Consider the following 115343-nt stretch of genomic DNA (forward strand, 5'->3'; position numbering starts at 1 on the left):
TTTTGCTCTGCCACTGCTCTGGCCTGTTGAATGCGTGCGAGGGCAGTTTCTAAGCTTGGGTTATTAGCCAAAGCTTCGTTAATTAAAGCAACTAACTGCGGGTCACCAAATTGCTTAGCCCAATTTTCTGTGGGCCAACAGCCATTTTGCTGCGGCAAACTCTTCGATGTTTGAAATTGAGAAGGGGGCGCTATTTTTTTATTGCTGTTAATACCAATGTAATTAACACAGCCCGCGAGAGCCATGAGCAGTAAAGAAGCAAAAAATGTTTTATATGTGCAGTTCAAGCAGTTGACCCCAATAGATACCCATTCATTCAGCTAGAATGGGATAGTTCCAAAATTGTAGACTTTGCTTTTTTAACATCTTGGAATAATAAAACTTTTTTCACCTATAATCGACAATAATTGAAGTCAGCGAAATTAGCTACACTTTAGAGCGGGAATCTAAAAAACATTTGCCAGCAAACTCATTTATCGATAGTCTGCGATTTTAACTTTAAAAATATCCTCTATGCTGGATGTGCGGGCTGTATCCTTTGATTACCAAGACAAACCTTTACTTGAACAGGTGAATTTTTCTCTAGCATCAGGGAAACTTTTACACTTACGAGGGGCTAATGGATCGGGAAAGACCACTTTATTCAAATTATTAGCTGGTTTGCTGCACCCCAATGAAGGTGAAATTTTTTATGAAGCTGAGCCCATTCACCGCGATTTGGTCACTTATCAACGTAAACTTTGCTATGTAGGTCATAAAACAGGTTTGAATCCTTTACTGACGGTAAAAGAAAATTGCTATTTTGATCTGCACTGGGAACGACGTATTTTGACCTTGGAGCATTTACTTGAAGGTTTTGGTTTACAAGCGCTTGCCGATGAGCCCTGTTATCTTCTTTCAGCAGGACAGCGCCGACGTGTGGGCCTATTGAGAGTGATGATGACGGATGCCAGTCTGTGGCTTTTAGATGAGCCGCTGGTCGCTTTAGATGCAATGGCAATTCAAACCTTGATGTCATGTATAGAAAACCATCTAGAACTCGGTGGGCAAGTTATCTTAACCTCCCATCAAAGTTTGCCTTTTCGTCAACCTTATCAGGAGTATGCATTATGATGAGTTTGACCAGTCTTTTTGGCAGGCAATTTAAACGAGAGTTATTATTACATCTTCGCCAACCAAGATTATTGCTTCACTCGGCCCTGTTTTTTTTAATGGTGGCTATTTTTTTTCCGCTAACTATGCCGCCGGAGACTAGGATTTTACATTCAGTAGGACCAGGTTTGGTGTGGATTGCGATGTTACTAGCCATGTTGCTCACTTCGGTAGGCCTTTTTCAACAAGACTATGAAGATGGCGTAATAGAGCAATGGCTTATTTCAAGTTACCCGCTTTCTGTGATTGTTACTGCCAAACTAATGGTCCATTGGTTAATTAATTTACTACCCATGTTAATTTTTTGTCCTTTGTTAGCTCTTTTATTTCAATTTACATGGTCGGAAATGGGTGTTTTAATGCTCAGTTTGTTGGTGGGTACTCCTGCGATTCTTTTTTTATGTGGACTAGCAGCCGCTTTTAGTGCGGGTATGCAACAAAAGGGTGTATTAATGGCACTGGTACTCTTGCCCTTAACAATACCGATCATGGTTTTTGGCAGTGGTAGTTTAACAGCGGCAATGCAGGGGTTAGCTGTTTTAGGTTATCTCGCTATTTTACTTGCTTTATCCTTGCTTGCAGTGGCGTTTTTGCCCTTTGCAATTGCTGCGGTGATTCGAATTAGTTTAGTGGATTAGTGATAGAGGTTAGAGAGTTATGGCAAGACTGCTCCATTTGATTAAATCAAAAAATTGTTTTTTTATTGCTTTTCTTATAATGCTCCTAGGAATTTTTATTGAAAGAATAACAATCGGTGTCGATTTATCCGATGAAGCCTATTATGCCACTCATTTGGATAGTTGGTTGAAAGAAGGAATTAAAAACTCTTCTAATCTGATGATTCACCAAAGTGCAGCGCTGTTATTATTTCCTTTTGTTTATGTTTATCAAAACCTAGTCAGTCATGAGCTAGGACTAATTTTATTTTTAAGATTCGTCTACATGTTGATGGCTTTAGGGGCGATGCTAAGCCTTTATTTTTTTATTAAGCCTTTACGCGGGCAATTATTAGCCGCATTAGTACTGGCCTTTGGTTTTTTATTTATCCCTTGGAGCTTACCCGCACCTTCTTATAACACGATTGGTATGTATGGAATGCTTGCGGCTATGTCTATTTTTGGAATAGCTCTAATGCAAAAACCAGGAAAGAAAAGTTTAAGCCCGATGCTGTCTTTGTTATCCGCTTTTCTTTGGACTTGCACCATTGTGGCTTACCCAAGTTTAATTATTGTTTTTAGCGGATTTATTGCTATTGCTTTTTCTTTATTAAAAGAGCGCAGGATTGTTTTTTATTACTTTCTTTTTTGTGGTTTCCTCTTTGTGGCGGCACTTGCTTCACTGCTTATTATTTTAGGGGTTGATCATTGTATTCAAATTTTCAAATTTACCAATGCTGCGCTACAAATTAGCGGAGGACTTTCTGCAAAATTTCATAAAATTTATGAGCAAATTTTCCAAAGTCCAATCTTTGCTATTTTATGTGCTACTTCATTATCATTGGGGGTGATTGTTGCTATATATCCTCGACTTTTATTTCTTGCTGAATTGTATTTGGCTGGGGTTATTTTTTACTTAACATTTTTCGGTCAGACTGTTCTATTTTTAATATCCCACGATATTATTTTAATTATCGCCTTGTTTGGGGTATTTATTCCCTTCACTGCAATTAAGCAAGCAAGGAATTCCTCTATTTATGCGATTTTAGCCCTGATGTATTGTACTAGCCTTTTTGCTGGCCTAATAACGACAATAACTGCCAGCAACGGGTTATTGAATTTTCCCATTGGGGGCTTACTAGCAGCCTGTTTGACCCTGGCATTTACTGGCTATGAAGAGACTCGAAAAAGCGGAAGCTACGCACTGATTTTTGTATTGATTTTGTCGGCTTTTAGCATGGGTTTTATAGTCTATAAAAATAATTACGGTGAGATTAATAATAGTTTTCCAACAGAAAAAATTAGCGAAGGTGTCTTTGCTGGATTAAAAACCTCAGTCCAGCAAGCCGATTTTATTCACAAAGTGAGTTCTGTTTTACCTCAAGATACGAAGGCTGAAAAAATTACCGTTTTGGGACGCTTATCCGGCTTTTATTTACTTACTTCGTTAGCTCCTAGTGCGTTGGCTACTTGGAATTATCAATTTTCTGAAACGAACCTAGCAGGTCAAATGATTTCGCAGTTTTATCAAGAGAAGAAAAATCAACCCTGTTTGATTGCAGCATATTCCGATCCTTGGACTGGGCCGTTAACGGATAGGGAAAAATCACTGCTAAAAAATTATAGGTTTAAAATCGCTGTTGAATCGGAAAATAGAGTGCTTAGAGTATTTCAAAACCCTGTCTGTAGTTATGAGAGATAGAGCAAAGCTATATGGTTTTGCTTGACAGATCCTATTTCTTGAATAAACTGCAGGATTTTGGATGAGATTTTGCCATGCCCTTTTTATTCGCGAATAAAATTAGAGATTGTGTAAGAGATCGCAATATTTTCCAGGAATTTCAGGATAATTTAAATGGAAGAATCCCTCCTGAAGAACTACCTAACTATACTGTTTCCGGTATAACAACAAATGGTACTTTTTTTCTATTTAGCATGGTTTTTAAACCAAAATCTAAGCAAGAGGACAATTTAAGTTTTCTCACTCTCATTGATAAATACGCTCAATGCACTGATGAACATGCTCGCAAAATATTGAAAGGAGAGTTAGAAGCTGCCTGTGGCAAGCAGGTAGATGGTTTAGCTTTGCTTATGTGGGACAAGACAGACCGAGGTACCACTTGGCCCTATGGTTTTGTTAGTGGTTCTCGGATAAAAGTATCTGACGTTGAGTTAGACGATGATGGAATGTTTAATTCTACAAGTGATGATTCCCAGAAGCGACTCTATAATCCCTATATTTTTATTTTAAAAAACGAAAAAAGTTATACAGAGGAAAGCATACAAAAATATCTCGCACCGAGAGATAATTCTAATCGAGAGATTGATCCCAATATCAATGCAGTAAAACGCCTTAGTTTTAGTTTTCAGTTTGAAAAAAATATGGATTTGTACCTTAAAAACATGGCCATGCAAATAAAAAATGAGCAACTGAAAGCAAAAATACAAGCTGTGTACGCTGCTTTGCAGAAGCTAAAATATAAAGATGAGGACATAAAATATCGCTGTACTTGCCTAACTATACAATTATTAAGTTCAGACTTAGGCCCAGAACGAGAAAGATTGCTTGCCGAATATAATATGCTAGCAAATCAACTATATGGCTCTAAGTTTCCTTGGGTGATGAGCCTGGGGCTAGCAATGATTGCTCTTGGCGCGGCCTGCGCCATTTTTTCACCCTTGCCCCTCACAATAATTATGCTTGGAGCTGTTCCTATTGCAATTACAGGGGTAATAGCAGCAACTTGTGGAGGATTTAGTTTTTTCTCCACTGAGGCGGTTTCTAAACGAGAGCAGGCTAATACGCTGTTTAATCTGAAAGACAGTATGGCGAATTTAGAGCTGGAAGATGAAGACAGGTTATCAATTCTGCAAGAGACTGAAGCCCCTAACTGGCGTCTTTAATAAGTCATTGCAGCGAAAGCACGGGTCCATCTCGAATTTGGCATTGTACTACTTTGATGGATGGATTCCTGCCTTCGCAGGGATGACAACTATTCGCAGCAAAATTGTCAATCTATTCTGATGCATGATAAAATCCCGCATTTTGTAATTCGAACTACCCCTATGTGGAAATTTTTATATCAAATGGCTTCGCCTAAAGCATTTTACCGATTGACAAAACCTTGGTTGAGTTGGTTAGGTTTTAGCGCTCTTTTTTTGCTCACGATTGGTATAATTTGGGGTTTAGTGTTTGCGCCGCCTGATTATCAACAAGGCGATGCTTTCCGTATTATTTATGTGCATGTTCCCAGTGCTTTTCTATCGATGGCGATTTATGGTTGGATGGGATTTTTAGCCTTACTGTTATTAGTTTGGGGCATCAAAATGGCAGGAATGATGCTCGGAATCGCAGCGCAACTGGGTGCCTCGATGGCTTTTCTTGCTTTGGTGACAGGATCTATTTGGGGTAAACCCATGTGGGGAACCTGGTGGGTCTGGGATGCTCGTCTCACTTCGGAACTTATCTTATTACTTTTATATTTAGCCATACTTGCAACGAAAGGCGCCTTTCAAAATAAAGAACAGGGCGACAAGATTTTAGCAATTCTAACCTTGGTTGGCTTAGTCGATTTACCTATTATTCATTATTCGGTGTATTGGTGGAATTCGCTGCATCAGGGTGCCACGTTGTCCGTTTTTGCTAAACCCAAAATTGCTGGTTCCATGTTATATCCTTTATTGCTAACTCTTGTGGGTTTTTCACTTTATTGTGTTTGGCTTATGCTGCATAAAGCGCGCACTGAAGTGCTGGAGCGTGAACGCAGGCAAAATTGGGTAAAAGATCTCGTAGAAAGAGGGGAAATATGAGTCAGTTCCAGCAATGGCTAGCGATGGGAGGCTATTCCACTTATATTTGGTCGGCTTATGGATTGGTTGGCCTGGTGTTTCTAATGAATTTGCTGAATATTAAATACCAACGCGAAAGGACACGGAAAAAATTGCAACAATGGTTTAAGAGGCAATAGATGAATCCTGTCCGCAAGCGAAAAATGCTAGTCTTGTTGTTTATTCTTTTCGTATTGACCTTAGTGACCAGTCTTGTCCTCTATGCTTTAGGGCAAAACATAAATTTATTCTACACACCTAGCCAAGTCGTGAAAGGCGAAGCAGCCAATAAACATTCAATTCGTTTAGGCGGCATGGTTGTAAAAAACAGTATAGTGCGTGGCGGCGATTTGTCCGTTCAATTTAAATTGACTGATTACAAACAAACAGTAACGGTGCATTATCGTGGCATTTTACCTGATCTCTTTCGGGAGGGGCAGGGCATTGTTGCTCTTGGTGAATTAAGTGATAACCAGCATTTCACTGCCAAAGAAGTGTTGGCAAAACATGATGCGAATTATATGCCGCCTGAGGTCAAAGATGCTTTGGCAAAATCGGTGCAATCGGGAGCAAAAAAAGCAAATGATCGCTGAAATTGGTTTATTTTCATTAATATTGGCCCTATTGTTTGCCTCCTTATTGGCTATTCTGCCAACGCTCGGTTTATGGCTTAAAAAGGACGAGTGGATTAACGCGGCCCCTCTTTATGTTTGCGGCCAATTTATTTTTGTCGCTTTAGCTTACTGTTCTTTAACCCTTTGTTTTTTAAATAATGATTTCTCTGTCGTTTATGTTTTAACGAACTCAAGCGTCTCACTGCCTTGGTTTTATAAGCTTTGCGCTGTTTGGGGGGGGCATGAAGGCTCTATGCTGCTATGGGTCGCCATTTTAAGTTTTTGGATGTTAGCTATTAGCTTTTTTAGCTCATCCTTAGATAAAGCAATGCGTGCTCGTGTATTAGTTGTTTTAGGGTTACTTAGTATTGGTTTTATTCTTTTTCTGCTTAGCACTTCAAATCCCTTCATTCGCCAATTTCAATTAGAGCAAACACAGGGGCGGGACTTAAATCCTTTGTTACAAGATCCGGGATTTTTATTCCATCCCCCCATGCTTTATATGGGTTATGTTGGCTTTTCCGTCGCTTTTGCTTTTGCAATTGCGGCGCTTTGGGTGGGAAAAGTTGAGTCTGCTTGGGCAAAATGGACTAGACCTTGGACGTTAGCTGCCTGGTGTTGTTTAACCGCAGGCATTACCCTTGGAAGTTGGTGGGCTTATCGCGAATTAGGCTGGGGAGGCTGGTGGTTTTGGGATCCTGTAGAAAATGCTTCTTTTATGCCTTGGCTGGTGGGCACGGCTTTATTGCATTCGCTGGCAGTCAGTGAGCAGCGGCAGCAATTCAAAGCCTGGACGATGTTGCTGGCTATTACCGCTTTTTCTTTAAGTTTGGTAGGGACTTTTTTAGTTCGTTCAGGTGTTTTAACTTCAGTTCATGCCTTTGCAGTTGATCCTCAGCGCGGCCTTTATATTCTTTGTTTTCTACTCACTGTCATTGGCGGTTCATTGTTATTGTTCGCTTTACGCGCACAAACCTTGCAGCGCATTGAGAATCCCTCCGTTTTTTCACGTGAGAGTGCCTTACTTCTAAATAATGTTTTCCTCGCAGTAATTATGTTAACTGTATTGATGGGTACCGTTTATCCACTCCTTATCGATGGTTTAGGTTTAGGTAAATTATCAGTAGGTGCGCCGTATTTTAATTCCGTATTTGTGCCGTTGATGATCCCCTTGTTAATTTTAATGGGGATAGGTGTCCATCTAAATTGGCAACGTGATAGCCTGCAGAAAATTGCTATTAAACTGAGTAAGGTCTTTTTGCTGAGTATCCTAGTTCCTGTTTTATTATTAATTGCCCTAAAACAAACGATTAATGGCTACAGCTTGCTGGGTTTGATGTTGGCGTTTTGGGTTATATTGAGCACTTTTAAATTAGTGTTAACACGCACTAAACAGCGTGGACTCCTCAACCTAGGCCAGGCATTTTGGGGCATGGTGCTTGCCCACTGCGGTGTTGCTGTAACGGTGATTGGTATTGCAGTATCAACCGGTTATGGTATACAAGATGATGTGAAAATGGCTCCCGGTGATAGGGTTAATTTGGCCGGTTACAATATTTCATTTATCAATGAATCGCCATTAGTGGGTGCAAATTATCGCGGGACCCAAACCCAATTTTTAATTAAGCGTCATGATAAAGAAACGGTGATTTATCCAGAAAAACGTATTTATAATGTTGGACAAATGGCAATGACGGAATCTGCGATTGATGTAAATCCTTTTCGTGATATTTATGTCGCTCTTGGTGAGCCTCTCGACGATAAAGCTTGGTCAGTTCGGGTTTATTTTAAACCCTTTGTGCGTTGGATTTGGGGCGGAGGTTTTATGATTTTAGCGGGAGGAATCTTGGCTCTTACCGATAGACGCTACTATCGGGCCCGGCAAAAACAGGCCACAGAGTATGGACAAGAGGTCAAGGCATGAAAGCTCTTTATTGGCGTTTAATTCCCTTCACAATCTTTGCCTTCCTAGTTTTTTTTCTCTGGCGTGGTTTGTCCTTGGAACCGAGAAAATTACCCTCTGCACAATTAGGTAAAACTTTACCCTCTTTTCAACTGCCGGCCTTGGACAATGGCGAGCTATTTACCCCACAAGTGATGAAAGGTCGAGTCGCCGTGTTAAATATCTGGGCGAGCTGGTGCGAAGCTTGTGTCGATGAGCAGGTATTCTTAATGCGACTTTCGCGAGAAGCGGTTCCGATTTACGGTATAAATTATAAAGACAAGACAGAAAACGCCCAACGCTGGTTAAAAGAATGGGGTAATCCCTATCAAGCAGTGGGCGAGGATAAAGAAGGTAAGGTAGCTATTGATCTAGGTGTGTATGGTGCACCAGAAACTTTTCTTATCGATAAAAAAGGAATTATCCGTTATCGACATATTGGGATTTTGGATGAAAAAACTTGGAATTCTGATTTTCTACCGCGGATCAAACAAATGGAAGGTGAAGCATGAAAGCTTGTTTATTAATTCTTAGCTTTTTTTTGTTGATGCCCTTAGCCTCAGCTAATACGATTTATCCACTGGCAACGGCAAAACAGGATGCACAGTTTGCTCATTTACTCAAAGAATTACGTTGCCTGGTCTGTCAGAATCAAGATTTAGCGGATTCTAATGCGGGTTTAGCTAAAGATCTGCGCGAACAGGTTTATGATTTGGTCAAACAAGGAAAGAGCGATGGCGAAATCATCAGCTATTTAACGAGTCGTTATGGTGATTTTATTTTATTTAACCCACCGGTTAAGCCTTTGACTGCTTTGCTGTGGTTTGGGCCCTCCTTGTTTTTATTTTTAGGTTTATTAATTTTCTGGCATACCTGTATAAAGCGAAGTTCTCATGAATGAATGGTGGTTATTAATTAGTTTTATCGTATTGGGTTTATTTGCTTTACCTTTGGCTTTATATCCTTTGCGGAACACTAAGCTGTTGATAGTTGTTGTGGTTCCGGTGCTTGTTATCTTTTCATCCTTTGCTTATTGGCGCTGGGGTGCGTGGCCAGCCTGGCAGGAAAATCAACATCGAGAAGCCACACAGCAGCAAGTTCAAGCTGTATTGCAGACGATTAAAAGCCCTGCAGAATTAGTTGAGCGCATGAGGGCTCGGCTTAAGCAAGATCCAAGCAGTGAACGAGGATGGTATCTACTAGGGCGATTGTATGCGAGCCAAGGCCAATGGCTTGAAGCACGCGATGCTTTTTTAAAAGCACTGGAATTAAAACCTGAGAATGAAATCACGCTAATCAATTATGCTCAAAGCCTTTTGCAATTAAATCAACAACAGTTTAATGGGCAGATTAGGACGCTATTAAAGAATTTGTTACAGAAAGATCCAAACCAACCCGATGCTTTGGCCATGCTAGCGATGGATGCTTTTACCGAAAAAAATTATCAATTAGCTATCGATTATTGGCAGCAATTGCTTAAACTAGCCCCGGAACAATCGGAAGAAGCTCTGTTACTGAGAAAGGCTATCGCTAAAGCGCAGCAGAAACTAATGTCTCCCTGATTAATTAACGAACTGTTGTAATTTATGAAAGTACTATTGAATTTGGCATGGAAAAATCTTATTATTATTGCTCAATAAATAACCACTTGCTCCTTATGTTTAATAAACTTCTCCTTGTTGCTATTGTTCTAATGCTGCCTGGTATTAGTTTTGCCTCCTTCGATAGAAAAATAACAAACCAATCAAATTACACCTGGGCTATTGTCGATTCATCAAGAATTTTTGCGAATCGAGGCTACATCAAATTTGACAATGCACCTGATAAAGGCCCCAAAGCTTGTCTGCCTGAAAATGCTCAATCGGGAGATGCTTGCTTTTTAGAGCCGGGACAAACAACCTACGTACGCTATGTTTTTACCTATGCCTCACATCATCGAGAGTGGGAAGATGTTTATAAAGTAATTACCTTCATTAATCCCTTAACCTACGAAACTGTATTAGTACAATTAGAAACAGACATTTTAGAAAGATCGCTTAAAATGGAGAGCTCTAATCCAAAAAAGATTAATGATTCACATGGAAATATTACTATTTTTAATACTAAATAAATTTGGCTCTTAGCAAATGTAGCCTGGCTGCTTGCAGCCAGGGATGACAACAATATAGTTAAAATAGTCCTGCCGCACTATAGTAAATTGAAATACAAGTATAAAGAATTAAAGGAATAAATTTTCCAAAGCGATGCTTTGTTTTCATTTTTAAAATCCTTATACACAGTTATGATTAGAAAACTAATTCAAAAATCATGCCGATTAATGGAGTATTTTTTGAGCAAGGATGGTGCTTATGTTACAAGAAACGCTTGTCCTTTTACCCGGTGTTTTATCTAATGAGAAAGTCTGGTCTCATCAAGTTAAGCATCTAAGTGACTTAGTTCATTGCCAGGTTATTCCCCTAATCGCCCAGGATAGTATGGAGGATTTGTTATCAATGGTCCTTGAAACCGTGAAAGGTCGGTTTATTTTAGCCGGGCATTCAATGGGCGGTTGGCTCGCTTTAGAATTAGCGAAAGCCGCACCGGAGCGAATTGCAAAATTATGTTTATTGAATACTTCTGCTAGAGCGGATCCACTTGAAAAAAGAAAAGATCGACTTGCTATGATGGAGAGGGTCGCACAGGGAAAATTTCAGTGCTTAGCCCAAGAAATCGCTGAGCGCTATGTTTATTGTTCGGAGTTAAGAAAAGAAGTGCTTGCCATGTTTCTAAGTGTTGGGGAAAAGTCTTTTCTTAACCAAGAAAAAGCATTATTAACCCGGAGAGAAACTGTTTCTATTCTTCCTCAATTAACAATGCCAACCATGGTGATTCATGCTCAGCATGATCTTGTTTTTTCCTTAGAAGCACATTTAGAATTGGCGCATAAGATTCCGCATGCAAAATTAGCTATTATCGAAGGTTCTGGGCATATGAGTCCCATGGAAGCCCCACAGGCTGTAACTGCATTGATGCGGTTTTGGATTGATTATTTTTAGCGGAAGTTTCGCTTAATTACAGAACCTACTTGGGTCGGTAACGGCAAGCATAATCAAGATCCCATTAATTAATTCGTGCCAACCGGCAATTTTTCGTCTACACTAAAATTCACTTAGGGACTTAAGTATGTAAATTTCAAGGAGAAGAAATGAACAATCGTGTTTATCAAATTGTGGAGCTGGTAGGTACTTCGGAAGAGGGAATTGAGGAAGCAATTAATAACGCGATCGCAACAGCCGCCAAACTTCATGGTAAATTGGATTGGTATGAGGTTCTCCAAACTCGCGGATTCATTGAAGGCTCCAAGAGTAAATATTACCAAGTACATTTAAAAGTGGGTTGTCACGCTCATTAGTCTATTTCCACTGACTCGCGCAGCACTTTTAAAAAATGCAATCCATAGTGACTCAATTTGTGCTGACCTACTCCAGAAATATCTAATAACTCATCGAGAGTCTGGGGTTTGTCTTTCACCATTTGATGTAACGTTGTATCACTAAAGATCATAAACGGCGGTTTATTTTCTTCTTCAGCTAATTTTCGGCGTAGGGCGCGTAGCGCTTCGAATAAAGGTTCCTCAGTATTGGTTAGGGAATTTCGTTCTTTTACTTTAGTGTTTTTAGTTTTTAATTCTGGTTTAGGTAAAGTCAGAGAGACTTTTTCTTCTCCTTTAAGCACAGCAACGGCTTTTTTAGTTAAGCACAAGACATTAAAACGGTTAATATCTTGATAGCAATAATCCCGATGAATTAATTGCCAACCTAATTGTTTCCAGTAACTAGCTGTTTTGTCTTTACCAATGGCAAAAGTACTCAATTGCTCATGCCTAGCTTGTTGGATTTTCTCTGAAGTGCTTCCACGCAGCACATCAATGACATGAGTCATGCCGTAACTTTGGCGTAGGCGGTAAATACAGGATAGAAATTTTTGCGCATCTTGCGTAGCATCAATTGTTTGCGGCGGATTGTCGCAGATATCGCATTTATTGCAGCTTTGATCAGATTGCTCATCAAAATAGCGAAGCAAGATTTGCCGGCGACAATGCGTGGCTTCAGCAAAAGCCAGCATATGATTTAATTTGTTGGTTTCGATACGCTGTTGGGCCTCACTAGAAGTAGTTGCTATCCAACCGCGTAGTCTGCCACTATCTGCGGGATCATAGAGAAGCAAAGCAAGGGCCGGTAAGCCATCTCGTCCGGCTCTTCCGGTTTCTTGATAATAACTTTCAATGGTTTTAGGTAAATCATAGTGAACCACAAAGCGCACATTCGGTTTATCAATACCCATCCCAAAGGCAATAGTGGCTACAACAATATCAATGTGATCATAACGAAATAAAGATTGCACCTCTCGGCGTTCACTGTGTGCAAGGCCGGCATGATAGGCTCTAGCGCGATAGCCTAATTCTTGTAATTTCAACGCTAAACGTTCCACACTATTGCGTGTACCACAATAAACAATACCCGATTGTTGATTTTGGCCGAGTAGAAACTCATTTAATTGTTTAATCGGATTATTTTTAATAATGACACTGTAATGAATATTAGGTCGATTGAAAGAAGCAATGAATTCTTTGGGCTGATAATTTAATTTCTTAACGATGTCTTGGCGTGTTTGCTGATCAGCCGTCGCTGTGAGCGCAATCACTGGAATCGTAGGAAAATGAGTTTTTAATAAACCCAAGGCCGCATATTCAGGGCGAAAATCGTGACCCCATTGGGAAATACAATGGGCTTCATCGATAGCAAATAAAGAAAGTTCGCATTCCTGTAAACGTTCAAGAAAAGCTTGGCTTAATAAACGTTCCGGCGCGATGTACAGTAAGTCGAGCTCGTTGTTATGCAGCTTAGTCAATACCTGTCTTGCTTCGTCACTTTTCAGTGAGGAATTATAATAAGCAGCACGAATACCCTGTAATTTGAGTGCGGCAACCTGATCTTCCATCAATGCAATTAAGGGTGAAACCACAATAGCAACACCATGACGTACTAAAGCTGGAATTTGGTAACAAAGTGATTTTCCCCCACCAGTCGGCATAAGGACTAAGACGTCATTGCCGTCAACGAGTTGATCAATGATGTCTGCCTGAGGGCTGCGGAACGAATCGAAGCCGAAATAATCCTTCAAAATACGATTAGTTTTGTTGTGGCTAGCTTGAGGATGTATTACAGTTTCCATGTGCTTTTCTTTTTATTTTTAGTCAGTTACACCTAAAGTCTTCTACCTAATTTTGCTAGGAGAGCGGCAATAATAGCATCTTTTAAAAAAACATCATAAGTATTGTAGGGATAGTGATAATTAAGTTATGTTAGAACCTAAGTTCGCTAGTGTTTAAGAATAAATGGAAGAAGGTTATGGATTTCAAATTGAGTGAAGAGCATATTGCTTTTCGAGACATGGCTGCAGAATTTGCACGCAATAAATTGGCGCCTAATGCTGAAAAATGGGATGAAAATAGTTATTTTCCAGTTGATATTTTGCGCGAGGCAGGAAGTCTTGGGATGGGAGGGATCGTCTCTTCTGAGGATATCGGCGGGTCGAATCTAAAACGTCTTGATGCTGCAATTATTTTTGAGCAGCTCGCAGCAGGTTGCATTACAACTAGTGCTTATCTTTCAATCCACAATATGGTTGTCTCCTTAATTGATCACTACGCTAATGAACATCTACGTAAAAAATGGGGCCCTCGTATTGCTTCACTAGAAGCGTTAGCCAGTTATTGCCTCACTGAACCTGACTCCGGCTCCGATGCAGCTTCCTTGAAAAGTCGTGCGGTCCGCGAAGGTGATTATTATATTTTGAATGGGGCAAAATCGTTTATTTCAGGCGGTAGTGTCAGTGATATTTATTTGTGCATGGTGAGAACAGGGGATGATTCGCATCATGGCATATCTTGTTTATTGGTTGAAAAAGATATGCCAGGGTTGAGCTTTGGCAAATTGGAAAAGAAAATGGGATGGCGAAGTCAGCCCACCTGTATGGTCTATTTTGAAAATTGCCGTGTCCCTGTGAGTAATCGAGTCGGTGAGGAGGGGATGGGATTTAAAATCGCTTTAAACGCATTGAATGGTGGGCGTGTTAATATTGCGTCCTGTTCTTTAGGCGGAGCCACCGCTTGTCTGCGTCTTACGCAAAAATACCTTCAAGAGCGAATCCAATTTGGCAAACCTTTATCCAAAATACAAGCCTTACGCTTTTATTTCGCCGATATGCTAACTGATTTTGAAGCAGCCCGATTGATGGTCTATCGTGCCGCTGATGCTTTAGATAAAGATGATTCCCAAGCGCCGATGTATTGTGCAATGGCTAAACGCTTGGCAACCGATGTGGCTTTTCGCATCTCTGATAAAGCGATGCAATTACACGGCGGTTATGGATATCTCCACGATTATCAAATTGAACGCTTATTCCGCGATCTTAGAGTCCATCAAATTTTAGAAGGCACTAATGAAATCATGCGGGAAATTGTTGCTAAAGCAAGTTTGGATGATGAATATTTTATTGATTAACAGGAGTTTTAAATGAATTTTATCGAACAAGATTTAGATAGTGACGGCATCTTAACGCTCACTCTAAATCGCCCCGAAAAACTAAATGCCCTAAGCACTGAAGTGTTGCATGCCCTAGATGAAATTTTTGACTCGGCTAAAGATAATCGCAAGGTTAAGGCCTTGTTGCTGACTGGTTCAGGCAAAGCCTTTTGCGCGGGAGCTGATATTTCCCGTCTTGCCGAATGTAATGCAGAAACGGGCTACCAATTTGCCTGCCAAGGGCAAGCTATTTTTAGAAAATTAGAAATGATGGGTAAACCTTCCCTTGCAGCAATTAATGGCTTTGCCTTTGGCGGTGGCTGTGAACTATCGATTGCCGCAACCATGCGTATTGCTGCTACTAGCGCTCAATTTGGTCAACCTGAAGTAAAACTGGGGGTAATTCCTGGTTATGGCGGTACACAACGCTTGGCACGATTAATAGGTAAAGGACGCGCGATGGATCTCTGTTTAACAGGTCGATTTATCGATGCTGAAACGGCTCTGAAGTGGGGATTAGTCAGCGAAGTCGTTGCTCCTGAAAACCTGCTAGAGCATGGAAAGCAAATTTTAAAAGGCATTCTTTCGATGGCGCCTTTAGCGATTGCTAGTGTTATGGAAGTTATTGATCGCGGTTATGATCTGTCTTTAACCGATGCGCTACATTTAGAAGCTGTTCATTTCGCTAAAGTCTGTGCCAGCGAAGATAAAAAAGAGGGCGTCTCTGCATTTTTAGCTAAGCGCAAAGCAGAGTTTAAAGGGGAATAGGTGATGACAGCAGATATCGCTTTCAGGCAAGAAGGTCAGATAGGATTAGTCACCTTAAAACGTGCTCAAGCTCTCAATGCGCTTAACTTGCCCATGATTAAAGCTTTTCAGCAGCAATTACAGCTATGGCGATCTGATGCCCGAATTCAGGCGATTGTAGTGCAAGGTGAAGGGGGCAAAGCCTTTTGCGCTGGTGGTGATGTGCGCTGGCTCTACGAAGCAGGATTAGCCAAAAATCCTGAACAAATGCAGTTTTTTTGGCATGAATATCGTTTAAACCATTATATTCATCATTATCCTAAGCCTTATATTTCCCTGATGGATGGGATAACGATGGGGGGCGGAGTAGGGATTTCCCTCCATGGTTCCCATCCAGTGGCTACAGAGCGCTTTATTTTTGCTATGCCAGAGACGGGAATTGGTTTTTTCCCTGATATCGGTGCGAGTTATTTGCTCGCACGTTGTCCAGAGCAAATTGGCATTTATTTAGGATTAACTGGCAATCGCTTAAATGCCAAAGATGCTTATTCAGTGGGTTTAGTAAATCAGGTCATTCACTCTGAGCAACTTCCAAGCCTCTTAGCTAGCCTTATTAAATCGGATTTATCATCTAATGCACATCAGCAAGTTAACGCCTGTTTGCAACAATTTGCAGTGCCAATTACTGAGGCAGCGATCGATAATGATAAAGCAAAAATTAAACCCTGTTTTTCAGGAGAAACTGTAGAGAAAATTATTGCTGCGCTGCAAAATCGAGGGGATGACTGGGCAAAATCTATTTTGCAAAACTTAGAACAAAAAGCGCCACTCAGTTTAAAAGTGACCTTAGCACAAATTCAAAAAGCAAAATCCTTATCAATGGGAGATTGTGTAAAAATGGATTATTGCTTAGTAAGTCAATTCATGAAGGATTCAGATTTCTATGAAGGGGTGAGAGCATTACTCGTTGATAAAGATAAAAATCCACATTGGCAACCAGAGAGTTTATCTGCTGTGACTAGCGCGAAGGTTGCAGATTATTTTGAGTGTGGACAGGAAGAGCTTGAGTTGATTGAGCAGGATTCGTGATTCATTGACATGCAACAACGCCGGCTTCACCGCGGGGTTCATGTCAATCTTTTTCATACGATGAATCTCATACACGTCTATACTAATTACGAAACAAAATTGTCTGTTCCTGTCATTTCCCTTAAAATGCATGATCTAATTCATCATAGGTTTGTTTATGTCTGATTTTTACCAGGATTTCAATAAGCGGCGAACGTTCGCTATTATTTCGCATCCCGATGCCGGTAAAACTACCGTTACGGAAAAATTGTTGCTATTCGGAGGTGCAATTCAGCTTGCGGGGACGGTGAAAGGGCGTAAAGCCGATCGGCATGCTACTTCTGATTGGATGGAAATGGAGAAAGAGCGAGGGATTTCTATCACGACTTCTGTGATGCAGTTTGTTCATAACCAGCATGTCATGAATTTACTTGATACCCCAGGGCACGAAGATTTCTCTGAGGATACTTATCGTACTCTAACGGCTGTTGATTCTGCTCTGATGGTAATCGATGTGGCAAAGGGGGTTGAGGAGAGGACGGTTAAGTTGATGGAAGTTTGTCGTTTGCGTGACACACCGATTATGACTTTTATCAATAAATTAGATCGTGAAGGTCGTGAGCCTATTAGTTTATTAGACGAAGTGGAAACAGTGTTAGGTATTCAATGTGCCCCCGTGACTTGGCCAATAGGCATGGGAAAACGGTTTAAAGGAATTTATCATCTTTACCAAGATACTGTTTACCTCTATCAAGCCGGTAAAAATGCACAGAAGCAGGAAGCAACACAAATCAAAGGTATAGCTAATCCTGAATTGGATGCTTTGCTTGGTGATGTTGCACAAGAATTACGTGACGAGATTGAGCTAGTCAAGGGGGCCTCTCATGAATTTAAGCTTGAAGATTATTTATCTGGAAAGATGACTCCAGTCTATTTTGGCTCGGCGATTAATAATTTTGGTATTAAAGAATTATTAGATGATTTTGCTGAATATGCACCAGGACCACTGTCACGAGCTGCACTTGAACGTCAAGTGAGTCCAGGCGAAGATGCATTTAGTGGTTTTGTCTTTAAAATTCAAGCAAATATGGACCCCAAACACCGTGATCGCATCGCTTTTTTACGCATCTGTTCTGGAACGTTTAAAAAGGGAATGAAATTAAACCATCTACGCCTAGGCAAGGAAGTTCAAATTGCTAATGCGCTTACTTTCATGGCAGGCGATCGCTCCCATGCAGAAATGGCAATGGCGGGTGACATCATTGGTCTCCACAACCATGGCACTATTCGTATCGGTGATACTTTTACTCAAGGAGAAATTTTAAAATTTACTGGTATCCCAAATTTCGCACCGGAGCTTTTCCGCTTGGTTCGTTTAAAAGATCCACTAAAAAGTAAGGCATTACTTAAAGGATTAATTGAATTGTCTGAAGAGGGGGCAACCCAAGTATTTAGACCATTGAATAGTAATCAATTAATACTCGGTGCAGTAGGGGTTTTGCAGTTTGATGTTGTTGCTCATCGATTACAGCATGAGTACAAAGTGGATTGCATTTATGAGGCGGTTAATGTCAGTTGCGCACGTTGGGTTTATGCTGAGGATGATAAAGCAATGAGCGAATTTCGTATCAAAGCGCATGATTATCTGGCTCTAGATGGAAGTGATACTCTGATGTATTTAGCGCCTACCAGAGTGAATTTAACGATGGCCCAAGAGCGCTATCCTAAAATTCAGTTTTCAGCAACGCGAGAGCATTGATATTTAGCGTACATCATTCCAGGGTGTGGTAATCGGAGATCCTGGGCCCCCTACGTCAATCCCGAGCATAGCGAAATATCTAACACATACAAAATTGACATACGCTTTGCTCGAGATAACTTACTCAGTGTGAGCAAGAGCTATTACATTAAATTGTACACTTTGCAGTAATGTCGCTTGGGCCTTTATTAAGTAGTTTTACTACTGCTCTACCATCAGCCTCGAGAATAAGTTTGGATCCAGATGCTATGTTAAAGGTTCGAGGAGGCTCTCCACTATTGACCGTTTCATTGTTTACTTTGCTTGATTTAAGAACCATTTCAACAACAATGTCATTACTCTCATCTTCGCTGAAAATAGTACAAGTTGCGGTCATTTTGTGATAATAAGGATTCCCAACCATGATGGGGCTATTAGCAAGAAGCTTATATTCAAAGCTTGCTCCGGGTCCGGGCATAAGATTGTAGGTCATTGCCAGCACGTTTGTGCAGAATAGTGAACCTGCGCACAACAAACTATAGCCAATTTTTCGCAGCATTAAAATCTCCTAGTTAAAAATCAGGAGTTAAGATACCGTTATTTTATACCTAAGGCAATGAGTGTTTTTTAAAGAGCATTCTCTTATTAGCTTATCTCTAAGTATTTTAGACTGAGATTAATAGATACTTTGATGAAGCAAGCGTTTACTTCATCAAAGCCTAATTAAATTTCTGCTAATGCTTTGGCAATTGATTCAGTCATTATTTTCGCATCGCCGAAAAGCATATAGGTATTATCGTGGTAGAACAAATCATTTTCTACACCGGCATATCCAGGGGAAAGACTTCTTTTTACAAACAAAATAGTTTTGGTTTTCTCAACCTCAAGAACCGGCATTCCATAGATAGGAGAGCTCGGGTCTGTCTTCGCCGCCGGATTAGTAATGTCATTTGCACCGATAACAAAGGCAACATCGGCCGTAGCAAAATCACGATTAATTTCACTCTGCTCAAAGACCCGATCATAAGGAATATTGGCCTCAGCCAATAGCACGTTCATATGTCCTGGCATACGACCAGCAACAGGGTGAATAGCAAAACGGACACGAATCGAGCGCTTCTCTAAGGCATCCACTAATTCTTTCACGGCATGTTGAGCATGCGCCACAGCCATACCATAACCGGGAACAATAATGACGTCTTTCGCATTAGAAAGTAAAAAGGCAGCGTCTTCGCCATTCGCTTGTCTAACTTGTTGATTTTCATGATGGCTACTACTACCTGCCGCGCCCGATGCTTGTATGCCTCCAAAAATGACATTAAAGATGGAGCGATTCATCCCTACGCACATGATGTAACTCAAGATGGCCCCGCTTGCACCCACTAAAGCACCGGTGATAACGAGCAAATGGTTGCTTAAAGTAAATCCAATACCTGCAGCAGCCCATCCAGAATAAGAGTTTAACATGGAGATAACAACGGGCATGTCAGCGCCGCCGATGGGAACAATCAGCAAGAATCCGATTAAAAAGGATAGTGCAGCAAGAAGACTAAAAACAGAGAGAGATTGTTTTAGAACAAAGAAAATGAGTAAAGCTAAAATAGCTAATCCTATCAACAAATTAACTACCTTTTGTCCACCGAAACGAATAGGTTGACCCGTCATCCAGCCTTGTAATTTCAAAAAGGCGATGATAGAGCCAGAAAAAGTAATCGCCCCAATAATCAATCCAAGACTCATTTCAATAAGGCTTGCCGTTTTGATATCTCCAGGAGTCCCTATATGAAAAGAATTAGGTGATAAAAAGGCACAAAAAGCGACTAATACAGCAGCAAGACCAACCAGCGAGTGGAATCCTGCGACTAGTTGTGGAATTGCCGTCATATTAATTTTAAGCGCTATGAAGGTTCCAAGCGCACCGCCTGCAAGAATAAGAATGATTAATAGCCAATGATGGTTTATAGAGGACATCATTAAAGTGGAAACAATGGCAAGCGCCATACCACAGATACCCAATAAATTACCCCTTCGTGAAGAGGAAGGACTGGCAAGTCCCTTGAGCGCTAAAATAAAACAGATTGCAGCTATAAGGTATAAAAAGGGAACTGATGAGGTCATGTGATATTCGTCCTATAACAGGTAAGGTCCAAGGTCTTGCCAAATTTATTTTTTATACATGCGTAACATTCTTTGTGTTACCACAAAACCACCAAAAATATTAATAGCGGTAATAAAAATTGCGAGACCTCCTAAATAGGTGATAGGACCTATAAATTGGGTGCCTGTAGCAATTAAAGCACCTAAAATGATGATACTTGAGATTGCATTGGTTACCGACATCAAGGGAGTATGCAAAGCAGGCGTTACTTTCCAAACCACGTAGTAACCTACAAAACAAGCAAGTACGAAAATTGTTAAAATAGCAACATAAGGATTTCCTAGAGTCTCGATACTAGTCATAGCGTTTCCTTAGCTTCTTGGAATGGTAAATAATTACCCTCATAGCAGAGCAGGGCATGTTTAATAATTTCATCTTCTTTATTAAACACAAGCTCGGAAGAGGGACCGACTAACAGCGTAATGAGATGCACGAGGTTATTCGCATAAAGTTCACTTGCTGTTGCGGGGATGAGCCCGGCTATGTTGCCATTACCTACTATGGTCACCTCGCCCTCTTTGACAATTTTATTGTGCTGACTTAGCTCGCAGTTACCGCCGCGAGCAGTTGCCAAATCAACAATGACGGAGCCGGGCTTCATTTTCTCTACAGTTTTCTTAGTCAATAAGATAGGTGCTTGTCGACCCGGAATTAAAGCTGTGGAAATAACAAGGTCAGATTGCGCCGCGTATTGATCAATCAATTTGGCTTGTTGGTGTTTGTACTCCTCACTGGTCTCGCTCGCATAGCCGCCACTGGTTTCATTATCTTGGTCATCGCCTACTTCGATAAACTCAGCGCCTAAGCTTTCAACCTGTTCTTTTGCTGCGCGGCGCACGTCAAAGGCATAGACAACGGCTCCTAAACGTTTTGCTGTAGCAATGGCTTGTAAGCCAGCCACTCCAGCACCAAGGATCAGTGCTTTTGCAGGTTGAATCATACCGGCAGCTGTCATCATCATAGGGATAGCCCGATTGTAATGAACTACAGCCTCAAGAACTGCGCGATAACCAGCAAGGTTGGCTTGAGAGGAAAGGCTATCCATACTTTGAGCTCGACTAATTCTGGGAATAAGGTTCATCGAAAAAATGCTCATTTTTTCTTTACAACCCCAGGTAAGTAATTCACCCTCTATGTTATTATCGATAGGCGCAATAATGAGCGCTCCAGGGGCTAAATCTTTTAAATCGGAAGCGGAGGGCTCACTCACACAAACCAAAATGTTCGCTTTTTGTAATAGGGATTTGCGATTGGCAATTTTAGCACCAGCAGCTTCATAATCTGCATCACTAAACCCTGAGGCATGGCCGGCGTTTTTTTCACAAACGACTTCAAGCCCCAATTTTAGATAATGTTTTATTGCATTGGGTGTGATTGCAACACGAGTTTCATTCGAACTATTCTCATTTAACGCAGCAATAATCATAGAGAAACATCCATTTCACCTGAGATTCGCTTATCCTATTGTAATCTGATTGATATTTCTAGCGTTTTCTAAAGATTCAAATAAATTGCCTGCGAATTAAACTTACTGTATTCTAAAATCACTTTGCTAAGTCCAACACAATATATGGAAATTCTCTGTTTTTTTGCAGGGATGGCTTTTGTTTATACAAAATCGTTTTATCCCTTGATAATGCTTGCTATTAGTTTGTTTTTACGACCTAGATATTCAACGCCTCTAGCATTTTTGCTGGCTCTGTTCTGGGGAGCGATGCATCTTTGGTGGGTTGCGGATCGAGGTATGCCTGAAGTTCCTGTTATACCAAAAGGCAAATTAAAAGGCACAATCACTTCACTGCCCGTCAGTAATTTTAAAAAAACTCAATTTGAATTTTCGGCTAACCAATTAGATGGCAAAAAAGTCAATGCTGTGATTTTAATGTCCTGCTATCAGCATTGTCCTGCGTTCAAAGTAGGCCAAACCTGGTCTTTCGAAGCAAAGTTAAAAAAGCCTGAAAATCTAGCTAACCCTGGCCATTTCGATTTCGTTGGCGGATTAAGCGCGCGTCATATTCACTGGACAGGGTATATTAAACATCACCTCAAATTGTATCCACTAATAAGCAAGCCTCAACCTTTGCTAATTTTTCGTGAGAAACTGGCTTCAACTTTTGCACAAGCCGTCCCCGACCCCCCTGTATTAGGTATTTTACAAGCATTAACATTGGGCCTGACTACTCATATTGATAAGTTGCACTGGGATCTGTTTCGGCGCACAGGTACTACTCATCTCATGGTTATTTCCGGTTCACATATTGGTTTAATTGTAGGATTTAGTTATTGGTTGATGAGGTGGTTATGGTCTCGTTCCAGTCGTCTCTCTTTATTTTGTCCCGCAGCTAAAATAGCCACAGCGGCAGGTTTGTTTATGGGGTTTGTTTATGCCTTACTCGCTGGTTTTGCTCCACCGTCTCAGCGTTCGTTGTTAGCTTGTTTTTTTCTATTATTACGAAATTTTTTAAACTGCCGATTCAGCGTTTGGCAAGCTTGGCGCTATGGTTTGCTAGCGGTGCTAGTCTATGAGCCCCACGCGGTATTACTGCCCGGATTTTATTTATCATTTGTTGCTGTTGCTATTTTAATTTTGATTAATCAACGAGTGTCGGGGAACAAGCTTAAGAAGGCCATCTCTATTCAGTTAGCTTGTTTAATTGGGCTAATGCCGCTCAGTTTATATTGGTTTTCTTATGGGGCTGTGAATGGTTTACTGGCTAATTTATTAGCTATTCCTTGGGTCGGTTTAATTATTGTACCCTTGGCTTTAATTAGTTTGTTTTTGCTACATTGCTTTAATTTACATTTTCTAGTCTTTCCTCTTAAAAAAGCAACGGAGGGGTTGCTCTGTTTTTTACAGTGGGTTGATTCTTTTTCAGCGCTTAATTTGGATTTTTCTTACACTGAATTATTACCACCACTCGCTCTCATGTTGTTGATGTTAATTATTCTTTTTCTACCTATTAAAGCTATTTTTCCTGCACTAATCGTTTTATTTTTTTCTAGTCTTTTCCCTGGTCATCTAAAAATCAAATCGGGTGAGGTAAAGATTGATATCTTAGATGTAGGGCAGGGCTTAGCTGTGGTAGTGAATACTGCAAACCATAGGTTAATTTATGATACGGGAATGAAATTTTACCAAGGCGGAGATATGGGAAAGCTTGCCATTATTCCCTATCTTAATACTTTGGGTATTAATAAAATTGATAAAGTAATTATTAGCCATCCAGATTTAGATCATCGGGGTGGCTTAGCCTCACTCGAAGAAAAATTCCCTATTGCCGATCTTTTAGTGGATAAGGTATCGTTTTATCACCGCGGTAAGCCTTGCCATCGCTATCCGGCATGGCAATGGGATCAAGTTAGTTTTCGATTTTTAGCAATTAGCAAACAATTTAGAAATAAAAATAATAGTTCCTGTGTCTTACAAATAGAAAATGCAGCCGGAAAAGTATTATTAACTGGGGATATTGAAAAATTAGCGGAGGACTATTTGATTGACACTTATGGGAATCAGCTTCGCTCAGCGGTTCTACTCGTGCCTCATCATGGCTCTAAAACCTCTTCTTCCCCGGCGTTTATTGAGCAAGTGGCACCCCATTATGCTGTCATTTCCTCAGGTTTTGATAATCGCTATCATTTTCCACATCAACAAACTTTAAGTACTTTTAAGAGGCAAAAAATTGCTGTCTACAACACGGCTGAATGTGGCATGGTTTCAGTAAAATTTGGCAGAATAAATAATGAAATTTCAACAAGTTGTTATAAAAAAACAAAATAATTAAGTGCTGTTTTATTCTAATTCTCATTGACAATAAAATAGTCACAGTGTATCATCTGGCCATCTTATGCCCTCTGAGTTGTGAATTATGGCGGTACGCTTGTTGGGATTTTTGGCACTCTTTGTGAGTATTGTTGTTAATGCCGCAAGTTCTGAATGCCAACAACATCAATGTATTGGTATAGTTGATGCCGGTAGTACCGGATCTCGTTTGCATCTTTATGCTTACGATATTGATCAAACCAAAACCCCCGTCAATGTAAAAGAGCTTTGGTCTAAAAAGGTTAAGCCCGGTTTAGCAACCATCGAAGCTAATCAAGCAACTATCGACGCCTACCTGACAAGCTTGTTTTCTGGAGCGACTGAAGACAGGATACCCCTCTATTTTTATTCCACCGCAGGTATGCGGCTGTTGCCTGCGCCCAAACAAAAGCAATTTTATGATTTAATACAAAATTGGTTTGCCAATCATTCCCAGTGGCAATTGCAAAGTTCTAAAACCATTACTGGTAGTGAAGAAGGACTTTATGGATGGTTAGCCGTCAATTATAAGCTCGATACCTTAACCTCGAATATTAAAGCCCCAGTTGGTGTGATGGACATGGGTGGGGCGTCGGTGCAAATCGTTTTTCCCGTAACAAAAACTGAGGGAATAAAAAATTCTGACATTCAACAATTCGATCTTTATGGTCGTCATCTACAACTTTTCATACATAGCTTTCTAGGGCTTGGACAAACTGAAGTCACTCATCAATTTCTCGATGAAAGTTCTTGTTTTGCGAACGAATACGAATTACCAACTGGTGTAACGGCAGAAGGGGATGCTACAACTTGTAAAACAGAGGTGGCTACCTTAATGAATAATGTGCATCGAGTTAATAGCATTATACAACCTGTAATGAATGCTAATCCTATAAACGATTGGTATGTTATAGGTGGAATGTCCGACCTGGTACAAAGCCAACCTTTTCAATTTGCAAACAACCAATTTACCAATGAGTCATTATTAGAACAAGCTAATACACTAGTCTGTCATCAACAATGGTCTTCTTTGAGTTCACAATATTCAGGCAATGAATACCTCTATGGCTATTGTCTATTTCCTGCCTATTACTATGCGTTAATGGTAGATGGCTATGGTATACAATCGCAGCAACCAGTCAACTATCTTACAGCCAATCAGACAACGGATTGGACTTTAGGGGTTGTTTTATTACAAACCACAAAAGCATAGAATAACCTTATTTTCCTAACTAAGATCCTATATGTCAAAAGAAGCAATCTATAAAGGCTGGTTTCAAGATTGGCGAAGAGAGAAAGCAGACAAGGAGGACAATTGTTTAAATACCGCGATCTTGATCGGTTCATATGTAGAGAAAGCCACTTTAGACGAGATTAAAGCAGATTTCCATGATCATGATTCACCTTTGTTCGCAGAGTTTGCTAGGTATGGTAAACGCACTTATGGCGCTTTGGCTTTTGGGAGACTTGGGGTTTATGAATACATGGAGTGCCTTCAAAGCTCAGCGGTAGAAGAAAAAGAATTACTCAATAAAGTAATAGAATCTATTGATGGACTTTATGACAATCCTACCAGTGGTACTTTGGAAAAAATTGAAACTTTAATCAAGGTATTTAATGATTGGATTGAAAAATTTGCTGAAAAAAATCCGAATCGAGAACAAGTCATCAATGCGTTTAAATCCATTTACATGGTGTTGAAGATTGCTGATCTCACTCTAAATAATCTTCCTACGCTTTTGAAAATGACAGTGAACCGAATTGTTAATATTAATGTTTTTCATGAGCAAGTGAAGGACTTACTTGATAGAACTGAAAATAAAATTCGGTCGTTAACGGTTAAAGCGGCTCAAGAAGATTCATCTTCAGGCGTTATTGGTCCGGCCACGATTGCAGAACATCTGCATGCAATTAATCTCACTATTTTGAAAACCAGAGAGATTCCTCTGATGACTAGAGTTATGCTAGTCCAGCAAAGAACAAGCAATATGGTTAAAGCTCTTGCTTCTTTTGATGAGTTAAGAGGTAGCTTGGAGTTATTAGCTAAAAAAAAGGAAAATGCAGCAAAACTATTGCGAGCGCTCGTTGAAAACAATCAAAAACCAACGGGGAGATTGTATTTTTTAGATTTTATTGCGAAAAATAAAGCCAATTTTGATGAGATGATAGCTTATGCTGATGACGATCAAGATAAGCAAGAATTAATCGCGATATGGAAAGAGCTTTTAAATCCAACCGCCTATCGGAAAACAGTCTCTTTTTTGCAATATGCAACCAGCATAACAACATCGATACCTGGCTGTTTTTTCCGCTATACAGCACCTGGCTATACCAATGCAGTATCCAAGTATTTACCTGCCACAATAGATAGTGCCGCTAAGAATAAAGTTGAGAAGTTAATAAACAGCTACCTTGCCAAGTTGTCAGAGCAAATCGACAAAGTAAAAAAAGTCGTTGAAGCCAGTAATGATAAAATTGCTCATGGGGATGAACGAGTAAAACTATTAATTTTAAATTCCGCTTCAGTCGATCTTGATCAGGCTGGTCTAGATTTAGCTAAATCTCAAGATGCTGAAATTTTGGTCTATGAGTTAATTGAAGATGTAGAAAATAAAAGAAAAATACTTCAATCGGTAGAGGATTACGAAAGAGAAGTCGAGGCCTTAGATAAAAAACTTAAAGAGCAGTTAGCAAAACCACAGAATATAATGATTAGTTTCTTTGGTTATGACTCAGAATTAGCGAAAATTGCTGAGAAGATAACACGACTGAAAATAACTTTGACAAATCTTAAAGTAGAATACACTGCAGCGATCCTTGAAGATACAGACCAATTATCAACCAATGAGGGAATTAGCGAGCAATTAAGGGAATGTATACTTGCAGAAATAGCTTGTTCTAAAGCACCATCCTACGCACAAACAAAGGAAATTGATGGGAGACTACAATTTCTTAGCGTCCAAGATCACTACAATCTCATTGATAGAGAGTTTTCCAGTTTCCTAAAAACCCGCGTAACTTCACAAGCCTTCTTAATTAGAGAAGCACAGAAAGCTGAGCAAGAAACACCAAGCCCAACACATTCTGACTTTCCCCCAACTCATCTAACTACATAATTATTTAAAATACCTGCAAAGCCAAAATCTTGCACGCAAATCCTCCACAAGTATATACTCCCCAAGTTTGCCGTTGTAGCTCAGTCGGTAGAGCAATTGATTCGTAATCAATAGGTCTGCGGTTCGATTCCGCACAACGGCATTAGTGAAATCAATGAGTTGCGAAATTTTATCGCGGTAGTGATTTTTTGTGTCGCAGCTGTGTCGCAGTTATAAAATTAAATTCCGGCCTATTATTTATAAAAAATTAAGTGGAAGTAAAAACAAGAGTGGTCTGGTTGTGTACTAGATCAATCAGTTATTCTCAGATGTCAGGAGATTAATATGGAATTGGATAATAATAAATCACTTTTGATAACTAAATATCCAGTTCCTATGAAAAACGGCATAACAGAAGACTTATATTCTATAGTTTGGGGTGTAACTTCTAATCCAAGCACTAAAAAATTTTGTAATGTAGAACAAAGTGTTAAATCAACTTGGCCAATGCCTCAGGAACAGAACATCACAAAAATTGATAATACTATCAAATTTATAGAGTTTTGTTGCCAAATTATCGAAGAAAATCAATGGGATAAAAATATTTAACTTCAAGCCAATACCTATTTTAAAGCTCATCTTGATTTAAATCTTCACTATTAAGTAAATAACAAACCTCATCATTTAGCTCAGGGTTATAATTTGGATGTCTTGTTAACTTACTGAGAAATTCATATATATCACTATCTCCTATTATCATATAAATCTGACTATTATTAAGATAACAATTAATAATGTTTTTTATATGTTCAAAATTAAAATTTGGATAAAATTGATTTAATTGATGGATTAAATAGTGTGTTGTGCTGAAAGAGTCACTGGTAGCTAAAGAATCAATTAATAAACGAATATTATCAGCAACTTCTGTTTGCTCTTTCAATTCAAATTCGGGTAAATACTTTTTTAAAAAACTAGAAAGATCTTTAAAAAACTCAATTGAAGAATTTGTTTTGCTATGCCACTCATCTTTTAAAAATGGTTTTATATTGTTTGCATCTAAAAGACTTGCGAAATCTCCATCCTCTGAAATTATTACTAATTTATTATTGTCTTCTATTTTTAATAAAGACTCCCAATGAACTCTATCTCCTAATTCATTTGGTTTTCCTGGTGGATTTTTTAGCCGCATCCTAGTTACAGATTGTTTATAAATCGCTGGTGTAAGGTCAATGGTTTTGGCATTATCAAATATGCTTTTAATTAAAATATCTGGTTTTAAATTATTAACTACAGCTTCCTTTTTGATATTATCAATGATTTCTTCACATACTATACCAAACTGTTTCGATGCTTCCTTCAGAGCTTTTAGGGATTTTGTGAATTTTTGGTGTAAATCTGAGTCATTTGAAATTAATGTAGGAAAGTTTTTTTTTAAAATCAATTTTAAAACTTTCATTAATAGTTTGTTTGATATAGAACTCCCTGTTCCGATAAAACTCGTCTTTTAATAGAGGAGTTATTACTATTTTAAAATGTTTATCATTTAACTCATGCGCAATTTTGGAAAGTGTTTCTAAGTCAACTCCGGAATAAGAATAAAATTTTAGATAAATGTTGGCATCCATAAAAAGATAAATATTATGCTTAGTCATCACCGTCCTTGTAGAATAATATATACATTATAGAAGATAAAATTTAGCTTCCGATTTGTTCACATAACTATAGCAAGCCTTGATGTAGATTCATTACAGTCATTTAAAAAATAAAATAATAATATAATCAATTTTTTGATGAAAAATGACTCATTTTACATCTTATTAAATATTTTTGGTGTTTAGTTGGTGTTTAACTCTACCGAAACTCCATCTTCTGTTTCACCGCTGATTTGACCATGACCACTCCACTGTCCAGTAAACTCAACGGAGTTACCATTCTCGTCTGTAAGTTCGCCACTTACATCTTGTTCCCCATTATTTGAGTAAATTGTCCCTTCAAGCTCGTTACCATTTTCGTCTTCACCTGTAACGTCGTAAGAGTAATCTGAAGCAAATCCTGCCAAACTAATTGTGCATAGCAATACAGCCATTATTTTTTTCATTGTTAACCCTTAATTAATAATTTAAAAATTGACACACTTTGTTGTATCTTTTTTTGATTTTTAACTGTTTATTTAACTATAGTAACGCTTTAATATTGTTACTATATTTAAAATGTGCTGAACTAAAAAAGCCACCACACTTATATTTAATTGAACAACCATTACATTCAGGCATATACTCATTTTTCCAGTCAGAAATACTTTTTTTAGCAAAGCCCCAAAGTCTTTTATCTAGCAAACATAGCTGGTGATTATAGATTGAAACATTCATACCGAATTTTTCTAAAATTTGAACTGCTTGGACAAGCTCTAATTGATAATCGATAGGATCGATCCATAGTGAATCAAGATTCGCTTTAGTAAAGCCAATCATTTCAAGCCCCATTAAAGCCACGTGATCTACGAATAGCAAGTTACGTGTAATAAACTCAGCTAGCTGTGGTAAGCGTTGATAAGTTTGTTTATGTAGGACAACTCGAATTTCAACTTTCTGATTAACTGATTTTAAATTAATTATGCCTTTTAGTGTCTCATTGTAGGCATTATTCGCTTGTACAACATAGTCATGAATACTCGGTACATCTGAATAAAGTGGAATGCCAAACATTAAGTCAGGATGAGCTATTTCAGCAATACTTTTTACTAACTGTGTATCTATGAAGTTTCTACCGTTCGTTAAAACATGGATTGCGGTGCTTGGTAGGTAATTTTTAAATCGTTTAAACATAGTTACAAGATCGTTACCTAATAATGTAGGCTCACCACCGGTAATGCCTATTTCAGTTGCGGATGGGCTTATTAGTGGGATCATAGATAGGATTTCATTCACCAAATATCTATCGTTGATATTTCTTGGAGGCTGTGAACACATTAAGCAAAAATTATTACAATTTTCAGTAACCAAAATTGAATTAAATGGAGTGTTTTTTCTGAAAACGACCTTGATAGAATTTTTTTCTGGATTAATAACAACAATGTCATCTGCTTCAAGATAGTTAAAATCTTGGGGTATGGAAAAGATATTATCTAATTGATTGTCTAAGTTACTGATATGTTCATTATCAAAAATAAGATAAGCTTTAAAACCTGTTGGTAGATTCGCTAAGTTAGTTTTATTGACGAATACCAAATTAGCTCGAAGCGCATTTGGTATAGAATGGTTATCTGTGATTTTCGCAACAAGACGCTCGGTGATATTCATTTTCGATAATGATTTCATTCGAGAGTATAGTTTTAACATATTTTAACCTCTCACCCAGCTCAATAAAACATTGCGTGTATCTTTATCATCCATCAGTCGTATCAAGTGCTTAAAAATCTCCATGTTCTTATAACAAAATACACTTTTAGGCTTGTTGCCAACCATATCGCCTTGGGTTGCATGATGAAAGACCGGATCACTTCCACAATAGGGTTGAAAGGCACACTCAGAGCAACCAGGCACACTTTCTGACATGGTTTGCTCGAGAATATCTAGTAACTTATCTGAACCAATAATTGCTTCATAAGAATCATGATGCAAATTACCCAGTTTAAAAGTTTCATCTTTCATCTCAGCTAACATTCGAGCTTCGTCAGAAGCATAAACATTACCATCGTAGTTGAAAACAATTGCACTCAATCCAATACCTGCTGGTGATTGGAGATCCACATATCCTGGTTCAGAGGGAGTGAACATTTTGGTTAAAATAATCGAAGCGTATTGCTCGGCAAAATAATGTCCATTTTTGTTAATTTCAATGATGTAATCGAGTCCATCAAAGTAAAACTTGAGCCACTCTTGAGTATCGTATTTTTTGTAATTTTTTGTTTTAATTGCAAACCCATAAGGACTTAGTGGCCTTAAAAAAATTGAATTAAATCCATGTTTAATATATTCATCGATAATTTCAGTTCCTCTGGTGAGGCTTGATTTAGTTGTTGTCATTAAGGCAGAAACATTCTGATGACCTAAAACTTCTCTGCTCTTATTTATTCCCTGTATGGTTATCTGGTGACTATTTTTACCAGGTCTAGGGCGATTCTTATTATGTAGATCCTCTGGGCCATCGAGAGAAGTAGAAATTAGGATATGGTGACTGTTACAAAAGTTTAAAATCTCATCATTTATAAAAACAAGATTGGTTGCAATCACAAATTGGATGTCACGATTTTCAGTTAGATTTCTTTCTTCAACAGTCAAAACAATGTATTTGATTAAATCAAAATTAAGTAGGGATTCTCCACCTTGAAATTCAAACTTTAAGCTACGAGAAGGACTTTTAAAAGCAAATGCTATTCCTTTATCTGCTGTTTCAGTGGTCATGTCGTAACGTGAGTTATCGACTATTTGGCGTGATACTTGGCAATATGGGCAAGAATGGTCACAACGTAAACTAACAACAAATATGTGTAAACTAGTAAACTCAGACAGATTGTTTTTTTTAGTGCGGTATTTTAATGCAAGTAAAGGAATAGCCACGTCTGAATTATGATCGTAGATAAAATGTTTTGTAATCAGATTATTATAAGTTTCAGAGCCCGCTAAAAGTTGTTTAGTTATTAAATGATTTAATTCTATTTTGGTTAGAACAACGTACTCGCCAGCTAGATTAGTCACTACATATCTGTTGGAATCAAGAGATGTAAAATTAAAGGGTAATAGGTTATAAGGAACGTCTTTTTTAGTATCATAGTAAGACAATGGTTTAAATTTAAGTCGCTCATCAGTCATGGTAACTATGACTCAATTAATGTGGTTTTTGAAAAAGCATGAGCTAAAATCAAGTTTCTAACATTTTCCGTTTCTTTAAAGACGATTTCTCTCAGATCCTGATCTAAAAGTTCATTTTGAAATTGACGAATTATCTCTGATTTATTTTCAGGATTAATTGTTGGGTTAAAATCAAAGCAAACTTTAATTTGTTCATCATCAATTTTTTCAAAATTAATTGAAAATTCAGAAGAAAATTTATAGGCAGCCTTCTTGATGACGTTCAAACAATATACCGATAAATTGAGAACTATGTTGTCATTATTCGATTGTTTATTAATTTCTTCTGTATTCATTTTCAATACTCTTAGTAACTACTAGAGTAGTGAGATGAATGGGATGAGTGTGATGAGTGAGACGAATGCGAGCTATGTGAATAGTGTCCTATTTTTGAAAATTTGGCATCAGCGCGTTGTATTAAAAGTGGATTATCAATCACTGAAGATACATTAGATTGTGCTTCTGTGGTTTGGATTGTAGGAGTGCTCATAGCATTAGGCATAGCACTAGCAACTAAGGGACTAGTTGTGGCTATTAAAGTCAATACAGCTGTCATTGGCTTAAGAAAGCTTCTTTTTTCTTTAGAATCTGACATAAATCCTCTCATTCAACATGAATTATATAAAGATAGACCGTTTAGTGACGCCTTTCAAATGATCGATAATTGCTCAAAAGAACGCGATGGTAGGATATGATTAAAATATTGTCAAGCAAAAAAAGGTCATGAAGGTTGAATTTAGAGCATGTTGTCTTTAGAAATTTAAATGTAAACAATTACCTAAAAAATGGGGCAATCGGGACAGCGGGGACAACCTTATAAACATTAGATTTTATGTGTCCCAATGTGAAAAGTTCACTTGGGACAAATGGGACAAATTCCGTAAGCAAAATTTTTTTAATAACAAACAATATCATTTAATAACAATCAGATCACCAGGCTTTAAAAGGCTTGACGGCCTTTTAAATTCCAAGCAATACTTATCGCGAGCAGTAAACTTTTGCAGATCCACGGTTCTGTAAAAGTAACGGAAAATGAAATATCACGACTATTATCCGGCCGGACAGTCAACTGATATTCATCTAGCAGGATGCATACCGTCGGCATTAAGCTGAATGAATAATCATTTGATGAGGTTCCATATGAATAAAAAACCATCTCGTTTACAACTGTTAAACGAATTTGAATCCGCACCAACTTCTGCGTTGTTTAATCAACACACTTTGGCCGCTGTTTTAGATTGTTCCACCCAACTATTGGAACGCAATCGTTGGGAAGGAAAGGGCGTTCCCTACCTTAAAATAGGTCGTAAGGTTTTGTATCGAAAAAGTGACGTATTGTCTTTTCTCCAACAACAGAAAATCTATCGCTCTACTGGTGACGTAGGTGAATTTCTTTCAATGGTCAACGAATAAATTCCATAGAAATAGATTGTTCAAGGATCGATAAGGTTTCTATCTTCTATGAACACTGCGGGGGAAAACAGTGATGTTGCAAAATCAAATTATTACCTTAAAGAACAAAAACGGTCATAGTCCTATAACTTGCGAATACGCAGGAGGCTTTTTTAAATTAAATGAGCAGGGTGTGTCTTTCCTTGGAAAGGATAAAGACGGTAATCCAATGCCGCCAAAGTGGATTTGTTCTCCGTTGTATGTGGTGGCGAAAACGCGTGATGCTAAAAGCGGTGAGTGGGGTCGATTACTCGAATGGCAGGATGATGATGGAGTCATTCATCAATGGGCAATGCCATTAGCCTTGTTACAAGGAGATGCATCCGAAGTTAGACGGGAATTGGCTAGTCTTGGTTTAACCATTTCACCTCATAGAGTTTCTCGGGATTTACTGGCTACCTATTTGCAGGTGTTCCCTGTTGAAGATCGGGCACGTTGTGTCGAGAAATTGGGGTGGCATGAAAACCTTTTTATCACTCCTTCGCAAATCTTCGGACACTCCTCTGAAAAAATTGTTTTTCAAAATAGCCATGCGATTGAATCTGCTATGTCTGTTTCCGGTACTGTAGATGATTGGCGAGAATCAATAGGCCGTCTTGCCTCTGGCAATTCTCGGTTAGTTTTCGCCATATCCGCTGCTTTTGCTCCTGCTTTAGCAAAGATTGCTGGTGAAGATTCAGGTGGATTTCATTTCAGGGGTGCTTCTTCTAGTGGTAAAAGCACCGCTTTAAAAGTAGCTGCTTCGGTTTGGGGTAATCCACAGGCTTATTGTCGATTATGGCGCAGTACCACTAATGGGCTTGAAGGACTGGCTGCTTTGCATAACGATGGCTTATTAATTCTGGATGAATTAAGTCAGATGGATCCCAAAGAAGCAGGGGAGGCGGCTTACTTGCTAGCCAATGGTCAAGGTAAAACACGAGCCTCACGTCATGGAACAGTCAAACCATCGTCTCGATGGTCATTGTTCTTTCTCTCTGCTGGAGAAGAATCCTTGATGTCTTTGATGGCCAGAGTAGGGCAGAAAACCAATGCTGGTCAAGAAATACGGTTAGCAGATATTGAAGCTGATGCTGGTTTGAATAAGGGGATTTTTGAAAAAATCCATAATCAACTCAGTCCAGCTACAATGTCCTTATCCTTAAAGGAATATTCCAGTAAGTATTATGGTGCAGTTGGTATGGCATGGCTGCAAAAGGTGGTGGCAAATCAACCAAGTATTGCAACTAACATTGCTGATGCGATGCAAGAGTTTGTGAATAGTACTGTCTTACCGGATTCAACAGGACAAATTATTCGCGTAGCCCGGCGGTTTGCCTTGGTTGCTGTAGCTGGCGAATTGGCTAGCCAATATGGATTGACCGGATGGCAAGAAGGCGAGGCTACCTATGCAGCTTACAAATGTTATAGAGCATGGCTGGATCATTTTGGAATAGAGGGTAACAAGGAGGACAGAGCGATATTAGCTCAAGTCAGAGCATTTTTTGAATCTCATGGTGCCAGTCGGTTTGATAATATCAGAACGCCAAACAATGAGAGGATTCAAAATCGTGCTGGATTTTACCTTACCGATGATGCAGGTTTTCGCGTGTATATGGTATTAACGGAAGTCTTTAAAAAAGAGCTATGCATGGGGTTTGAGCCTAGAATGGTAGTCCGTATATTAATGAATGAAGGTTGGCTAAAGCCAGCAGCAGATGGATCGCCCTCTCATAAACCAAGAATTAAGGGAGTTGGAACACCCAGACTATACATGTTTACAGATAAAATCTGGGGCGGAGAGTAACCTTATTTCGATAAATCAGAACTATTTGTCCCATTATTTTGTAATCTTGGGACATCTTGGGACGGCTACAAGCCAGTATTTACGGGTTGTCCCTCATGTCCCAATTGTCCCAGATAAATTTCTATTCTTTAAGATATAACCAAAGTGTATTTCGAGATTTTATTCCCATCTCATCACGTATCAGCAAGCAAGTCCTATAATTTTCATGTTCAGGCAGAAGGTACGCATACATTTGCGTTGCATACAAATAACGCCAGCTTTTGGTACTGGATAAACGGTGCTTTGCTAATGCACTGCGCCAGATGATGCGGATTTCTTCGTAAGATTTTAATTGAAGTAAGTTACCATTTTGTTGAGTGAGCCAGTTAAAAAGATTGAGTACCGCTTTCTGGTTTCCGGTTCGTACAGGTATGGTACGGTCAGTGGAATTAAAAGCAATATCTCGAGTTATCCAAAGTGAGTCTTCTCTAACTTGGATATGTGGCTTAATCAGAATTGCCTCTTTGAAGGTGAGTCCAAATTCTGTTTGTAATCCCATGATTACTCTGGCTATAGGATCTTGAAGCGACTTCCAAATATCTGGAGAGATTGTTTTCTTTCTCTTTTTTCTTGCTTTAGGTCTTGAGAGTTCGAGTGATTGATTATCAATATTAGCAATAGGACAATTGTTCATCTGCAAAAAACGACGAATGATGGTCATGTATCGCATGATAGTGATTGGATTAATATTCTGTTTTTTCCAATAACGCACCAACTTATGAACCTGCTCAGATTGCAAAGCCTGCCATGAAGGTGGCATTTGCCGAATAACAAACAAGTCATCAATCATTTTATGAATGACATAAGCACGGTGTTTTCGATATAGGTACTTGCCTTGCCCATCCTGTTTAATTGGTCGATTAGCGAATTGTCTTAAGGATTGTGTACGCATCTTCCTATCCGCAAAAATTAGTTAAAAAAAAATTTGCCCTGTGTATTGTTTAGTGTTGGTCGAGCGGTTCACTCTCTGTTGAAACCCGGTAAAAACCGTAAAGCTCGAAGAAGGGGGCAAATCAATCGTTATAAGGCAAACGACCTCGCCTGTACTGCTATAGTTTTTTTGGTGGGTTTTTCTCCTTAATAAAATAAAGTAAACGAAAGTGATAAAGCAGGGCTTTATCTCTAATCCATGGTCAAATGAAATGACTTAGAGTTCCGAAGAACTCCCCTTACCGAACGGTAAAGGTTCCTGAAGGGTTTCCCGACTATACGTCCAGCCACAAGGTTAGGGAATGAGAGTGGCTTAGCATAAGACGCCTAAGCGTTTCATCGGATTTTCACCGATTCATCAGTCATGCTTCATCTAAAAAATAGCAAAGTGCAGATCTGGGGGCAAGAGCATTTCAGGAATATTTTGTCCTATCATATCTGGTGCGTCAGGACAAATAGTCTTTTAATGCTTGGTGTAGGCGAGTTAGCGATGTCGAATATTCCTGCGTCACTGCTGGAAAATGGCAGTGACGCAGAAAATATCGTGTTGGGTTTTGACCATCATTAATTTGAATAGTTTTCAAAAATCAATCTAAAGAAGTTTTTGGATTTTGTATTGTTTTTGATATGGAATGGTTAAATTTCGCATGGGAAGCAATCCCTCTTGAAATATAAAAAATCGACTCCATCTAACGGCAGTTAAACAATAAATATATGTACATACGGAGATGTTTACTATGGCGAAAAAGCGTGTTTTCATTAGCTTCGATTATGACAATGACGCGTTCCTAAAAACGGCATTAGTTGGGCAGTCCAAATATTCTGACAGTCCTTTTGAATTTGCCGATCATTCTATTAAAGAGCATTTAACAGGAGATTGGGTAAAGAAGGCAGAACCGCGAATTAAGGGGGTTGATGTTGTGGTCGTGATTTGTGGGGAAAAAACTCACACTGCTTCTGGGGTTAGTGCCGAACTTAGGATTGCTCAACAACATAAAGTACCTTACTTCTTCCTCTCAGGATATTCTGATAGAACATGTACAAAACCAATTGGAGCGGCTCAATCCGATAAACTCTACAGGTGGACTTGGGACAACTTGAAAGCTTTAATTAATGGGAGCCGCTGATGCGTAAAGCACTTGTTATAGGAGTTGATAATTATCCATCTTCACCATTACGTGGATGCGTTAACGACGCAGCTGCAATTGCTGGTGTGTTAGAAGCAAATGGTGATGGCTCGCCTAACTTTGATGTACGGCTGATAACATCACCGAGCAATATGGTGGATAGAGCTTCCCTTCGTAAATCAATTCAAGAATTATTTGCCTCGAAGTGCGATGCTGCGTTGTTTTACTTCTCTGGTCATGGGCTGATTAAAAGCACCGGTGGTTTCTTGGTAACAACGGATTATGCTCAGTATGATGAAGGCGTTTCTATGGATGAGTTACTGTCTTATGCCAATCAGTCGCCTGCACAAGATAAAATAATCATACTCGATTGCTGCCATTCTGGTGCAGCTGGTACACCGACAATGAATGAAAATAATATGTCTCAACTGAAGGAAGGTTTATCTGTTCTTACTGCAAGCAGAGATTCTGAGTCTGCGTTAGAAATAAATGGTCGTGGAGTTTTTACTTCGCTTGTTGTTGATGGTTTGAATGGTGGTGCTGCCGATCTACGAGGTCATGTCACTCCTGGTAGTATCTATGCCTATGTTGACCAAGCCCTTGGGCCATGGGATCAACGACCTATTTTTAAAACCAATGTGACACGGTTTACTTCTTTGCGCTCAATAACACCTAGGGTGCCTTTGGAGAAACTGCGTAAGATAACAGAGTATTTCAAAACCCCATCGGATGAATTTCAACTTGATCCTAGTTATGAGTTTACTTCTGATGCTCCGAACGATGAGCATGTTAAAATTTTCCAAGACCTGCAGAAATTCTTTAGTGTGGGGCTTGTTGTTCCTGTCGGAGAGGAGTTTATGTATTTTGCTGCAATGAATTCGAAATCCTGCCGTCTAACAGCCAGTGGTTACCAATACTGGCGGCTTGTGAATGATAAGCGTATTTAGATGGTTGTTTAAAGTGCCAATTTTATAGCAGTATAAATAATCTTGGCTGCTAGGTTTTATTTTGAACTTTCCGGAAATCCCGGAGAGTTCAAATGATTATAATTTCAGCCAACGACATATTGGTGAAAAATCTGCGCAAATTGTCGAGAATAAGATAATTTCTTTATTTATTGTTGTTTCTTGAATTTGGCACTCACTGTGTACCAAATTAGTTTTAAATATGGACCGCGGTGCGGTCCATAACTCGATTCGTAATTATATCTGCTCTGTGTTTATAGCTTGCATATGGATAACTTAAGCAGAATCAATTAATTCCATATACATTTAGAACATTGTGTGTATTGTATTCAAGTATTGCTAATTCTACTCATCACAGCCAGGTAATTCATTTAAAATAGCACGCTCACGTTCTAATTCAGATCGAAGCTCTTCTTCTGTTGGTAAATAATGCAAATACTTGGAAGCAAAGAGCTGTTTGCTTTCGGTTAATACCGAGTATTTAGCAACAGCCTCACTTTTCTCACTACATAAAATTAAACCGATGGTTGGGTTGTCGTCAGCGTCTTTGCGATGTTGATCATAAATTCTTACGTAAGTATCCATTTGCCCTACATCTTGATGAGTCAGTTTACCTATTTTTAAGTCAATAAGAAGGAAGCATTTTAGTTTATAGTTGTAAAACACTAAATCGATGTAAAAATCTTGATCTTCTGTGGCGATTCGTTGCTGGCGTGCTACAAAAGCAAAGCCTTTTCCGAGCTCTAGTAAAAACTGTTGAAGGTTATTGATCAACGCTTGTTCTAAGTTACTTTCTAATGTTGAAGCGTAGGGTAAATTCAAAAATTCTAAAATATAGGGATCGCGCAAATAATCTTTTGGGGTGTTTTTTAATTCATCGGTACGGGCTTTCGCTTCATCAATTACAGGCTGTTTTTCTTTACTAGATAATAATCGCTCATAATACAGTTTATCTATCTGTCGTTCTAGTGCTCTGGTACTCCAAGACTGTTCTATCGCTTCTTTCATATACCATTCACGAGCTACTTTATTTTCTACACTTAATAGAGCGCGATAATGTGTCCAGCTTAATTCGGACCGCACTGCGGTCCAAATTGGATAGGCCAAGTAAAAGGTTCGCATTCTTCTCAAATTGCGTTCATTAAAACCTTTGCCAAACTCAGATTGCAATTGTTTAGAAAGATGTTTTAATTGATATTCTCCATAAGTAGCATGTTTTGCACCCTGTTGCTCATGTTCAATAATTAAACGACCGACATTCCAATAAGCTTGCACCATAGTATGGTTAACTGTCTTCTGTAGATGGTCTCGTGCTTGATTCAGTATAGAACGAATCGCCGTAAGCAATTCTGGCATTTCAAGCATACTCATTTCAAAAACTCCGTTTTTGTAGGTTGGATGGCAATAACATCAGCTGATTTTACTACACCCATGCATTTTAAAATATAATCTGTAATAAGCTGCATAGGCTTTCGTAGCCGCTCAACATCAACAATAATATATCCAGCAGTTACATCATTACTCATCTTATGGTTCATTAAACGCTTCAATGCATAAGCAGGGATATCCAGACTTTCTGCAATGGTGATAAAAGTACGCCTCAAATCATGTACAGTAAAATGAACACCGGAATTTTTTATCACATGCGCCATTGTCTTACGCGGTTCAATAATATGACCTGCAGCCCCCGGTCCTGGGAAAACATAGTCGTTGGTTGCTTTTCCTTTTCTGGCAATCAGCAAATCATAAAGAAAGTCAGAAAGGGGGAGGGTGTGGGATTCATTATTTTTGGTTTTATTGATAGTAAATGATTTTGCTTTTAAGTCGAGATCAGACCATTTCAAAGTCGCTGCTTCTTGTCGGCGTAGACCTGTTAATAAGATTAAAAGCAGATAGTCGCGTAATGTATCATTTTGGATTTGTTGTAGCCCAGCATACCATGCGGCTAGTTCATGAGATTTTATATAGGTTTTTCGTCTTTCGATGTGGTACCAGGCGCGTGTTTGTGAAAGGCGTTTTACTGGGTTATCGATGAAAAGAGAGTGACCACTATTGTCTTCATACTGGCCAGCTGCAAAATTGAATAAAGCTCTTAGAATTCGCATGGCTAAATTAGCATAGGCTTCTCCATGCTCATTGCCCAGCTTTTCGTGGTATTTAGCTATGCGATCTCTAGTGATCGATAACATAGGTTTACTCTTCCAGCTCGTGAAGGCTTTATCTAATATGTGTTTGTAATTGTCTATAGTTCTGGGCTTTAAGTTCTTTCTGGTTTTTAGGTAGTCTTTAAATACTTGATTCAAAGTTATATCTCGAACCTCAGTTGCCTTCTTCTCAGCAACTGGATCAATGCCCATGGCGATTTGCCCTAAAAGATGAAGGGCTTTGTTTTTTGCCATTTCAGCAGTCAATTCTGGGTAATGCCCTAAAGTAATGCGACAACGTTTCTTATTTATAAATTTTTCAACGAAAAAGGCTTTTGCTCCTCCCGAGGTCACACGTATGCCGAAGCCTTTCAGGTTGTCATCGTAATATCTTTTTTGTGTGGTTTTTCCTACTTCCGTTGCTTGAGGAAGAGGGAGGTTTTCTACGTTTGTTTTGGTTATTTTCATAATTAACTTTACACTCGTTTTTGAATGTGTCGCACAATTATTTAAAATTCATTAATAGAACTTATAACGTAATAACGCTGTAACATCAAGTAAATAAAAGGAAATTAAAAGAATTTAAAAAAGTATCTAATTGGCTAAAACCCATAATTTACTAATTCGTAATCAATAGGTCCGCGGTTCGATTCCGCGCAACGGCATCAGTGAAATCAATGGGTTAAAGAAAAAATTTATTACCACGGTTTGGACACGAATTGCGACATCCTCTGCTTTTGGGATTATGATTGATGTTAGCCTTTTTTCGTTAGTGGCGTTTTATGGCATTGTACCAACTGAAAAACTTGGAAGCGTAATCTTATATGAAGATGCTTATAAAATATCCTACGAAGTACTATTAACCCCCGTTTCAATTTTGCTCATTTACTTCCTTAAAGTAAAAGAAAAAGTGGATATCTATGATGAATTATCGAACTTAAATCCGTTTAGAATCAATACCAATTATAAATTCAGTGCAAATAAATTTGATGAAAATTATACGAAACCCAAAGGGGAGTAACAATGGATAAATACATTTTTGATTTTATGGCAGCAACAATTGAAGTAGCCTCATCAAACCCTATTGCGCCTTTCGGCGCAATCATTGTTTATGATAATAAAGATATTCTTTTGAAATCCGTAAATAGTGCGCACCATCACCCTCTAATGCATGGTGAATTATCAGTTATACATACCTTGTTTAATAATGGTTTTAATAGCGATGTGAGTAAATTAAGTCTTTATACAACAGCTGAGCCATGTCCTATGTGTGCTGCTGCAATTTATTGGGCGATGATTCCTAAAGTAATTTATGGGACATCTATCTCATTTTTGCATGAATTGTTTGGGCGACAAATACAAGTTAGTGCGGAAGAAATTTTATCAAAGACACCTGATTTTTATAGTTGCCATCTAATTGGAGGGATAATGGAGGATAAATGTAATCAATTGTTTGTTGAAGCAAAGAAATTAAGAGCATTATGATCAATATCACCGGAAAACAGTAATAAGGATTTGCGTGCAAGCAATTCTCGAAACTTGTGGTCATCCTTTTTTTCTGAGCTTCTCAGCAACCCACAGCACTTCAATATATACTGACTCGGTATCGAAATGGGCTTGTATACCGCCGAAAATTTGCCCCTAGCCATTTTTTAAAAATACTGAGAATTCTTTGTCTCTAGGCTCGTTATAATAGGTTATATTTGGTTATGATTGCAGTGGCAATATGTGTATTGATTTTAGTGGCAATCTAGTGGCCCGAGATGCCAAGAAACTATGGTTTACGGCAACAAGCGGTTCAACTATTGATTTAAGCTAACCAATAAATTTTATTATCCTTATTTGTCAAATGTAGAGATCTTATGGATAAAGTAAAAATTGACAAGAACTTAGTCCAAAAGCTGATTTCCGAGCAATTTCCGCAATGGGAATCATTGCCAATACATCCAGTTGCTCAAAGTGGTTGGGATAATCGAACCTTTCATTTAGGCGAAGAAATGGTGATTCGTTTGCCTAGCGACCTGCATTATGAGCCACAAATAAATAAAGAATATCAATGGTTGCCTTGGCTGTCTAAACAACTCTCATTTCAAATCACGCAACCTATTGCACTTGGAAAACCATCACCCGTTTATCCCTTGCATTGGAGCATCAATCGTTGGATTGAAGGGGAGTCTGCTTCTAGACAGAATATCCATGATATCAAATCATTCGCGGAAGCATTAGGAAACTGTTTAAGACAATTTCAATCTATAGATGCGACAAATGGCCCTTTAGCTGGTGCACATAATTTTTATAGGGGCAGTTCGTTAAAGGCTTATGATCATGAAATGCAACTTGCGATTCTTAAAATTAAAAACGTTAATGAACAAAGCCTGGCAAAATCATTATGGCAACGGGCACTCTATTCTGAATGGCGTTTAAAACCTGTGTGGGTTCATGGAGACATAGCCGTCGGAAATATTTTAGTTCGTCATGGAAGTCTGTGTGCTATTATCGATTTCGGCCAACTTGCTGTCGGTGATCCTGCCTGTGATTTGGTAATCGCGTGGAATTTTTTTTCTAGCGAAGAACGAAAAGTATTTAAAAATGCAGTTCAATTGGATAATGATACCTGGATGCGAGCCTTAGGCTGGGCATTTTGGAAAACCTTATGTTGGCCAATTAAAGAAACTGATGTAGAACAGGTTTTGCATGAAATTTATACGGATTATGATGCGCTTAAATAAACATGTCGGAAGTATTTATGGGATAGACACCAGTACAAATCAATGTTTTATAGCAACCCTTTGAGTTTTTAATCAATGATAAACATGAAAAATGAAAACCGATTCCATTTTAAACCTATGAATAAAACACAAGAAAGGCTTGTTCTTGACTGGATTAGTCAGCCCTATATTAATGAGTGGCTTCATGGCGAAGGTTTAAGTAATACAATAAAGGACATTCAAGAATTTTTAAACGATGGGGAGCCCTGGGCAATTCATTGGATAGCCTATGATAATGAAATCCCATTCGCTTACTTAATTACTTCTGAAATAGAGAAATCAGAGGAATATCCCGATGGGGCAGTTACGCTGGATTTATTCATTTGCAGGTTAGATTATATTGGTAAAGGATTGTCCGTACAGATGATTCATGAATTTATCTTAAGTCAATTTTCTGATTCTAAAATTGTACTTATTGATCCTGAAATTGCTAATGAGCGTGCTGTCCATGTTTATAAAAAGGCAGGATTTAAAATCATTGGGAAATTTATAGCCTCATGGCATCCCGTGCCGCATTATAAAATGCAATTGTGTATTGACGACTTAGCGAAGGAGAATCAGTAGGTTATGTTCTCCCATGCTTAAACCTTGATCTATGCGTGAGACAACAGAGGAAACATCAACTGATTTTCATCGAATAAAGCAGTCTTGTCTGCCTCAATAAAAAGCATTTCATCTTTTTCTTTTTCATCGATAAGAGTTATCTCGTAGGATGAGCAGTCTTTAGGAACAAAACCAAGTCGTAGCGTATCTATAGTTTCGTCACTTAAGGCAGGGATGATGTCGTCTATATTTGGCTCTTTTTTGCTAAATACATCTAATAAATGCAATTGTCGACCAGTTATTTCGGCGATGACGATCGTATCCAATTCAGGGAGAAAAAAAACATTATCTTTGTAGATTGTGATGCCATAAAACAGGATCAAATCGGCATTTTCTTGCATGGAAATCTTGCTCAGTGGATAGGGGTTTTTGGCATAATCATGAAGTTTTTTCCTATTTTCTTTGTTATCCATATCCAATTTAACAAAGTGAGCAGAGGCTGTAGGTGTTATTGTTCGCTGGTATTGATACTCTTTAACTGACTTAAATCCAAATCTAGGATAGAAGTCCCATACAGTTGAATTAGCAAAAAGATAAATCAAATTGTTTCCTACTTTCCAATCTTCAAATATCTTTTCCATGAGCTTTCGGCTTAAGCCTTGATTTCTGTAGGCTTCATCAGTCATCACAGTGCCTATCTGGATAGCTCTCTGTTGATGTCCAAAGAGGCTAAAATCCATGATGTTTACTGAAACATTGGCAACCGCTTGCTCCCCGTCAAATAAAGTGTAGGGAATGTATTTATCTCGCCAATAGCCGGATTGATACCAGGCTTCAAACGATAAACCAAAGGTCTTAACGGAAAGCGCGTCAAAAGAGGCCCGTTTTTTATCTTCTTGTTGATAACCTTTTAAAAAAAGGAGTTCTTTCATTTGGTCACCTTGTAAACTATTAAATTAGGGTTTAGGGATAATTTGATTGGGTCAATTTTCTGTAGTATTCAATCTATGCAAAGTTCTAACGGTGCCTTGAAGAAGGTTAGGCTTTTTTTAAAATTAGCGCTATCTTGAAATGCTAGGCTGTAGGGAAACTTCATTTTATTATTTCACCTTTTTGGTAAACCATAATATCAAATCATCATCCAAAGAAACCATTTTTCCTGGAGTAACCGGTGTATAGTTATAAGTGACCCCTAGCCCATCAGGAATATAGCCGCGTTGGATGTAAAGGCGTTGCGCCTGGCCATATCCACCATCAGAACCACCATATAACCCAACACCAATACCTACACGATCATGCTGACTTGCTGCTTTTTCTTCAGCAGCTATTAGTAAAGTACTTCCTATTCCAAGTTTGCGAAAAGAAGGTAATACATTTAAGTCCATAATTTCTGGGATTTGTCTATGGGCAAAGGGTTCATAGAGTGATGTCCATTTTAGCGTCACATAGCCGGCAATTTGGTCTTGAAAATAAGCTAACCATACTACTCGCTCAGCCTGTTGTTGTTCTTGGTAATACTTTTCAAATAATGATGCAGGCTTTTGCCAATTTGCTTTTTGAAAGGCATCAACCAGAAAGGGGATATCAGATAACGCTAGGGCTTTGATAACAATTGCAGGTTTTCTTAGTGTCGATGATTCAAGCTGTTTCATCATATACGTCATATTCCACTCGTATCCAGCGGGTTTTAAATCAAAAAGAGCTTTAAAACCAACCGCCTGATAGAACCGATAGGTTTTAAGATAATTCTCTTCTGATTCAGAAGGACTAAGTGTTTCAACGGTCATGGTTTTAGCTCCTCGCATTATAGCAAAATGACAAGCGGTATCAATTAATTGCGTTCCAATACCTTGATGGTGAAATTCAGGTCTTACTGCCATCCAATAAATGTTGGCATTATTCGAATAAGGAAAATGAATGGAAATGAGACCAATATAGTTATCATCCTTTTTCGCAGCAAAATTGATATGGTGTGTAACCCCTATTGCGTAATGTTCGTTTGCTTCTGGTATTCCGAAGTACTCTGGTAACTCCGTGGTTATTGTTCGACACAAGTCTTTAGCTAGTTCAACCGTTATTTTTTCAATTTGAATCATAATATTTTCTCTGCCGCAGTATTTGGAGTATTCCTTTTATATGAGTTGAAGGCAATGGGAGCATATTCTAGATAATAGTGCATTTTTTTCAGAGGGTTGATTTAGAAGCTAAAAAGGAAATGTGCCATAATGGAAGACGGGTTTAATCAGTTAGTTATTGAGGCAAAAATTAAGAACATTGAAATAAGGAAGAAAGATGCTGCCTAAAAAGGCGAGCTTACGACACGTAGCGCTTGCTGTGAACAAGCTCGATGAATGTGAGCAGTTTTATAATTTATTGGGAATGCGTACAGAGCTTAAAACAACTGATTATGTTTATTTAGCAGGTTATGGCGATAACATTTCATTGCATAGGGTTCAGCATAAATTTGGAGCAACCCAGCGGTTAGAGCATATTGGTTTTGCTCTAGATTCTGTGGAAGCAGTAGAGCAATTATTTAAAGACCTGCAAAAATATGGCTTGAATATAGCTCATCCACCTAAAGTATTTGGTGTGGGAACCTGTTCATTTAGTGTATTTGATCCAGATGGAGTCGAGGTTGAATTTACTTATCATCCGCCAATGTGGGAGCATTCATGACAAAAAGGGGAAAAGGGGCTAAAAGAGTTATGAGTAAGCCACAGGGGTATGTTGATTACAATATCTGTCCATTTTAAGTTTTATAGCGAGGGGGGAGATGAAATTCTTCAGCCTCAAGAAGGCAATAATGAGAATTTACGATCAGGGGCCGTTGCTCGCAATTAGGGTAGTGCTAAATAAAGCAAGACAGCTAATAACAATACTCACCTTCTGCCGCAGGAGCTAGTTTTCCATCAGGTAAAACCGAGCAAGCTAAGCTTTTTGCATTTTTTAGCTGTTTATTTGTTAGGTTAGAGCCAATCAATATCGCTCTTTTAAAGATTGCTCCTTGAACATTGGCATCGCTAAAATCACTGCTTGATAAATTGGATTTGATAAATTTAACCTTTTTTAAGCTTGTATTTTTAAAGGAAGATTCACTGAGATGACTAGCTAAAAATTCAGAATAATCGAGTTTTGAGTTTTGGAAGTTAGTATGCATAAAGTTGGAAAGTAGGATTTTTGCATTAGAAACTAAGCTATTGGTTAATTTAGAGCTTAAAAAATTACATTGCGAAAAAGTACTCTGGCGTAAATCAGAACTGTCTATGATTGCTCCACTAAAATCGTCATTAAACCAAGAACAGAAATAATGCTTAGATAAATCACAAGCCTGGCATTCTTTAGTCTCGTCAAAATGCTTAATGTCCGTTGGAGAACTGTAGCTCAGACCTGTTTTTAATTTTGCCTTGTGGTTTTTCGAGCTAGCTTGGGTCACCGCTTCTTTAATTGGAATTAAGCAATTAAACTTGCCATTATTATCAAAAACCTCTCCATTCGGAAGGATTGCACAATTATAACTCTTTAAGCTCTTTAGCTGTGCAGATGAAATGTTTGAATTAAATAAATTTGAGTAAGAGAGACTAGTCTGATTTAAATTAGCATTGGTGAAATCAGCATTGGTAAAATTAGATCCAAAAAAATCGGCATGATCCATCGCGGCATTGATAAAGGACGCATGAATAAATGATGTTAATATAAAGGTTGAATAGTTCAATGTTGCATTTTTAAAATTAGCATTATTAAACTCGCTATTACCGATCGATACATATATGAAGTTAGCTTTTACAAAACTAGAACCATTAGCTTTAATGCCTGAGATACTCGTTGAACCAGTAAAAAAAGAATAATCATAGTTAAAATTAGAAAGATCTTCGGGAAAAGATGACTCCGTTAAATCACAGCGTGAGCAGTCTCCCGGTCTGTGAAAGCGTTTATGGTCATTGATTTTATAAGCTTGTAAGTTTGAACATAAAATGCAACTAGCAAAAAGAACAGACAATTTTTTAATCACTTTTCATTCCTTTAGTATTATACGCGGTTGGAGGCAGCAAATTATAAGCTAACTTCTATCCTTAGTTAACTTATTGGTTGAAAAACAAAATAGCCACTATGTATGTGCTGATTAATTTGGATAAAAAACAAACTTCTTGGTCATTTTAATAATCCCTTAAGAAGTTTTTTTTATAATTGAGACCTGAATATTATACTAATTTTAGGTGTCAGCTATGCAAGCAAAACATGATAGCACCTTAGTCCCCGAGGTTCAGGAGTGGGAAAAGAAGTTAAATCATATTATGTCTATATGTGATTCGATGGCGCAGAGGCGTAATGGTTCAAAAACTAAGGCAGACATCCAAGCTATAGTCAGTGAACAGATTTCCGGATTCCAAGCTAATTTAGACCAAGCAAAACGAGAGTTAAAAAAAGAGATAACGGAAACAATTGAAGAAAAAATAGAGGAAAAAGTACAGGATATAGTTGTAGGAAAGATAAGCGATACCTTTTTTGCTCCGGTTGAAGAGGGCGCAGGTGCATTAGATCGTAAGATCCATGTTGCTCAAAATGGTTTAAAAGCGTTAACAGCAATGTTGGATACACAAGATAAAAGTATTTTTGAAAGAGCCAAGGAAAATACCACGCACTTCATCAAGGAACAAGGAAGATATGTAAGACAAATGTATGAGCAACTTAAAGAAACAGGCTCTACTAAGACAAATTCCCAGCAATTGTCGGAGAATATCCCTGAAACAAAAACAAATGCTCGGGCTTTCTTTCAGAGTCCTAGCAAGGAAAAGTTAGAAAGCACCCTGACCTCTGCTAGTAACACAGCAAACTCTTTTCTGCGTTATTTAGACGATAAGTCGGAAGAAACTGCAAGTATTTTAGAAGAGGGGGAGCGAACCATTGAAAAAAGCATAGAAAAGCATGGCGGGGTTGTCAAATATTCTCAGAGTCTTATAGACAAGGCGGATAGAGCTCTCGAGAGAGAAGCTGAAAAAATAGATCGATTAGATAGCATATATTCCTTTTATCAAAATGTGAAGAAACAAGTGAAGAACACGTTTAGCTGTTTATCGATAGAAGATGAGGAGTTAGAGGTTGAGCCTCCAAGTCAACAAAAGCAAGCTGCGGAGGAAAACATGGATGAAAGTGGTGAATATGCACCTATCGTACTCAATTAAAGATATGGCCTTACTATTGCAAATAAAAGAGTCAATTTTCAATAATTCGGCATTCAAAAGTGATGTTCTAGTCTAAAATAATTAAACGTTTGGCCTCCTCAGCCCGAACTGAGGTACCCCACGACATTAAATAGACTGTTAAGTTCACTGATCGTTATGTTTATCCCGTTCGCACTGAGGAAGCGCGCAGCGCTGTCTCGAAGTGTCGCAAAAGGTCTCCCTTCGAGGAGCCTCAGGACAGGCCTTTGAGAACTACAGGACAAGCCTTCGAGAACTTCAGGACAAGCCTTCGAGACGCACGCGATGCGTGCTCCTCAGGCTGAACGGGATAAATTAATACAAATTCCTTTGATACTTATTTCGTGGGGATACCTCTGAGCATGAACGGAGCACTGATAAAACATGGAAAAATCTCCTTAGCCTGGCAATAGACTAAGACCCAACATTTTAAGTCAGATTCACAGTAATCATATCCTCATCAATACGGACGGGGTAGATTTTCAGGTTTTTAGGTTTACTAATCTTACCCAGTACTGTACCTACTGCTGGTGGCCATGGAGACCAGCATTCGGGTTTTCCTGTGTCTAGGTTAAAGGCACTTTTGTGAAAAGGACAGACAATTGTGTTTTCATCTGTAATCACACCCTTAGTCAAGGGTAATTTGAAATGTGGGCATTGAGAGGCAATGGCATGGACCGAGTTATTATTCCAGATTAATAAAATTTTATGGCCATCGATGGTTTCGCAGTGGCGTCCTTTTTGTTGGAGCTGGCTTAGCGTAATTGTTTGTTTCCAAGACATAATAAAAATTCCTTTAGTTTTCGTTCGGCTATACAATAAATTTTAACTCGATTTAATACAAGACAACCACAGCACTAAATCGTCATTTACATACTGTTTTAAAGCTTCGCTTTAACAAATCCCGACCTATCGTCAGCAAGTTTTGTTATTCTCTAAGTTTTTGGGTATAGCTGCCTTTTTGATATCGTACTCAAGGGAGAAAGAAATGCATATCAAAGCCAAATCAAATAAAGAAATTACACAAGAAAGCTATCAAGCGAGAGCGCGGCTATTTGCTAAGAATGTTGCATAGCTTGTGCCCGCGGCATTAATAGAAAAATTTATTAAACTTCTCCCTCCGCTAAAGCTCATGATTTTGAGTTGTACCGATTGGCATCGGTAACAACTCTTTCACCCTAGATTATGGATGAGTTATATTTTCAGACCCTTCAGCAGCTGCAACTCGTCGTCTAGCATCATCACAGATTGCTTCGAGCGCTGCGATAGATGAGGTTTTAATTCCGAACATGCGAGTAAATCTATCTTGTCCTGCAGCAAGTATTTTATATTCAGGAGTTACTTCACCTCCAATTTCTTTAAAGTCCTTAATTGTTTCCTCAAGCTCATCAGCGTTATTTATTTCACTTAATGAGTCTTTAAAATCACAAAGTAGGGCAGTTTTTAAAGCATCGCCTCTCAGTTTTTGATATTTAACGTCCATATCATTAGATGGTTTCGCTTCATAGCTATGCTCTCGAGAAATTGAAGGCGTGGCAAATTCATAGTGTAAGCCTTGGAACTGTTTAAAATAAGCTAAATGCTTTCTAAAAAGCTGAGATAAATAACTAAATAAGCCATGTGCTTTTAACTCGGTACGGGCTAGATCTTGTCTCTCTTCCGTTTCATTGGTGGCATCTATTTTGTCATTGCCGTATTCAGTTTCAACATATAGAAGCCGCAGGTTAATTTGCGGTGTTATCCATTCCGCCACATTAGTTTTATTTCCGCTGTCAATAATTTTATGTTCAGCCATATAAGCTGTTAATTGATTGCATAGCTCGTTTATTTTGGATTTTGAATAGATTTTAGGAACATAAAGGGTGAATTGATCGCCGCCAGTTTTATTAGCCACTCTAAATTCAGGGATAGTTTCTTGATGCTTTTCAAGAATATCTATTATTCTATCTTTATGTTCTTGATAGTCTTGAGTACTTAGAGAAATATGAATTATGATGTTGCTCAAATCCTTGCGAAGAGTCAGAGCTTCAGGATTTTCATAGATTTCTCTTTCATGTGCACTTAAAGGTTGAGAATTATTTTCTTTTTTATGGTGGCTGACTTGTCGAGTTTTTCTTGAAGTATCAATATCATTGGTCATTTTAAATTGCGTATTTTCTTCGCGTGTAGACCCCGATGTGCTACATACTGGGATACCTAGAAGTTCACAGAGACTCTCCTCAGAAACTACATTCCAGTTGATTGTATCTTGTTGTTCAGGGGAAATTTCTTGTGTGATTGTCTCGATTAAAGCCTCATTGGCTTGCTGCCAACTTAGTAGACCATCCTCTGTCTCATCAAAGGTCTTGCGATTTTCTATAAGCTCATGAATTTGTTCTCGGGTCAGTTCGATGGCGGGTTCTTTTCCTTTAACTTTGATTTCTAGTTCTTGAGTGTTGTCTTCTTCGTGTGCAATATTTAACGCAGGTTGAGTAGCGTGATGGGCATTTCGCAGCGTCTTTTGGGGTAAAAAATAAGTAATAATTGCTGTTGTTGCTCTCTGCGTGTTTGCTTTCCCAGTTAAATGTTCAGTAATTTCATCAATTGACTCAGTATATGACAAATATCCAGTTGAGGAGTCATAGCTATAATAAACTCCATCTCGTTTGGTAAGCGATATCGTATGTCCTTGTAATCTTATGGTGATTCCTTGATTATTTTCCAAACGATTAACGACATCTAAAAAATGTCCCTGTAACGAAGGGTCTACTTCTTCTCGGAGGTGGAGCATGTCTAATAGTTCTTTTTCTTGAATCTTAGACCATACGATGGTTTTACCAGCTTCTTTCTCAATAGCGTCTATCGCATCTAAATTTGCAGTAAAAAAAACGGGGTCTAGTTCACCGGAAATAGAAAAACTTTTCCGGTTATTTAATATATCTTTAACCATTTGTACAGTAACGGCTGCTGTTAATTCCTGCTGATGGGGTGCAGCAAAAAAAGTGGGAAAACACTTTTCCCAGGCATCTTTTTCTAAAACGCCTTGTCTATCTTCGTCTTTAGCTGTGTTAAGAAATTCCGTTTGGTATTTTGTTTGATAGGTTGTATGAGCTCTGCGGATGTTCCAAACGAGCTTATCTTGGTTTTGGGCAACTAAAATTGCCTGAATCACAGCGACACTAATCAATGTGCATGCATTAAACTTTTGAGGAGCGTTGATTTGTATTGTACGCATTTATGAATTTCTCTGTTTTAAATAGTCAATAATTTGCCCTATTGTACGAATAAAATCCAGAGAATATTTTTGTTTTTACTATTCCAACATGGAATGAGAGTTTGCTATCGGCCAAATAATAAACAATTGGCTATGAACTTATGTGAGCGCGATTTTGAATAGGAGTAGTTTAGAATGGGAGAATAGTTTGGTAAGTTGCAAATTTAACCTCCTGGGCAAACGCGTCCTTGCGTATAATCCATCTGAGAACAAATCCTTGTTCTGCTCTAAATTTGCAACTTCCCAATATCTATACTTTAGCGAATTTAAATGAAAAACACATTAGGCGATTCGCGCACTGGACTCCAAGAGATTTCTTATAACCCATAAAGAATAATCTTTTGGCAGAAGATTTTTTGATTATTTAAGCCGATTATTAATGGAGCAATTTGTTGTAGAGATAGTATTATTCAAAATGGAACGCCTGTCTACTACTAGCGTAACCTATTGACTATATGATGAAAATTTGTGTTAATTGTAACCCCTATTAGCTTTTAAAAAGGATTTAATAATGTGGTCAAAATTTTGGGAACCTCTGACTATAGCTACACCATCGTCATCGGAAGCACATCTTAATACTCAGCTTACTAATGGAGCCATTGAAATAGCGGGGCAGGTTGTTCAAGGTGTTGCCGGATCTGCAAACCCTTGGGCTAATATAGGCCCTTCATTCGGTCAGGCCTTCGTATCATTTTTTTCAATCTTTCGTAACGGTACTCTTCCTTATGAAAAACTAATTCTATTATGGCAAACAGCGCTATCGATTACGGAAACTGGTTTGTCTATCTATTTAGTGTTTGATGGTGAGACTTGCGGTACTGATTTTACTAATAATGTGTGTACTGCTTTCCTTGTATGTAAAACCTTATCTAATACTACCTTAGTTGTATCAGGTACTGTCGCCAAGCTCTTAGGTCCAAATTCAACCTCTGCTTCAAATACCTCAACGACAGCTAGAGCAACTGCCCAAGTCCAAAGTCAGGGGCATGAGGAGGGAGAGAAAGAGGAGGAAGTGGAAGATGAGAGTGAGGATGAAGATGAAGAGAAGGGGACGCGGCTTAACAAGATGGGATAGTAAGATAAGAACGATTATCCTGGATGCGAACATCTCTATCTTAGTTACCTCTCTGATAACTCAGTCCCGCTCTACTCCAATGTCCCGCGGCTTGTCCAGTGTTTTAGCGTAGATTTCTGAATACCGCGGACAAATCGCGGTACGTAGGGACAAGAGTAGAGTTTGTAACAACGCCCGACTAACCGCAGGGCGTTGGCAACGATGTGACTACGATACAGATGCGAACCTCTAGGCTGTCGTATCAAAGCTAACGACTGACAATTCCCAATTAGTTAAAGCTAAGGCTCCTTGGAGTTGGTTCTTCTTTTAGTAAATTTTCAAACTCAGCAACACTGTGCGGTTCTGCCCAAAAATGGAAAAAATTTCTTCTTCTTGCGCAAACCTCTTGAATTTCTAGAATATATCGTTGCTTAGCTTCTTGAGGTAGTTCTGTTTCTTTTTCCAGGCGATCGGAAATGGATTGGAGTAAATCTGTCTTCCAATCGCTGTATCGTACCGTTTCGCGTCCATTTTTTTGATTGCGTATATTATCGATAAGTTTTCCTATTATCCCTATTAATTGATCCTTGGGATTAAATCCCTCTTTAGTTTGTAGAGCAGGCCGTGGTAGATGCGATGATAAGCCATGTTGTTGCAGCTCTTTTCTTTGATTCAACGGATTATCAAAAGATCTGTTAGAAAATGTTTGTTCTGCATTTTGGGGTTGTGAATCATTTCGTTGCTGTTTCTTTTGGCTCGATGGTTGGCGATCCTCAGAATTAACTTCCTTTTTAGCTTGTTGAGCAGGCTGTGGTAAATGCGTTAAGTCACGTTGTAGCCTCATTCTTCTTTGTTCTAACTGTTCACTAAGAGACTGTTTGACTGCTAATATTTGTTCTTCATCTTTCGGTTGCGGATCTTTTTGCTGCTGGTTCTTTTTTTTCAATGGGTGGCGTTTGAACGGATTATTTTCTCTGAACGTAGGAGTTAAGAAATTCATTGTTCCAAGAGTTGGAGGTGGTATAGAAGCACTTGCAGCCATTCTAGAAGTTAGCAGTGCAACGATCTCTTTATTGCCTTTACGATTTGCAATTTCAAGCGTACTGACAATATTACCCCTGCTACAAACACCAGATTGAATAATGGCGCCATAATCAAGAAGCTTTTCTACAAGCTTGATATCTTGCAAAATCACTGCTAGATGTAATGCTGTTCGCCCCCTGTCATCAAAGGTAATATTCGGATCTGCCCCTGATTCTAGAAGAGTAGATGCCATAGCAAGATCTTTATTCCCTACCGCGATGTTAAGTGGTGTTTTTGAATTTCTACAAGCTAGATTTGGCAAAACTTCTTTTTGGCAATCAAGTAATTGTTGTACAATTTCCTTATTCCCTTCTTCCACTGCGATCGCTAGTGGAGTATAACCTTCCTCATCAAAGTCATTAATAAGTTTTTTTAAATTAATCCCACGTCCATTATCTATCAACAAGGCTAAAATGTCTTTTCGCCCATAAGCTGCTGCGAGATGAAAAGGATTTCTTCCATCATAAGTACATTTTACAGGTACGCCTTTTCCCAACAGCTCGGTAACAAAATCAATCTTGTCTTCTCTGATTGCTAAATGAAGAATAGCAGGGAAAAGATGCTTATAATCATTCCAATTATCAATATGCTTTAGAAGCTCAATAACTTTTTCTACGTCTTCTGCGGCAACAGCTATACTTAGCCATGATAAGATTTTTCCACTAATGTTGATTACTTTGAAATTTGCTGTTTCATAAGTCGACTTACTTAAGCTTTTCATTACTGAATTTTGGCGCCAAGCATTGAGACAGTCTTCAACTTTATCTGCATGAACAGTAGGCGCATAAAATTGGCAAGAAAAAAGAAGTTGTGATTCTTGGCGGCTATGAGGTAAAGATTTAACGATTTCCGGGCCAATTGCCTCATCACTAAAATTGCGCGCATTACCTCGATTAATATTGGCTAATTCCCATCCTGTATCGGTAAATCGGACATTGATCATATGTGTTTGATCAGAAAAACAGATGGAGAGACCATGTTTTGAGTTGATCTTAGCTTCTCTTAATGTTTCACTCAGGGTGCTAAAAAAAGTACTTAATTCTTCGGTGGGAAGCACATGAGGGTAAGAGGCAACTCGTTTTGTTTTTCCTACTAAATCGGGATTGAATAAATACATTAATTCTTGATGAATATCCCGAGTTTGGTTGCGCGGGAGTAGAAGTGCTCCTCTGATTTGGTCAGATGCCTGATGAAGGATAATTTTATCTATAATATCAACGAGTCCTCGTAACTTTTCAACGGAAAGCTGATGAGACGGCCCAGTAAATGGAAAAGGAAGTTGTTGATCGACTTTAGACTTAAGCCGTCGATAAAAATCTGCTTTATCAACCATATTGATTCTATTAACTGATTTGATTTCACGAAGCAGTTCCGCCTTAGCGTTTATGAATGCTTGGCGACGTTCTTTTAGATAATTCTTAATAACATCAAAAATGGGATCATGTTCTGGTATTGAATTAATTTCTTCTAAGAAGTAGTAATATAAGTCTGACTGACCATATTGAAAATTGTAATCAATTTTTGTGAAACTTGCGCCAGTACACAGACCACCTAGTACGCTTCGCAAGCGAGAAAGTAACCATTTTTGACCACTAGGTAACATAATTGCCTCAAAAGATTAATTATTGGTCAATTGTAATCTCGTGCTGCATTTTGTCAATAGATTATTTTTCTAAGTTATTTTCCGATTTGGAATCCAAAGGTGGATGCTCAATAAAAGTCAATAATGGTTAAAAATAAAACAAAAAGTTTAATGTTTAGTTAATGTTGAAATGATATTATATTCATATGTAGCAATTAGAGAAAAATATTACTCCTTAGGTTAAAAATCACTCTATATTTTTGTCGGTTGCTACTACATTTTTTAAATCTTAGGCTCTCCAGCTTAACCAGTAAGCATAAAGCGCATCAACATCTCCCGTGCACATAAGTCCCATCGCTGCTGTTAAACGGTCAATAGGCCAATCCCACCAAGCCATTTCAAGCAAATTTTGAATCGCTTCTTCAGCAAAACGTTTCCGCACGACTTTAGCAGGATTTCCAACGACAATTGAATAGGGTTCAACATCTTTGCTAATCACAGCTCGAGAACCAATAACTGCTCCATGGCCTATATGGATGCCTGGCATGATCACCGCTTCTGTACCAATCCAAACATCAGAACCAATAACGGTGTCGCCTGAGGGTTTATAACCATCTTCAGCGCCAGAAAATTCGGGTTCACCGGCATAGAAGAAGGGGAAGGTAGATATCCATTCCATGCGATGTCCTTGATTCCCAGCCATCAAAAAAGCAACTCCACTACCGATTGAGCAAAAACTACCAATGATCAGTTTATCAACTTCAGGTGAATCAGGAATGAGATAGCGAGCACAGTCATCAAAACTATGGCCGTGATAATAACCTGAATAATAACTATAAGATCCTACGATAATATTGGGATTGCTTATTTGATCTGCAAGGGGGATACCTTTGAAGGGGGTTTCGAAGTAATTTTTAAGCATGGCCTTCTTCTTTTTTTTTTTGATTTTTTAAGATGAAATCTAAAGTAGCGGTGGAATTATAGACCAATCAGAGTGTATTGTAATCTGATATATCTTCATTCCGACAGCCAAATGATTTTGTAGAATTTAATGAAGTTTATTACAGATATTTTATAAGCTGTTATGCTCCAGGCATAGTCATTGGCCCGTCCCAACTTTCATCATCATGATCTTCATCTCCCCATTTGTCTTCAGAGGCTTCCCAGTCGTTTTCTTGTTGATTTCTAGGCCAGGTTAATTTCATCTTTGGTTTTAAATCCAATCCAATAGCCTGGAAAAAAGAATTCGTTTTATTCGCATAGCTGTAGGCAACCTGGTTTACTGCTAGAGTGGAGGTATGCTTTATATGAGTCATTAAAGCGGGAGCAGAAGGTGTATTATCTACCTGTTGTGATTTTTGAGCTTCCAAATCAGGGTCTTGCTTCTTAAGAGAGGATTCTTCCTCCCGTCCTAATTGGCCAAATTTGTTATTACCCATCCCGTATAGTTTACAGGCACTATCTCTCTGTAAATAAAGAGTATGTCTATCATTAGCATCAAAAATTGCGACATCGGTTGCAATGGTTTCAAATTGATAAAAGACGCCATTTGAAGGGGCAAGTTGTCGTTCTGAATTGGTTCCTGCGGCCTTTAATTCATGAGCTTCGGTCAAAATAAGACTTCCTAAGGCAGTCGCTTTGATTTTACGCACTTTTTCTTGCAATAAGGGAGTCCACTTTGTATATTCTGCTATTGCCTGTCCTGCTCCTAATTCACCCGATTGATTAGTACCAAATCCATAGGCTATACCTTCTTTAGTAAGAAGAAGGGCATGCTCTTTACCTACTGAGATATCAACAATGTCCAGATTTTCATTGGGCAGAGGAACCCAAGCTGGCAATAACCTGATTTCATTAGCAAAAACATAGGGCTTTAATTCCGCTGTTTTACCTACCTGATGTATGGTCCCAGTTTCATCTATAACAGCGGTCATAAAATCGGAGGCTGTTATTGTTTTGACATTTTGGAATTGAGAAACTTTTTGCAAAGAGAGGGGAGCTGGATCTTTTGTCTGAAATGCCAGTTGTTGATCGGCGTTATCTCCCATAATCCAAAGTTCGTTTTCTTTACTTAATAGAACTGAATGTTTAAAACCAGCGACGATAGTTTCTATTCGATTTATGCCAATAATTTCGGTAGGGAGGGTCCGATTCTTAAGATCAACAAAACCTGATTGTTTTTGTTCGTTTGAACCCATCGCAAATACACGTCCACGTTCCAATAAAATCAGGGTATGGTTTTGCCCGCAAGCGATTTGTTTTACCTTTAGTTCACGTGAAAGATAATGTTCTGCAATTGCTTTTAAATTTCCGTTAACTTTGCGAAGTTGAACGATTGAGTTTATGGGAAGTTTATCAAACATTTCATAATAAATTTCCAAAGAAAATTGCAATAAAATATTTTCAGAATTATCCTGAGTATTATTTTCTCTTTTTTCATTATCCGTAACTTCCTTTCCCATATTACCTACACTTTTTAAATAAATAACTTCCAATTATAATCTAATTTTTAAGCCTTGTTCAAATTTTATGTTCCATTTTGCTATTTGAACTAAATTCATGATCTTCTGTTTTATCTAATGAATTGACTATTTTTTCAATCATTGCAAGGTCTAGAGGATTTTTAACTTGTCCTTTTTTCGCGTCAGTCCCAGTGGAATCAGAAAAATAGGTATACCAATATTTGAGCATGGATTCGCTGTTAACTATAGGCAAAATAGATTCATCATCTATAGATGTTTTGCCTTTCCATGAATACCCATGTTCATTTTTTTCTATCGATCTTGCATAAATAGCTAGAGTGGCTTGATTTATTGCTTTTTCTGGAGATAAATCCTTATTTTTAACTGCGTCAATAAGCTTTATCATTAAGTCTTTTTTAATCGCATTCCCTAAAGTGTTGTCAGCATATTTCATCAGTCCTGTTAAATATTCAACGGCAGTTCGTTGCTTGAAATCTAATTTTACTTCGGTCTGGTTTCTTGAAGTTGATCTTTGAAAGAACCGGTCTCTTGATAGAGTATGGCTTAGCTCTTGGACAAGAGAACTCTCTTGTTGATTCGATACAACAGGTGCTTGATTATCGTAAGAACACTCTAATTTGGTTGTCATAGCTAGGTAGGGGTAATTTGTTGTAGTAAAAATTCCGTAAGTGTCTCTATATCCCATAGCTACAGCCCAGGGATCAACAATCAGGGCTCCTGAGAGATCAGTTAAGTCGTCAGAATTATGATTAATTAAAAGAAAAGTGTGTGATCCTAAGCCTTCTTTATGGCTGACAATTTTGATGTGCATTGGGCTTAGTTTTCCTTGTTCAATTAAGCTGAGTAGTTCATCAGCTGCTAATTGAGCAAAGGTATGACAGGCTCCCATTTGCATCTTTTTGACTTGAGTTGCGGTTTGGGCAATGGACTTCCTATCATAACTTGATTGTACTCCCATCCCAATTATTTGGGGTCCATGATAATTTTTTTTGGATTTTTCTATGACCTCAGCTTCAAAATCGGGATTGATGCATTGAGTAAACCTTAACGCATCCGTAGAACCATAATCCTTAAGTTTTAATTGAGCCATATAAGCGGTTAGCGGAGTATAAATAAAGCTGTTAGAAGGCACTATACGATTGATAGAAGGTAGTTTATTGAATACAGGATCATTAGCAACAAATTGTAAAACTTGTAACTGATGAATCGATAAATTGGAGTGGCTTTCAATATATTTCTGTGGGTTGCTAATAAAGGAGTTAAGTTCAGTGTCTGTGTAAATAATTCCTAGAAGTTGTTTTAAATGCTCTACTGAAACCCTTGATGGAATCTCATATTTTTTTGCTAGAAACCTTGCTAATCGCAGAGCCTTTTTTTCCAGGCTAGTTGATTCATTTTTCCAAGTTGAAAGTATCCATGATTTTTCTTCGCTTGTTTCTGCACTTTGATGTACTTTCTTAAATACGGCAAGGAGTTTTTCGGCATTAAAGCCTGATTTATCTGAAGAATTTATTTTGATTTTTTCTAAAAACATTTTAACAACAAGATGCTTTTCAAATTTGATAAATGCCCCAAGGTCATTAATTAACTGATCTACTTTCGGATTGGCCCTGGTTATTGATTGAGTTTTTTCTTGGCCTTTATCTGCTTTATCTATTTTGGCTTTCATTTATTTCTCGTTATACATAATGATTATCTTTAAGTATATCGAAAGAAAATTAAGCAATTATTACTTGTTTATTAAGGAAAAATTAAGTAAATAATTCGTTAAAATCACTAACTAAAAAATAGAAATTTGCTAGCAAATTTCGCATATTTAAAGCTAATATTTGCTAACAAATGAGATTAAGCAATCAAGGGTGTAAGGGCGTCGAGCTCGTTGTATCTTCTAGTGGATTATCTGCTTTAGAGGGAGAAGTTAAGCCCTCAGTGTCAGGACGTGTACTAAAAAAGGTTAGAGCTTGTTTTATTGATTTTAAAGTGTTGTTGCCCAACATGTGATCAAAAGATGCAACAATTGCAAAAACAGTTCCGGTGGCACCTGCACGAAGAGGGGCTTGTTTTGCTGCGTTGGCTAAGAACGATTTTCCCATTTCAGCTGGATGTTGAAAGAACGCTTTCCCTAATTCGCTTAATACAACAAAGGTACCTTTATTTACTAAAAGGTTTTGCTCGTTTACTTTTGCTTGTATAACAATATAGTCTTTGCAGACCGCAAAAGGATAAGAGACCGTTCCTGCAATGATTCCACTGATTAATCCTGAGCTAAGATGTTGCCACTTACTGTCTTTAAAGGGTATTTTTTTTGCAATTTCATCTTCAAGAATACATAAGGCGCCGAAATTGACTAGTCCTGAAGCGTATCTTGGAATGAAGCCATTGGTCATTAGCTGCGGAATATTTTTGTACCATAAGAATCCTTCAGGTAAAAGTCCATGCACTTTTCTCAAGGTTGACAGTGTTTCTGAAACTTGAGTAGCGACAATGTCGCCGAATGCTGCACACACCACATAGCCTGCTTTTTTCAAATTGACTTTGCCGAAAGTTTCATAAGGCGTTTCTTTGCCTTCTGCTGGTTTACCTGTTTTAGCAGCAGTGACATAAGCTGTTCTAGCGCTAGAGCTGGCAAGAGAGGCTGCAGTACCTGCATACAGTGCACGAAAAAATCCGAATGACCCAATCGATGAATAATTAGGCATACCTCCACCATTGGTAAGATTGACTTGCATAGTTTTAATGGGACTCTGAATTGCTATTACAGCGGCAGTTGTAATACCGGTTTTTACGAGATAGTCTAAAGTCTGTAATAGACCAGAGGATTGTTCCGATAAGTTTTCAGTTTGCTCTGTTGATTCATCATTTTTTGTTTTCATATACGGCTACTATTACGTTAATTCTGGCAAATACAGCTTCCCAATATTAACAAAATATTAAGGAATAGTATTTAAAATTTGCCCTAAGAGAGTTTAGGTGGACTTTTTATAGAAATGGAATAGTATAGTGAAAGGATAACTTTTAAGGAATATCTTGTGTTTAAAGCTTTTCGCAAATCACTTAAAGAGGTTGGCGACCTTACTTTTATGACTGTAGCTTCTAGTGCAGCAGGCTACACTACTTATAGCTTTGGTTCGTCAATCTATGAGTTTTTTAAGCACCAATCTGAAGAAAAGCCTTCAACTGGCGAGCATAAAGAAATAAAAGATGAGAGCTTGCGCTATTAGAGCTTTTCAAGTAATTATTCTCCCGCTTGGCGGCATTCATGTTTAGCATTTTCTTCACAGGCTAGAGAGCAATTATTATCGTTTGCTTTTTCGCATACCTGCAGGCACTGTTTAACACGCTGTTGAAAGCAAAGTCCCTGGTCATATTTCTGATCTTTGATTTCTACCTGAGTAGGGTCGTCCATTGCTTGTACAGGAAGAAAGAACAAGAGTAGCAATATTAGAGTGATTTTTTTCATGAATAACTCCTTATCATCGCTCGCTTTGATTCGTGTAATCAAAAGTGAAGACGCCATCTTGATCAGATGGACGCTGAAAGATTTGGGGATGTTTTAAAGTATGTAAAACGTCACAATAACCCGCTTTCCAGTGTTCATTCATGGTTAGGCGAGAAAATTCATAATCTTTGGAGTAACTTTCGTATTGTTGTGAGCGATAAATCAATTGAACAATATTATATACTTTATGGTCAGCTATTTGTCTCAAAGTTTTAACTTCCTCCATTTCTTGTAATTCACTAGGTAATTTTTTGAGAAGTTTAGACAAGGTATAACGAGCCTGTTGTAGGCGTTTAAATTGAGTCGTTGCAGCGCGCGTTCGACTAGAATATTGAATTTCTTTCTGACGGGTCATGGCTCCCCGAAGATTACGCGGCATTGTGCCTCGAGCACTCCAGAGATCAACTTGAAACACTAATGTATCTTGACGAGTATCGCCATCGACAATCCACTGCAGAGGCGTATTGGAGATCAATCCGCCATCCCAGTAAAATTCCCCATCAATTTCAGTTGCAGCGAATCCCGGAGGTAAGGAGCCGCTAGCCAGGACATGTTCGGGACGAATAATATCCTTATCATTGTCGAAATAGATAAAATTCCCTGAGCTTATATTAACAGCTCCTATGCTGAATCGAGTCCCTTCTTGATTGATACGATCAAAGTCAATAAAGTGCTCAAGGGTGGTTTTAAGTTTTGTAGTATCATAAAAACTGGTGGCTTCAATAGTTCCATCCGGTTGGAAGAAGGGAGCAGGCACGCGCGGGGCAAAAAAGTCAGTAGTACCATTCATGAGTGTATAGATGGCACTCATATTATTAAATAACCCCCGAGCCAAATCACCTCTAGGAGTTAATTGCGACGATAAAGTCGTCCAGTCAAGTAAGGGGTTTGCTGTAATGGTTTCCCAAAAGCGTTTTAGCTTATCAGCTCGTTCTTTTGGGGGATTGCCCGCGATAATTGCTGCATTGATGGCGCCGATGGAGATTCCTGCAACCCAGTCGGGGTGCAATTCAGCCTCTGCAAGCGCTTCATAGACGCCGCCTTGGTAAGCGCCAAGTGCGCCCCCTCCTTGCAGCACCAGTGCAATACATTCAAAGGGGGGGCGATTTTTTCCAGTAAAGATTTTATTTTTTCGGCGCGAAGGTTTAGATTTATTATCCTTCATTTTGGCTTCTCCTTTTCCAATAAATATAAGTATAAACTAAGCATGCTTTATTAATGGATTCTGGCGATAAAATTGCGACAATAAGATAAAAACTTCAGGATAGTAGTCCTTGAGAATAGCCGGATTTTTAAAAAATAATTCACTAAATACCGCAAAAAATTCACTTGGTGAGGTAGCAGCATAAGCATCAATAGGAATGGGGGAGTTTTGTTCGAGTCGCTGCTCCAAATCAAGGTAGGCTTGATTAAACACCTCAGACCACCGTTCCGTCGACATTTCCTTATGCAGAGGTGGATAACCATTGGCGTGACCGTTTAACATGTCCAATTTATGAGCAAACTCATGAATTACTACGTTACGGCCGCCATTTTCTCCCTGAGACAGACAAACCTCATCCCAAGAAAGAATGACCGGCCCTCGCAGCCAGGATTCGCCGCTGAGGTTTGCTCGGCTTAGATGGACTATTCCATACTCATCAATTTCTTTTTGAGTATATGAAAAATTACCGGGGTAAATAATGACAGAGATCCAGCCTGCATACCAATCTAAGCCCAGATTCAGAATAAGTAGGCAGGCTTGTAAGGCTATATTCAAACGCAGGTTGGTTGTTATTTCTAATTCACCGATTCCCTCAATCGATTTGTAATGGAGAAATAAGGTAGCTAAGCGTTTAAGTTTTTCTATTTCTTGAGTATTTAAGCGTTGTAATAGGGTTAAAGGCTGAATAGCAGCTTGCCACTCGGCTTGTGAAATTGCGGAGTTCCTCACGATTCGATTTTGGTGCCATTCTTTTAGCCAGTGAAACATGAAGTATCCTGCTGGTACTCCGATAAAAAGAAAGTCTATATTAAAATTAGCATGGTTGTAAAAAGTTAGGCGTCGTAATTCTCGTCTCCCTCATGTAGTGATTTTAGCCTAAGCGCTTTGCTTAAATTTAGATCCATTGTATAGTCAAAATAAAAAAGGATTTTCAAAAGATGAAAGAAATTATTCAACAAACGACTTGGTCAACAAGCCAGGAAACGAGCGCTAAGTTTGGGTCGTTAGGAATGGCTAAATTTACTGAAACCGCATTTATTTATGGAGAAGGGAAGGAAGAGCGGATAGTTTACTCTGTCAATCAACAGTCCGCTTGGGCACAAGAATTTCTAAGCAATTTATTTATCGGCAATATCTATTCACTCTATGGCCATTACGATCTTCGTTCGGAATATTCTAAGTATGATTTGATTATTGATCTGTCTGAATTTAGTGAGTCGCACCCGTTTATTGAGCGATTTAAAGGGCACCACACTATTGCTGTAGAAGATAATGGGAGAAATTTTTCCCAAATTTTAGCCCATATTCAAGCAACAAAGCTCTTTGAAAAGATAACTAAAGCGAGAAAAGACAATAAAAAAGTCTTAATTAATTGCCAAATGGGCATGTCAAGAAGTGCTACAGTCGCCATTCTATACATGATGGAAACTTATGAGGTCAGCCTAATTCAAGCTTATCATCATTTGCAAAAAAGCCGTCCCATTGTTGAGCCTAATCCTGGTTATTTTTCTGCACTCTACCATCATCAAATGACCTTAAGCGTAGAAGCGGCACCTTGGGCTGCAGCGGAGTCTTGGCTTAATGAGTTTTTTAAGAATCAAGATGAGCTAACTATCACTGGAGAGGGAGAGCAAGTTACCCTGACCGTTAAGAGGGATATGAATGATTTTGGGAGTGCTTTTATTGATTTTGTGTCTTTTTTAGAAATGCTGCACATCCCGTTTAATTTGTTAAATTGCGATTCCAGAAGGGGAGATATCCAAATCAGTTTGGAAGATTCTCAGCAAATTACTTATCTTTTAAAGCATAAAACACTCCATAAACTGGATAATGAAAGCTGCGATCAACTCTCTATAGCAATGGAAAAAGCGCTTAATAGTTTAGATTCTACGGTTAATAACAATGAGCAAAAAAGAAGAAAATTAACAAAGTTATTGGATTGTTTTCACCAATATTGTGCGAAAAGACAATGGCATAATGCTTTTGAAACGGTGATCCAGTTTGTAACTTATGCTTCTACTCCAGTTGCGGATAATAAAAGTTTTAACAAGACGGAATTTGGGCAAACTTCACCTGCCCTTGCATTCCATCAATCGCTGGAAAGAGCAGGGTTAAAACATTTTGTCACTTTAATTAAAGACAGGATAGAACCAACGGTAGCAATAACAGCACCTTGTATTGAGAGTAGGTCTAGCTATTGTTTGGATTAAATTGAGTGCCTAAAAAAGCCCGCGTTCAATATAGTTTTTTGCTAATTCAACTGCTTGATTTTCAGCTTCTTCTTTAGTTTCTGCAATCTCACTTACAGATTTTTTTATGACATAACTGTATTGATTATTATGGAAAAAAAAGGCACAAAAACCTCGGTACATCCCGTTGTCTTCTAATGCTGAACACTCAAATGCAATTCCATGATAAATTTTTTTCATAGACTTCCTTATCTATTCAATATATCAACTATTATTATAGTTTAAATAGTTTAATTTCATTTATAAATTTTTTGTAAATAAGTCATAGTTTAAGAGGAATTTTCGTTGAAAATTTGAAAGAAACTAATCGTTAAACTAGTATAATAACAAGGCTAGTATTTTACTGATTTGCCTAATGATTTAGTTTCATAGAAAGAAACTATTGAGTTATAAGGAGGTAGGTATGGGTTACATAATCGGCTGGTTATTAGGTGTACCGATAAGTATATTGATATTGATTTGGCTAGTATCTCATCTCTAATTCGATCTGGAATTTGATAGACAATATAAGGATATTTATCATGCAAAATGAAACAATTATTACAACGCCAAATGTCACGAATTTAAATCCCTTTAAGCGCTTATCATGGACTGCAATCTTTATTGGTGCCATCGTTGGAATTGGCCTAAGTTTTCTTTTGGGTCTCTTTGGTGCAGCGATAGGTCTGAGCATGTTTAGTATGGGTGCGAATGGTGATATTACATTGGCTGTTGGGGGATTAATCGGTATTGCTATCTGTATTATCGTTTCTATGTTAGCAGCGGGGTATACAGCGGGTTACCTAGGCCGTTTGTACTGCCCAAGACGTAATTTAGGGATTTTGTACGGTTTTAGTGCTTGGACTGTTGCGTTGATGCTAAGTGCTATACTCACTACCCACATGAGCGCTTATCTCTCATCGTTTGGGGCAGGATCCTCTGCACAAGTGAATGTAGGTGCTCCACAAGCGTGGTCATCTTCACAAGCAACGATGCCAAAAGCTCCAGCTCCTACTCCTAAAGGAACTAATGCCACAACAGGGGTGACAAACAATACTACTACAGAAAATACAAGCTCTCCATTGAGTGTTCAGACAAGTGCTTCACAATCATCTAATGGTAATCAGATCATTACTGTGCAAGCCTCACCCAATGCTTTAGCTTGGGGTGCTTTCATCTTCTTTGCCTTCTTCTTTATTGGAGCATTTTTTTGCTGTATAGGTGCTTGCTGGGGAATGAGTTGTAAACGAGAAGATTAAAAAAACTGAATTACCCCGGCTATTAGGTTCCGGGGTAATTCGATTTAATGATTGACTCTCGGTTTACGATTGCGTTTCATTTTCTTAATTGCATCTTCTGTTATGGATTTTGCTGTTTCCGATGTAGCAGACCTCGTTGTTGATAGGACAGTTGATTTGAGTATATCGAGAGGATCGGTATCAATAGCAGGAGAGAAAACTGCCTTGGTTATATTGCCGACGAACACATCTGGTGTTGTCAAAAAAGTGCTTACTACCTTTAAAAAATTAGTCCCTTGTTGAAGATCTGAGGTTTCTGAAGTGGATTCTGGTATCATACGAGCAAATATTTCCCAAGATTGTTTTATATACTCTAAAAATAATATGCTGTTACTAATCGCAATTTTAATTTGATTTTCTAATAACTTATCCGGTTTGTTAACAAAATCAGTAATCTCAATCTGAGATAGATTTTTTATTATTTGAAGATTAAGATTAAGCAATGAGTTTAACGGCGATTCCGATTTATTTCCAATATTTCCTTTGGTTGCCATGAGTTGTCCTTAGATAACAATGGTATTTAAACTATAGGTTATAATGAATAAATTACCAATAAATTTTCTAATTAATTGCAGTTTTATAGCTTAAAATTTATATTGTTAATAATCTAATTTTATTAAAAGAAAAATTACTGTTAATTATCTGTTATATTTATAGATATATTGTGAGTATTTTTCCTGGATTTTTTGGGAAAAATTTATTTCTCAAGGAGAGCCATAATGAATGAACTAAATGGATTTAAAGTGGCGATTTTAGCGGCAGATGGTTTCGAAGAAGTTGAATTAGAAAAGCCACGTAAAGCTTTAGAGAAGGAAGGAGCAACAACCTATCTAATTTCTCCTGAAGATGAGTTTGTCCAGGGTTGGAATCACCTCGAAGTAGGCGATACTTTTACAGTTGACGTACCACTCAATGAAGCAAATGCGGCAGATTATGATGCTTTATTATTGCCGGGCGGTGTAGTAAACCCAGATAAATTAAGGATAATTCCAGAGGCAATTTCGTTTATAAAAGAAATCAATAAACAGAAAAAACCGATTGCTGCAATTTGCCATGGTCCTTCGTTATTAATTAATGCTGGAGCGGCAAAAGATCATAAAGTCACCTTCTGGTCATCTATCAAGTTAGATTTAATCAACGCAGGTGCGAATTGGGTCGATGAACCTGTTGTATCTGACGATAATTTAGTAACAAGCAGAAATCCGCAAGATATACCTTTATTCAATGAAGGAATGATTAAGCTGTTTAAATTATGGAAAAAAAATCATCATCTATAATGATAGCTCTGACATACGGGGCTGGGATTGACATAGAGAGATGAGGGATTACCAATCCATTGCTTCCAATGAGTTGATGTATAATTTATCGATAAGTTCTGTTTTTAAAGAAGCAGGGCCGCGAGCTCGTGTAGACACAGAGCCAACACAATTTCCATAGAATTCTACTGCGGACCGGGCCGCAGTAAATCGGTCTTTTTCAACGGTATGAAAACCACCAATAATTGCGGAAAGAAGACTATCTATACCAGCGACTTTTTGTAGAAGAGTTGAGTCAAAATTAAATTTGTCTATTTTATTTGAATCAATCACTGTATTGAACTTCCCGCTAACGACTACGACGAGGTCATATTTTTCTGATAATTTTTTCGCATTTGTCAGCACTTGTTCATCCAAGGGATTATTATCATTTGGTACAGTGATTTTTTCGGTCAATAAGCTCTCAAGTTCGTTTGAATAACCTCGAACAACAGAAATTTTATGATTTTTAATAAAACTAAGCGCAGTATCTGTTCTGTAATGACTTACACCAGTACCCACTGGATCCAAAATAATGGGTTTATTATTAGCATTTGCCGATTGACAAATGTGATAACAAAGTTTGATAAATTTGTCATCTAATTTACCTATGTTAATTACAACTGCACTAGCTAAATCAAGCAGCTCATCAACTTCTTGCTCAGCGTTACTCATGAAGGGATGGATACCAATACTGCGTAATCCACTGGCTATAAGCTCCATTGGATAATAATTAAGAATATTTAATACAAAAGGCCTTTTTTTGCGAATTGCCTTCAGTATTTTTTTAACTTCACTCACCATAATTTATAATCCTAACCAACGAATAAATTCGTTAGTCGATCTAAGTGTAATAGATGGTTTAGCTTCAAAATCAACGGTATAGTTTTTAGAGGAAGGATCCGAAGGAAGTCTAACATCCTTGATTTTCCCTAAATCAACAATATGCATTTCAGTTGCATAATAACCGCGTTCCATTTTTACCACTGGGATAACAAAATTAACGCTGCTTAACGCATTTTTATTATTGGTAATTAAGTTTTCAAGTTCTGCATTGGATAGAGCAATATATTCTACATTGTTAATTTGTCGGCGCAGCATCCGCTCTAAAGGGACTTTAGTATGAAATAGTTGTTCATAATTATCAGCAGTTATCACCAAAATTGGTTCAGTTCCTAAATTTTTACTGTTGATATGGGCAAAAAGGACAGGCTCTCTGTGTTCCTCTGCTGACTTGATTTCTGTATCTTTTGTTGATGCATAACGTGTTGGGGAAAGGTTATCGCAATTAAGAAATTTTGATTTTAAAAACCAATTATCACTTGGATAATAACTGACAAATAGAGACTTGTCTTTTATGGTGTTAATAATGTCTGAAGTAAGATTTTCTGGCAGTGCTGGGCAGCCCCAACTGCGGCCGGCCCTTCCATATTTTTTAATAAAACTTTCATCGACATACCATCCGCCGTGCATTACCACAGAACGATTAGAGGCATTATCATTAAAACCGCGATCTAAGCCATCTAATTTTAAAGAAAGACCATGTCGACCATAGTAAGTATCTTCAGTTTGATAGACGCCAATACTGCTCGATTTAGAGTTAAATTTGTTTGAAAAACTTGTTGATAATAGAGTACCCGATTTAATACCATGTGATACGTAGGTGTGGAATAGCAATTTTTTTGAATACAAATCAAATACCCATAAGCGTTTGTCGCTCGAAGGGATTGAGTAATCGATAATTGTTAAAATATTATTGTGGTCGACATTATATTCACTTGCGCATTTTAAGGTTTTTAATACCTTATCAATAACAAGCTTATTTAAGTTGCTTGCTAAAAGCATGTCTTCAATTTCTTTTAATGACGAATTGGTTGTTTTTGGAGAAATAAGATCAGGACTGATTAGCGCCATGATCTGCAGAATTTGATTATTGTCTTCTTTTGTCACTGCTTTTTCATGCACATGTTTGTGAGAGGACTGGGAAAAACAAGTTGAAGTGACTGCTAACATCCATAGCAGAATTTTTCTCATGGCATTTCCTTGATTAATTTTTTATAGTTTTATTGTCCTATATAAGGTATAGCTCAATTTTAAACAAATGAGATATATTTTAATCATAATGAACTTAAATATCATGAGCTTGTGCAGTAGCACATCTTTGCAGAGGATAAAAAACCCTCTCACTTAACACTCGTCGCTTGTTCTTGGTTTCCATGCAATCTTTTTTAATATTGAGATCTCTGTAACAAGTCGCGTGACGTAGCGATGGGGTAAATGCAGTCAACAAATTTCTTAAGACAGTACAATGCTTGCCTTGGGAGTAAGCAGGAGGTTTCAGTTATCTTTTTCAGATTCTTCAATCACTTGACCGAGATATTTATATTTAATAGAAGAAATTTCTTGTTCGATGGCAAGGTCTATTTTATAGAGCGCATCGTTAACTGCTTCTACCATTAGTTCACAAGTTCTTATATGGTTATCCCAATCTGGATAAGAAGGATCAACGCTAAGTTCGAGCAATTGATGATTACCATTTACTTTCGCTTTAATCAGTCCGGCAGTTGAGAATCCTTCTTTCTCTAAATATTCAAGATCTTCCATTTTAGCTGCAAGTTCTGCTTCCATTTGAGCACTTTTTATTCGTATTGCTTTAGCTGCGCGAGCACCAAGTGCTTTTAAAATATCTTCGTTAATTACAACTCCACTTGATGGTTTCATTAGAATAGCTCCTATGAAGTTTAGTATCGATAAATCACAGCTTATTACTGGATGGGGGAGAAGATAACTCATCTTTTTTCAATAAGCCGCGAGCTTCTAGAATTTTAGGTATCTCAGAATGCAGCTCAACGCTAACTACTGGATTATTACTAACTCCGCGCCCCAGATTGTCTGTCGCAACTTTTGATAGTACATTGGCAACTGCCTGGATATCTTTATTGGCTTTATCCGGATCTGCACTCTTATCTTTATGAAGGATCTTAATTAATTCCCCTGTTCCATAGATTGAAGCCGAATAGCAATTAGAAACATAAAGAGTACAATGTTGTGGTTCACAAATAGTCTTATTAATACGGTCAAAAAGCTTTTTGGCTTGTTTTCCGGTTATTACAACCGCATCAGGATTCGCAGGTCTTTCGTCACTCACACGCCTGAATGCCAAGGAAGAATGATAAAAAGGGGATTGTTGTGTCCTATCCGCAAAAGCTTGTTTTTTTGCAAAACATACCTCAAATTTTTCATCGTCTCCTATTTCATAAGGTTCCATATTGAGCATTTGAGCAGGTTTTATAAGCACTTTAGGTGCGGTTTTATCGTTGGTCATGGGTTCGCTAATAAAATCACTACCTTCAAGTAAGTCATAGTGCTTTTCATTATCTAAATGGGTACCAAGCGCTTTAAATACCAAGGGACTTTGCGTTATTTTATTTAAAAGATTGTCTTTTGGATTTGTATTTCTCGCATAGTGTGGACTTTGTCGTCCAACTACTAACCATTCTTTGTGCTTTGCCTCAACGATCTCTCTTTTAGGCGCTGTTTTTTCTTCAGGTTCGGCGATACTTTGCATAGTATCTTTTAATTTTTTGTATTTATAGGTTTCATCCGCTAAATAATATCCACCAACACCTACAATTCCACCTACTATATGAGGTTGTTTAAAAAATACAGATACTGCTCTCCAAGCCATCATTAACCCTCTTTAAGTCATTTAAACAAAGTATATAACTTAAACATTAAGGGTTTATTATGGTCGTGGAATTTCTAAATTGCGCATAGAGAAAGGTTTGTTGCATTGACTCGACATCTTACAGTCTATTCATGACCCTGTTTTTCTAAAATTGATTGATAGAACCTGGCTTATGTGCAAAAATAAAGAACACTAAGCTCAGTTTATAATAATTGCTAATAAGAGGTTTAAAACCGGCTTAGTTTTATTTGAAAAGACCATATTTGTTTTAAACGGAGTTTTATACGCTAGGAATATGGAGTCCGCAAACAATTTACCTAGGAGAAGGATAGTGCCATTGGAAAGATTTTTTGTACGTGGAACCTTAGGGCTAATTGGGAATCAATCAGTAAAATTATCTACCACCCTTAATCGCTCTTTTCTTAATCGTTCATTATTTTTTGCTGCAACTCAATCGACCAGCACAGCGTCAAAGACCTTCAGTTTAGACCCAGTAGAAATACCCCCAGAAAAAATGAAATCCTTGGATGAAATGCCGAATAATGGACAATATGAATTAATGTTTGCCACTAAATCAGGGCTTCCTATTCCAATGCTTCCTATTAGCCATTCAGCAGTTGCCTTTAAAGATACACAAACCGACAACATCTTTGTTTATGGTCGTCAAAGTCCCTGGGATTTTTTCAATTGGGTACGAGATGGGATTAGTTTCCGTACTGAAATGGATAACGAAAGAAAATACCTCAATAAAAATTATCCCTTCACTGCGTACCCTACCGGTGCTTTATTTGCGAAAGACGAGATTGCAGCGTTTTTTAATAAGACAGATACCCTGATTAATAAAAAACAATTTTGTAATATGTTTAACTCTAATTGCTATTCTGCTTCTGTTACCGTATTCGCGCTAGCTCTTGAAATCTTAGCTAAAAGAGAAAAGTTTGTTGCTGAAGAGATCAATAACGTCTTAAAAGTATTAGAAGGTCATCCCTTACAAGATCATTTATCTTTAGGGGTTATGAATAACTCGGTAGTGCAAAGCAGCTTGAAATCAGCTGTTTCTTCAGTGCAGGCACGGGTAACTTCGATAAAAAACCCCACCGCAGCAGAACAGGAATTGCAACAGCAAACTGAAGAGTTGCTTAGAACCTTGGCTCATGAGGGAAGTGAAAAGTTGACGAGAGATTGTTTTTCAATTTAATTTCTGCAGATCCGCAGGTTGCATGCCTAAATCAACTTGTTACTTTTTGTGAAGCTTAGGGATGATTAAAAGACGGATACCCCATTTGGGGCATCCGTAGTACCATTAATATTAGCTTTTGCAGCCGTTGGCGCTTTTGCATTTATTGTAAGTTTTGCAGTTATGGGAGCTTTTGCATTTATTGTAACTTTTGCAGTTATGGGAGCTTTTGCATTTATTGTAACTCTTGCAGTTGTGGGAGCTTTTGCATTTATTGTAACTCTTGCAGTTATGGGAGCTTTTGCAATGATTGTGACACTTACAAGAATTTTTAGCGTAATTAGCACCTGGACTAACCTGAGTGCTTGAACCTCCAGTTCCGGAATTAGTGCTTGCGGCATAAAGACCAGATGCGAAGAGGGCTGCTGCTGCGGTTGCGATAATGCGGGCTTTCTTATCCATATCAATCTCCATTTGTTATAGACAAAAATCTCTTTAAGAATAGATGGCTGACTAACATTTTGCAAGGTACATTAAATTTATTGCTGGCTGAGTGTTTATTGCTCATCACAAGCTTGTGCCTATTTTCGTTCAAAAAGATGATCATTTAACCATGAGTGAAGTTTTTGTACTATATAACTTGCTACTTCGGTTTCAGGTATTTTATGGCTGAGCTGCTCACAAAGTTCCATAAAAGTCGCTTGAGATTGGATTGCCTGTAGTAGAGTTTGCTCTAAGTGATCAAGTTTATAATAGTGCACTTCAAGTTGACGTCGCCAAATGAGTACAAATTGCGGGTTTTTAAGTTTTCTAGGCTGAGGTATTGCAAGACCTCGTCGTACCGCTTCAATAAGCGCCAGACTATTCCAATGCATACAAAGAATTTGGCTGGAAGGATGGAGGTATAATCTAAGCTTAGGCCAGGCTTTGGGGGCTAAGTCCCGTAAATCGGATTCTGAAAGCAGTTCGGCATTAGGTCTAACAATTGCCTCGGATTCAGCCCATTCAAAGGCGGCAATTTCACTTAAATAAGTTTTTTTCCTAAAAGCTGGTGTTTCTAGGAGAAATTGGCTGAAATGTTGACCGAATGAATTAAGTGAATAATGGTAGGAGGGATAGGCGTCGATGTATTTTCGACAAACCGTATTAAATTTTGATTCGCCTAATACTGCAGCTAAGGTTGAGTAATCATTCGCCAATGTTTCTTCGAGTCGACCATAGAATCCGTGGGCATAAATAGCAACGCGGTCGTCAATAGAGCCCCGTGGCGGTGGGCAAAGATAAGGCTCGATCAAAGGATCTAAAGTCAACATCGAATTTTGAAATAAACTATGTAATTCATTGAGTTTCATGTTCCAAGCTCGCTTCTATAGTAGCTAAAGAATTTTGTTTAATCATTTTTGCATAATCTAATTCTTGCCATAATTCTTCAAAAGGGGGGATATGATCATCGCGTTCTATCATCGTTGATATATCGCCAAAGCGTTTGACCGCTTTAGCATAAAGCTCCCAAACCTCAGTAATAATCGGGTGATCGTGAGTATCAATAATATAGTTTTCACAATTCAAATGACCGGCTAAATGAAATTGCTGGACGCGATTGATTGGAATTGAATCAATGTAAAGAAGCGGATCAAAGCCATGGTTGAAGGCACTGACAAAGATATTATTAATATCCAATAGAATTAGACAATCAGCACGATTCGCGATTTCAGTAAGAAATTCCCATTCTGTCATTTCCGAGGTTTTATAAGTGATATAACTGGATACGTTTTCGAGTAGGATTTGCCGTTGATAAAAATCCTGTACGTATTTTACCCGCTCTACAACATGTTCAATTGCTTCTTCGGTGTAAGCTAAGGGTAACAAATCATGCATATTCCTTTGATGAACGCCTGTCCAACAGAGATGATCGGAAATCCATTGTGGTTGAATACGATCCGCTAATTGCTTGACCTGTTTTAAATAATCAATATTGAGCGGATCAGTGCTACCAATCGATAAGGATACACCATGCATAACAAGGGGATAGTTTTCACGTATTTTATCTAGATAGTAAAGTGGATTTCCTCCATCAACCAGATAGTTTTCAGTAAGAATTTCAAACCAATCGATCGTTGGGTTCTGTTCTAAAATAAACTGATAATGCTCTGAACGTAAGCCTAATCCCATACCTAAAGATAGGTATTTTCTTTCTTGAATGTGATTATTGTTTTCCATCGATTATCGGTTCCTAAAATGGATAAATAAGTTGAAGACAGATGCCCCAATTGGGGCATCTTAGTGTATTAATAAGAGTCGCTAGAGCTTTTGCAGCTATGTTTGCTCTTGCAGTTGTTGTAACTTTTACAATTGTTATGGCTTTTGCAGTTGTTATAACTTTTGCAGTTGTTTTTGCTTTTACAGTTGTTATAACTTTTGCAGTTGTTTTTGCTCTTGCTTTTGCAATTGTTATAAGTTTTGCAATTGTTGTAACTTTTACAGTTGTTTTTGCTCTTGCTTTTGCAGTTGTTATAACTTTTGCAGTTGTTGTAACTTTTGCAGTTGTTTTTCCCCTTGTTATAACTCTTGCAGGAGTGTTTAGAGCCTCCAGAATCCCCATAACCACTATCGGAGTTTCCTCCATAGCCACTATTGGAGTTTCCTCCATAACCGCTATTGGAGTTTCCTCCATAACCACTATTGGATTTGCCACCGGAGTTTCCTCCAGTAGGAGTTCCGTAAGTACCACCGCCTGGACTTGTTCCCCAACCTCCGGATGTTTTTCCTCCAGAGCTATTATTGGAGCTGTTTGATCCCCCATAACCACTATTGGAGTCAGAGCCTCCGTATCCGGAAGAGGCATAAAGACCAGAGGCAAAGAGAGCTGCTGCTGTTGTTGCGATGATGCGGGCTTTCTTATCCATTTCAATCTCCATTTGTAATAGACAAAAATCTTAATTAAGAATAGATGAATGATTAACTATCTTCAAGGTGTATAAAATTTGAATGGCCTGAATGTTGCTAGGGGTTCAAGGGTAGCAAAGCTTATCAAGATTAATCTTGATAAGCTTTGCATTTCTGTCGTTTAAATTTTCAGTGCTCAAATAGCAACTCTTTGATTTCACAGTACACTATTTGCAGCGAAAGGAGTTTTTTCGCGCTCTTGATAAGAAAGCGCAAAGAAACCAATCACGGCTAGGGCTAAAGTCAAAGGGATAACACTTAAGCCATAAATGAATGCACTTGATAGACTAGGGCCACCGAAAGTATTGATCAAAAGTCCTATTGTGGTGTGAAAAGCGTAACCAAAACTCATGATGATCATATTGGCAATCGCAGTGGTAATCCCTGCAACACTCTCAGGTAAATAGGTTGATGCTTTATAAATAGCCAAAATCTGATAAGCAGAACAAACGCCAACTAAAATAAAGCCAATAGCCATGGTATTGACTGTCAATTGTTGCGAAATTAAAGCGAGAAATACCAGCATCATAGCTATCCCAGCGCCAATAATAACCGCAAGATAATTATTCGCTTTTTCCGCAATAAAACTTAAGACGGGTGCGCCAAAGCACATACCAATAAAAATCATTGACGGTAAATAACTGGCAAGAGTTGGATCAAAGCCATAAACACGTTTTATAAACGCTGAGCCCCAGACATCGGCAAAACCTTCTAATGGTCCGACCATTAGACCTGATAAAAGGCATAAAGCAATAATTTGCCGATTAGTCAGTACCCGCTTGATATCAGCCATAATCGAGTTTGATTGATTAGTCTTGTCAATTTCCGGCACGATGAAGTAGGTGAGAGCTGCTAATAAAATGCCAAAGAAAGCAAAAAGTTGCACGACAGTCTTATACCCTAAACTGCTGCAGAGATAGCTCACTGGCCCACCGCCGTAGATCGCTCCGATTAAGCCTATAGTGACTGAAAAGCTGAGCATGCGCGTGAAAAGTTGCTCTTTAAAGGCCATGCGAATTATTTTGAAAGTGCCTAAGATTGCTGCGGAAGACCCAATGCCAATTAAAGCACGGCCAATCATGGGGTAGACCCATTGCTCAGCGAAAAGAATAGGTAAAAGACCAATGACTGTCAGCAAAATGCAACCGGTCATTACTTTTTTGGGGCCAAAACGATCGAGCATAATGCCAATAGGCAAATGCATTAAAGAATAACCAAGGTAGTAAATACCAGAAAATTGGCCAAACACTGCCGTGTCGATATGAAATTGCTGAATAAAATTATCCAGCATAATATTAGGCATGACGCGCAAAATGTATTGATAAGCATAGAATAATGAAGCAATGATCCATATTCCCCATGCCGCAATGCGTGTAATCGATTTATTCATAAGTTATCACTTCGGTTGTTTATTTCTTTGAAAATTAACTCTGTGTTTTTTAAGAGTTAGGGATTTAAATTGTGGATGCTAGATAATACTCCGCTCAGCGGAGAAGATTGCTTAGAAGTGACCTAAAAAAATGTTCGCGAGTAGACATCTTTGTTTTCTCACAAAGAGTAAAAATCATTGCCATAAAAAGCATAATATGTTCATTCTTGAAAGATGTCAACACTGAAGAAATATTCTCCTCAAAACAAATTGGATGAAAATTAATTTTTTATAGCCAAAAATTGCAAAGAAAGCATAAATTTTTTTTGCATATTGTAATTATATTTGGCAATTTATGTGGAAATTGTTACTATATGCTCAGTTGGGAACTTCTTTTTTAGTAATTATTCGGTTGCTATCTTACTTTGTGAGAAATTTATTATGGGTCAGGTTAGTAAAGCAGAATTAGAAGATGGGTATGAAGGTTTAGGTAAAGCTTTTTTAATTCTCGAAAGTGATCAAAGAACTTTTGTTAGATTACGTGAGCCAATTGTTAAATATTGTCTAGTTAAAGATATACCCTTGTACAATCTAAGCGCCGTAAATTACGCAACCGGCCAAAAATTGCTAAAAGAGTTGATTGATATTTTCTCAGTACGTGCGTTTCAATATACGGAGATGCGATTAAGGAAATGGGAAGCTGAATTTAAAAGAGCGATTGAACTTAATGACTTAGCAGTTCGTAATAGCCGTCAGGAAATTTATAGCTCTGTAAGGGATCAACAACAAAAAACCAACGGCGTTACTAGCGATACTTTATTATGCGAGAAAGACCTGGACTCTCTTCTTGGTGTTGAAGACTTTAGTTCTACTAAGATACTAAAATCCAAGTCTTTTGAGTTGCCAGATTTTTCCACTGAAGAAACGGATTTATCGAGTGTAGTTTTGAAGAATGATGCATCGGCAGTTAAGCAACTGAAGAGAGGGGATGACTTCTTAGCTAAACGGTTGCCGGATAGTGTGGAAAAATCACTCACTGATCTGATTGCTCAAGAAAAGGATATATTTTTGCCCATTGCGCATAAAGGGCACTGGGTTAGTTTGGTTAGAGAAGATGGCGATTGGACTGTTTATGATTCACAGCCTTATAATGAGAGAAAACCCTTAGATCGACAAGTTTTTATTCGAACTAATTGCGCCCTTTTATTAGCGGCGTATGTCGATAATTTTAAAGGATTAGCCTATAAGTCGACTAATAAACAATCCGCCTTTTTTGATTGCGGTACGCATGTTGTTAATGATTGGCGAAAAAGAGTTAGGAAAGATTATGATGAGAAAACTCATGAGGAAATGCTAAAGGAAGCAGGTGATATACAGGGTGTCGAAGTAAAGATTGTACCTCCTCGTCCAGTTAACGCCACTACATCTAGTACTAGCTATCGAGCATCAGTTGGGTTATTTGATCGTAAATCTGCTCCCCCTAAGGAAAGGAAGGACAAGGAAAAAGAGCGAGATGATAATCTTGATTGGGGTTGGGAAGACCACTCTAGTCTAGAACCGATTGTAACTACTAGACGTTCAGTACATGTACCTTTGGACACTTCTGATTCCCCAGATTATTTTGATTCTTTAGGCATTCCTGATGATGCTTCGGGCCGGTTAGACTTTAGTTGGGGAACGCGTCATCCCATAAAGGGTCTGCGCTGGAGAGAACCTGTGTCTTCAGACTCCACTGTTCCTGAGGACTCTTCTTTTAAAACCAAAAAATATGAGCCAATTCCACCACAAATTAGGCAAATTAATGAGCAAAACAAAAACAGAAATAAACAAATTGATGAACAAATTGAGAAGATAGAAGCAGTTTTAAGAGAGCTTAAAGAAAAAGAGGAAGAATATAAGAGCAAGAAAGGATTGTTTGAAAAGAAAACAAAATTTGCTAATGAAGAGGAACGTGCTGAATATACTAAAGAACGCGATGAATATATCAATAAGTATGAAGTTGCTGAGGAAAATGCGAAGGGTTTGCATGAAGGAGTTCAACAGGCATTAAATCTCTTTAAACAAAGTTCAAGAGAGTTTAGCGATTATAATACTTTCAGAAATGAAACAAATCGTTTAATCATAAAGCATAAATCGCCTCTTTCCACTCACCGTGATCTAAGTAATATTCGCCTGTGTAATGCTATTGTAGGCTTTCTCCTAGGCATCTATACGATTTATTTAGCCATCATGGCGACGAGTTACCTATGCTCGAATAGAACCTCTTATTTTTGGCGTACTGATGCTGAGAGAAAGATCTATGATTTAGAAGATGCGGTAGAAGAGCTGGAGCCATTCTGTCCTAAATAAATCGAAAGGTTTATCTAGGCTACGAAAATTAATAACTCATTGGGTTTTAGGTTCACAATGAGTTAGTATTTTTTGTATTTCTTCCCGCCCTAGTTGCCGCATAGACTCAATATTAAGTGCAGGGATTTTTTCTGTATCCCCGTAAAAAGCAATGGCTTTTTCGACAGTTTCCTCACGTAAAAGATGAATCATTGGATAGGGCGACCGGTTTGTATAATTAGAAACCTCATCAAACTCAACATCCGCAAAACAATAATCGGGGTGAAACGTAGCTAATTGATAAATTCCTTCGTAGCCTTGCTCATTCATCAGTGCTTCTGCTAAATCAACAAAATCTAAATAATGAAAAAAGTCTCTAAATAAAGAAGGAAAAATGAGAAGCGTTGTTTCCACGCCTGGTTGCTTGTCTAAGCAATCGATTTCTGCCATGAATTCTTCCAGTGCTAATTCTATTTTTTTTGCATGACTCACTTGAAATCTCACGGTGCCTCTGGTGATTTCACGTTTAGCAAAAGGGCAAATATTTAGTTTGATAATAAAAGAGTGAATCCAATTTTGTGTGTGTTGAATAATAAATTCATCGGACTGTGACATAGCTAATTTTAAGGCCATTTTATTGAATTGGCCATACTATAATAAAATGAGCCTCTTACCAAGAAAGGAACAAAAATGATAAGTCAGCGATAGGGCTTCGTCGTTTTTTCTTAGGGCTCTCCTCCAGTGACTTTTGCTTAGAAGCAGGTTCAGTAAAAGGAATTTATTGATGCTAAGCAGTTGTAAAAATATTGAGTGTTGCGCTTGGGGCGATACCGGTGGTTTGGTATCTTATAGCATTAGACAAGCAGTTTCGCGGGTGTCTTTTTATAAACCGCAGTAATTTTTTCACCTGTCCAGACATAACTATAGTGAGCACTTTGAATGCAATGGTGAATGTTTTTGGGTTTGAAGAGGGCAAAGTTTCGGTCGTCAGGGCTTGCAGTGCGAACAGAATGATAGACTAAACCTTCGGTTCCTCGTTGTTTTGCCTCAGCGCCCAAAGCTTGGCTTGCGTTGTAATTAGCCAATGCATAGATGGGATGTTCCGCTTTATTTAAAGCTAATAAATCATACAAACTAGCGCTGAATTCCGCGATCAAGGTTCGCATATCAATTTCTTGTGCCGGTTCTTTGGTATAGCTGAGAAAGCGTTCTCGATGATAAACTGTTTCAGCAATCGCTGTATTTAGGGATTCCGAAGCATAATAAACCCCAAAGTCCCCATTCGAAAAGCGACTGCCATCTGGATTAACGTGAGTAAAGGCTGCCATAACATAGCCGGAGCCGGGTGCAGAATAGAGACGTTCGCCTTCAGGCACTAATGAAAGCTCGCCGATTTCGTCTTGAATTCTGGGATTGGTCAGTGCTTGTATTGCATACAAAGCATCAAAGTCTTCTTGATCAGCCACATCTTCAAATAAATAAATAGGGGGAAATTTAGAAGGAATTAGGCGATAACATCGTTGATTTATAAAAACTCGTTGTTCTAATTCGTTACAGAAAGTCATTATGATTTACCACCTCGTTCCGCATTGAGGCGACTAGCAACTGCCCAAAGATCTACCACTCGTCCTTGTAACATAATATCCATCGCCGATTTGCCATTAAAAAATGGCGCATAATTAGGTTTCCTAACCCAGCCATACACTGAATCTGGATTTGAGAAAAGAATTCTTAAAGCAGCATGGATATTTAATAGATAAGATAAACGTTCAGTTAAATCCGGACTGATAGAGGCTTTCTCTGGCATGCTTTTATATTTAAAGAGGGTAGAGCGCTTTAGCCCAAGCAAAGTTTGCATTTCTTCAGTGCTGCAACGCCATTTATGTAAAATATTAAGCACGGCTTTGAAGGCAGTATGAACTTGCCCAGTACTGATTTCCGTTAATTTAGCGTGGATCATCGTAAATCCCCTTGCTTTATACCTAAAACTCTTTTCTTTAATCTAAATATAGACTAAAAAAAACATAAAGTCTAGATATGGACTTTATTGGTCTTGCTATTTCTCAGTATAAAATTTAATTTCATCAATCATGGCATTAATTCTTGCTTGCAGATAGGCATCATTTTTAGCCAGAATTTTAGCTTGTTTTAATTGACGAACCGCATCGCGATGCCGTCCTTGCAGCAATTGACATTGGGCTTGAGTAAAATAAGCATAACTTTTGCGATGAGAGGTTGCTTGAGCGCGAGCGAGTTCCTCACACAAAGGTAAATCTCGTTTAAATATTCTGGATCCTTTGAGTAAGATTGATGCCGCGCGTTCTGCCTGTCCTGCAGCCAATAATCCCTGGGCATAAGCCATCAGGGCTGCATAGTTTTCAGGATAATTTGTCTGTAAAGCGTTTAATCTATTGAGTGCGGAGCTATATTGTTTAGTGCCCGTTTCTGCCTGTGCCATAGCAATTTGGTAAAAAAGATTATCATGATCTCGGCTAAGCAAAGGACTTAAATGTGTTTCTGCGGGTTGAAATTGATTAAGACTCATGAGGCTAAGTGCATAACCGTATTCGCAGGTGGAATTATTTTTTTTCGCACAATGATAGTGATAATAATCAAGTAATTGCTTGCTATCATTGGTCACCGAGACACGAATTAATTCTTTGAATAATCGATAATCTAAATTATCAGGATATTGTTTTTTAGCAATGCGATCACTACGATTTTCTGCCTCGGCAATACGATCCTCATCTAAGGGATGTGTTCGTAAGATTGCCGGAATATTTGCCGTATAATAATAACGCGAATTTTCCTGCATTTTTCTAAAAAAACTCGCCATAGCTCTCGGGTCTAAACCAGACTTGATGAGCATATCAATACCAATGCGATCGGCCTCTTTTTCATTCGCGCGTGTGAAATTAATACTGTCCTGAGCAAAGCCGCTCACTGAAGCCATGAATGCACCCGAACCCAGAGTAGGATTAATCACACCTAAAGCAATGGAAGCCAGCATGGAGGCTATCATTGGAATGCGCATTTGCTTTTGGTGCTCGATCATATTGTAAAGATGATGAAGGCGAACGTGAGCAATTTCATGCGCCATTACAGCGGCAAGTTCGCTTTCATTTTCAGTGGCAAGGATGAGGCGAGTATTTATACCTATGTATCCACCAGGGCCAGCAAATGCATTAATTTCATTTGATTTTACAATAAAAAAATAAGGGGTAGGGATGTGTGCTACACGTGCTAATCGTTTACCTAGATGGTTAATATATTGAGTCGCGAGTGGATTACGTTCCAGGCTATCAGATTGATTGATAAGTTGAACAAATTCTTTTTCTAACTCTTCAAGTTCACGCGTTGAATAGGGAGAAAATGAAAACGCATTAGGAGAGAAAAATTGTAAAATAGCGAGCAAAAGCCCTAAACTTTTTTTAAGAAACCTTTGGCGTTTAGAACGGTGCAAGAGGCCCATAAGCTTACTCAATTTGTTGTATCTTTGGTAAAAACTCAGTCAGTATAACATAGACGAGTTTTCGTATATATCGGATTGCTGATGAAAACAGGGTAACCCATATTTTGCTGAAAGCAAACTCGCCCGTGTGCCTATCCCGACGGACTAAAACTTAAACTTTAGCTAAAAACTATTTTATTTACCTTGAGTTGTTGAGTAAGATAGCATTCTTGGATTATAGGCTACTCATAAATTGAATAATTTGTTATCATATTTGCATTTTTCACCAGTGATTTAACTATGCACGAATACTTTATGCTGGCTGCTCTGGAACAAGCCTGGCTCGGACGAGGTAGTTGTGCACCAAATCCAAGTGTTGGCGCTGTCGCTGTTCATAAGGGCGAAATCATTGCGCGTGCCTGGCATCACGGCGCCGGAACAGCGCACGCGGAACAATTAGTCCTACAACAAATTCCAAGCGGTATGCAAGAGGTTATGCTGTATGTGACTCTAGAACCTTGCAACCATTGGGGAAGAACACCGCCCTGTGTTACAGCAATTATTCACTATGGTATTTCTCAAGTTGTTTATGGCTATAAAGATCCTAATCCACTTGTTGCGGAGAATAATACCACCGAGCTTTTAGAAGAAAAGGGAATTAAGGTGCTGCATTATCCATTGGAAGAGATAGCTGCTTTTTATCAAAGCTACAACCATTGGACCTTAACAAAAACACCTTGGGTTACTGCTAAATTGGCGCAATCTTTGGACGCTAAAATAGCTGGGGTCAAAGGGCAGCGTTACTATTTATCGAATGCGGAATGTGCTGAGTTTACTCATCTGAATCGCTTGCATACGGATGTAATATTAACAACTGCACAAACCATTAAACTGGATGATCCCCTATTAAATGCTCGTTTGCAGGATAGAGAGGACGCTAAAGTTTTGGCAATTATCGATAGTCGTTTGTCCATTGATAGAACTGCAAAAGTATTTACTACGGCGAAACATTGTCATATTTATCATGATGAAATCTACAAGGTGGATAATTATTATCCTAATTGCAGTTATCACGCAGTACCAAGCCAAAATGGTTTATTGGATTTAACGAAGATAATTAATCATTTAGGCTACCTTGGATTTCATGATGTTTGGGTTGAAGCAGGCGGCCAACTTTTTTCAGCGTTGCATCGCGAAAATTTAGTGCAGAGAACTTATCTTTATATGGTTCCCACACTTTTAGGTAATGAAGCAATCCCTGCATTTACAGGCGAGGGAATTTTTAAGCGTACACCGAAAGTAAGCTGGCAAATAAAAACCGATAACGTAATAGCATGCCTCGATTGGCAGGAGAATTGATGTTTACAGGAATAGTAGAACAGCAGGCTATAGTTCTTGCTAATACCTCCAATAAAGGGGCAAATCGCTTAGAACTTAAGTCAACTTATCAGGATTTAACTATAGGTGAAAGTATTGCTGTAAACGGGGTATGCCTAACCTTAGTGTCAGAGCATGGTGAAAATCTTGTTTTCGATGTTTCCCCAGAAACCTTGAGTTTGACCACCCTAGGCCAATTAAAAGTAGGCGATAAAGTCAATTTAGAGCGTGCTATGCAGGCCACAGCACGCTTCGGCGGTCATTATGTCAGTGGCCATGTCGATACAACCGCTTGCCTTAAAGCAAGAAACTTTTTGGATGAATTTGTAGAGCTTATCATTGGAGGTTTTGCAGTAGATGCTAGTATCTACCTTTTGCCTAAAGGCAGCATTACCCTTGAAGGGGTCAGTTTGACAATTAATGCGTTAACTGAAACTGATATTAAACTGATGTTAGTTCCCCACACTTTGGCGCAGACAACATTAGGCCAATTAACTATTGGCCAACGTTTAAATGTAGAGTTTGATTATTTGACCCGAATCGTTGCGCATCAGCTCAAGATAACGGGACAGTTGAAAAATGAGGTTGAAATTGCATGACAAAGCCTTTTGCAACAATTGAGGAAGCGATTGCAGCATTAAAAGCTGGTCGTATGATCATATTACTAGACGATGAAGCACGCGAAAATGAAGGCGATTTAGTCATCGCAGCAGAATACGCCACTCCCGAAGCGATTAATTTTATGGCTCGTTTTGGCAGAGGATTAATCTGTTTATCCATGGCAAGTGAGTATATCGATAAATTAGAATTGCCTATGATGGCAAAAAATAATCGCTCACCCTACGGTACGGCTTTCACCGTTTCTATAGAAGCTGCTAGCGGAGTATCGACTGGGATTTCAGCCCAAGATCGAGCGCACACCATTTCCGTAGCGATTTCTGCAGATACTCAACCTAAGGATCTCATTTCTCCAGGGCATGTTTTTCCTTTGCGGGCAAGAGACAAGGGAGTACTCGAGCGACAGGGCCAAACAGAGGGATCTGTCGATTTAGCTCGTCTTGCCGGTCTTAAACCGGCCGCAGTCATTTGTGAAATCATTAATGAAGATGGCACCATGAGTCGACGTGATGAGCTTGCTCTTTTCTCGCAAACACATAACTTGCCCATGGTTACCATCAAAGATCTGATCGAATATCGTATCCGCCATGAGCGTTTAGTAGAGGAAATAGCAACCACACAAATTCCTTTGCATGGGCATGGTGATTTTGCGATGACAGTTTTCCACAATAAGCTGGATTCGGCCGAGCATTTTGCTCTTATTAAAGAGCCAGTGCACAAGAATCAAGTCCCCTTGGTTCGTATTCATTCCGAATGCATCACCGGCGATGTTTTTGGATCTTGTAAATGCGATTGCGGCAAGCAATTGCAGCAATCCTTAGCTCAAATTGGTAAAGAAGGGGGGGTTCTTATTTATTTGCGTCAAGAAGGGCGCGGGATAGGACTTGCCAATAAATTAAAGGCTTATGCTTTACAAGAAAAAGGTTACGATACAGTAGATGCCAATTTGCAATTAGGTCTTCCTGCCGATAATCGTGATTACTCCGTAGCTTTTCAAATTCTAAAATATTTAGGTGTCGAAGCATTAAGACTTCTGACGAATAACCCCAAGAAAGTAGAAGCCCTGGAAAAATATGGTTTGAAAGTGACTGAGCGCTTAGCTTTATCGATTCATCCTACCCCTGAAAATAAAGCTTATTTAAAAACCAAACAGCAAAAACTTGGGCATTTATTAACGATAGAATGAAGTAATTCTTATGAGCAGTTCTACAGGGAACTGCTTATCGATGATTTAATTTGCTCGTAGAGAGAATTCTTTATGCCGATTTGAAAAAAACCATCAAATCGATGCAAGGGTATCTTCATGACTTGGGCAAAAGTGTGATAAATGGAATTACTATTAATTGTGTCCAAAAAGGGAAGTCTAAATCCACCGCGAGGATAATCAAGGTCCAAATGATTGATTGCCCTAACGGCTTCGAGGGCTCCCAACCATAGTTGGAGCGTATCCTCTTTCTCATAGACTGTGTGGTAAGCGTGTATAGTGAGAGCAAAACTATCAACCTGCAAGCCATATTGTTTAGCAAATTGAGGATCATAGACAAGGCAATGAGCCCTTAAACTATGATCACTTCTATAACCAATCGGCACAATTTGCCCACTCGTTCTCGAAGTCGCAAGACCGTGTAATTGCGCTATCACTTTATTCGTTTTAACTTCTCTTAAAACCCAAAAATTATGGCTAAAGCGAGCAAAAAAAGGAATGGGCAATTTAAACATTGCTGCTTGAATACAATATTTGGGCATAAAAATCTCTCAAAAAAGTTAGCACAGCTTATTGCCAATTTATTATCCAGTATAGTTCTCCACTTGATGTAAATAGACTAATATTAATAAAAACAGAGGGAGACTAATTATGACCAAAAAAGTGATCGAGGTACCTGAGCTGCTTTCTTACGATAAATATGGATTTACTCAATGCGTTCGCTATAACGATCTAATCTTCGTTACTGGACAAGCTGGCGAAGATAAAAATGGTAATTTAGTGGGAAAGGATATTGAGTCGCAAACACGCCAATTATTCAAAAACATAGAATACGCGCTCCGCGCAGCGAATTCTGATTTATCACAAATCCTTGCCATGACTTCCTATATTGTTGATATGGAAAAAAATGGCTTGGCCTATTTTACTACTCGAAAACAATGCATGCCGGTTTCTTCTTATACAAGCACGTCCGTGGGGGTTGCGGCCTTGGCAAACCCTGGCCTGCTAATTGAAGTCACTTGCATTGCGGCCTTAGTGAAATAGTCTATTATTTATGAGATTAAGTTAAAAGCAGGGGGTATTTTTTACAAAAATCTTCCCAGCTATACCATTCAATTTTGTCGGTTAAACAGTGTTCTTTTGCGACTTCTTTTTGTATTGGTAACCCTAAAGCCGCTGCATTAAAGGCGGTTTGAGAGGGATTTACTAGCCATTGTGCTTTTTGTTTTTGATATTTCTCAATCATTAAGCGAGCACAATAATAACTATTAGAAAATAATCCCGGCCAGATATAATCGAAATTATCAAAATTTAAATTATCCGTGTAATAATCATTTAGCTTTTTGAAATCATTAATAGTCTTAAATTCTTTACTATCAATAGGATAATCAATCTTAGGGCCTGTATAGTAACTAAATTCAAAATTACCGCTTTCAAGCTTTAACTTAGGGTATAGGGCTTTCAATTGGGTAATACATCGTTTGACTAAACGCGGATCATCTGCCAATTCTTCATCTAAAGGAACAGAGTCTCGGGTTACTTCTAACCCTTTGAGATAACTCATAATGGTATAAACCTCTCCTTTACTCTTTCTTGAAGCCATTGTGATATCGTAGGGTAGGTAAGCACCTGTGAGAATAGGTGTTTTGCCCTTAAAGACTAACATTGGAATGAGTCTGACACTATTGTGGGGGCAGACACCTTTCAATTGATTATCTTTATAGAGATTTTCTAAAAGAGCTTGGGTATTTCTGCCGGTACAAAGGAAATATTGCTTAGCTGTAAATTCAATCGGCCCTTCTTTAGTCTCTATTTCTACCTTTTTAATGGCGGTGTTAAATTCATTACAAATTAATTTCCGCAAGGAACCGTGAATTAATTGATTGTAATTATCCTTGGCGAGTGCTTTGATAATCCCATGCCCACTAATATGACCTTCAGCAACAGTGAATAATTTTTCATTTGCCCTGAGCTTATAGCCTAGACTCACTAAATCAGAAGGTGGTTCTTTTATTTCATGATAGGTGAAAGCTCTTGATTGCCAGGACTTGAGTAATAATTGCGTATCTACTTCATTGGCAAGTGCATAGGTTTGATCAATCGATCCGCATTCTCTGCCATGCAGTTTGAAAAATTTATCCCACCATTCATTACTTTCAACTGTCGCATCAAGGCTATTAAAAAAGCCTCTATTGTAGTAGCCGTGGCTGTGGGTTGTTTCACCTTCACCCAATTGTTTATCAGTAACCAAAGCAAGCGATTGAACTCCCGCTTGTTTGAGAAGATAAAAAAGAACAAAACCTTGAACCCCACCACCTATAATTAAGCAATCGCAGGTAAATTTTTTCATATAATTCTCCAACTTTAGGGCCATTTTTCATGCTCTTATCCGTAGATTTTAACTTTATTAAGTTAACTACGGGTGGTTTTTATATCCATATATAAATCTTATACTATTAAAAGTTTAAAAGGTAAGCAAAATGATGTTTGAGGATTTAAGTATGAATTTTCCTCCAGTTTTGTTAAAATTGAATCCCGTTCACATGCGTTGCTTTTTTTACCGCTTGGCGGCGGTTTTGCATTTCAAACGGGACTCCTTATGACAAATTATATTTTTATCACTGGCGGAGTGGTCTCTTCGCTAGGTAAAGGCATCGCTTCTGCCTCTCTTGCTGCAATCTTAGAAGCGCGAGGTTTGCGCGTCACCCTTATTAAACTCGATCCTTATATTAATGTCGATCCAGGTACAATGAGCCCTTTTCAACATGGTGAAGTATTTGTTACACATGATGGGGCTGAAACGGATCTCGATCTTGGCCACTACGAGCGTTTTGTGCGAACCACAATGACCAAACGTAATAATTTTACCTCGGGTAAAATTTATGAAACCGTGATTAAAAAAGAGCGTCGCGGAGATTATTTAGGGGGCACAGTCCAAGTTATTCCGCATATCACGAATGAAATTAAGCGTTCGATTAAACAGGGTGCGGATGGCTATGATGTCGCAATGATTGAAATTGGCGGGACAGTAGGAGATATTGAGTCCTTACCCTTCCTCGAAGCAATTCGTCAAATGCGCATTGAGTTTGGTGCTCAGCGTTCTTTGTTTATTCATTTAACCTTAGTTCCTTACATCGCGACTTCAGGTGAAACTAAAACCAAACCCACTCAGCATTCTGTAAAAGAATTGCGCTCGATTGGTATTCAACCTGATATCTTAATTTGTCGCTCAGAAAAACCTTTATCCTTGGGAGATAGGGCTAAAATTGCCTTATTCACTAACGTTGAGAAAGAAGGTGTTATTTCCCTAGAAGATGCTAAAAGTATTTATCAAATTCCGATGATTCTCCATGAACAAGGATTAGATGAAATCGTAGTAAAAAAATTAGGCCTAAATTTAAAACCAGCAGATCTCAGTGAATGGCAGCATGTGGTCGATGCACAAGCAATCCAAACGATGACGGTAAAAGTAGGTATGGTCGGTAAATATACCGAATTAAACGATGCCTATAAGTCAATTAATGAGGCTTTGCTTCACGCCGGAATTCATACCCAAACCAAAGTTGAAATTGTTTACATCGATGCTGAATTAATCGAAAAACATGGTGTAGAGTTATTGGGACCTATTGATGCTCTATTAATACCCGGCGGCTTTGGCGAACGTGGCATTGAAGGGAAAATAAGAGCCATTCAGCATGCGCGGGAAAATAAAGTCCCTTTCTTAGGTATTTGCCTAGGGATGCAAACTGCAGTCATTGAGTTCGCCCGTAATGTGGTTGGGCTGACTGGTGCCAACTCGACTGAGTTTAATAAAGCAACCCCTTATCCGGTTATAGCCTTGATTAGCGAGTGGTTGGAGGAGAATGGAAGGGTCAACTTCCGCGATGAAAACTCTGATCTTGGTGGCACAATGCGTTTAGGCGGACAACTTTGCCGAATCGATAAAGATTCTTTGGCTTATAAAATTTACAACAACACTGAAATTATTGAGCGTCATCGCCACCGATACGAAGTAAATAATCACTTCCTCGATGCTTTAGTAGAGCACGGTTTAGTGCTTTCTGGGCGCTCCTCAGATAATACTTTAGTTGAAATGATTGAGCTCCAGGATCATCCTTGGTTTATCGCTTGTCAGTTTCACCCTGAGTTTACTTCTACTCCGCGTGATGGCCATCCCTTGTTTAAACAATTCGTTTTAGCTGCACGTGAATATCATCAAAAAAAGGATAAATCATGAAGTTATGTGGTTTTGAAGTGGGGATCGAATCCCCCTTATTTTTAATTGCAGGGCCTTGTGTCATCGAAAGTGAGGCTCTGGCTATTGAAACAGCGGGCTATCTTAAAGAAATTTGTTCACAACTCAAATTGCCTTTTATTTATAAATCTTCCTTTGATAAAGCGAATCGCTCCTCCATTAATAGTTATCGCGGTCCTGGTTTTGAAAAGGGGCTGACTATTTTAGAAAAAGTAAGGGAGCAGGTAGGTGTTCCGGTATTAACTGATGTCCATGAAGATACCCCTTTATTAGAAGTTGCTTCAGTGGTCGATGTTCTGCAAACGCCAGCTTTTTTATGCCGTCAAACCAATTTTATTCAACGCGTTGCAGCAATGAATAAACCGGTTAACATAAAAAAAGGTCAATTTTTAGCACCTTGGGATATGAAACACGTGGTGGCTAAAGCAAAGGCTTGTGGCAATGAGCGAATCATGGTCTGTGAGCGTGGGGTTAGCTTTGGCTACAACAATTTAGTTTCCGATATGCGTTCTTTGCAGATCATGCGCGAAACCGAATGCCCTGTTATTTATGATGCAACACATTCTGTGCAGCTGCCTGGAGGCAATAATGGGGTTTCTGGCGGTCAGCGTGAGTTTGTTCCCGCTTTAGCAAGGGCAGCAGTTGCTACAGGGATTGCCGGTATTTTTATGGAAACGCATCCTCAACCAGAAAAAGCGCTGAGCGATGGACCCAATAGCTGGCCTTTAGCGCAGATGAAACCGCTATTAGAAAGTTTAATGGCGATTGATAAGGTATTTAAGACAAGTACGCTTTTTTAAATATCAGGTTGTGATTTTATCCAACCTTTCTTTAATTTCTGCGAAAAATATCATCTCCGCGAAGGTGGGGATTCATTCCCAATTGAAGCACTGTGCTAAATTGATGAATAGATTGCTGCTTTCGTGAGAATGACAGATAAGATCTGTCGATGCGTAAGTATTGTATTCGCTGGATATAATCAAGTTTTATTATTAAAGAGATATTTTTAAAATTGAGAAGATCTGAAATGGGTATTTGGCGGAGAGGCAGGGATTCGAACCCTGGGAAGGTTGCCCTTCAACGGTTTTCAAGACCGCCGCTTTCGACCGCTCAGCCACCTCTCCGACAGAGCTGAATACTATCTCAAGGTTTCGTTCTTTGCAAATCTTTTTATTAGAAATTTATCCTTAGCTTTTTATTAGCAAAATTTTAACGGATGGGTATAATGGGCGGCATTTGCAAATAGTTGTTTGGCCATGGGTGTTGATATGAAACGAATTCAAATGCTAGTCCTCTCGGGTTTTTTACTTTCTCTAACAGCGTGCAATAGTTGGTGGAGTAAAAATGATGAAGATAACAGCCCTTACCAGGGAGTACCTGCTAAGCAGTTATTTACTGAAGCAGAGCAGGCCATATCGAAGGGACAATATGACAGTGCCGCAAAACGTTTAGAAGCTTTGGAATCTTTGTACCCTTTCAGTGATTATGCTGAGAAGGCGCAAATGGATTTAATTTATGCCTATTACAAGAAAGGGGATTATCCTTCAGCAGCGGCAACAGCAGAGCGCTTTATTCACCTTTATCCGCGAGCGAAGAATGTAGATTATGCTTACTACATGAAAGGCTTAGCTAATTTCCAACAAACTCGAGGTACCTTAGCTAGTAGTTTACCTATCGATGAGTCTTGGCGGGATCCGGGTTCGCAATCACAAGCTTATTCTGACTTTGCTACGCTAGTGCAAAAATTCCCGGATAGCCGTTATAAGCCCAATGCATTGCAGCGTATGATTTACTTACGCAATATGTTTGCTAAGCGCGAACTTAATACGTCTAAATATTATTATGACCGTAAAATGTATGTTGCTGCGTCGGAGCGTGCAAGTTTCTTGATAGAGAATTACCCTCAGGCTCCAAGTGCGCGAGAAGCTTTAGCAATTCTATACAGCGCTAACAATATCTTAGGATTGAAAAAAGCTGCTGATGATGCGTTAAAGGTTTATCAAGCCACTTATCATAGTTTTCCGCCTGCTGTCTCGGTGTCATAAAGGATTCATATTGGTATTGAAACAGCGCGGCCCACTGCCTACGTACCTGCGGCTTGTCCGCGGTATCTAGGAGATCTCATTCCATACCAAGATCTCTGGATCCCGCGAACAAGTCGCGGACGGAGGGATACAATTAGTAAAAGTAGGTTGGGCTTTGGCCCCAAATGGTTTGGATTCATGAGGAATTTGTTGGGCCAAGGCCCAACCTTTTTGAGCCCTAAGCTGGGAGCTCTTCTTTCTCAACCTCAACGTTCGCTTCTTTTTGCTCCGTACTCAAACCAGCCAGTAAATCATTAGTTAGACCACGCAACTCACCACACAACAAAGTTAGTGCCGCATCCCGTTGCTGATACTCTTCCTCAAGTTCACGAATTTCATTAAATTCATCAATTAAATACTCGAGGCTTTTTAAGCGTTTGAAAGTCAGATCGTGGGTTAGAGTAAATTGAATACGTTCATTCCAAATGAGTGAAATTTCAGCGGCCGCTAGACCTTGGGATAAAAGCGTTAAGATTTCTTCGGCAGGAAGTTCATAGCCTTTGCAATTGACTCTTTTCTTTTCATCATCCAGAGAAAACAATAAGCAATCGGAAGCGAGTTGAAAGCTGGGTGGAAGAAGAGAGGGATCACTCAGCCATTGCGCAAAGCGTAGCGCTAGATTCTCATTACAGGCAAGAGGTTCGATTTGGATTCCAGGAATTGATTTTCTCAATAAAGAGGTAAGTTGTGAGGCTTGATTATTACTTGAAGCGTTAATAATTAAACGCTTGGTCATATTATCCAATAAAGCGGGTAATCGCTTTTGAACGCAAAACGATTTTGGTAAAAGTTCAAACTCTAAGTCTTCAGCCATCTGTGCTTTTTCGGCTCGCTTAACAGTTCTACCTTGTTGCGCTTCGAGCGTTTGGATACGTTCGGCAAGTAGGCGCTTGATAACCCCGCTCGGTAGAATTTTTTCCTCTTTCCCAAGACAAATTAAAGAGCAGCCTGCGACTTCTTGAATTAACTCATCCGCATAAGCTGGCAGCCAACCATAGATGAATCTTGCATGAGGCGGGCAGGGTTTGAGTTTTTCTTCGGCGAGTAATTGACTAAAATCGACCGATTCATTGAGTTCATATTGATAAATAAGAGCATTGTTAAACCACATGTTTCATCCTTATTTTTAAAAAAACTGATGCTAGCATGTTTCTCAAAGTGTTGCGATTGCTTAAGAAAGATGAATATTTTTGCGTTCTGGTGTAAATTAGCCAACTTTGTGTTTGAGAAAAATTGAAACTATGAAGGCCGCTGTCTTTTTACATAAAACCAAACAAAATACTGTTCGCCGGGGACATCCTTGGATTTTTCCGAAAGCAATTACTAAAACAACTGGAAAATTACTTACCGGCTCATTAGTAGATGTTTTTAATGATGAGGGAGAATTGCTTGGCGTTGGTGTTTTTAATGAGCATTCACTATACCGTGTTCGAATTTTAGCTTTACAGCATGAAACAATTGTTAATAAACCGCTCTCAGCAATTGTGGCGCATCGTTTAAATCAAGCGTTAATGCTTAGACAGGCATTAAATCTTCCTAATCAAAGCACGACAGCTTATCGTTTGTTTAATAGTGAAGCCGATGGTTTATCGGGCTTGACTATCGACCGCTTCAATCAATTTTCAGTGGTTGCGAGCTCGGCTTATTGGGTAGAAGCAAATAAGACGATGATTCAGCAAGCTATTCAGAATTTATTACCCCAGGAAGAAATTATTTGGTTACCACAACTGAAGCCGCTTGCTCAGGATGGTTGGAAAAAAGAGGCAGAGCCTGTGGCCGCCAAAAATGCTCAGGTATACGAAGCAGGAGTGATTTATCAAGTTGATTTCTCCCAAGCTCAGAAGACGGGATTATTTCTTGACCAGCGTGAAAATCATCAGCGCATTGCTGCCCTGGCGAAAGGAAAACGGGTATTGGATCTTTATTCTTATACCGGCGGTTTTGCCTTACATGCGGCTAAAGCAGGGGCGAGTAAAATTACAGCCGTTGATAGTTCTGCTCAGGCAATTGCCCAGGCCAAGGAAAATGCTGTATTGAATCAGCTCAATACTATTGAATTTATTGAGGCAGATGCCCGTGATTATTTAACCCAGGCCGGTGGTTATGATTTGGTTATTTTAGATCCGCCAAAATTAGTCCCCTCTCAGCAGCATCTAGAGCGCGCTAAAAATTATTATCGTTTTTTACATCGCGAAGTGTTTAAAGCGATGCAGCCTGGTAGTTTATTGATGACTTGTAACTGTTCATCCGCTTTAAACGCACAAGAATTTAGCCTATTAGTAAGTAGCCAAGCAGCTGTGGCAGGAAAGCAAGCACGATTATTGGGTATTTTTGGACCAGCAAGTTGTCATCCTACCTTGGCGGCTTTTCCTGAGGGGAATTATCTAACTGCAGTGTTGTTGGCGGTTGTTTGAGTTCTTGCTTGATTGTTGAGGATGGTACAAGGCCTATAGCTGTCAGGCTATTTATCTGGCTCCGTTCGGGCTCTGAGGTATCCCCACGAAATTAAATAGACTGTTTAGTTTATTGATCGTTTTGTTTATACCGTTCGCACTGAGGAAGCGTGCAGCGCTGTCTCGAAGTGTCGCATCGAGAGCCTCAGGATGAGCAGACGCCGAAGTCTTGCAAACCCTGAGAGGCTTCGAGACGGCGTAAACGCCTCCTCAGCCCGAACGGAGCCAGATAAATAGCCTAAGAGCTATAGGCCTTGTCTCAACAAATTCCTTCTCTTCCTGCTCCCAACTACGATTTATCCCTGGCCTGCAAACAGTCCAACAAATCATAAAAACTAAGCTCACAAGCTTGCAACATCACTAGTAAATGAAAAACTAAATCCGCTGCCTCATTAATCAACTCGTCACGTTGATTAGTCACTGCCGCAATCGCTGTTTCGACGGCTTCTTCACCAACTTTTTGTGCGCAGCGGTTTATACCGGCTGCGAGTAATTGAGCAGTATAACTCTGAGCAGCGCCTTCTTTCGCACGATTTTCAATAAGTTGAATCAAGCGATCTAAAAAGCCAAGCTTTGTGGTTATTGACGGTTGAAAACAACTGACAAAGCCGAGATGACAAGTAGGGCCCTTGGGTAAAACTTGAATCAATAAACTATCACCATCACAATCAGGAGCGATCGCTTGGAGGTGCAGCGAATGGCCAGAGGATTCGCCTTTCGTCCATAAACGTTGTTTACTGCGGCTATAAAAAGTGACTTGGCCTTTTTCCAAGGTTAGTTCTAAGGCTTCTTGAGTCATATAACCCAGCATGAGCACTTCACCATTATTAGCATTTTGGATAATTGCTGGTATAAGGCCATCCATTTTTTGCCAAGCTAATTGATTGATTTCTAAGTTATTCATAATCTGACCTCAATGTTATTGGCTTTAAGTTTCTGCTTCACTTCGTTGATTGATAAAAATCCATTATGAAAAACTGAAGCAGCTAGAGCAGCATCGACTCCTGCTTGTTGGAATACCTTTACGAAATCGTCGGCATTCCCCGCACCCCCTGAAGCGACTAAGGGAACTTGAATGCGATCGCGAACGAGTTGCAATTGCTGGAGGTCATAGCCCTGACGTACGCCATCCGCTTGCATGCAGTTGAGAACGATTTCTCCGGCACCACGGTCTTGTACTTCAGCAATCCAATCCAAAGTTTTGCGTCTGGAATTGATTGATTTAGTTTCATCACCCGTATATTGATAAACGTAAAAATCATTCGCTAGCCATTGACTATCGATGCCGATGACGATGCATTGATTACCAAATTCTTGACTAAGCTGATTAATTAAATCGGGATTTTCTAAAGCCGGACTGTTGAGCGATAATTTATCTGCACCCGCCTTAAGTAGGGCTCTAGCCGTAACAAGATCACAGATGCCACCCGCCACGGTAAATGGGATATTAATTGCTGCTGCAACCTGATTGACCCATTGCGGACAAACTGAGCGTTGGTCGGAACTGGCTGTAATATCATAAAAAACCAGTTCATCCGCGCCCTCAGCCGAATATTGGCTGGCAAGCGCTAAAATATCTCCGACAATCCGATGGTTACGGAATTTGACTCCCTTCACAACTTGATTATCACGTACATCAAGGCAGGGAATAATACGTTTAGCGACCATTTGCTTGCCTCATTAAATAAGAAGAAATATCAAAATCACTCTCGTAGAGCATGCGCCCTAAAATGGCTGCTGCTAAACCAAGAGTAGCTAATTGTTCCAAATCGGCGACATCACGAATTCCACCTGAAGCCTGCCAATTAATTTGCGGAAAACGTGCTAGGGCTTCTTGATAAAGCGCAAAATTAGGACCCTTCATCATGCCGTCGCAATTAATATCAGTGCATAACACTTGGCTGATTCCCAACTGTTGGTAATCATCTACTAACTCCCAGAGACTGCGTTCAGTCGTTGTTTGCCACCCATGAATGGCTGGCTTGGGTAGGCTGTTGTCAATTTGTACATCTAAGGCCAAAACAATATTTTCTGGTCTAGCGAGCTCAATAATTTTAAGCGTGAGCGCTGGGTCGGTGACAGCCAGACTGCCAATGACCAATTTATCGATGCCGGCTTGTAAACAATTTTCAGCAGCATCAAGACTGCGAATTCCACCACCTACTTGCAAACACAAACCTGGTGCGTGCATCGCTTGAATCAAGGCCAATTGTTCGATTCGTCCTGATTTGGCACCATCAAGATCAACCACATGTAAGCGCTCTGCGCCTTGTAAAGCGTAGCCTTGGGCCAGGGTGATAGGGGAATAGTCATAGATGGATACTTGATCAAACTGACCTTTTCGCAATCTAACACATCGACCTTCCTGCAAATCAATTGCTGGAATAATGATCATGATTCCTCCAATTGTAAAAAATTATTGAGTAATTTAAGCCCAGTTTCTGCCGATTTTTCGGGATGAAATTGCATGCCATAAACATTTTCATATTGAACTATGGCGGTAAATTGTTCACTATATTGGCAACTAGCCAAGGCATTTTCATCATTTAACAACGCATAGCTATGTACAAAATACACATAATCTTCTGGGCTTAAACCCTGTGATAGCGGGCTAGGCCTAGCCCATTGTAGTTTTGACCAACCCATATGCGGCACAGGATAGTTAGGAAGTGCAGTGAAGCGCTTTACCTGCCCGGGTATTCGATTTAAACAATTGACTTGACCTTCTTCACTATATTCAAGCAATAGCTGCATCCCCAGACAAATACCTAATAGAGGCTGGGTTAACTGCTTAAGCAGGTCGACTAGCTGATAGTGCTTGAGCGCTTCCATGCCAGCGGCTGCTGCACCGACTCCGGGTAATATCACATGACTAGCGCGGAGGAGATCCTGGGCTTCATGCGTCAACTTATATTCGTAGCCTAAGCGTTGAAGCGCGTTGGTGAGCGAAGTTAAATTATTACCGCCCACATCAATAACAGCGATCATAAAACCCCCTTAGTTGATGGCAGACTACTATCGCAGCGTGCGCAGGCTTGACGTAGTGCACGACCTAAAGCTTTAAAACAGGCTTCAATCATATGATGATGATTTTGGCCTTTGACTGAGATGTGCAAAGTAGCTCCAAGGCTGCTAGCAAAGGAGTTAAAAAAATGTGGAATCATTTCAGTCGCCATGCCACCCACAAATTCACGCGTAAATTGCCCTTCAAAAGAACAATAACTGCGTCCGCCTAGATCGATAGCTACCGAAGCAAGCGATTCATCCATGGGTAGAGTAAAGCCATAGCGCGCAAGCCCCCATTTGCTACCCAAGGCTTTTTTAAAAGCCTCGCCTAGGGCGAGCCCTGTATCTTCAACTAGATGATGCTCATCGACTTCGGTATCGCCTTGCGCATTCACTTGTAAGCTGAAGCCTCCGTGTTTAGCGATTTGCTCCAGCATGTGGCTAAAAAAACCAATGGGGGTGTTGATGCAATTCGCTGCTTCACTATCGAGATTTAGAGCAACTTCTATAACTGTCTCTTTGGTTTGTCGTTTAATAGAAGCTGTACGTTGCTGAGCTAAAATGGTTTCAGCGATAAGTTGCCAATTATGTTCTAGCGAAACAGGAAGAAATGGAACGCCAATATTTTGGGCTAATTCTCTATCAGTTTCTCGATCGCCAATAACCCAGGATTGAAGGCGATCAAACTGATTTTGTATTAAAAAAGCATCGAGCAAGCCTGTTTTGGGTTTGCGACAATTACAATTGTCTTGGTCTTTGTGCGGACAAATAAAAATATCGCTGAAGCAAATCCCCTGGGAAGAAAATAAAGCAAGAATAAAATCATGGCTCTTTTGAAAAGCGCTTTCAGGGAAACTACTTGTCCCCAAGCCATCTTGATTGGAGACCATCACCAATCGATAACCTGCTTTGACTAAGGCTAAGAGAGCCGGAATAACCCCCTGGCATAAGCGAATTTTGTCAAGCGCATCGACTTGGTAATCACTTGGTTCTTCAATCAGGGTACCATCTCTATCAATGAATAATAGTTTTTGCATTTAGCTCTCCGGCTGAAAATCATTTAATGCGGTTAATAGCCGTTGATTCTGTTCTTGAGTACCCACGGTAATGCGCAACATATTATGCAAAGGGTCAGCTGTAAAATGGCGTACAGCAATGCTGAGCCCGGCAAACCAGGTGGCGAGTTGCTGTGCGTAGGGTGACGCGACAAGAATAAAGTTAGTGGTACTCGAATAGATTTTTTCTATCCAAGGAGATCGTTGCAACAGAGCAGCGAGTTTTTCACGCTCATTTAAAATATAAGAAATATTGTGGCTAAACCAGACTTTATCTGCTAACGCATGTTGAGCTAATTCAATGACAGCACTGGATAAACTGTAGGGCGGAAGAACGTTCTTGATCGCGTTAATCAATTGAGGCTGGGCAATGACTGATCCTAATCGTAAACCAGCTAAACCGTAGGCTTTAGATAAAGTGCGTAAGACAATTAAATTATCAAATGAGGAGAGAAGGGTCGTTGCGCTGGGCATTTGGGCAAATTCAATATACGCTTCATCGACTACAACGACTGCTTTAGATCTAAAAAAGGCGCAAAGATTGGCAATACTGGTTAAATCGAGCAAATTAGCTGTCGGGTTATTGGGGCGGCAAATCATAATGAGCTTGCAGTTGGGTTGCCAGAATGAAAACAGTTTTTCAAGCGACCAACTAAAATCATTGCTAGCATCCAACGGGCAATTAATGATTTCTGCTTGTTGTAAACGGGCATAAAAAGCATACATAGGAAAGGTTGGTGGGCATTGCATGAAGCTGTCTTGACCGGCCCGTAAAAAAAGTCGCATTAATAAATCGATTCCATCATCGCTGCCACGAGTTAAGACAAGTTGTTCAGCGCTAACTTGGTAATAATTAGCAATTTGTTGTTGCAAGCGTTGAACTTCTCGTGCATCAGGATAGTGATTGAGCGGTACTTGTCTTAAGGAAGCCGGTGACCAAGGCAATTCATTAGCGTGCAAGCGACAACTTAAGTCATCACCTCCTGGAACATAACCTTGTAGAGTTTTTAAATCGGGGCGAATCAATTCTAATACGGACATGTTAAGACTCCATTGCTTTTAAACTGTTTAAACGTAGGGTCACTGCATTCGCATGCGCATCTAAGCCCTCTATAAGGGCCAGTGTTTCGGCTGCTTTGCCTAAGGAATTAAGACCTTCTACAGAGATTGACTGTAGAGTTAAGGTTTTTAAAAAATCCATAGTGCAAAGACCGCTGTGATTGCGCGCATAGCCATTAGTAGGTAAAACATGATTGCTGCCTGTGACATAATCACCCATCGTTTCAGCAGCCCAAGGTCCTAAAAATACTGTCCCCGCCGCAGTGATAGACGCAACCCAGTCTTTTGCATCACTACGATTGATAATTAAATGTTCAGGGGCATAAGTATTGATAATCTCAAGTTGTTCAATCGGATCGCTGCAAATTAAAATAATACTATTTTGCAGGGCCTCCTTGAGAATGGTCTGTCGTGAAAGCGACAGCAATTGCTGTTGAAGGGCTTGATTTACTTTAAGGGCAAAATCACGGCCTTCAGCAATTAAAATTACTTGAGAATCGCTCCCATGTTCTGCTTGAGCAAGGAGATCAGCAGCCACAAATTCTGGGTTTGCTTGATTATCAGCAAAAACCATCACTTCGGAAGGGCCTGCTGGCATGTCGATCGCGGCTCCAGCGGGATCACTGGACACTTGAGTTTTCGCCTCCGTGACAAAACGATTGCCGGGTCCGAATAATTTATCCATCTTAGGAATTGTTTCTGTCCCATAAGCCATTGCGGCAATGGCTTGTGCACCGCCAATTTGATAAATCGTTTCAATGCCACAAAGGCGGGCGGCGACTAAAAGATGGGGGTCTATTTCTCCTTGAGAATTGGGCGGGGTACATAAGATTTTTAAGGGGCAACCGGCAACTAGAGCAGGAATAGCTTGCATGAGCAACGAAGAAACCAAAGGGGTATTATTACCACCAGGAACATACAAACCAACGCGGTTTATGGGTCTATAAACACGTTCAATACTAACTCCTCTGGCCGTTGTGATTTGCTTTGGCTGAGGAAGGATTGCTTGATGATAAGCACGAATCGTTTCTATCGCCTGATTGAGCGCTGAATTGGCTTGAGCACTAATTTTGGCTTTTTGTATTCTGTCGGCAGACACGTTTAATTTCTTCAAATCAACGGCATCAAATTCGCGTGTTAAGGCAAATAAAGCCTCATCTCCACGCGTTCTAACCGCCTCAATAATCGCCTGAACCTGCGGTTTAAAGGACTTAGTTTGTTTTGGCCTAGACAGTTTTTGCTGTTTTTCCTCTATGGATAAATTTTGCCAATCATTAATGGTTAACATCGAATTACTCCAGCATTTTTTCAATCGGTAATACCAAAATGGAACTTGCGCCTAAAGACTGGATGGTTTCTAAGGTGTTCCAAAAAATTCCTTCACTGGATACAACATGCACTGCCACCTTGTCAGGATGGGCGGGTAAAGGCAAAATGGTCGGTGATTCAGCGCCTGGTAAGCGTTCACAAATTCGTTCAAGCGCAGTTTTGGGGGCATGAAAGAGAATGTATTTACGCTCTGCCGCTTGTTGTACTGCTTGAATGCGTCGTTGCAGCATATTGAATAATTCTTGCATTGCCCGGCTAATAGGCTTGGCCGTTTGAATGAAGACCGCCTGGCTTGTTAAAACTGTATCTACTTCTATTAATTTATTATCTTCCAGCGTTTGCCCCGTGGAAACAAGGTCGCAAATGGCATCTGCCATGCCCATACGGGGGGCAACTTCAACTGAACCTGAGAGCACTAAACTTTCGGCACAAATTCGTTGTGCTGCAAGGTATTGGGCAAGTAGGAGAGGGTAGCTGGTCGCAATTCGTTTACCATCTAATGAGCCTGGACCACGATAATCAAAATCTTCAGGAACAGCAATTGCAAGGCGACAGCGACAGGATCCGAGATTTAAAAGGCTGTTATAAGGTTTATCCGGTGCGCCGAGGGATGCTTCCAATAAGACATTTTCTCCGACGATGCCGCCGTCACATAAACCATCAAAAATCAAAGTTGGAATATCGTCATCGCGGACAAAGAGTAAATCAATAGGGAGATTATCGACATGAGTTAGTAAGCTATTGTCTTTAATACGAAATTTTAGACCACAGCGTTGTAATAAATTTAGCGATTCTTGTGCTAAACGACCTTTTTTCTGTAAGGCCAAACGTAGGCGTGTTTTCACGATTGCTCCAAACGATCTGCAATTAGGTTATAGCCCCCGCTACCAAAGCTAAGACAGCGGGCGACGCGAGTAATAGTAGTTACACTGACTCCAGTTTGTTCATGAATGGTCCGATAAGGAATTCCTTGGCGCAGCAAGGGGATTACTTCCCAACGATCAGCCATTGCTTCAAGCTCGGCAGGTGTACAGAGATCAGTAAAAAAAGCTAAAGCTTCTTCCAAATTATTAAGCAAGCTGATGGCATGCATGAGTTGATGGACTGATTGTTGTTTAGGATTATGTTGTTTCATAGTAATGTATTAATGTAATGTAACATTGTTGCAGTCTAACGAGATTTTGTTTGCCCGTCAACTCTTAATCTCTATTTTTTTCTTGACAGCATCTTCGCTTTACGTTGAGATTGTCTTTTTCTGTTGGAGAAGGGAATGCTGCTGGAAAAAGATAAGTCCTGTTTATTGCTTATTGATGTACAAGATAAATTAACTCCTCATGTATTACATGCAGAAGCGATGGTAGAGCGCTGCCAATGGCTAATGCAATTAGCCACCGAATTTGATGTGCCTTTACTAGTCAGTGAGCAATATCCCAAAGGTTTAGGTGCAACAGTCGAGTCTTTACGCAGCTTAGTTCCTCAAGATAAATTTATAGAGAAAGTGCAATTTTCTTGTTTTCGTGCTCCCGATTTTAGGCCGAAGCTACAGTCTCTGAATAGAAAGCAAATGGTGTTAATTGGCATCGAAGCTCATGTTTGTGTCTTGCAGACCGCTTTAGATTTGCAAAAAATGGGTTATGACGTATTTGTCGTCGTTGATGCGGTAAGTAGTCGATTTGAACTCGATTACAAATATGGACTTAAGCGCATGAAGCAAGTCGGCGTTCATCTAGTCACCTCAGAAATGGTGTTCTTTGAGTGGGTCGGACAGGCGGGGACGACGCAATTCAAAGCATTGAGTAAGGCTTATTTACAATAATTGGAGCAAGGATGAATTTAGATAATCAAATCGCCATTATTACTGGTGGTGCATCGGGTATGGGTAGAGCTTGTGCAGAGCTGCTCATTGAGCAGGGCGTGAGAGTGGTGGTTTGGGATAAACAAATTGAAAAAGACAGCGCGCTCAAGTTGGCACTGACTATTGCTTGTGATGTTAGTTCTGCTGAGGAAGTCGAGCAGGCCATGGAAAAAACAATTGCGCAAGTAGGCACTCCTCGAATTTGTATTAATTGTGCTGGAGTTGCACCTGCTAAGCGCATGTTCGGTAAAGACGGTGTCATGCCTCTTGCAGCCTTTAAACAAGTTATTGATATTAATTTGGTCGGAACCTTTAACGTGATGCGAGTTGTTGCATACGCGATGTCAAAACTTGAGCTTGAAATGAATTCTCAAGAGAGGGGAGTGATCGTTAATACCGCATCGGTTGCGGCTTTTGAAGGGCAAATCGGGCAAATGGCCTATAGTGCTTCGAAAGGCGGTGTCGTGGCAATGACTTTACCCGCCGCACGTGAGCTTGCTCAGCATGCAATACGAGTTAATACCGTTGCTCCTGGTTTAATTGCTACGCCTTTACTGTTGAATATGCCACAAGAGGTACAGGATAGCTTAGCGGCGACAGTAACTTTTCCTAAGCGTTTAGGAAAGCCTGAGGAATTTGCAGCGCTTGTTTTGCATCTTATTGAGAATGGTATGATTAATGGCGAAGTGATTCGGTTGGATGGGGCCTTGCGTATGCAGGCGCGGTAAATGTATCTACTTTAGCTGTTCGGGCTCTGCGGTATCCCTACAAAATGAGTATCTAAGGAAATTGCATTGATTTTATTCCGTTCAGCATGGCGTATGTCTCGAAGCTTGTCCTGAAGCTCTCGAAGAAGGGAGCCTTTTGCGACACTTCGAGACAGCGCTGCGCGCTTCCTCAGTGTGAACGGTATTAACAAAACGATTGTCGAGGAATTCTTGTCGACATCAAGCCTCTTCATGACAACTGGACGCTGTCGAAGTTTTTACATCACCAGTCGCTGTGTAAATATTAATGGCATTTGAGGAATCTTGGCCCGTTAAAATGCTAATAAGTTCTTGGCGATTGTTGATATTAGATGAAATGACTTGGCCATTTATTGAATTCAATTCTCTGCATTCAGCAATTTTTTCTGCCAGTTGATTATTTAATTGATTAACTTCATTGGCTTCTTCTATGGAGCAGGGTTTTAAAAACGCTTGGAGTGCAAGCTTAGTATCATTGCCATAGGCTGGTAGTTCGAGGAGTTGAATGCGTTTATTAGCACTTCCTTCTAGTTGATTCGAAACGGTTTCTTTTTGACTTGCGATGGTTTCTAGTGTTGTAAATTGGCGTTCAGCTAGTGCTTTTTTTTCTTCAGACAGAAGGTTAATTAACTCATCAATCCAATTGATCTCTTGTTTTAGTTGATTGATTAGCTGGCTAATCTTGCTATTAGTCATGAAAGTCCTTTGAGATTTAAAAAACAATGATATTTTTTGAGTTACCCGTATTTCCTAGGTCCCATACGGGTATTTGGTTTAAGCTAATTCGATGTCGGCGAACATCTTTGTTGCAATTTGGTCGCTTACAATTCGATAGCGTCCGCTAGCAAGCTCTTCTTTAAGAAATTTTATTTTTGCCTGATTGACTTCTGGTGTGTTGAGAATCACTTCTTTCAAGGCGGAGAGCTGTTTTGAGGTACTACTAATACTTACATGATCGGTATCATCAGTAGGCAGATCGCTAGAAGCAGCAGCTTGTGTGCGCTGTTGCTGAACACGATTATCTGTCTCTACACGCTTGATGTTATTCATATCATTAAGTGGATTTACCATAACATTGCTCTCAATTGCACTCATCATGGTTATCGGCTCCTATCATAAAATCTTTAGAATTTATCGTCCAATTCTCAAGCTATATCATATTTAAAAAGCCTTGTCACTATGATTTTAAATAATTTTTTAAATAGTGACTCTCACTTGTTTATTTGCACTAATTCTTGCTTCTATTATTCGCTTAGAAGATAAATTTTGCACTTTAATAGTATCGCCGAGTGCACCATCATTTAAAGCGATACCATTCATACTGACATTAATTGTCTCATTGACTGCTTGAATGCTAACTTGCTCACCGCGATGGACAAGCAAAGGAGTTTGCAGATTATAAGGTGTCAGGATGACGCCTTCAGCCAAATTTTGTTTACAAACTTGATCTCGAATCTCTCGGGCATCGGAGAAATATCCATGTTTTAATTGGCTTACGTCGACTTTTAATTTATCAAAATCATTGTCAGCAAGTTGTGTTCCTTTGGGTAAAGGCCGGTTAGTGACGAGAACCCATTTTTTTAGAACAATTTTGAGTGGTATATAGAGAGTCCAATGCGTGTCTCGTTCGCGGCATCGAATGCCAACGGTCGTAGTATGTAATATTGGTGTTTTATAGGGATTAAATACTTCCAGCTCACTTTCTTTACAGGCTTTCAGATTTAATCGCGGATCGAGCTTTTCGGCAGATACTTCGATTTCGTCATGATTTTGCGTTGATAATTCACTTAATGCATAGTGCTCTACTTTTTGTTGCAGTAGCTCTAATGATTGCATAGGTGCAGCCTGTAATAGGGTTGATGAAAGAATGAACATTAGACCCAGAAAGACAGATTTCAACATAGACTAACCCTCAATCCATTCTCCTTTTGATAATCTTTAAAGAGTTTAGAACAGAGTAAATTGATTAAGAACTATCGTCAAGCTTCGTTACCTCACAAAAATCCAGCTAAAAACCGTTTGGGCGGAGCCCTTCGAAAACCTCAGGATGCGCGGAGTGCTTCCCTCGAACTAAGCTATCCCCATGAAATGAGTATCTAAGAAATTTGTATTCATTTTATCCCTTTCAGCTTGAGGAGCACGCATGGCGTACGTCTCGAAGCCTGTCCTAAGGCTCTCGAAGGGGGCTTTTGAGACACTTCGAGACAGCGCTGCGCGCTTCCTCAGTGCGAACGGTATCAATAAATCGATCAATCAACTAATTACTCTATTTAATTTCGTGGGGATATCTCAGAGCCGGACGGATTCGTAATTTACGCATAAACAGTACCCAGTAATTACAGCTTTTCTAAAAAGAGAAATAAAACTTATAATTGCCCACCAAAGAAGTTGTAAAGGAGCATCCTTATGCTGAAACTTGGATTCATTATTGTTTGTTTTTTGTCTTTTAATTTTGCTCAAGCTGCTAATCATCATCCGCAAGAGTTCCTTCAATCAATCAAAGGCGCTCAAGATGAAGGAGCACAAATTGTGCAGCATTTCTGTTCTAGCTGTCATGCAGAGAAACCTTTAATTCCACTTGGTGCACCTAAAATTGGCAATGAAAATGATTGGGCCCCACGAATCAAAACTGGGATTAGGAGTTTGTTTAAACATACGGAGGAGGGATTTAATGCAATGCCAGCACGTGGTGGATGTTTTGAATGCAGCGATGAGCAGTTGGTTTTAGCCTTATTGGCAATGCTTCCTGAGCCTCTCAAAAAAGAAGTTTTAAGCACAGAAAAAGTCAATAAATAAACAAATAGTAAAAATAATTTATAAAAAGATCTAAATTTATGCAAAATCCTTCCGATAATATAAAAAAAAAAGAGGGAGGAAACACCCATGAAGAAGCAACTAGTCATAGGCTCGTTGTCAGTATTGGCAGCATCATGTGCGTCAATGGATAGATCGTTTCCCATTGTAGATGATGCAGGACATACGCATTACACAATGAGTGTCGATTCAGATCATAAGGGCGCACTTAGTTTTCCATCAAAGCGTGAGGCTACGGGTAGAAAAGTATTTATTTTCGATCCTAAACTCACTGCTTGGGCGGCTTATGATGCCCAAGGTAACCGCATTAAAACTGGAAGTGCTTCAGGTGGTAAAGACTTCTGCGAAGACACCGGTCGAGGTTGTCGTACAGTCACTGGTACTTACCATATTTACTCTAAGAAAGGGGAAGATTGTACTTCAAGCCTCTATCCTATTGAGACAGGGGGTGGGGCACGTATGCCATACTGTATGCACTTCAGTGGAGGCTATTCTATCCATGCTGCCTATGATGTACCTAACTACAATGCTAGCCATGGCTGCATTCGAGTTTTACCAAGTGCTGCAAAATGGCTAAACCAAGACTTCTTGGATATGGGTTCTACTGTAATTGTTAAACCCTACTAAGAAAAATAAGAAGACAGAAACCTGGTTGTCGCTTTGCGACACCAGGTTTTTTTCTATAAGTATTTCTTTAATAAGGAATTAATCTGAGCTGGATTAGCCTGCCCTTTAGTTTCTTTCATCACCTGGCCTACAAAAAAACCGAGTAATTTTTCTTTACCTGCGCGGTAATCAGCGGCTTGCTCGGGGTATTGTTTAATGATTGCCTGTACGAGCCCTTCAAGCAAGGCATTATCGCTAGTCTGAAGGTAGCCCTCTTTTAGAATAATTTCCTCGACTGTTCCCTCGCCAGCCCATAATTTGGCAAAAATTTGTTTAGCGATTTGTGTTGAAATTTTTTGTTCTGCAAGCTGATTTAATAAGGGAGCGAATGCTGAAGGTGAAACAGGGGAGTTCTCAAAGCTAAGATTTGCTTCATTGAGTGCTGCAGCAAAATTTCCTTTCAGCCAGTTTACCATCATTTTTTCGTCAGCTTGAGTAAGCTGTTTTAGCTCGCTAAAAAATTGGTAATTGGCTGGTGCTGAAAGAAGAAAGTAGATATCTTCTTCATTCAAACTCTTATTCTTCCTGAGATTTGCTTTGAGTTCTTCAGGTAGGGGAGGCATTGATTGTTTAATTTGTGCTAAATCCTGGGTAAGAATTTGAATAGGCAATAAATCGGGATCAGGGAAATAGCGATAATCATTTTCATTTTCTTTCGAGCGAAGAACCTGAGTTGTGTTGCTATTGGGGCAATAGAGGCGAGTTTCTTGATAAATTTCTTGTCCGTTTTCAAGTAAGTCCTGATGCCTGGCTTGTTCATAACGAATCGCTTTCTCGATGAAGCGAAAAGAGTTGAGATTTTTTATTTCGCTGCGGGTCCCTAATTTCTCTGAGCCCTGGGGCTTTAGTGAAATATTTACGTCACAACGGAAAGAACCTTCTTGCATATTACCATCACAGATCCCTAAAAATCGCACTAAAAGATGTAGCGCTTTAAGATAACTGACTGCCTCTTCTGCTGAAGATAAACAAGGGGCAGTCACAATCTCAAGTAGTGGCGTGCCTGCTCGATTGAGGTCGATGCCTGTGTATTGCGCGTGCGCTTCGTGTAGAGATTTCCCTGCATCTTCTTCTAAATGGGCTCTAACAATTTCCACTCGTTTTTCACAACCCTCAACCTCAATGTTCAAATAGCCATTGGCAACGATAGGGCGCTCAAATTGACTAATTTGATAACCTTTAGGTAAATCGGGATAAAAATAATTTTTGCGTTCAAAATAAGAATGGTTATTGATCGTCGCATTAATGGCTAAGCCAAATTGAATGGCCATATGCACTGCTTGTTGATTGAGGACAGGCAAAACACCTGGAAGGCCCGCATCAATAAAACAGGTTTGTGTATTAGGTGCTGCGCCGAAAGCAGTCGCTGCACCGGAGAACAATTTTGATTTTGTTCGTAATTGGGCGTGAACTTCAAGACCAATAACAGTATCCCATGCCATAAATCACCCTTCGAAGCTTGGTCTGGCTTGGTGCCAGTCAGTACATTGTTGATAGTGGTGAGCACAGTTAAGCAACAGTGCTTCGCTGAAAGGTTTGCCAATGAACTGCATGCCAATAGGCAAGCCTTGACTAAATCCTACTGGAATAGAAAGAGCCGGCATGCCTGCCAAGTTTGCAGCAACGGTAAACACATCTGCTAAATAATTCTGAATTGGATCCTCTATTTTTTCTCCGATTTTGAATGCGCAAGTCGGTGTAGTAGGACCTAAAATAAGATCGACCTGATTTAAGTTCTCTTGTAGTTCATTTTGGATTAATCGCCTAATTTTTAATGCTTGTAAGTAGTAATCATCAAAATAACCGGAAGAAAGCACATGAGTGCCAGTCAGGATGCGACGTTTGACTTCCAGGCCAAATCCTTCGGTACGTGTCTTGATAATTTGTTCCTGTAGGCTCGCTTGGGTGCTGCGATAACCAAAACGTACACCATCATAACGCGATAAATTCGAGGAAGCTTCCGCGCAGGCAATGACATAGTAGCAGGGAACCCAAAGAGGTTGCAGCTTTAAATCAAGTTCAAGGATTTCAGCACCCTGCTGCTGGAAAATTTTTACAGCCGCATGAATAGCTTGTTGGATGTCCTTATCCACTTCATTGTGGAAGAAACAAGAGGGTATGCCAATACGTAAGCCTTTAATTGGGTGGTTTAGAGTCGCTGAATAATTGGGGATAGGTTGATTAACTGAGGTCGAATCCTTGGGATCAAAGCCTGCCATAGCTTCTAAGATTAGGGCCAAATCCTCTGCAGATCGAGCAAAGGGCCCCCCTTGATCGAGGCTCGAAGCAAAGGCAACCATTCCAAAGCGAGATACCAAGCCATAGGTAGGTTTTATTCCTGAAATGCCACAAAACGCTGCGGGTTGTCTTATTGAGCCGCCGGTATCTGTACCTGTCGCAAAAGGGATCAAACCTGCGGCTACTGCGGCAGCAGAACCGCCAGAAGAGCCGCCGGGAACGCGTGCTAGGTCCCAAGGATTTTTGACTGGGCCAAAATAACTATTTTCATTGGCAGAGCCCATGGCAAATTCATCCATATTGGTTTTACCCAATAAGATCACCTTTTGTTCGGCTAGACGAGTAACGGCGGTTGCTTGATAAGGGGAATAATAATTTGCAAGCATTTTTGAGCCGCAAGTGGTAGCTAGCTCTGTTGTGCAAAAAATATCTTTATGGGCTATCGGTATACCCGTTAAAGTTTTTGCTTGCCCTGCTTTGAGCAATTTATCTGCTTCTTTAGCTGTGCTGAAAGCCTGTTCTTCATCGATTACAGAAATAAAAGCATTCAGTGTCTGATGTTGATGAATGCGATTAAGGTAGTGTTGGGTTAATTCTAAACTTGAAAATTGGCGCTGTCGTAGCGAACGGATTAATTCTGCTAAAGAGAGCTTATGCATAGTTATTGTCCTGAATCAGAATCGATCACTTTTGGAACTTGATAAAGTCCGTCCTCGAAAAGTGGAGCAAGATCCGCCAACTGTGTTTCACAATTTTCCTCGGTTACTGCGTCAGGTCTCAAACGCTGCTGCAGATCAGAGGGATGAAACAGGGGTGCTGTATTTCTAGTATCGACTTTACGCAATTGATCTACAAAATCCATGATGGCATGAACTTCTTCTGCTAATTGGCTATGCTCATCGGATTCGCAATCCAAGTAGGCTAATTGTTCTATCTTTTTTAAGTGTTGTTCGGTAAAAGACATAATGAATTCCAAAATAATTGAGGAAAAATTATACCTTGCATTGTAAACCTGGGGAATTATTTTTGGATATTTTAGAAATTAATGTAGGTCGGGCCTTCGCCGACCAGGTTAAAATTCCTTAGCCACCTCTCGATAATCCAGTCCAACCCTGCCCGATGTCCCTCGGCTTGGCAGCACAGGAATAGGCAAAGTTGAGACAGCTAGAATGACTAGGTTATTGAATTTCTGGCCCTGAAATAGTTATTGCCTGGATTTTCGCTTGTAAGGCATATACAAATTCGGTAACGGTAGTAACAGGTTGACCGACTATACAATCGGCATGTCCTTGTTTGATAAATGCTCTCAAGTCACTTCCTAAGCGCCCATTTCTAAGAGTAGGTAAATGAGCGATTAAATCGATGAGAGCCCCTCCATCAAAATATTCCCCTCGCAATACTTTCTTTAAGGCAGCGATTGCTGCGGTTTTTTGTGTATAGCTTTTTTGAAATAAACTGAGGATATTGAGGTGTAGATATTCTTTGGTGTAACCGTTTTCATCTTTTTGTTCTCTGCGCTCATGGTGATAATCATCAATGAGGCTATTTAATTCGTATAATCTATTTTCTATTAAAAATTCTGAGCCGCGTTCATCTACAAACTTGTCGAGTGCTTGAACTATCGCTTGATTATTATTGTTTTCTGCAATTTGCCTAGCAGAGCGGCGAGCCCCCTGTTTTTCACAAACATTAACATTGAGATTAGGTACCTGAAGTAAAGCCTCTACTGTGGCTGTATCATTTTGCATGACTGCGTCGATGAGCGCTACATAGCCATCATTACTGCAAGCATTAACATCAGCTCCAGCTCGAATAAGTGCTTTAATATTTTGTTGGTCACCATTTTGGACAGCACGCATGACAGGGGTATAACCCTGTAAGTCGCGAGCATTTAAATCGGGATGTGGTTCAATGGCGACTTTCTCTTCATCCCCATCCTCTTTGGAGGATGGTTGAGTTTGTGCAGTGAGACCAAATGTAGCTCTAAAAGCTTCAATTCCGCTTGCGTCGGATTCCACCACAGTTGTAACTGCCTGAACTTTATCCCCAATAAAAGCAGCTAAGCTTAATTCGCTAATTTTTAAGACTTCTTGTGCTTGTTTTTTATCGGCTCCCTTAGCAACTAGAAATTGAGCTATTTGAGATTTTTTATACTCGATTGCTACTATGAGAGGGGTTATTAATTTCGTTTTAGCTGATAGGGGAGGCTCAATATAATTGACGTCTGCTCCTTGCTCATCCACTAAAAATTCTACGGCTGGCAAGTTTCCTGCTGATATGGCAAATAGCAAGGCAGCATTATAATCAAAGGCTTCTTCGCTTGCTGCAATTAACTCCTTGGCAAGGTCTAACTTCCCTTGTGAACAAGCTTTTTGAAAGTCGACCTGAGAGGGAACTACCCCGGCTTGGAGTAATAATTTAATCGTATCTAAACTACCGTTAATAACAGCTGCTGTTAATGCTTTTCGAGCAGAAGTAGAATGAGGGTTAAACCCTTCGGCAGCAATAAGTATTTCAACAAGTGCAGACTTATTTTGTTCCGCAAACATAACTAGCGCATTTTTTTTAGTCTGCTTAAATACATGGTCAATAATCTTAGGCTCAGCTTCGATGAGTGCTTCTAAAAGCTCATTATCATTTTCACGAATTGCAATGTTAAGAATGGGTTCTAATTCATCTAATTTAATAGCTACTTTTAACGTTACTAGTCCGGATAATTCTATTTGATGAACTAAATGACGAATTAAATGACGAACTGAATGATTAACTAAATCAGGTTTTTGAATGTTAACTGAATGCTCAGCTAATTGCTTAAGATAATAATGGAAAACGATGGATTCAGCTTGATTTTCAAAACGCCCGTTTGCGCCATGGGTTTTATGCAAACGCTGCAGTCGTGCATTAATTTTATCCTTTAGATCTGCAAGTGACTGAACCATAGAGAATTCCCTGAGTAAATAAAAATACATCTTAGCAAAGGATTCTTAAGGGAAAATTAGTGGTTTCTTAAGGAAAAATTAAGAGCCACGGATTGAAATTAAACCAAGCTTGCTCTGCTTTAGTTTTAAAGTAGAATGGGGAAATGTCTTTTTTTCTTGGTATTATCGATGTTACAGCAGGTTAAAACCGCGGGTGGTGTTCACATAGAATACGAACAACATGATTTAGTGTATGAGAACGCCATCGAGCCGCTCCTTGAACGGCTTGACACTCATCGAGGCGCATTATTTGCATCGAGTTTTGAATATCCCGGCCGATATACTTGCTGGGACATCGGTTTTTATAATCCTCCTTTGGCTTTTATTTGCAAAGCAAAAGAAATTCATATTCAAGCATTAAATCGGCGCGGGGAAGTTTTATTAGCCATTATTTTTCCCTTATTGCAAGAATCTAATCATCTAATCATTAAAGAACATAGTGAACGCTTATGCCAGATTGAGGTGAAACATTCGCAGGAAATTTTTAGTGAAGAAGAGCGTAGTCATCAGCCTTCAGTTTTCTCACTGCTGCGTTCTTTACTTGAGTTTTTTAAATCGGATGAAGATTATTTGGGGTTTTATGGAGCTTTTGGTTATGATTTAATTTTTCAGTTTGAGAATTTAACCCAACACAAAGAGCGATCCTCGGAACAGCGCGAAATGGTTTTATACCTTCCCGATGAAATCTATGTGGTCAATCATCGCAAAGAAATTGCTTTTATAAGACGTTATAATTTTCAATACCAAGGTAAATCGACTCAAGCCCTGCCGCGAGAAGGCGATTTTAATCCCTATAAACCCACGCATAAACCAACCAAATCTTGTGATCATGAACCAGGCGAGTATGCAGGGCTTGTCGAGCTAGCCAAACAGCGTTTTGCTTGTGGGGATCTGTTTGAGGTTGTTCCTAGCCAAATTTTTTATGCACCATGTCCAGAGCAGCCTTCAGCAATTTTTCGCCGAATGAGGGAGGTTAATCCTTCACCCTATGGATTTTTTATTAATCTTGGGGAGGATGAATATCTCGTTGGTGCGTCGCCAGAAATGTATGTTCGTGTGCAGGGTAAGAGGGTGGAAACCTGTCCTATTTCTGGAACGATTAAACGAGGAACAGATGCCATTGAGGATGCGAAGAATATTCAACTTTTATTGGATTCCGAAAAGGAAGCATCGGAGTTAACGATGTGCACAGATGTGGATCGCAACGATAAATCCCGTATTTGTGAGGCCGGATCTGTACAGGTAGTTGGTCGTCGACAAATTGAAATGTATTCTCGCTTGATTCATACCGTCGACCATGTTGAGGGAACTTTGCGCGAAGGTTTTGATGCAGTCGATGCATTTTTAACGCATATGTGGGTTGTTACAGTGACAGGTGCGCCTAAGTTATGGGCAATGAATTTTATCGAAAAACATGAGAAATCACCGCGTAAATGGTATGCCGGTGCGGTGGGTTGGTTTGGTTTCAACGGCAATTTAAATACAGGGCTGGTTTTAAGAACGATACGTATTCACCAGGGTATTGCTGAGATACGCGTCGGCGCAACCTTACTTTTTGATTCCGATCCACAGGCTGAAGAGCAGGAAACGCATTTAAAAGCTTCGGCATTTTTGGATATTTTGCAAAAACCGAATTTGAAACCTGGTTTAGTGAGCTCCGTACCGCAGAAGGGGGCGGGTAAAAGGGTGTTGTTGGTTGATCATCAAGATTCTTTTGTTCATACTTTAGCTAATTATCTGCGACAAACTGGTGCCCAAGTCGTTACTATTCGCAGCGAATATGTGCTGGATTATTTGCAACAACAATCCTTTGACTTAGTTCTGCTTTCACCAGGGCCTGGGCGGCCGGTTGATTTTAAGCTGGCGCAAACAATTGATGCGGTTTTGAAAAAGAAAATTCCTTTATTTGGTGTATGCCTGGGTTTGCAGGGTATTGTGGAATATTTTGGCGGCGTCTTGGATATCTTAACTTATCCAATGCATGGCAAGGCTTCTAAAATCGAGGTTAAGGATGAATCTGGTTTGTTTGCCGGTCTAGGCCAATCGTTTACAGCAGGCCGTTATCATTCGCTCTATGCGCGAACTGCAAAACTACCGCAGGAGTTAAAAGTAACGGCTTTAAGCCAAGATGGAATTGTGATGGCTGTAGAACATAAAACTTTACCCATTTATGCCGTTCAATTTCATCCTGAAACAATTCTTTCGCTACCTAATCAAGCAGGATTGCGAATTATTTCTAATTTAATGGGAATGATTGAATAAATGCGCAATAAATTATTGATAATTTATGGAGTATCGATTCTCCTAGGTCTCATCACAGGGCTTATGGGCTCTTTATTTCAACTTGCCATTTTGCATTTGGATGAATTCATTCAGCAAGTACTTAGTTTTGTGCAAACAAAAGGTGGTTCAGTCCTACTCACGTCTGTGTTAATTTCCATGAGTTTTGTTTTTATTGCTTGGCTCATGGTTCGACATATTTCTCCAGAAGCTTCAGGAAGCG

The 115343-nt window shown here is 39.2% G+C and carries 117 protein-coding genes and 2 tRNA genes (2 of these 119 cut by a window edge); 56 read left to right on the forward strand and 63 right to left on the reverse strand.

Annotated elements, in window-relative coordinates:
• On the reverse strand, positions 1-287 hold the beginning of the coding sequence (locus Lnau_RS04835) for an efflux transporter outer membrane subunit (RefSeq protein ID WP_058504013.1). 1159 nt of this gene lie to the left of the window's left edge; only the first 287 of its 1446 coding nucleotides appear in the window; it begins with the start codon at positions 285-287; its stop codon lies off the left edge, out of view.
• 226 nt (positions 288-513) lie between these two features.
• Here Lnau_RS04835 and ccmA point away from each other — a divergent pair, with 226 nt between their 5' ends.
• From ccmA to Lnau_RS04905, 14 genes are all read left to right on the forward strand, one after another.
• Positions 514-1113: a heme ABC exporter ATP-binding protein CcmA gene (gene ccmA / locus Lnau_RS04840; protein WP_058504014.1), complete on the forward strand. Its 600-nt coding sequence runs from the start codon at positions 514-516 to the stop codon at positions 1111-1113.
• Complete coding sequence (gene ccmB, locus Lnau_RS04845; protein WP_058504015.1) at positions 1110-1790, forward strand: heme exporter protein CcmB; 681 nt, start codon at positions 1110-1112, stop codon at positions 1788-1790. The genes ccmA and ccmB overlap by 4 nt, the downstream gene beginning before the upstream one ends.
• A gap of 19 nt (positions 1791-1809) precedes the next feature.
• Positions 1810-3510 carry a hypothetical protein gene (locus Lnau_RS04850; RefSeq protein ID WP_058504016.1) on the forward strand — a complete coding sequence of 567 codons (1701 nt, stop codon included), beginning with the start codon at positions 1810-1812 and terminating at the stop codon, positions 3508-3510.
• A gap of 74 nt (positions 3511-3584) precedes the next feature.
• A complete protein-coding gene (locus Lnau_RS04855) occupies positions 3585-4712 on the forward strand; it encodes a hypothetical protein (RefSeq protein ID WP_058504017.1) in 1128 nt (375 codons plus the stop codon).
• A 162-nt stretch (positions 4713-4874) separates the two neighbouring features.
• Positions 4875-5618 carry a heme ABC transporter permease CcmC gene (ccmC, locus tag Lnau_RS04860; RefSeq protein ID WP_058504818.1) on the forward strand — a complete coding sequence of 248 codons (744 nt, stop codon included), beginning with the start codon at positions 4875-4877 and terminating at the stop codon, positions 5616-5618.
• A gap of 23 nt (positions 5619-5641) precedes the next feature.
• Positions 5642-5776, forward strand: a complete 135-nt coding sequence (ccmD, locus tag Lnau_RS04865; RefSeq protein ID WP_238585950.1) for a heme exporter protein CcmD — start codon at positions 5642-5644, stop codon at positions 5774-5776.
• The gene (gene ccmE / locus Lnau_RS04870) at positions 5777-6229 is read left to right on the forward strand and encodes a cytochrome c maturation protein CcmE (RefSeq protein ID WP_058504019.1); all 453 of its coding nucleotides are present in this window, start codon (positions 5777-5779) and stop codon (positions 6227-6229) included.
• Positions 6219-8174: a heme lyase CcmF/NrfE family subunit gene (locus Lnau_RS04875; protein ID WP_058504020.1), complete on the forward strand. Its 1956-nt coding sequence runs from the start codon at positions 6219-6221 to the stop codon at positions 8172-8174. Before ccmE ends, Lnau_RS04875 begins: the two co-directional genes overlap by 11 nt.
• Positions 8171-8704, forward strand: a complete 534-nt coding sequence (locus tag Lnau_RS04880; protein WP_058504021.1) for a DsbE family thiol:disulfide interchange protein — start codon at positions 8171-8173, stop codon at positions 8702-8704. The genes Lnau_RS04875 and Lnau_RS04880 overlap by 4 nt, the downstream gene beginning before the upstream one ends.
• Entirely contained in the window at positions 8701-9093 is a 393-nt protein-coding gene (locus tag Lnau_RS04885) for a cytochrome c-type biogenesis protein (protein ID WP_058504022.1), read from the forward strand. The genes Lnau_RS04880 and Lnau_RS04885 overlap by 4 nt, the downstream gene beginning before the upstream one ends.
• On the forward strand, positions 9086-9754 hold the full coding sequence (locus Lnau_RS04890) for a tetratricopeptide repeat protein (protein ID WP_058504023.1): 669 nt from the start codon (positions 9086-9088) through the stop codon (positions 9752-9754). The genes Lnau_RS04885 and Lnau_RS04890 overlap by 8 nt, the downstream gene beginning before the upstream one ends.
• A gap of 47 nt (positions 9755-9801) precedes the next feature.
• Positions 9802-10302 (forward strand): hypothetical protein, encoded by a 501-nt coding sequence (locus tag Lnau_RS04895; protein ID WP_058504024.1) that lies wholly within the window; start codon positions 9802-9804, stop codon positions 10300-10302.
• A gap of 238 nt (positions 10303-10540) precedes the next feature.
• Positions 10541-11227, forward strand: coding sequence for an alpha/beta fold hydrolase (locus tag Lnau_RS04900; RefSeq protein ID WP_058504025.1), 687 nt, complete (start codon positions 10541-10543; stop codon positions 11225-11227).
• Positions 11228-11376: 149 nt separating this feature from the next.
• Complete coding sequence (locus Lnau_RS04905) at positions 11377-11583, forward strand: dodecin (protein ID WP_058504026.1); 207 nt, start codon at positions 11377-11379, stop codon at positions 11581-11583.
• Here the strand turns inward: Lnau_RS04905 and recQ are convergent.
• On the reverse strand, positions 11580-13406 hold the full coding sequence (gene recQ / locus Lnau_RS04910) for a DNA helicase RecQ (RefSeq protein ID WP_058504027.1): 1827 nt from the start codon (positions 13404-13406) through the stop codon (positions 11580-11582). The two genes, Lnau_RS04905 and recQ, sit on opposite strands and share 4 nt — an antisense overlap.
• A 176-nt stretch (positions 13407-13582) precedes the next feature.
• Between recQ and Lnau_RS04915 the strand changes: the two genes are divergently transcribed.
• The 4 genes from Lnau_RS04915 (at position 13583) to Lnau_RS04930 (ending at position 18332) form a co-directional block, all read left to right on the forward strand.
• Positions 13583-14737: an acyl-CoA dehydrogenase family protein gene (locus tag Lnau_RS04915; protein ID WP_058504028.1), complete on the forward strand. Its 1155-nt coding sequence runs from the start codon at positions 13583-13585 to the stop codon at positions 14735-14737.
• Positions 14738-14749: 12 nt separating this feature from the next.
• On the forward strand, positions 14750-15526 hold the full coding sequence (locus Lnau_RS04920; RefSeq protein WP_058504029.1) for an enoyl-CoA hydratase/isomerase family protein: 777 nt from the start codon (positions 14750-14752) through the stop codon (positions 15524-15526).
• 3 nt (positions 15527-15529) lie between these two features.
• Entirely contained in the window at positions 15530-16594 is a 1065-nt protein-coding gene (locus Lnau_RS04925) for an enoyl-CoA hydratase/isomerase family protein (RefSeq protein WP_058504030.1), read from the forward strand.
• A gap of 157 nt (positions 16595-16751) precedes the next feature.
• The gene (locus Lnau_RS04930) at positions 16752-18332 is read left to right on the forward strand and encodes a peptide chain release factor 3 (protein WP_058504031.1); all 1581 of its coding nucleotides are present in this window, start codon (positions 16752-16754) and stop codon (positions 18330-18332) included.
• A 148-nt stretch (positions 18333-18480) separates the two neighbouring features.
• On the opposite strand, the gene Lnau_RS04935 is transcribed toward Lnau_RS04930, so the two are convergent.
• From Lnau_RS04935 to Lnau_RS04950, 4 genes are all read right to left on the reverse strand, one after another.
• Entirely contained in the window at positions 18481-18870 is a 390-nt protein-coding gene (locus Lnau_RS04935) for a hypothetical protein (protein ID WP_058504032.1), read from the reverse strand.
• A gap of 164 nt (positions 18871-19034) precedes the next feature.
• Entirely contained in the window at positions 19035-20429 is a 1395-nt protein-coding gene (locus Lnau_RS04940; protein WP_058504033.1) for an NAD(P)(+) transhydrogenase (Re/Si-specific) subunit beta, read from the reverse strand.
• 45 nt (positions 20430-20474) lie between these two features.
• Complete coding sequence (locus Lnau_RS04945) at positions 20475-20771, reverse strand: proton-translocating transhydrogenase family protein (RefSeq protein ID WP_058504034.1); 297 nt, start codon at positions 20769-20771, stop codon at positions 20475-20477.
• Positions 20768-21895: a Re/Si-specific NAD(P)(+) transhydrogenase subunit alpha gene (locus tag Lnau_RS04950; protein WP_058504035.1), complete on the reverse strand. Its 1128-nt coding sequence runs from the start codon at positions 21893-21895 to the stop codon at positions 20768-20770. The genes Lnau_RS04945 and Lnau_RS04950 overlap by 4 nt, the downstream gene beginning before the upstream one ends.
• A 144-nt stretch (positions 21896-22039) precedes the next feature.
• Between Lnau_RS04950 and Lnau_RS04955 the strand changes: the two genes are divergently transcribed.
• The 5 genes from Lnau_RS04955 (at position 22040) to Lnau_RS04975 (ending at position 27972) form a co-directional block, all read left to right on the forward strand.
• Complete coding sequence (locus tag Lnau_RS04955) at positions 22040-24247, forward strand: DNA internalization-related competence protein ComEC/Rec2 (RefSeq protein ID WP_065240246.1); 2208 nt, start codon at positions 22040-22042, stop codon at positions 24245-24247.
• An 88-nt stretch (positions 24248-24335) separates the two neighbouring features.
• Entirely contained in the window at positions 24336-25481 is a 1146-nt protein-coding gene (locus tag Lnau_RS04960) for an acetate and sugar kinases/Hsc70/actin family protein (protein WP_058504037.1), read from the forward strand.
• A 31-nt stretch (positions 25482-25512) separates the two neighbouring features.
• Entirely contained in the window at positions 25513-27384 is a 1872-nt protein-coding gene (locus tag Lnau_RS04965) for a hypothetical protein (RefSeq protein WP_058504038.1), read from the forward strand.
• Between the two features lie 69 nt (positions 27385-27453).
• Positions 27454-27526: transfer RNA gene (locus tag Lnau_RS04970), tRNA-Thr, on the forward strand.
• Between the two features lie 182 nt (positions 27527-27708).
• Positions 27709-27972 (forward strand): hypothetical protein, encoded by a 264-nt coding sequence (locus Lnau_RS04975; RefSeq protein ID WP_058504039.1) that lies wholly within the window; start codon positions 27709-27711, stop codon positions 27970-27972.
• A gap of 19 nt (positions 27973-27991) precedes the next feature.
• Here the strand turns inward: Lnau_RS04975 and Lnau_RS04980 are convergent, their stop codons facing one another.
• The 6 genes from Lnau_RS04980 to hxsD all read right to left on the reverse strand — a co-directional run bounded on the left by Lnau_RS04980 (position 27992) and on the right by hxsD (position 32509).
• On the reverse strand, positions 27992-28819 hold the full coding sequence (locus tag Lnau_RS04980) for a hypothetical protein (protein WP_058504040.1): 828 nt from the start codon (positions 28817-28819) through the stop codon (positions 27992-27994).
• Positions 28764-29015, reverse strand: a complete 252-nt coding sequence (locus tag Lnau_RS16960) for a PIN-like domain-containing protein (protein WP_058504041.1) — start codon at positions 29013-29015, stop codon at positions 28764-28766. The genes Lnau_RS04980 and Lnau_RS16960 overlap by 56 nt, the downstream gene beginning before the upstream one ends.
• A gap of 182 nt (positions 29016-29197) precedes the next feature.
• A complete protein-coding gene (locus Lnau_RS04990; protein WP_027225607.1) occupies positions 29198-29461 on the reverse strand; it encodes a hypothetical protein in 264 nt (87 codons plus the stop codon).
• A gap of 76 nt (positions 29462-29537) precedes the next feature.
• Positions 29538-30701, reverse strand: coding sequence for a His-Xaa-Ser system radical SAM maturase HxsC (hxsC, locus tag Lnau_RS04995; RefSeq protein ID WP_058504042.1), 1164 nt, complete (start codon positions 30699-30701; stop codon positions 29538-29540).
• A 3-nt stretch (positions 30702-30704) separates the two neighbouring features.
• Positions 30705-32174 (reverse strand): His-Xaa-Ser system radical SAM maturase HxsB, encoded by a 1470-nt coding sequence (gene hxsB, locus Lnau_RS05000; RefSeq protein ID WP_058504043.1) that lies wholly within the window; start codon positions 32172-32174, stop codon positions 30705-30707.
• A 5-nt stretch (positions 32175-32179) separates the two neighbouring features.
• The gene (hxsD, locus tag Lnau_RS05005; protein ID WP_027225610.1) at positions 32180-32509 is read right to left on the reverse strand and encodes a His-Xaa-Ser system protein HxsD; all 330 of its coding nucleotides are present in this window, start codon (positions 32507-32509) and stop codon (positions 32180-32182) included.
• Between the two features lie 186 nt (positions 32510-32695).
• Between hxsD and Lnau_RS05010 the strand changes: the two genes are divergently transcribed.
• The 3 genes from Lnau_RS05010 (at position 32696) to Lnau_RS05020 (ending at position 35451) form a co-directional block, all read left to right on the forward strand.
• Entirely contained in the window at positions 32696-32908 is a 213-nt protein-coding gene (locus Lnau_RS05010) for a hypothetical protein (RefSeq protein WP_133134816.1), read from the forward strand.
• A 445-nt stretch (positions 32909-33353) separates the two neighbouring features.
• Positions 33354-33626 carry a helix-turn-helix domain-containing protein gene (locus Lnau_RS05015; protein WP_058504045.1) on the forward strand — a complete coding sequence of 91 codons (273 nt, stop codon included), beginning with the start codon at positions 33354-33356 and terminating at the stop codon, positions 33624-33626.
• 73 nt (positions 33627-33699) lie between these two features.
• Positions 33700-35451 (forward strand): DUF927 domain-containing protein, encoded by a 1752-nt coding sequence (locus Lnau_RS05020; RefSeq protein ID WP_058504046.1) that lies wholly within the window; start codon positions 33700-33702, stop codon positions 35449-35451.
• A gap of 121 nt (positions 35452-35572) precedes the next feature.
• Here the strand turns inward: Lnau_RS05020 and Lnau_RS05025 are convergent, their stop codons facing one another.
• A complete protein-coding gene (locus tag Lnau_RS05025) occupies positions 35573-36382 on the reverse strand; it encodes an integrase domain-containing protein (protein ID WP_058504047.1) in 810 nt (269 codons plus the stop codon).
• A 462-nt stretch (positions 36383-36844) separates the two neighbouring features.
• Here Lnau_RS05025 and Lnau_RS16350 point away from each other — a divergent pair, with 462 nt between their 5' ends.
• The 3 genes from Lnau_RS16350 (at position 36845) to Lnau_RS05035 (ending at position 38494) form a co-directional block, all read left to right on the forward strand.
• Positions 36845-36988: a hypothetical protein gene (locus Lnau_RS16350; protein ID WP_162263180.1), complete on the forward strand. Its 144-nt coding sequence runs from the start codon at positions 36845-36847 to the stop codon at positions 36986-36988.
• 169 nt (positions 36989-37157) lie between these two features.
• Complete coding sequence (locus tag Lnau_RS05030) at positions 37158-37547, forward strand: TIR domain-containing protein (RefSeq protein ID WP_058504048.1); 390 nt, start codon at positions 37158-37160, stop codon at positions 37545-37547.
• On the forward strand, positions 37547-38494 hold the full coding sequence (locus Lnau_RS05035) for a caspase family protein (RefSeq protein ID WP_058504049.1): 948 nt from the start codon (positions 37547-37549) through the stop codon (positions 38492-38494). Before Lnau_RS05030 ends, Lnau_RS05035 begins: the two co-directional genes overlap by 1 nt.
• Positions 38495-38857: 363 nt before the next feature.
• On the opposite strand, the gene Lnau_RS05040 is transcribed toward Lnau_RS05035, so the two are convergent.
• Both Lnau_RS05040 and Lnau_RS05045 read right to left on the reverse strand, forming a co-directional pair.
• Positions 38858-39883: a PDDEXK nuclease domain-containing protein gene (locus Lnau_RS05040; RefSeq protein WP_058504050.1), complete on the reverse strand. Its 1026-nt coding sequence runs from the start codon at positions 39881-39883 to the stop codon at positions 38858-38860.
• Entirely contained in the window at positions 39880-41124 is a 1245-nt protein-coding gene (locus Lnau_RS05045) for a tyrosine-type recombinase/integrase (RefSeq protein WP_058504051.1), read from the reverse strand. Before Lnau_RS05045 ends, Lnau_RS05040 begins: the two co-directional genes overlap by 4 nt.
• A 229-nt stretch (positions 41125-41353) precedes the next feature.
• On the opposite strand from Lnau_RS05045, the gene Lnau_RS05050 reads away from it, so the two are divergent.
• From Lnau_RS05050 to Lnau_RS05065, 4 genes are all read left to right on the forward strand, one after another.
• Positions 41354-41677, forward strand: a complete 324-nt coding sequence (locus Lnau_RS05050; protein WP_274520269.1) for a VUT family protein — start codon at positions 41354-41356, stop codon at positions 41675-41677.
• A 2-nt stretch (positions 41678-41679) separates the two neighbouring features.
• Positions 41680-42141: a nucleoside deaminase gene (locus tag Lnau_RS05055; RefSeq protein WP_058504053.1), complete on the forward strand. Its 462-nt coding sequence runs from the start codon at positions 41680-41682 to the stop codon at positions 42139-42141.
• A gap of 377 nt (positions 42142-42518) precedes the next feature.
• Positions 42519-43385, forward strand: coding sequence for an aminoglycoside phosphotransferase family protein (locus Lnau_RS05060; protein WP_058504054.1), 867 nt, complete (start codon positions 42519-42521; stop codon positions 43383-43385).
• 75 nt (positions 43386-43460) lie between these two features.
• Positions 43461-43988, forward strand: a complete 528-nt coding sequence (locus tag Lnau_RS05065; protein WP_058504055.1) for a GNAT family N-acetyltransferase — start codon at positions 43461-43463, stop codon at positions 43986-43988.
• Between the two features lie 29 nt (positions 43989-44017).
• Here the strand turns inward: Lnau_RS05065 and Lnau_RS05070 are convergent, their stop codons facing one another.
• Positions 44018-44899 carry a GNAT family N-acetyltransferase gene (locus Lnau_RS05070; RefSeq protein WP_058504056.1) on the reverse strand — a complete coding sequence of 294 codons (882 nt, stop codon included), beginning with the start codon at positions 44897-44899 and terminating at the stop codon, positions 44018-44020.
• Positions 44900-45067: 168 nt separating this feature from the next.
• On the reverse strand, positions 45068-46063 hold the full coding sequence (locus Lnau_RS05075; RefSeq protein ID WP_058504057.1) for a GNAT family N-acetyltransferase: 996 nt from the start codon (positions 46061-46063) through the stop codon (positions 45068-45070).
• A 196-nt stretch (positions 46064-46259) separates the two neighbouring features.
• On the opposite strand from Lnau_RS05075, the gene Lnau_RS05080 reads away from it, so the two are divergent.
• The gene (locus tag Lnau_RS05080) at positions 46260-46643 is read left to right on the forward strand and encodes a VOC family protein (RefSeq protein WP_058504058.1); all 384 of its coding nucleotides are present in this window, start codon (positions 46260-46262) and stop codon (positions 46641-46643) included.
• Between the two features lie 190 nt (positions 46644-46833).
• Here Lnau_RS05080 and Lnau_RS05085 read toward each other — a convergent pair whose 3' ends face one another.
• Positions 46834-47976, reverse strand: a complete 1143-nt coding sequence (locus Lnau_RS05085; RefSeq protein WP_058504059.1) for a pentapeptide repeat-containing protein — start codon at positions 47974-47976, stop codon at positions 46834-46836.
• 214 nt (positions 47977-48190) lie between these two features.
• Between Lnau_RS05085 and Lnau_RS05090 the strand changes: the two genes are divergently transcribed.
• A complete protein-coding gene (locus Lnau_RS05090) occupies positions 48191-49147 on the forward strand; it encodes a hypothetical protein (protein WP_058504060.1) in 957 nt (318 codons plus the stop codon).
• A gap of 447 nt (positions 49148-49594) precedes the next feature.
• Here Lnau_RS05090 and Lnau_RS05095 read toward each other — a convergent pair whose 3' ends face one another.
• On the reverse strand, positions 49595-49948 hold the full coding sequence (locus Lnau_RS05095; RefSeq protein ID WP_058504061.1) for a Rieske (2Fe-2S) protein: 354 nt from the start codon (positions 49946-49948) through the stop codon (positions 49595-49597).
• A 400-nt stretch (positions 49949-50348) separates the two neighbouring features.
• Positions 50349-52379: a hypothetical protein gene (locus tag Lnau_RS05100; RefSeq protein ID WP_058504062.1), complete on the reverse strand. Its 2031-nt coding sequence runs from the start codon at positions 52377-52379 to the stop codon at positions 50349-50351.
• 550 nt (positions 52380-52929) lie between these two features.
• Between Lnau_RS05100 and Lnau_RS05105 the strand changes: the two genes are divergently transcribed.
• Positions 52930-53493, forward strand: a complete 564-nt coding sequence (locus Lnau_RS05105) for a hypothetical protein (protein WP_058504063.1) — start codon at positions 52930-52932, stop codon at positions 53491-53493.
• A 268-nt stretch (positions 53494-53761) separates the two neighbouring features.
• Here the strand turns inward: Lnau_RS05105 and Lnau_RS05110 are convergent, their stop codons facing one another.
• The 5 genes from Lnau_RS05110 to Lnau_RS05130 form a co-directional block, all read right to left on the reverse strand.
• A complete protein-coding gene (locus Lnau_RS05110; protein WP_058504064.1) occupies positions 53762-56158 on the reverse strand; it encodes an ankyrin repeat domain-containing protein in 2397 nt (798 codons plus the stop codon).
• 268 nt (positions 56159-56426) lie between these two features.
• Positions 56427-57059 (reverse strand): type B chloramphenicol O-acetyltransferase, encoded by a 633-nt coding sequence (catB, locus tag Lnau_RS05115; protein ID WP_058504065.1) that lies wholly within the window; start codon positions 57057-57059, stop codon positions 56427-56429.
• Positions 57060-57219: 160 nt separating this feature from the next.
• On the reverse strand, positions 57220-58599 hold the full coding sequence (locus Lnau_RS05120) for an RCC1 domain-containing protein (protein WP_058504066.1): 1380 nt from the start codon (positions 58597-58599) through the stop codon (positions 57220-57222).
• 58 nt (positions 58600-58657) lie between these two features.
• Entirely contained in the window at positions 58658-60289 is a 1632-nt protein-coding gene (locus Lnau_RS05125; RefSeq protein ID WP_058504067.1) for a hypothetical protein, read from the reverse strand.
• 184 nt (positions 60290-60473) lie between these two features.
• The gene (locus tag Lnau_RS05130) at positions 60474-61493 is read right to left on the reverse strand and encodes a hypothetical protein (RefSeq protein WP_058504068.1); all 1020 of its coding nucleotides are present in this window, start codon (positions 61491-61493) and stop codon (positions 60474-60476) included.
• A 156-nt stretch (positions 61494-61649) separates the two neighbouring features.
• Here Lnau_RS05130 and Lnau_RS05135 point away from each other — a divergent pair, with 156 nt between their 5' ends.
• A complete protein-coding gene (locus Lnau_RS05135) occupies positions 61650-61841 on the forward strand; it encodes a hypothetical protein (protein ID WP_058504069.1) in 192 nt (63 codons plus the stop codon).
• A 14-nt stretch (positions 61842-61855) separates the two neighbouring features.
• Here the strand turns inward: Lnau_RS05135 and Lnau_RS05140 are convergent, their stop codons facing one another.
• Genes Lnau_RS05140 through Lnau_RS05150 form a run of 3 tightly spaced genes read right to left on the reverse strand, consistent with a single transcriptional unit; the run spans position 61856 to position 64091 of the window.
• On the reverse strand, positions 61856-62080 hold the full coding sequence (locus Lnau_RS05140) for a hypothetical protein (protein ID WP_058504070.1): 225 nt from the start codon (positions 62078-62080) through the stop codon (positions 61856-61858).
• A gap of 13 nt (positions 62081-62093) precedes the next feature.
• Complete coding sequence (locus Lnau_RS05145; RefSeq protein ID WP_058504071.1) at positions 62094-63284, reverse strand: DUF3734 domain-containing protein; 1191 nt, start codon at positions 63282-63284, stop codon at positions 62094-62096.
• A 36-nt stretch (positions 63285-63320) separates the two neighbouring features.
• Complete coding sequence (locus Lnau_RS05150; protein ID WP_058504072.1) at positions 63321-64091, reverse strand: M90 family metallopeptidase; 771 nt, start codon at positions 64089-64091, stop codon at positions 63321-63323.
• 170 nt (positions 64092-64261) lie between these two features.
• Between Lnau_RS05150 and Lnau_RS05155 the strand changes: the two genes are divergently transcribed.
• Positions 64262-65533 carry a dual specificity protein phosphatase family protein gene (locus Lnau_RS05155; RefSeq protein WP_058504073.1) on the forward strand — a complete coding sequence of 424 codons (1272 nt, stop codon included), beginning with the start codon at positions 64262-64264 and terminating at the stop codon, positions 65531-65533.
• Positions 65534-65542: 9 nt separating this feature from the next.
• On the opposite strand, the gene Lnau_RS05160 is transcribed toward Lnau_RS05155, so the two are convergent.
• Complete coding sequence (locus Lnau_RS05160; protein ID WP_058504074.1) at positions 65543-65752, reverse strand: hypothetical protein; 210 nt, start codon at positions 65750-65752, stop codon at positions 65543-65545.
• A gap of 341 nt (positions 65753-66093) precedes the next feature.
• On the opposite strand from Lnau_RS05160, the gene Lnau_RS05165 reads away from it, so the two are divergent.
• A complete protein-coding gene (locus Lnau_RS05165; RefSeq protein WP_058504075.1) occupies positions 66094-66810 on the forward strand; it encodes a hypothetical protein in 717 nt (238 codons plus the stop codon).
• A gap of 44 nt (positions 66811-66854) precedes the next feature.
• Here the strand turns inward: Lnau_RS05165 and Lnau_RS05170 are convergent, their stop codons facing one another.
• Positions 66855-67343, reverse strand: coding sequence for a hypothetical protein (locus Lnau_RS05170; protein WP_058504076.1), 489 nt, complete (start codon positions 67341-67343; stop codon positions 66855-66857).
• A 225-nt stretch (positions 67344-67568) separates the two neighbouring features.
• Between Lnau_RS05170 and Lnau_RS05175 the strand changes: the two genes are divergently transcribed.
• Entirely contained in the window at positions 67569-68126 is a 558-nt protein-coding gene (locus Lnau_RS05175) for a type 1 glutamine amidotransferase domain-containing protein (RefSeq protein ID WP_058504077.1), read from the forward strand.
• A 48-nt stretch (positions 68127-68174) separates the two neighbouring features.
• Here Lnau_RS05175 and thiM read toward each other — a convergent pair whose 3' ends face one another.
• The 4 genes from thiM to Lnau_RS05195 all read right to left on the reverse strand — a co-directional run bounded on the left by thiM (position 68175) and on the right by Lnau_RS05195 (position 71835).
• On the reverse strand, positions 68175-68948 hold the full coding sequence (gene thiM, locus Lnau_RS05180; protein WP_058504078.1) for a hydroxyethylthiazole kinase: 774 nt from the start codon (positions 68946-68948) through the stop codon (positions 68175-68177).
• Between the two features lie 3 nt (positions 68949-68951).
• Entirely contained in the window at positions 68952-70178 is a 1227-nt protein-coding gene (locus tag Lnau_RS05185) for a murein L,D-transpeptidase catalytic domain family protein (protein ID WP_058504079.1), read from the reverse strand.
• A 303-nt stretch (positions 70179-70481) separates the two neighbouring features.
• Positions 70482-70865, reverse strand: a complete 384-nt coding sequence (locus Lnau_RS16100) for a YbaB/EbfC family nucleoid-associated protein (RefSeq protein WP_058504080.1) — start codon at positions 70863-70865, stop codon at positions 70482-70484.
• Positions 70866-70899: 34 nt separating this feature from the next.
• The gene (locus Lnau_RS05195; RefSeq protein ID WP_058504081.1) at positions 70900-71835 is read right to left on the reverse strand and encodes a hypothetical protein; all 936 of its coding nucleotides are present in this window, start codon (positions 71833-71835) and stop codon (positions 70900-70902) included.
• Positions 71836-72163: 328 nt separating this feature from the next.
• Here Lnau_RS05195 and Lnau_RS05200 point away from each other — a divergent pair, with 328 nt between their 5' ends.
• A complete protein-coding gene (locus Lnau_RS05200; RefSeq protein WP_058504082.1) occupies positions 72164-73030 on the forward strand; it encodes a hypothetical protein in 867 nt (288 codons plus the stop codon).
• Between the two features lie 65 nt (positions 73031-73095).
• Here Lnau_RS05200 and Lnau_RS05205 read toward each other — a convergent pair whose 3' ends face one another.
• The 5 genes from Lnau_RS05205 to Lnau_RS05225 all read right to left on the reverse strand — a co-directional run bounded on the left by Lnau_RS05205 (position 73096) and on the right by Lnau_RS05225 (position 77345).
• Entirely contained in the window at positions 73096-73410 is a 315-nt protein-coding gene (locus Lnau_RS05205; protein ID WP_157070630.1) for a hypothetical protein, read from the reverse strand.
• A gap of 180 nt (positions 73411-73590) precedes the next feature.
• The gene (locus tag Lnau_RS05210; protein WP_058504084.1) at positions 73591-74361 is read right to left on the reverse strand and encodes an HvfC/BufC family peptide modification chaperone; all 771 of its coding nucleotides are present in this window, start codon (positions 74359-74361) and stop codon (positions 73591-73593) included.
• Positions 74348-75229: an MNIO family bufferin maturase gene (gene bufB / locus Lnau_RS05215; protein ID WP_058504085.1), complete on the reverse strand. Its 882-nt coding sequence runs from the start codon at positions 75227-75229 to the stop codon at positions 74348-74350. The genes Lnau_RS05210 and bufB overlap by 14 nt, the downstream gene beginning before the upstream one ends.
• A 13-nt stretch (positions 75230-75242) precedes the next feature.
• The gene (locus tag Lnau_RS05220; protein WP_058504086.1) at positions 75243-75920 is read right to left on the reverse strand and encodes a hypothetical protein; all 678 of its coding nucleotides are present in this window, start codon (positions 75918-75920) and stop codon (positions 75243-75245) included.
• Between the two features lie 192 nt (positions 75921-76112).
• Positions 76113-77345, reverse strand: coding sequence for an MFS transporter (locus Lnau_RS05225; protein ID WP_058504087.1), 1233 nt, complete (start codon positions 77343-77345; stop codon positions 76113-76115).
• A 420-nt stretch (positions 77346-77765) separates the two neighbouring features.
• Here Lnau_RS05225 and Lnau_RS05230 point away from each other — a divergent pair, with 420 nt between their 5' ends.
• Positions 77766-79673, forward strand: a complete 1908-nt coding sequence (locus Lnau_RS05230; protein WP_058504088.1) for a hypothetical protein — start codon at positions 77766-77768, stop codon at positions 79671-79673.
• Between the two features lie 36 nt (positions 79674-79709).
• Here Lnau_RS05230 and Lnau_RS05235 read toward each other — a convergent pair whose 3' ends face one another.
• The 4 genes from Lnau_RS05235 to Lnau_RS05250 all read right to left on the reverse strand — a co-directional run bounded on the left by Lnau_RS05235 (position 79710) and on the right by Lnau_RS05250 (position 83124).
• The gene (locus tag Lnau_RS05235) at positions 79710-80285 is read right to left on the reverse strand and encodes a DUF1415 domain-containing protein (protein WP_238585921.1); all 576 of its coding nucleotides are present in this window, start codon (positions 80283-80285) and stop codon (positions 79710-79712) included.
• 221 nt (positions 80286-80506) lie between these two features.
• Positions 80507-81217, reverse strand: coding sequence for an RES family NAD+ phosphorylase (locus tag Lnau_RS05240; RefSeq protein WP_058504089.1), 711 nt, complete (start codon positions 81215-81217; stop codon positions 80507-80509).
• On the reverse strand, positions 81217-81612 hold the full coding sequence (locus Lnau_RS05245; RefSeq protein WP_058504090.1) for an MbcA/ParS/Xre antitoxin family protein: 396 nt from the start codon (positions 81610-81612) through the stop codon (positions 81217-81219). Before Lnau_RS05245 ends, Lnau_RS05240 begins: the two co-directional genes overlap by 1 nt.
• A 96-nt stretch (positions 81613-81708) precedes the next feature.
• On the reverse strand, positions 81709-83124 hold the full coding sequence (locus Lnau_RS05250) for a M48 family metalloprotease (protein ID WP_058504091.1): 1416 nt from the start codon (positions 83122-83124) through the stop codon (positions 81709-81711).
• 279 nt (positions 83125-83403) lie between these two features.
• Between Lnau_RS05250 and ribD the strand changes: the two genes are divergently transcribed.
• Genes ribD through Lnau_RS05265 form a run of 3 tightly spaced genes read left to right on the forward strand, consistent with a single transcriptional unit; the run spans position 83404 to position 86284 of the window.
• Entirely contained in the window at positions 83404-84462 is a 1059-nt protein-coding gene (gene ribD, locus Lnau_RS05255; protein ID WP_058504092.1) for a bifunctional diaminohydroxyphosphoribosylaminopyrimidine deaminase/5-amino-6-(5-phosphoribosylamino)uracil reductase RibD, read from the forward strand.
• On the forward strand, positions 84462-85079 hold the full coding sequence (locus tag Lnau_RS05260; RefSeq protein ID WP_058504093.1) for a riboflavin synthase: 618 nt from the start codon (positions 84462-84464) through the stop codon (positions 85077-85079). The genes ribD and Lnau_RS05260 overlap by 1 nt, the downstream gene beginning before the upstream one ends.
• The gene (locus Lnau_RS05265; protein ID WP_058504094.1) at positions 85076-86284 is read left to right on the forward strand and encodes a bifunctional 3,4-dihydroxy-2-butanone-4-phosphate synthase/GTP cyclohydrolase II; all 1209 of its coding nucleotides are present in this window, start codon (positions 85076-85078) and stop codon (positions 86282-86284) included. The genes Lnau_RS05260 and Lnau_RS05265 overlap by 4 nt, the downstream gene beginning before the upstream one ends.
• Before the next feature lie 20 nt (positions 86285-86304).
• Here Lnau_RS05265 and Lnau_RS05270 read toward each other — a convergent pair whose 3' ends face one another.
• Positions 86305-86844: a hypothetical protein gene (locus tag Lnau_RS05270; protein WP_058504095.1), complete on the reverse strand. Its 540-nt coding sequence runs from the start codon at positions 86842-86844 to the stop codon at positions 86305-86307.
• Positions 86845-86953: 109 nt separating this feature from the next.
• Between Lnau_RS05270 and Lnau_RS05275 the strand changes: the two genes are divergently transcribed.
• Positions 86954-87346, forward strand: coding sequence for a RidA family protein (locus Lnau_RS05275; protein WP_058504096.1), 393 nt, complete (start codon positions 86954-86956; stop codon positions 87344-87346).
• 16 nt (positions 87347-87362) lie between these two features.
• On the opposite strand, the gene Lnau_RS05280 is transcribed toward Lnau_RS05275, so the two are convergent.
• Positions 87363-88652 (reverse strand): FAD-dependent oxidoreductase, encoded by a 1290-nt coding sequence (locus Lnau_RS05280; protein ID WP_058504097.1) that lies wholly within the window; start codon positions 88650-88652, stop codon positions 87363-87365.
• A 249-nt stretch (positions 88653-88901) separates the two neighbouring features.
• Here Lnau_RS05280 and Lnau_RS05285 point away from each other — a divergent pair, with 249 nt between their 5' ends.
• Both Lnau_RS05285 and kdsA read left to right on the forward strand, forming a co-directional pair.
• Positions 88902-90539 (forward strand): CTP synthase, encoded by a 1638-nt coding sequence (locus tag Lnau_RS05285; RefSeq protein ID WP_058504098.1) that lies wholly within the window; start codon positions 88902-88904, stop codon positions 90537-90539.
• Positions 90536-91357 (forward strand): 3-deoxy-8-phosphooctulonate synthase, encoded by an 822-nt coding sequence (kdsA, locus tag Lnau_RS05290; RefSeq protein ID WP_058504099.1) that lies wholly within the window; start codon positions 90536-90538, stop codon positions 91355-91357. The genes Lnau_RS05285 and kdsA overlap by 4 nt, the downstream gene beginning before the upstream one ends.
• A 236-nt stretch (positions 91358-91593) precedes the next feature.
• Here the strand turns inward: kdsA and Lnau_RS05295 are convergent.
• A tRNA-Ser gene (locus tag Lnau_RS05295) sits at positions 91594-91681 on the reverse strand.
• A gap of 144 nt (positions 91682-91825) precedes the next feature.
• Here Lnau_RS05295 and Lnau_RS05300 point away from each other — a divergent pair.
• Complete coding sequence (locus Lnau_RS05300; protein WP_058504100.1) at positions 91826-92602, forward strand: outer membrane protein assembly factor BamD; 777 nt, start codon at positions 91826-91828, stop codon at positions 92600-92602.
• 217 nt (positions 92603-92819) lie between these two features.
• Here the strand turns inward: Lnau_RS05300 and Lnau_RS05305 are convergent, their stop codons facing one another.
• Entirely contained in the window at positions 92820-93752 is a 933-nt protein-coding gene (locus tag Lnau_RS05305) for a recombination-associated protein RdgC (protein ID WP_058504101.1), read from the reverse strand.
• 130 nt (positions 93753-93882) lie between these two features.
• On the opposite strand from Lnau_RS05305, the gene Lnau_RS05310 reads away from it, so the two are divergent.
• Positions 93883-95055, forward strand: coding sequence for a class I SAM-dependent rRNA methyltransferase (locus Lnau_RS05310; RefSeq protein ID WP_058504102.1), 1173 nt, complete (start codon positions 93883-93885; stop codon positions 95053-95055).
• 328 nt (positions 95056-95383) lie between these two features.
• On the opposite strand, the gene hisIE is transcribed toward Lnau_RS05310, so the two are convergent.
• The 9 genes from hisIE to Lnau_RS05355 are packed head-to-tail and all read right to left on the reverse strand — an operon-like array spanning position 95384 to position 102678.
• A complete protein-coding gene (hisIE, locus tag Lnau_RS05315) occupies positions 95384-95998 on the reverse strand; it encodes a bifunctional phosphoribosyl-AMP cyclohydrolase/phosphoribosyl-ATP diphosphatase HisIE (RefSeq protein WP_058504103.1) in 615 nt (204 codons plus the stop codon).
• Entirely contained in the window at positions 95995-96762 is a 768-nt protein-coding gene (gene hisF, locus Lnau_RS05320) for an imidazole glycerol phosphate synthase subunit HisF (protein WP_058504104.1), read from the reverse strand. Before hisF ends, hisIE begins: the two co-directional genes overlap by 4 nt.
• Entirely contained in the window at positions 96752-97489 is a 738-nt protein-coding gene (locus Lnau_RS05325; protein ID WP_058504105.1) for a 1-(5-phosphoribosyl)-5-[(5-phosphoribosylamino)methylideneamino]imidazole-4-carboxamide isomerase, read from the reverse strand. Before Lnau_RS05325 ends, hisF begins: the two co-directional genes overlap by 11 nt.
• Complete coding sequence (hisH, locus tag Lnau_RS05330; protein ID WP_058504106.1) at positions 97486-98082, reverse strand: imidazole glycerol phosphate synthase subunit HisH; 597 nt, start codon at positions 98080-98082, stop codon at positions 97486-97488. Before hisH ends, Lnau_RS05325 begins: the two co-directional genes overlap by 4 nt.
• Positions 98079-99137, reverse strand: coding sequence for a bifunctional histidinol-phosphatase/imidazoleglycerol-phosphate dehydratase HisB (gene hisB / locus Lnau_RS05335; protein WP_058504107.1), 1059 nt, complete (start codon positions 99135-99137; stop codon positions 98079-98081). Before hisB ends, hisH begins: the two co-directional genes overlap by 4 nt.
• The gene (hisC, locus tag Lnau_RS05340) at positions 99138-100196 is read right to left on the reverse strand and encodes a histidinol-phosphate transaminase (protein WP_058504108.1); all 1059 of its coding nucleotides are present in this window, start codon (positions 100194-100196) and stop codon (positions 99138-99140) included.
• 1 nt (position 100197) lies between these two features.
• Positions 100198-101502, reverse strand: coding sequence for a histidinol dehydrogenase (gene hisD / locus Lnau_RS05345; protein WP_058504109.1), 1305 nt, complete (start codon positions 101500-101502; stop codon positions 100198-100200).
• Between the two features lie 4 nt (positions 101503-101506).
• Positions 101507-102388 (reverse strand): ATP phosphoribosyltransferase, encoded by an 882-nt coding sequence (hisG, locus tag Lnau_RS05350; RefSeq protein WP_058504110.1) that lies wholly within the window; start codon positions 102386-102388, stop codon positions 101507-101509.
• On the reverse strand, positions 102385-102678 hold the full coding sequence (locus tag Lnau_RS05355; protein WP_058504111.1) for a YerC/YecD family TrpR-related protein: 294 nt from the start codon (positions 102676-102678) through the stop codon (positions 102385-102387). Before Lnau_RS05355 ends, hisG begins: the two co-directional genes overlap by 4 nt.
• A gap of 135 nt (positions 102679-102813) precedes the next feature.
• Here Lnau_RS05355 and Lnau_RS05360 point away from each other — a divergent pair, with 135 nt between their 5' ends.
• A complete protein-coding gene (locus Lnau_RS05360) occupies positions 102814-103359 on the forward strand; it encodes a hydrolase (RefSeq protein WP_058504112.1) in 546 nt (181 codons plus the stop codon).
• Between the two features lie 11 nt (positions 103360-103370).
• Entirely contained in the window at positions 103371-104126 is a 756-nt protein-coding gene (locus Lnau_RS05365; protein ID WP_058504113.1) for an SDR family NAD(P)-dependent oxidoreductase, read from the forward strand.
• 219 nt (positions 104127-104345) lie between these two features.
• Here the strand turns inward: Lnau_RS05365 and Lnau_RS05370 are convergent, their stop codons facing one another.
• From Lnau_RS05370 to flgA, 3 genes are all read right to left on the reverse strand, one after another.
• Positions 104346-104840: a flagella synthesis protein FlgN gene (locus tag Lnau_RS05370; RefSeq protein WP_065240247.1), complete on the reverse strand. Its 495-nt coding sequence runs from the start codon at positions 104838-104840 to the stop codon at positions 104346-104348.
• Positions 104841-104918: 78 nt separating this feature from the next.
• Positions 104919-105242 (reverse strand): flagellar biosynthesis anti-sigma factor FlgM, encoded by a 324-nt coding sequence (gene flgM, locus Lnau_RS05375; protein ID WP_058504114.1) that lies wholly within the window; start codon positions 105240-105242, stop codon positions 104919-104921.
• Positions 105243-105341: 99 nt separating this feature from the next.
• Positions 105342-106046, reverse strand: a complete 705-nt coding sequence (gene flgA / locus Lnau_RS05380; protein WP_065240248.1) for a flagellar basal body P-ring formation chaperone FlgA — start codon at positions 106044-106046, stop codon at positions 105342-105344.
• 504 nt (positions 106047-106550) lie between these two features.
• Here flgA and Lnau_RS05385 point away from each other — a divergent pair.
• Both Lnau_RS05385 and Lnau_RS05390 read left to right on the forward strand, forming a co-directional pair.
• The gene (locus Lnau_RS05385) at positions 106551-106940 is read left to right on the forward strand and encodes a c-type cytochrome (protein ID WP_058504115.1); all 390 of its coding nucleotides are present in this window, start codon (positions 106551-106553) and stop codon (positions 106938-106940) included.
• Between the two features lie 87 nt (positions 106941-107027).
• Positions 107028-107585, forward strand: coding sequence for a L,D-transpeptidase (locus tag Lnau_RS05390; RefSeq protein ID WP_058504116.1), 558 nt, complete (start codon positions 107028-107030; stop codon positions 107583-107585).
• 53 nt (positions 107586-107638) lie between these two features.
• On the opposite strand, the gene gatB is transcribed toward Lnau_RS05390, so the two are convergent.
• From gatB to Lnau_RS05410, 4 genes are all read right to left on the reverse strand, one after another.
• On the reverse strand, positions 107639-109066 hold the full coding sequence (gene gatB, locus Lnau_RS05395; protein WP_058504117.1) for an Asp-tRNA(Asn)/Glu-tRNA(Gln) amidotransferase subunit GatB: 1428 nt from the start codon (positions 109064-109066) through the stop codon (positions 107639-107641).
• 3 nt (positions 109067-109069) lie between these two features.
• Complete coding sequence (gatA, locus tag Lnau_RS05400) at positions 109070-110521, reverse strand: Asp-tRNA(Asn)/Glu-tRNA(Gln) amidotransferase subunit GatA (RefSeq protein WP_058504118.1); 1452 nt, start codon at positions 110519-110521, stop codon at positions 109070-109072.
• 2 nt (positions 110522-110523) lie between these two features.
• A complete protein-coding gene (gene gatC / locus Lnau_RS05405; protein WP_058504119.1) occupies positions 110524-110826 on the reverse strand; it encodes an Asp-tRNA(Asn)/Glu-tRNA(Gln) amidotransferase subunit GatC in 303 nt (100 codons plus the stop codon).
• 214 nt (positions 110827-111040) lie between these two features.
• Positions 111041-112801: an ankyrin repeat domain-containing protein gene (locus tag Lnau_RS05410; protein WP_058504120.1), complete on the reverse strand. Its 1761-nt coding sequence runs from the start codon at positions 112799-112801 to the stop codon at positions 111041-111043.
• A 168-nt stretch (positions 112802-112969) separates the two neighbouring features.
• Here Lnau_RS05410 and Lnau_RS05415 point away from each other — a divergent pair, with 168 nt between their 5' ends.
• Positions 112970-115102, forward strand: a complete 2133-nt coding sequence (locus Lnau_RS05415; protein ID WP_058504121.1) for an anthranilate synthase component I — start codon at positions 112970-112972, stop codon at positions 115100-115102.
• Positions 115103-115343, forward strand: partial view of a H(+)/Cl(-) exchange transporter ClcA gene (clcA, locus tag Lnau_RS05420; protein ID WP_058504122.1) — the beginning only. The gene runs 1064 nt beyond the window's last position; only the first 241 of its 1305 coding nucleotides appear in the window; it begins with the start codon at positions 115103-115105; its stop codon lies beyond the right edge, outside the window.

Source organism: Legionella nautarum, from assembly GCF_001467895.1.
Classification (GTDB): Bacteria; Pseudomonadota; Gammaproteobacteria; order Legionellales; family Legionellaceae; genus Tatlockia; species Tatlockia nautarum.

Coding starts and splice junctions, on each gene's coding strand:
- kdsA (WP_058504099.1), top strand. CDS start 90,536: ATGAAGTTATGTGGTTTTGAAGTGGGGATCGAATCCCCCTTATTTTTA.
- Lnau_RS05055 (WP_058504053.1), top strand. CDS start 41,680: ATGGATAAATACATTTTTGATTTTATGGCAGCAACAATTGAAGTAGCC.
- Lnau_RS05210 (WP_058504084.1), bottom strand. CDS start 74,361: ATGAAACTCAATGAATTACATAGTTTATTTCAAAATTCGATGTTGACT.
- Lnau_RS04925 (WP_058504030.1), top strand. CDS start 15,530: ATGACAGCAGATATCGCTTTCAGGCAAGAAGGTCAGATAGGATTAGTC.
- Lnau_RS05260 (WP_058504093.1), top strand. CDS start 84,462: ATGTTTACAGGAATAGTAGAACAGCAGGCTATAGTTCTTGCTAATACC.
- hxsD (WP_027225610.1), bottom strand. CDS start 32,509: ATGAATACAGAAGAAATTAATAAACAATCGAATAATGACAACATAGTT.
- Lnau_RS05045 (WP_058504051.1), bottom strand. CDS start 41,124: ATGAAAATAACCAAAACAAACGTAGAAAACCTCCCTCTTCCTCAAGCA.
- Lnau_RS05385 (WP_058504115.1), top strand. CDS start 106,551: ATGCTGAAACTTGGATTCATTATTGTTTGTTTTTTGTCTTTTAATTTT.
- Lnau_RS04980 (WP_058504040.1), bottom strand. CDS start 28,819: ATGAAAGTTTTAAAATTGATTTTAAAAAAAAACTTTCCTACATTAATT.
- hisH (WP_058504106.1), bottom strand. CDS start 98,082: ATGATCGCTGTTATTGATGTGGGCGGTAATAATTTAACTTCGCTCACC.
- catB (WP_058504065.1), bottom strand. CDS start 57,059: ATGCTTAAAAATTACTTCGAAACCCCCTTCAAAGGTATCCCCCTTGCA.
- Lnau_RS05060 (WP_058504054.1), top strand. CDS start 42,519: ATGGATAAAGTAAAAATTGACAAGAACTTAGTCCAAAAGCTGATTTCC.
- Lnau_RS05095 (WP_058504061.1), bottom strand. CDS start 49,948: ATGTCTTGGAAACAAACAATTACGCTAAGCCAGCTCCAACAAAAAGGA.
- Lnau_RS05020 (WP_058504046.1), top strand. CDS start 33,700: ATGTTGCAAAATCAAATTATTACCTTAAAGAACAAAAACGGTCATAGT.
- Lnau_RS05125 (WP_058504067.1), bottom strand. CDS start 60,289: ATGAAAGCCAAAATAGATAAAGCAGATAAAGGCCAAGAAAAAACTCAA.
- Lnau_RS05230 (WP_058504088.1), top strand. CDS start 77,766: ATGGGTCAGGTTAGTAAAGCAGAATTAGAAGATGGGTATGAAGGTTTA.
- Lnau_RS04965 (WP_058504038.1), top strand. CDS start 25,513: ATGTCAAAAGAAGCAATCTATAAAGGCTGGTTTCAAGATTGGCGAAGA.
- flgM (WP_058504114.1), bottom strand. CDS start 105,242: ATGATGAGTGCAATTGAGAGCAATGTTATGGTAAATCCACTTAATGAT.
- ccmA (WP_058504014.1), top strand. CDS start 514: ATGCTGGATGTGCGGGCTGTATCCTTTGATTACCAAGACAAACCTTTA.
- Lnau_RS04885 (WP_058504022.1), top strand. CDS start 8,701: ATGAAAGCTTGTTTATTAATTCTTAGCTTTTTTTTGTTGATGCCCTTA.
- gatA (WP_058504118.1), bottom strand. CDS start 110,521: ATGCATAAGCTCTCTTTAGCAGAATTAATCCGTTCGCTACGACAGCGC.
- Lnau_RS04880 (WP_058504021.1), top strand. CDS start 8,171: ATGAAAGCTCTTTATTGGCGTTTAATTCCCTTCACAATCTTTGCCTTC.
- Lnau_RS05415 (WP_058504121.1), top strand. CDS start 112,970: ATGTTACAGCAGGTTAAAACCGCGGGTGGTGTTCACATAGAATACGAA.
- Lnau_RS05170 (WP_058504076.1), bottom strand. CDS start 67,343: ATGGCAACCAAAGGAAATATTGGAAATAAATCGGAATCGCCGTTAAAC.
- Lnau_RS05285 (WP_058504098.1), top strand. CDS start 88,902: ATGACAAATTATATTTTTATCACTGGCGGAGTGGTCTCTTCGCTAGGT.
- Lnau_RS04930 (WP_058504031.1), top strand. CDS start 16,752: ATGTCTGATTTTTACCAGGATTTCAATAAGCGGCGAACGTTCGCTATT.
- Lnau_RS04915 (WP_058504028.1), top strand. CDS start 13,583: ATGGATTTCAAATTGAGTGAAGAGCATATTGCTTTTCGAGACATGGCT.
- hisF (WP_058504104.1), bottom strand. CDS start 96,762: ATGGTCGCTAAACGTATTATTCCCTGCCTTGATGTACGTGATAATCAA.
- Lnau_RS05240 (WP_058504089.1), bottom strand. CDS start 81,217: ATGACTTTCTGTAACGAATTAGAACAACGAGTTTTTATAAATCAACGA.
- Lnau_RS05310 (WP_058504102.1), top strand. CDS start 93,883: ATGAAGGCCGCTGTCTTTTTACATAAAACCAAACAAAATACTGTTCGC.
- Lnau_RS04940 (WP_058504033.1), bottom strand. CDS start 20,429: ATGACCTCATCAGTTCCCTTTTTATACCTTATAGCTGCAATCTGTTTT.
- Lnau_RS05070 (WP_058504056.1), bottom strand. CDS start 44,899: ATGAAAGAACTCCTTTTTTTAAAAGGTTATCAACAAGAAGATAAAAAA.
- Lnau_RS05305 (WP_058504101.1), bottom strand. CDS start 93,752: ATGTGGTTTAACAATGCTCTTATTTATCAATATGAACTCAATGAATCG.
- Lnau_RS05140 (WP_058504070.1), bottom strand. CDS start 62,080: ATGAAAAAAATCACTCTAATATTGCTACTCTTGTTCTTTCTTCCTGTA.
- Lnau_RS05235 (WP_238585921.1), bottom strand. CDS start 80,285: ATGGCCTTAAAATTAGCTATGTCACAGTCCGATGAATTTATTATTCAA.
- Lnau_RS04905 (WP_058504026.1), top strand. CDS start 11,377: ATGAACAATCGTGTTTATCAAATTGTGGAGCTGGTAGGTACTTCGGAA.
- Lnau_RS05075 (WP_058504057.1), bottom strand. CDS start 46,063: ATGATTCAAATTGAAAAAATAACGGTTGAACTAGCTAAAGACTTGTGT.
- Lnau_RS05080 (WP_058504058.1), top strand. CDS start 46,260: ATGCTGCCTAAAAAGGCGAGCTTACGACACGTAGCGCTTGCTGTGAAC.
- Lnau_RS05165 (WP_058504075.1), top strand. CDS start 66,094: ATGCAAAATGAAACAATTATTACAACGCCAAATGTCACGAATTTAAAT.
- Lnau_RS05105 (WP_058504063.1), top strand. CDS start 52,930: ATGTGGTCAAAATTTTGGGAACCTCTGACTATAGCTACACCATCGTCA.
- Lnau_RS16100 (WP_058504080.1), bottom strand. CDS start 70,865: ATGAAACCATCAAGTGGAGTTGTAATTAACGAAGATATTTTAAAAGCA.
- ribD (WP_058504092.1), top strand. CDS start 83,404: ATGCACGAATACTTTATGCTGGCTGCTCTGGAACAAGCCTGGCTCGGA.
- hisIE (WP_058504103.1), bottom strand. CDS start 95,998: ATGAATAACTTAGAAATCAATCAATTAGCTTGGCAAAAAATGGATGGC.
- Lnau_RS05090 (WP_058504060.1), top strand. CDS start 48,191: ATGCAAGCAAAACATGATAGCACCTTAGTCCCCGAGGTTCAGGAGTGG.
- hisC (WP_058504108.1), bottom strand. CDS start 100,196: ATGTCCGTATTAGAATTGATTCGCCCCGATTTAAAAACTCTACAAGGT.
- hxsC (WP_058504042.1), bottom strand. CDS start 30,701: ATGTTAAAACTATACTCTCGAATGAAATCATTATCGAAAATGAATATC.
- Lnau_RS05185 (WP_058504079.1), bottom strand. CDS start 70,178: ATGAGAAAAATTCTGCTATGGATGTTAGCAGTCACTTCAACTTGTTTT.
- Lnau_RS05225 (WP_058504087.1), bottom strand. CDS start 77,345: ATGAATAAATCGATTACACGCATTGCGGCATGGGGAATATGGATCATT.
- Lnau_RS05035 (WP_058504049.1), top strand. CDS start 37,547: ATGCGTAAAGCACTTGTTATAGGAGTTGATAATTATCCATCTTCACCA.
- Lnau_RS05270 (WP_058504095.1), bottom strand. CDS start 86,844: ATGCCCAAATATTGTATTCAAGCAGCAATGTTTAAATTGCCCATTCCT.
- Lnau_RS05355 (WP_058504111.1), bottom strand. CDS start 102,678: ATGAAACAACATAATCCTAAACAACAATCAGTCCATCAACTCATGCAT.
- recQ (WP_058504027.1), bottom strand. CDS start 13,406: ATGGAAACTGTAATACATCCTCAAGCTAGCCACAACAAAACTAATCGT.
- Lnau_RS04895 (WP_058504024.1), top strand. CDS start 9,802: ATGGAAAAATCTTATTATTATTGCTCAATAAATAACCACTTGCTCCTT.
- Lnau_RS05130 (WP_058504068.1), bottom strand. CDS start 61,493: ATGAAAACAAAAAATGATGAATCAACAGAGCAAACTGAAAACTTATCG.
- Lnau_RS05245 (WP_058504090.1), bottom strand. CDS start 81,612: ATGATCCACGCTAAATTAACGGAAATCAGTACTGGGCAAGTTCATACT.
- Lnau_RS05030 (WP_058504048.1), top strand. CDS start 37,158: ATGGCGAAAAAGCGTGTTTTCATTAGCTTCGATTATGACAATGACGCG.
- ccmD (WP_238585950.1), top strand. CDS start 5,642: ATGGGAGGCTATTCCACTTATATTTGGTCGGCTTATGGATTGGTTGGC.
- Lnau_RS05100 (WP_058504062.1), bottom strand. CDS start 52,379: ATGCGTACAATACAAATCAACGCTCCTCAAAAGTTTAATGCATGCACA.
- thiM (WP_058504078.1), bottom strand. CDS start 68,948: ATGGTGAGTGAAGTTAAAAAAATACTGAAGGCAATTCGCAAAAAAAGG.
- Lnau_RS04890 (WP_058504023.1), top strand. CDS start 9,086: ATGAATGAATGGTGGTTATTAATTAGTTTTATCGTATTGGGTTTATTT.
- hxsB (WP_058504043.1), bottom strand. CDS start 32,174: ATGACTGATGAGCGACTTAAATTTAAACCATTGTCTTACTATGATACT.
- Lnau_RS05145 (WP_058504071.1), bottom strand. CDS start 63,284: ATGAAGGATAATAAATCTAAACCTTCGCGCCGAAAAAATAAAATCTTT.
- Lnau_RS05265 (WP_058504094.1), top strand. CDS start 85,076: ATGACAAAGCCTTTTGCAACAATTGAGGAAGCGATTGCAGCATTAAAA.
- Lnau_RS05390 (WP_058504116.1), top strand. CDS start 107,028: ATGAAGAAGCAACTAGTCATAGGCTCGTTGTCAGTATTGGCAGCATCA.
- Lnau_RS05370 (WP_065240247.1), bottom strand. CDS start 104,840: ATGACTAATAGCAAGATTAGCCAGCTAATCAATCAACTAAAACAAGAG.
- Lnau_RS05300 (WP_058504100.1), top strand. CDS start 91,826: ATGAAACGAATTCAAATGCTAGTCCTCTCGGGTTTTTTACTTTCTCTA.
- Lnau_RS04950 (WP_058504035.1), bottom strand. CDS start 21,895: ATGATTATTGCTGCGTTAAATGAGAATAGTTCGAATGAAACTCGTGTT.
- gatC (WP_058504119.1), bottom strand. CDS start 110,826: ATGTCTTTTACCGAACAACACTTAAAAAAGATAGAACAATTAGCCTAC.
- Lnau_RS04900 (WP_058504025.1), top strand. CDS start 10,541: ATGTTACAAGAAACGCTTGTCCTTTTACCCGGTGTTTTATCTAATGAG.
- Lnau_RS05175 (WP_058504077.1), top strand. CDS start 67,569: ATGAATGAACTAAATGGATTTAAAGTGGCGATTTTAGCGGCAGATGGT.
- hisB (WP_058504107.1), bottom strand. CDS start 99,137: ATGCAAAAACTATTATTCATTGATAGAGATGGTACCCTGATTGAAGAA.
- Lnau_RS04945 (WP_058504034.1), bottom strand. CDS start 20,771: ATGACTAGTATCGAGACTCTAGGAAATCCTTATGTTGCTATTTTAACA.
- Lnau_RS05065 (WP_058504055.1), top strand. CDS start 43,461: ATGATAAACATGAAAAATGAAAACCGATTCCATTTTAAACCTATGAAT.
- Lnau_RS16960 (WP_058504041.1), bottom strand. CDS start 29,015: ATGACTAAGCATAATATTTATCTTTTTATGGATGCCAACATTTATCTA.
- Lnau_RS05155 (WP_058504073.1), top strand. CDS start 64,262: ATGAAAGAAATTATTCAACAAACGACTTGGTCAACAAGCCAGGAAACG.
- Lnau_RS05160 (WP_058504074.1), bottom strand. CDS start 65,752: ATGAAAAAAATTTATCATGGAATTGCATTTGAGTGTTCAGCATTAGAA.
- Lnau_RS05205 (WP_157070630.1), bottom strand. CDS start 73,410: ATGCCGCAAGCACTAATTCCGGAACTGGAGGTTCAAGCACTCAGGTTA.
- Lnau_RS05365 (WP_058504113.1), top strand. CDS start 103,371: ATGAATTTAGATAATCAAATCGCCATTATTACTGGTGGTGCATCGGGT.
- Lnau_RS05195 (WP_058504081.1), bottom strand. CDS start 71,835: ATGATGGCTTGGAGAGCAGTATCTGTATTTTTTAAACAACCTCATATA.
- Lnau_RS05325 (WP_058504105.1), bottom strand. CDS start 97,489: ATGATCATTATTCCAGCAATTGATTTGCAGGAAGGTCGATGTGTTAGA.
- Lnau_RS04935 (WP_058504032.1), bottom strand. CDS start 18,870: ATGCTGCGAAAAATTGGCTATAGTTTGTTGTGCGCAGGTTCACTATTC.
- Lnau_RS05280 (WP_058504097.1), bottom strand. CDS start 88,652: ATGAAAAAATTTACCTGCGATTGCTTAATTATAGGTGGTGGGGTTCAA.
- Lnau_RS05040 (WP_058504050.1), bottom strand. CDS start 39,883: ATGAGTATGCTTGAAATGCCAGAATTGCTTACGGCGATTCGTTCTATA.
- Lnau_RS05360 (WP_058504112.1), top strand. CDS start 102,814: ATGCTGCTGGAAAAAGATAAGTCCTGTTTATTGCTTATTGATGTACAA.
- ccmC (WP_058504818.1), top strand. CDS start 4,875: ATGTGGAAATTTTTATATCAAATGGCTTCGCCTAAAGCATTTTACCGA.
- Lnau_RS04920 (WP_058504029.1), top strand. CDS start 14,750: ATGAATTTTATCGAACAAGATTTAGATAGTGACGGCATCTTAACGCTC.
- Lnau_RS05150 (WP_058504072.1), bottom strand. CDS start 64,091: ATGTTTCACTGGCTAAAAGAATGGCACCAAAATCGAATCGTGAGGAAC.
- flgA (WP_065240248.1), bottom strand. CDS start 106,046: ATGTTGAAATCTGTCTTTCTGGGTCTAATGTTCATTCTTTCATCAACC.
- Lnau_RS04875 (WP_058504020.1), top strand. CDS start 6,219: ATGATCGCTGAAATTGGTTTATTTTCATTAATATTGGCCCTATTGTTT.
- Lnau_RS05250 (WP_058504091.1), bottom strand. CDS start 83,124: ATGGGCCTCTTGCACCGTTCTAAACGCCAAAGGTTTCTTAAAAAAAGT.
- Lnau_RS04855 (WP_058504017.1), top strand. CDS start 3,585: ATGCCCTTTTTATTCGCGAATAAAATTAGAGATTGTGTAAGAGATCGC.
- ccmB (WP_058504015.1), top strand. CDS start 1,110: ATGATGAGTTTGACCAGTCTTTTTGGCAGGCAATTTAAACGAGAGTTA.
- Lnau_RS05120 (WP_058504066.1), bottom strand. CDS start 58,599: ATGGGAAAGGAAGTTACGGATAATGAAAAAAGAGAAAATAATACTCAG.
- Lnau_RS05015 (WP_058504045.1), top strand. CDS start 33,354: ATGAATAAAAAACCATCTCGTTTACAACTGTTAAACGAATTTGAATCC.
- hisD (WP_058504109.1), bottom strand. CDS start 101,502: ATGTTAACCATTAATGATTGGCAAAATTTATCCATAGAGGAAAAACAG.
- Lnau_RS04955 (WP_065240246.1), top strand. CDS start 22,040: ATGGAAATTCTCTGTTTTTTTGCAGGGATGGCTTTTGTTTATACAAAA.
- gatB (WP_058504117.1), bottom strand. CDS start 109,066: ATGGCATGGGATACTGTTATTGGTCTTGAAGTTCACGCCCAATTACGA.
- Lnau_RS04975 (WP_058504039.1), top strand. CDS start 27,709: ATGGAATTGGATAATAATAAATCACTTTTGATAACTAAATATCCAGTT.
- Lnau_RS04850 (WP_058504016.1), top strand. CDS start 1,810: ATGGCAAGACTGCTCCATTTGATTAAATCAAAAAATTGTTTTTTTATT.
- Lnau_RS05410 (WP_058504120.1), bottom strand. CDS start 112,801: ATGGTTCAGTCACTTGCAGATCTAAAGGATAAAATTAATGCACGACTG.
- Lnau_RS04960 (WP_058504037.1), top strand. CDS start 24,336: ATGGCGGTACGCTTGTTGGGATTTTTGGCACTCTTTGTGAGTATTGTT.
- Lnau_RS05025 (WP_058504047.1), bottom strand. CDS start 36,382: ATGCGTACACAATCCTTAAGACAATTCGCTAATCGACCAATTAAACAG.
- Lnau_RS04990 (WP_027225607.1), bottom strand. CDS start 29,461: ATGAAAAAAATAATGGCTGTATTGCTATGCACAATTAGTTTGGCAGGA.
- bufB (WP_058504085.1), bottom strand. CDS start 75,229: ATGGAAAACAATAATCACATTCAAGAAAGAAAATACCTATCTTTAGGT.
- Lnau_RS05275 (WP_058504096.1), top strand. CDS start 86,954: ATGACCAAAAAAGTGATCGAGGTACCTGAGCTGCTTTCTTACGATAAA.
- Lnau_RS05110 (WP_058504064.1), bottom strand. CDS start 56,158: ATGTTACCTAGTGGTCAAAAATGGTTACTTTCTCGCTTGCGAAGCGTA.
- ccmE (WP_058504019.1), top strand. CDS start 5,777: ATGAATCCTGTCCGCAAGCGAAAAATGCTAGTCTTGTTGTTTATTCTT.